At 62.3% G+C, this 115,343-nt stretch carries 92 protein-coding genes, 1 tRNA gene and 2 pseudogenes (1 of these 95 running past the window's edge); 54 read left to right on the top strand and 41 right to left on the bottom strand.

Annotated elements, in window-relative coordinates; genetic code table 11:
- On the top strand, positions 1–259 hold the end of the coding sequence (locus ACF8FB_RS13825) for an RHS repeat-associated core domain-containing protein (protein WP_010954825.1). It extends 515 nt beyond the left edge of the window; 259 of the gene's 774 nt are visible here — the last part of the coding sequence; its start codon lies beyond the left edge, outside the window; it ends in the stop codon at positions 257–259.
- A gap of 3 nt (positions 260–262) precedes the next feature.
- Positions 263–394 (top strand): annotated as a pseudogene (locus ACF8FB_RS13820) (hypothetical protein); the annotation flags it as partial.
- A 27-nt stretch (positions 395–421) separates the two neighbouring features.
- Here ACF8FB_RS13820 and nudC read toward each other — a convergent pair.
- Together nudC and ACF8FB_RS13810 are read right to left on the bottom strand one after the other, a co-directional pair.
- Positions 422–1,252 carry an NAD(+) diphosphatase gene (gene nudC / locus ACF8FB_RS13815; RefSeq protein WP_104886353.1) on the bottom strand — a complete coding sequence of 277 codons (831 nt, stop codon included), beginning with the start codon at positions 1,250–1,252 and terminating at the stop codon, positions 422–424.
- 36 nt (positions 1,253–1,288) lie between these two features.
- Positions 1,289–2,101 (bottom strand): crotonase/enoyl-CoA hydratase family protein, encoded by an 813-nt coding sequence (locus ACF8FB_RS13810; protein ID WP_392509193.1) that lies wholly within the window; start codon positions 2,099–2,101, stop codon positions 1,289–1,291.
- A 150-nt stretch (positions 2,102–2,251) separates the two neighbouring features.
- Between ACF8FB_RS13810 and nhaB the strand changes: the two genes are divergently transcribed.
- The 3 genes from nhaB (at position 2,252) to ACF8FB_RS13795 (ending at position 5,769) form a co-directional block, all read left to right on the top strand.
- The gene (gene nhaB, locus ACF8FB_RS13805; protein ID WP_003251254.1) at positions 2,252–3,754 is read left to right on the top strand and encodes a sodium/proton antiporter NhaB; all 1,503 of its coding nucleotides are present in this window, start codon (positions 2,252–2,254) and stop codon (positions 3,752–3,754) included.
- A gap of 422 nt (positions 3,755–4,176) precedes the next feature.
- The gene (locus tag ACF8FB_RS13800; protein ID WP_020193701.1) at positions 4,177–4,722 is read left to right on the top strand and encodes a lipocalin family protein; all 546 of its coding nucleotides are present in this window, start codon (positions 4,177–4,179) and stop codon (positions 4,720–4,722) included.
- A gap of 87 nt (positions 4,723–4,809) precedes the next feature.
- Entirely contained in the window at positions 4,810–5,769 is a 960-nt protein-coding gene (locus ACF8FB_RS13795; RefSeq protein ID WP_392511472.1) for a ribonuclease Z, read from the top strand.
- Here the strand turns inward: ACF8FB_RS13795 and ACF8FB_RS13790 are convergent.
- Complete coding sequence (locus ACF8FB_RS13790; protein ID WP_392509195.1) at positions 5,766–7,049, bottom strand: Zn-dependent hydrolase; 1,284 nt, start codon at positions 7,047–7,049, stop codon at positions 5,766–5,768. The genes ACF8FB_RS13795 and ACF8FB_RS13790 overlap by 4 nt on opposite strands.
- Positions 7,050–7,098: 49 nt before the next feature.
- Positions 7,099–8,589, bottom strand: coding sequence for an NCS1 family nucleobase:cation symporter-1 (locus tag ACF8FB_RS13785; RefSeq protein WP_010954833.1), 1,491 nt, complete (start codon positions 8,587–8,589; stop codon positions 7,099–7,101).
- A 343-nt stretch (positions 8,590–8,932) separates the two neighbouring features.
- On the opposite strand from ACF8FB_RS13785, the gene hydA reads away from it, so the two are divergent.
- The 3 genes from hydA (at position 8,933) to preA (ending at position 13,150) form a co-directional block, all read left to right on the top strand.
- Positions 8,933–10,372: a dihydropyrimidinase gene (hydA, locus tag ACF8FB_RS13780; RefSeq protein ID WP_049588266.1), complete on the top strand. Its 1,440-nt coding sequence runs from the start codon at positions 8,933–8,935 to the stop codon at positions 10,370–10,372.
- A gap of 135 nt (positions 10,373–10,507) precedes the next feature.
- Entirely contained in the window at positions 10,508–11,875 is a 1,368-nt protein-coding gene (locus ACF8FB_RS13775) for an NAD(P)-dependent oxidoreductase (protein WP_392511471.1), read from the top strand.
- The gene (gene preA, locus ACF8FB_RS13770) at positions 11,876–13,150 is read left to right on the top strand and encodes an NAD-dependent dihydropyrimidine dehydrogenase subunit PreA (RefSeq protein ID WP_100774388.1); all 1,275 of its coding nucleotides are present in this window, start codon (positions 11,876–11,878) and stop codon (positions 13,148–13,150) included.
- 132 nt (positions 13,151–13,282) lie between these two features.
- Here the strand turns inward: preA and ACF8FB_RS13765 are convergent, their stop codons facing one another.
- The 5 genes from ACF8FB_RS13765 to gnd all read right to left on the bottom strand — a co-directional run bounded on the left by ACF8FB_RS13765 (position 13,283) and on the right by gnd (position 18,673).
- On the bottom strand, positions 13,283–13,903 hold the full coding sequence (locus ACF8FB_RS13765) for a TetR/AcrR family transcriptional regulator (RefSeq protein ID WP_028697673.1): 621 nt from the start codon (positions 13,901–13,903) through the stop codon (positions 13,283–13,285).
- Entirely contained in the window at positions 13,903–14,259 is a 357-nt protein-coding gene (locus tag ACF8FB_RS13760) for a VOC family protein (protein ID WP_003251273.1), read from the bottom strand. The genes ACF8FB_RS13765 and ACF8FB_RS13760 overlap by 1 nt, the downstream gene beginning before the upstream one ends.
- 66 nt (positions 14,260–14,325) lie before the next feature.
- Positions 14,326–16,122, bottom strand: a complete 1,797-nt coding sequence (locus ACF8FB_RS13755) for a glycoside hydrolase family 15 protein (RefSeq protein ID WP_350298080.1) — start codon at positions 16,120–16,122, stop codon at positions 14,326–14,328.
- Positions 16,123–16,187: 65 nt separating this feature from the next.
- Complete coding sequence (gene zwf / locus ACF8FB_RS13750) at positions 16,188–17,693, bottom strand: glucose-6-phosphate dehydrogenase (protein WP_350298081.1); 1,506 nt, start codon at positions 17,691–17,693, stop codon at positions 16,188–16,190.
- Positions 17,690–18,673, bottom strand: a complete 984-nt coding sequence (gnd, locus tag ACF8FB_RS13745) for a phosphogluconate dehydrogenase (NAD(+)-dependent, decarboxylating) (protein WP_010954838.1) — start codon at positions 18,671–18,673, stop codon at positions 17,690–17,692. Before gnd ends, zwf begins: the two co-directional genes overlap by 4 nt.
- A 202-nt stretch (positions 18,674–18,875) precedes the next feature.
- On the opposite strand from gnd, the gene ACF8FB_RS13740 reads away from it, so the two are divergent.
- Complete coding sequence (locus ACF8FB_RS13740; protein ID WP_164721823.1) at positions 18,876–19,043, top strand: DUF6026 family protein; 168 nt, start codon at positions 18,876–18,878, stop codon at positions 19,041–19,043.
- Between the two features lie 42 nt (positions 19,044–19,085).
- Here the strand turns inward: ACF8FB_RS13740 and ACF8FB_RS13735 are convergent, their stop codons facing one another.
- From ACF8FB_RS13735 to ACF8FB_RS13715, 5 genes are read right to left on the bottom strand one after another with little or no spacing between them, the layout of a single operon-like run.
- Positions 19,086–19,343, bottom strand: coding sequence for a PAAR domain-containing protein (locus ACF8FB_RS13735; RefSeq protein ID WP_104961296.1), 258 nt, complete (start codon positions 19,341–19,343; stop codon positions 19,086–19,088).
- A gap of 54 nt (positions 19,344–19,397) precedes the next feature.
- On the bottom strand, positions 19,398–20,360 hold the full coding sequence (locus ACF8FB_RS13730) for a PoNi-like cognate immunity protein (protein WP_350298082.1): 963 nt from the start codon (positions 20,358–20,360) through the stop codon (positions 19,398–19,400).
- Between the two features lie 15 nt (positions 20,361–20,375).
- Complete coding sequence (locus tag ACF8FB_RS13725; protein ID WP_392511470.1) at positions 20,376–21,329, bottom strand: PoNe immunity protein domain-containing protein; 954 nt, start codon at positions 21,327–21,329, stop codon at positions 20,376–20,378.
- A gap of 10 nt (positions 21,330–21,339) precedes the next feature.
- Entirely contained in the window at positions 21,340–22,743 is a 1,404-nt protein-coding gene (locus ACF8FB_RS13720; protein ID WP_392511469.1) for a hypothetical protein, read from the bottom strand.
- Positions 22,740–25,055, bottom strand: coding sequence for a type VI secretion system Vgr family protein (locus ACF8FB_RS13715; RefSeq protein ID WP_392511468.1), 2,316 nt, complete (start codon positions 25,053–25,055; stop codon positions 22,740–22,742). Before ACF8FB_RS13715 ends, ACF8FB_RS13720 begins: the two co-directional genes overlap by 4 nt.
- A gap of 897 nt (positions 25,056–25,952) precedes the next feature.
- On the opposite strand from ACF8FB_RS13715, the gene glgA reads away from it, so the two are divergent.
- The 8 genes from glgA (at position 25,953) to ACF8FB_RS13675 (ending at position 38,986) form a co-directional block, all read left to right on the top strand.
- Positions 25,953–27,512, top strand: coding sequence for a glycogen synthase GlgA (glgA, locus tag ACF8FB_RS13710; RefSeq protein WP_010954845.1), 1,560 nt, complete (start codon positions 25,953–25,955; stop codon positions 27,510–27,512).
- Positions 27,513–27,526: 14 nt separating this feature from the next.
- Positions 27,527–29,269 (top strand): malto-oligosyltrehalose trehalohydrolase, encoded by a 1,743-nt coding sequence (gene treZ / locus ACF8FB_RS13705; RefSeq protein WP_392511467.1) that lies wholly within the window; start codon positions 27,527–27,529, stop codon positions 29,267–29,269.
- Positions 29,266–31,335: a 4-alpha-glucanotransferase gene (malQ, locus tag ACF8FB_RS13700; protein WP_392509201.1), complete on the top strand. Its 2,070-nt coding sequence runs from the start codon at positions 29,266–29,268 to the stop codon at positions 31,333–31,335. The genes treZ and malQ overlap by 4 nt, the downstream gene beginning before the upstream one ends.
- Complete coding sequence (locus tag ACF8FB_RS13695; protein ID WP_010954848.1) at positions 31,332–34,106, top strand: malto-oligosyltrehalose synthase; 2,775 nt, start codon at positions 31,332–31,334, stop codon at positions 34,104–34,106. Before malQ ends, ACF8FB_RS13695 begins: the two co-directional genes overlap by 4 nt.
- 14 nt (positions 34,107–34,120) lie before the next feature.
- Entirely contained in the window at positions 34,121–34,387 is a 267-nt protein-coding gene (locus ACF8FB_RS13690) for a DUF2934 domain-containing protein (protein WP_049588259.1), read from the top strand.
- Positions 34,388–34,523: 136 nt separating this feature from the next.
- The gene (gene glgX / locus ACF8FB_RS13685; RefSeq protein ID WP_010954850.1) at positions 34,524–36,677 is read left to right on the top strand and encodes a glycogen debranching protein GlgX; all 2,154 of its coding nucleotides are present in this window, start codon (positions 34,524–34,526) and stop codon (positions 36,675–36,677) included.
- A gap of 121 nt (positions 36,678–36,798) precedes the next feature.
- Positions 36,799–37,593 carry an endonuclease/exonuclease/phosphatase family protein gene (locus ACF8FB_RS13680; RefSeq protein WP_003251297.1) on the top strand — a complete coding sequence of 265 codons (795 nt, stop codon included), beginning with the start codon at positions 36,799–36,801 and terminating at the stop codon, positions 37,591–37,593.
- Positions 37,594–37,909: 316 nt separating this feature from the next.
- Positions 37,910–38,986, top strand: coding sequence for an autotransporter outer membrane beta-barrel domain-containing protein (locus tag ACF8FB_RS13675; RefSeq protein WP_049588257.1), 1,077 nt, complete (start codon positions 37,910–37,912; stop codon positions 38,984–38,986).
- A gap of 108 nt (positions 38,987–39,094) precedes the next feature.
- On the opposite strand, the gene glgB is transcribed toward ACF8FB_RS13675, so the two are convergent.
- The 3 genes from glgB to ACF8FB_RS13660 form a co-directional block, all read right to left on the bottom strand.
- Positions 39,095–41,305 carry a 1,4-alpha-glucan branching protein GlgB gene (gene glgB / locus ACF8FB_RS13670; RefSeq protein ID WP_010954852.1) on the bottom strand — a complete coding sequence of 737 codons (2,211 nt, stop codon included), beginning with the start codon at positions 41,303–41,305 and terminating at the stop codon, positions 39,095–39,097.
- Complete coding sequence (gene treS / locus ACF8FB_RS13665; protein ID WP_392511466.1) at positions 41,302–44,622, bottom strand: maltose alpha-D-glucosyltransferase; 3,321 nt, start codon at positions 44,620–44,622, stop codon at positions 41,302–41,304. The genes glgB and treS overlap by 4 nt, the downstream gene beginning before the upstream one ends.
- Positions 44,623–44,776: 154 nt before the next feature.
- A complete protein-coding gene (locus tag ACF8FB_RS13660) occupies positions 44,777–46,795 on the bottom strand; it encodes an alpha-1,4-glucan--maltose-1-phosphate maltosyltransferase (RefSeq protein ID WP_274146547.1) in 2,019 nt (672 codons plus the stop codon).
- 139 nt (positions 46,796–46,934) lie between these two features.
- On the opposite strand from ACF8FB_RS13660, the gene ACF8FB_RS13655 reads away from it, so the two are divergent.
- The gene (locus ACF8FB_RS13655; protein ID WP_003251307.1) at positions 46,935–47,096 is read left to right on the top strand and encodes a hypothetical protein; all 162 of its coding nucleotides are present in this window, start codon (positions 46,935–46,937) and stop codon (positions 47,094–47,096) included.
- Between the two features lie 216 nt (positions 47,097–47,312).
- Here the strand turns inward: ACF8FB_RS13655 and ACF8FB_RS13650 are convergent, their stop codons facing one another.
- A complete protein-coding gene (locus tag ACF8FB_RS13650; protein WP_392511465.1) occupies positions 47,313–48,995 on the bottom strand; it encodes an AMP-binding protein in 1,683 nt (560 codons plus the stop codon).
- Positions 48,996–49,315: 320 nt separating this feature from the next.
- Between ACF8FB_RS13650 and ACF8FB_RS13645 the strand changes: the two genes are divergently transcribed.
- From ACF8FB_RS13645 to ACF8FB_RS13630, 4 genes are read left to right on the top strand one after another with little or no spacing between them, the layout of a single operon-like run.
- Entirely contained in the window at positions 49,316–50,479 is a 1,164-nt protein-coding gene (locus ACF8FB_RS13645; protein ID WP_003251317.1) for an isovaleryl-CoA dehydrogenase, read from the top strand.
- A gap of 19 nt (positions 50,480–50,498) precedes the next feature.
- Positions 50,499–52,106 carry a carboxyl transferase domain-containing protein gene (locus ACF8FB_RS13640; RefSeq protein ID WP_392511464.1) on the top strand — a complete coding sequence of 536 codons (1,608 nt, stop codon included), beginning with the start codon at positions 50,499–50,501 and terminating at the stop codon, positions 52,104–52,106.
- A gap of 3 nt (positions 52,107–52,109) precedes the next feature.
- The gene (locus tag ACF8FB_RS13635) at positions 52,110–52,925 is read left to right on the top strand and encodes a gamma-carboxygeranoyl-CoA hydratase (RefSeq protein WP_014860829.1); all 816 of its coding nucleotides are present in this window, start codon (positions 52,110–52,112) and stop codon (positions 52,923–52,925) included.
- Positions 52,922–54,874 (top strand): acetyl/propionyl/methylcrotonyl-CoA carboxylase subunit alpha, encoded by a 1,953-nt coding sequence (locus ACF8FB_RS13630; protein WP_392511463.1) that lies wholly within the window; start codon positions 52,922–52,924, stop codon positions 54,872–54,874. Before ACF8FB_RS13635 ends, ACF8FB_RS13630 begins: the two co-directional genes overlap by 4 nt.
- Before the next feature lie 298 nt (positions 54,875–55,172).
- On the opposite strand, the gene ACF8FB_RS13625 is transcribed toward ACF8FB_RS13630, so the two are convergent.
- Entirely contained in the window at positions 55,173–55,877 is a 705-nt protein-coding gene (locus ACF8FB_RS13625) for a LexA family transcriptional regulator (RefSeq protein WP_010954860.1), read from the bottom strand.
- 87 nt (positions 55,878–55,964) lie between these two features.
- On the opposite strand from ACF8FB_RS13625, the gene ACF8FB_RS13620 reads away from it, so the two are divergent.
- Together ACF8FB_RS13620 and ACF8FB_RS13615 are read left to right on the top strand one after the other, a co-directional pair.
- The gene (locus ACF8FB_RS13620; protein ID WP_010954861.1) at positions 55,965–56,264 is read left to right on the top strand and encodes a DUF6124 family protein; all 300 of its coding nucleotides are present in this window, start codon (positions 55,965–55,967) and stop codon (positions 56,262–56,264) included.
- Positions 56,265–56,712: 448 nt separating this feature from the next.
- On the top strand, positions 56,713–57,228 hold the full coding sequence (locus ACF8FB_RS13615) for a DUF4880 domain-containing protein (RefSeq protein WP_129933777.1): 516 nt from the start codon (positions 56,713–56,715) through the stop codon (positions 57,226–57,228).
- A gap of 133 nt (positions 57,229–57,361) precedes the next feature.
- Here ACF8FB_RS13615 and tssM read toward each other — a convergent pair whose 3' ends face one another.
- Genes tssM through vasI form a run of 3 tightly spaced genes read right to left on the bottom strand, consistent with a single transcriptional unit; the run spans position 57,362 to position 63,071 of the window.
- A complete protein-coding gene (gene tssM / locus ACF8FB_RS13610) occupies positions 57,362–60,988 on the bottom strand; it encodes a type VI secretion system membrane subunit TssM (RefSeq protein WP_392511462.1) in 3,627 nt (1,208 codons plus the stop codon).
- On the bottom strand, positions 60,985–62,451 hold the full coding sequence (gene tssA, locus ACF8FB_RS13605) for a type VI secretion system protein TssA (protein WP_392511461.1): 1,467 nt from the start codon (positions 62,449–62,451) through the stop codon (positions 60,985–60,987). The genes tssM and tssA overlap by 4 nt, the downstream gene beginning before the upstream one ends.
- The gene (gene vasI, locus ACF8FB_RS13600) at positions 62,439–63,071 is read right to left on the bottom strand and encodes a type VI secretion system-associated protein VasI (protein WP_392511460.1); all 633 of its coding nucleotides are present in this window, start codon (positions 63,069–63,071) and stop codon (positions 62,439–62,441) included. Before vasI ends, tssA begins: the two co-directional genes overlap by 13 nt.
- Positions 63,072–63,345: 274 nt before the next feature.
- Here vasI and tssB point away from each other — a divergent pair, with 274 nt between their 5' ends.
- From tssB to ACF8FB_RS13585, 3 genes and pseudogenes are all read left to right on the top strand, one after another.
- Positions 63,346–63,849 carry a type VI secretion system contractile sheath small subunit gene (gene tssB / locus ACF8FB_RS13595; protein WP_392511459.1) on the top strand — a complete coding sequence of 168 codons (504 nt, stop codon included), beginning with the start codon at positions 63,346–63,348 and terminating at the stop codon, positions 63,847–63,849.
- A 17-nt stretch (positions 63,850–63,866) separates the two neighbouring features.
- The gene (gene tssC / locus ACF8FB_RS13590) at positions 63,867–65,354 is read left to right on the top strand and encodes a type VI secretion system contractile sheath large subunit (protein ID WP_392509211.1); all 1,488 of its coding nucleotides are present in this window, start codon (positions 63,867–63,869) and stop codon (positions 65,352–65,354) included.
- Positions 65,351–68,449, top strand: a pseudogene (locus tag ACF8FB_RS13585) (DUF6531 domain-containing protein); the annotation flags it as partial. The gene tssC and the pseudogene ACF8FB_RS13585, both read left to right, overlap by 4 nt.
- Here the strand turns inward: ACF8FB_RS13585 and ACF8FB_RS13580 are convergent.
- Positions 68,438–69,355 carry an RHS repeat domain-containing protein gene (locus ACF8FB_RS13580; RefSeq protein ID WP_392511458.1) on the bottom strand — a complete coding sequence of 306 codons (918 nt, stop codon included), beginning with the start codon at positions 69,353–69,355 and terminating at the stop codon, positions 68,438–68,440. The pseudogene ACF8FB_RS13585 and the gene ACF8FB_RS13580 overlap by 12 nt on opposite strands.
- A 54-nt stretch (positions 69,356–69,409) precedes the next feature.
- Between ACF8FB_RS13580 and ACF8FB_RS13575 the strand changes: the two genes are divergently transcribed.
- From ACF8FB_RS13575 to ACF8FB_RS13560, 4 genes are all read left to right on the top strand, one after another.
- Complete coding sequence (locus ACF8FB_RS13575) at positions 69,410–70,171, top strand: RHS domain-containing protein (RefSeq protein ID WP_392511457.1); 762 nt, start codon at positions 69,410–69,412, stop codon at positions 70,169–70,171.
- A 28-nt stretch (positions 70,172–70,199) separates the two neighbouring features.
- On the top strand, positions 70,200–70,766 hold the full coding sequence (locus ACF8FB_RS13570; RefSeq protein ID WP_392509105.1) for a hypothetical protein: 567 nt from the start codon (positions 70,200–70,202) through the stop codon (positions 70,764–70,766).
- 325 nt (positions 70,767–71,091) lie between these two features.
- Positions 71,092–71,367, top strand: coding sequence for a hypothetical protein (locus tag ACF8FB_RS13565; RefSeq protein ID WP_010954880.1), 276 nt, complete (start codon positions 71,092–71,094; stop codon positions 71,365–71,367).
- Positions 71,368–71,727: 360 nt separating this feature from the next.
- On the top strand, positions 71,728–72,405 hold the full coding sequence (locus tag ACF8FB_RS13560; protein WP_392509104.1) for a DsbA family protein: 678 nt from the start codon (positions 71,728–71,730) through the stop codon (positions 72,403–72,405).
- A 158-nt stretch (positions 72,406–72,563) separates the two neighbouring features.
- Here ACF8FB_RS13560 and ACF8FB_RS13555 read toward each other — a convergent pair.
- The 7 genes from ACF8FB_RS13555 to ACF8FB_RS13525 all read right to left on the bottom strand — a co-directional run bounded on the left by ACF8FB_RS13555 (position 72,564) and on the right by ACF8FB_RS13525 (position 77,166).
- Positions 72,564–72,639, bottom strand: a tRNA-Gly gene (locus tag ACF8FB_RS13555).
- A 63-nt stretch (positions 72,640–72,702) separates the two neighbouring features.
- Positions 72,703–73,263: a CDP-diacylglycerol--glycerol-3-phosphate 3-phosphatidyltransferase gene (gene pgsA / locus ACF8FB_RS13550; RefSeq protein ID WP_010954882.1), complete on the bottom strand. Its 561-nt coding sequence runs from the start codon at positions 73,261–73,263 to the stop codon at positions 72,703–72,705.
- 33 nt (positions 73,264–73,296) lie between these two features.
- The gene (gene uvrC / locus ACF8FB_RS13545; RefSeq protein ID WP_010954883.1) at positions 73,297–75,120 is read right to left on the bottom strand and encodes an excinuclease ABC subunit UvrC; all 1,824 of its coding nucleotides are present in this window, start codon (positions 75,118–75,120) and stop codon (positions 73,297–73,299) included.
- Positions 75,121–75,126: 6 nt separating this feature from the next.
- Positions 75,127–75,765, bottom strand: a complete 639-nt coding sequence (uvrY, locus tag ACF8FB_RS13540) for a UvrY/SirA/GacA family response regulator transcription factor (RefSeq protein ID WP_003251380.1) — start codon at positions 75,763–75,765, stop codon at positions 75,127–75,129.
- Positions 75,766–75,828: 63 nt separating this feature from the next.
- Entirely contained in the window at positions 75,829–76,218 is a 390-nt protein-coding gene (locus ACF8FB_RS13535; protein ID WP_010954884.1) for a helix-turn-helix domain-containing protein, read from the bottom strand.
- 107 nt (positions 76,219–76,325) lie between these two features.
- A complete protein-coding gene (locus tag ACF8FB_RS13530; protein WP_392511456.1) occupies positions 76,326–76,769 on the bottom strand; it encodes a GNAT family N-acetyltransferase in 444 nt (147 codons plus the stop codon).
- Positions 76,770–76,779: 10 nt separating this feature from the next.
- Positions 76,780–77,166, bottom strand: coding sequence for a DUF488 domain-containing protein (locus tag ACF8FB_RS13525; protein ID WP_010954886.1), 387 nt, complete (start codon positions 77,164–77,166; stop codon positions 76,780–76,782).
- 128 nt (positions 77,167–77,294) lie between these two features.
- Here ACF8FB_RS13525 and ACF8FB_RS13520 point away from each other — a divergent pair, with 128 nt between their 5' ends.
- Positions 77,295–78,911: an inorganic phosphate transporter gene (locus tag ACF8FB_RS13520; protein WP_392511455.1), complete on the top strand. Its 1,617-nt coding sequence runs from the start codon at positions 77,295–77,297 to the stop codon at positions 78,909–78,911.
- 180 nt (positions 78,912–79,091) lie between these two features.
- On the opposite strand, the gene ACF8FB_RS13515 is transcribed toward ACF8FB_RS13520, so the two are convergent.
- The 3 genes from ACF8FB_RS13515 to ACF8FB_RS13505 all read right to left on the bottom strand — a co-directional run bounded on the left by ACF8FB_RS13515 (position 79,092) and on the right by ACF8FB_RS13505 (position 81,812).
- Complete coding sequence (locus ACF8FB_RS13515; RefSeq protein WP_010954888.1) at positions 79,092–79,787, bottom strand: glutathione S-transferase N-terminal domain-containing protein; 696 nt, start codon at positions 79,785–79,787, stop codon at positions 79,092–79,094.
- An 87-nt stretch (positions 79,788–79,874) separates the two neighbouring features.
- Positions 79,875–80,372: a PaaI family thioesterase gene (locus tag ACF8FB_RS13510; protein WP_003251394.1), complete on the bottom strand. Its 498-nt coding sequence runs from the start codon at positions 80,370–80,372 to the stop codon at positions 79,875–79,877.
- A 57-nt stretch (positions 80,373–80,429) separates the two neighbouring features.
- Positions 80,430–81,812 (bottom strand): amino acid permease, encoded by a 1,383-nt coding sequence (locus ACF8FB_RS13505; protein WP_392509103.1) that lies wholly within the window; start codon positions 81,810–81,812, stop codon positions 80,430–80,432.
- Positions 81,813–82,067: 255 nt separating this feature from the next.
- Here ACF8FB_RS13505 and gcvA point away from each other — a divergent pair, with 255 nt between their 5' ends.
- Positions 82,068–82,964: a transcriptional regulator GcvA gene (gene gcvA, locus ACF8FB_RS13500; RefSeq protein WP_003251398.1), complete on the top strand. Its 897-nt coding sequence runs from the start codon at positions 82,068–82,070 to the stop codon at positions 82,962–82,964.
- A 179-nt stretch (positions 82,965–83,143) separates the two neighbouring features.
- Positions 83,144–84,394: an aspartate aminotransferase family protein gene (locus ACF8FB_RS13495; RefSeq protein ID WP_010954890.1), complete on the top strand. Its 1,251-nt coding sequence runs from the start codon at positions 83,144–83,146 to the stop codon at positions 84,392–84,394.
- A gap of 3 nt (positions 84,395–84,397) precedes the next feature.
- Here the strand turns inward: ACF8FB_RS13495 and ACF8FB_RS13490 are convergent, their stop codons facing one another.
- Entirely contained in the window at positions 84,398–84,700 is a 303-nt protein-coding gene (locus tag ACF8FB_RS13490) for a hypothetical protein (RefSeq protein ID WP_392509101.1), read from the bottom strand.
- Between the two features lie 246 nt (positions 84,701–84,946).
- On the opposite strand from ACF8FB_RS13490, the gene ACF8FB_RS13485 reads away from it, so the two are divergent.
- Both ACF8FB_RS13485 and fusA read left to right on the top strand, forming a co-directional pair.
- Positions 84,947–85,372, top strand: coding sequence for a hypothetical protein (locus ACF8FB_RS13485; protein WP_014755923.1), 426 nt, complete (start codon positions 84,947–84,949; stop codon positions 85,370–85,372).
- 73 nt (positions 85,373–85,445) lie between these two features.
- A complete protein-coding gene (gene fusA, locus ACF8FB_RS13480; protein WP_392511454.1) occupies positions 85,446–87,557 on the top strand; it encodes an elongation factor G in 2,112 nt (703 codons plus the stop codon).
- 130 nt (positions 87,558–87,687) lie between these two features.
- On the opposite strand, the gene ACF8FB_RS13475 is transcribed toward fusA, so the two are convergent.
- From ACF8FB_RS13475 to ACF8FB_RS13465, 3 genes are all read right to left on the bottom strand, one after another.
- Positions 87,688–89,130: a SulP family inorganic anion transporter gene (locus ACF8FB_RS13475; RefSeq protein WP_049588236.1), complete on the bottom strand. Its 1,443-nt coding sequence runs from the start codon at positions 89,128–89,130 to the stop codon at positions 87,688–87,690.
- An 83-nt stretch (positions 89,131–89,213) separates the two neighbouring features.
- Complete coding sequence (locus tag ACF8FB_RS13470) at positions 89,214–90,923, bottom strand: S8/S53 family peptidase (RefSeq protein WP_392509100.1); 1,710 nt, start codon at positions 90,921–90,923, stop codon at positions 89,214–89,216.
- Positions 90,924–90,976: 53 nt separating this feature from the next.
- On the bottom strand, positions 90,977–92,152 hold the full coding sequence (locus ACF8FB_RS13465; RefSeq protein WP_392509099.1) for a hypothetical protein: 1,176 nt from the start codon (positions 92,150–92,152) through the stop codon (positions 90,977–90,979).
- Between the two features lie 125 nt (positions 92,153–92,277).
- Between ACF8FB_RS13465 and ACF8FB_RS13460 the strand changes: the two genes are divergently transcribed.
- From ACF8FB_RS13460 to nuoN, 16 genes are all read left to right on the top strand, one after another.
- Positions 92,278–93,042 carry a secretin N-terminal domain-containing protein gene (locus ACF8FB_RS13460; RefSeq protein ID WP_173879731.1) on the top strand — a complete coding sequence of 255 codons (765 nt, stop codon included), beginning with the start codon at positions 92,278–92,280 and terminating at the stop codon, positions 93,040–93,042.
- 490 nt (positions 93,043–93,532) lie between these two features.
- Positions 93,533–94,858, top strand: coding sequence for an isocitrate lyase (gene aceA / locus ACF8FB_RS13455; protein WP_010954897.1), 1,326 nt, complete (start codon positions 93,533–93,535; stop codon positions 94,856–94,858).
- A gap of 290 nt (positions 94,859–95,148) precedes the next feature.
- Complete coding sequence (locus ACF8FB_RS13450; RefSeq protein WP_392511453.1) at positions 95,149–95,811, top strand: lysoplasmalogenase; 663 nt, start codon at positions 95,149–95,151, stop codon at positions 95,809–95,811.
- Positions 95,812–96,194: 383 nt separating this feature from the next.
- Positions 96,195–96,608, top strand: coding sequence for an NADH-quinone oxidoreductase subunit A (locus tag ACF8FB_RS13445; RefSeq protein WP_003251427.1), 414 nt, complete (start codon positions 96,195–96,197; stop codon positions 96,606–96,608).
- 9 nt (positions 96,609–96,617) lie between these two features.
- Positions 96,618–97,295 carry an NADH-quinone oxidoreductase subunit B family protein gene (locus ACF8FB_RS13440; protein WP_003251429.1) on the top strand — a complete coding sequence of 226 codons (678 nt, stop codon included), beginning with the start codon at positions 96,618–96,620 and terminating at the stop codon, positions 97,293–97,295.
- A gap of 79 nt (positions 97,296–97,374) precedes the next feature.
- A complete protein-coding gene (nuoC, locus tag ACF8FB_RS13435) occupies positions 97,375–99,156 on the top strand; it encodes an NADH-quinone oxidoreductase subunit C/D (protein ID WP_010954900.1) in 1,782 nt (593 codons plus the stop codon).
- A 2-nt stretch (positions 99,157–99,158) separates the two neighbouring features.
- Complete coding sequence (gene nuoE / locus ACF8FB_RS13430) at positions 99,159–99,656, top strand: NADH-quinone oxidoreductase subunit NuoE (protein WP_003251433.1); 498 nt, start codon at positions 99,159–99,161, stop codon at positions 99,654–99,656.
- The gene (nuoF, locus tag ACF8FB_RS13425) at positions 99,653–101,014 is read left to right on the top strand and encodes an NADH-quinone oxidoreductase subunit NuoF (RefSeq protein ID WP_010954901.1); all 1,362 of its coding nucleotides are present in this window, start codon (positions 99,653–99,655) and stop codon (positions 101,012–101,014) included. Before nuoE ends, nuoF begins: the two co-directional genes overlap by 4 nt.
- A gap of 132 nt (positions 101,015–101,146) precedes the next feature.
- Positions 101,147–103,861 (top strand): NADH-quinone oxidoreductase subunit NuoG, encoded by a 2,715-nt coding sequence (nuoG, locus tag ACF8FB_RS13420; protein WP_392511452.1) that lies wholly within the window; start codon positions 101,147–101,149, stop codon positions 103,859–103,861.
- Complete coding sequence (gene nuoH, locus ACF8FB_RS13415) at positions 103,858–104,865, top strand: NADH-quinone oxidoreductase subunit NuoH (RefSeq protein WP_003251440.1); 1,008 nt, start codon at positions 103,858–103,860, stop codon at positions 104,863–104,865. The genes nuoG and nuoH overlap by 4 nt, the downstream gene beginning before the upstream one ends.
- 11 nt (positions 104,866–104,876) lie before the next feature.
- Positions 104,877–105,425 carry an NADH-quinone oxidoreductase subunit NuoI gene (nuoI, locus tag ACF8FB_RS13410; protein WP_003251442.1) on the top strand — a complete coding sequence of 183 codons (549 nt, stop codon included), beginning with the start codon at positions 104,877–104,879 and terminating at the stop codon, positions 105,423–105,425.
- Between the two features lie 10 nt (positions 105,426–105,435).
- Positions 105,436–105,936, top strand: coding sequence for an NADH-quinone oxidoreductase subunit J (gene nuoJ, locus ACF8FB_RS13405; RefSeq protein ID WP_003251444.1), 501 nt, complete (start codon positions 105,436–105,438; stop codon positions 105,934–105,936).
- A 3-nt stretch (positions 105,937–105,939) separates the two neighbouring features.
- Positions 105,940–106,248 carry an NADH-quinone oxidoreductase subunit NuoK gene (gene nuoK / locus ACF8FB_RS13400; RefSeq protein ID WP_003251446.1) on the top strand — a complete coding sequence of 103 codons (309 nt, stop codon included), beginning with the start codon at positions 105,940–105,942 and terminating at the stop codon, positions 106,246–106,248.
- Positions 106,245–108,098 carry an NADH-quinone oxidoreductase subunit L gene (gene nuoL / locus ACF8FB_RS13395; RefSeq protein ID WP_392511451.1) on the top strand — a complete coding sequence of 618 codons (1,854 nt, stop codon included), beginning with the start codon at positions 106,245–106,247 and terminating at the stop codon, positions 108,096–108,098. Before nuoK ends, nuoL begins: the two co-directional genes overlap by 4 nt.
- Positions 108,099–108,138: 40 nt before the next feature.
- Complete coding sequence (gene nuoM / locus ACF8FB_RS13390; RefSeq protein WP_010954904.1) at positions 108,139–109,671, top strand: NADH-quinone oxidoreductase subunit M; 1,533 nt, start codon at positions 108,139–108,141, stop codon at positions 109,669–109,671.
- A 7-nt stretch (positions 109,672–109,678) separates the two neighbouring features.
- Positions 109,679–111,148: an NADH-quinone oxidoreductase subunit NuoN gene (nuoN, locus tag ACF8FB_RS13385; RefSeq protein ID WP_010954905.1), complete on the top strand. Its 1,470-nt coding sequence runs from the start codon at positions 109,679–109,681 to the stop codon at positions 111,146–111,148.
- A 90-nt stretch (positions 111,149–111,238) separates the two neighbouring features.
- Here nuoN and ACF8FB_RS13380 read toward each other — a convergent pair whose 3' ends face one another.
- Positions 111,239–111,502, bottom strand: a complete 264-nt coding sequence (locus ACF8FB_RS13380) for an ogr/Delta-like zinc finger family protein (protein ID WP_010954906.1) — start codon at positions 111,500–111,502, stop codon at positions 111,239–111,241.
- A gap of 179 nt (positions 111,503–111,681) precedes the next feature.
- Between ACF8FB_RS13380 and ACF8FB_RS13375 the strand changes: the two genes are divergently transcribed.
- Complete coding sequence (locus ACF8FB_RS13375; RefSeq protein ID WP_010954907.1) at positions 111,682–112,059, top strand: helix-turn-helix domain-containing protein; 378 nt, start codon at positions 111,682–111,684, stop codon at positions 112,057–112,059.
- Here the strand turns inward: ACF8FB_RS13375 and ACF8FB_RS13370 are convergent.
- Genes ACF8FB_RS13370 through ACF8FB_RS13360 form a run of 3 tightly spaced genes read right to left on the bottom strand, consistent with a single transcriptional unit; the run spans position 112,056 to position 113,018 of the window.
- Positions 112,056–112,418, bottom strand: a complete 363-nt coding sequence (locus ACF8FB_RS13370; protein WP_014590308.1) for a hypothetical protein — start codon at positions 112,416–112,418, stop codon at positions 112,056–112,058. The two genes, ACF8FB_RS13375 and ACF8FB_RS13370, sit on opposite strands and share 4 nt — an antisense overlap.
- Complete coding sequence (locus tag ACF8FB_RS13365; protein WP_064493164.1) at positions 112,411–112,758, bottom strand: head completion/stabilization protein; 348 nt, start codon at positions 112,756–112,758, stop codon at positions 112,411–112,413. Before ACF8FB_RS13365 ends, ACF8FB_RS13370 begins: the two co-directional genes overlap by 8 nt.
- A gap of 11 nt (positions 112,759–112,769) precedes the next feature.
- Positions 112,770–113,018, bottom strand: a complete 249-nt coding sequence (locus tag ACF8FB_RS13360; protein ID WP_003251454.1) for a helix-turn-helix domain-containing protein — start codon at positions 113,016–113,018, stop codon at positions 112,770–112,772.
- Between the two features lie 220 nt (positions 113,019–113,238).
- Between ACF8FB_RS13360 and ACF8FB_RS13355 the strand changes: the two genes are divergently transcribed.
- Positions 113,239–115,311 carry a TonB-dependent receptor family protein gene (locus ACF8FB_RS13355; RefSeq protein ID WP_392511450.1) on the top strand — a complete coding sequence of 691 codons (2,073 nt, stop codon included), beginning with the start codon at positions 113,239–113,241 and terminating at the stop codon, positions 115,309–115,311.
- Positions 115,312–115,343 lie beyond the last annotated feature (32 nt).

Genomic DNA, 115,343 nt, shown 5'->3' with positions numbered 1-115,343 from the left:
ACAGTATCTCACCGCTAAGATCGAAGCCACTGTCAGCAGGCTTACAGAACTACAGTCTGGATTGACACTCCACGAATTAGCCGCTGTTCTGGCACAAAATCCAGGCCTTCCACCACCGCCGTATTCCGAAACTAGCCCAGAGAGCTTAGGTCTCCCCAACCCTTTTTTTCGGGCAATGAATACCATACGCAGGGCAGGGAGCTCCCCCCAAGCGACACCAGATCGAGCATATACCAGTAATCAGAATAACGATTCCTGAATACCCATCGACCCGGTTCGCGCCAGCGACGTGGCGCGCAGCATGAACTTCGTCAGCAACATCGCGGTGCTGACGGTGTTCATCATTTCCGGGCAGGTGGACTACATCGCCGGCCTGTGCATGGGCCTGTCGGTGAGGGGCGATGAACACTTCTCACTGCAGCTAGGACGGGAAAGCCGGGATATCACAGCCCAGCCGCCGCGCAACATACAGATCGATCAGATAACGGGCAATGGACCGCCCGGCCGGCAGCGGCGGCAAGTCGTGGACGCTGAACCACTTGGCGTCCTCGATCTCGTCCGGCTGCATGACAATCTCGCCCCCGGCATACTCGGCATGGAAACCCAACATCATCGAATGCGGAAACGGCCAGCACTGGCTGCCGACGTACTGAATGTTCTTCACCTCCACCGCCACTTCTTCGCGCACTTCGCGCACCAGGCAGTCTTCGGCCGATTCACCCGGTTCGGCAAAACCTGCCAAGGTGCTGTACACCCCGGTGACGAAACGCGGCGAACGCGCCAGCAGGATTTCATCGCCGCGGGTCACCAGCACGATCATGCTGGGTGAAATTCGCGGATAGCTGCGCAGGTCGCAGGGTTGGCAATACATCGCCCGCTCCCAGCGAATTTGCGTCATCGCCTGGCCGCAACTGCCGCAGAAGCGATGCTCGCGGGCCCAGGTGCCGATCTGTGCGGCATAGCCCAGCACCTTGTAGGTGTCGAAGTCGCCTTCGAGCATGAACGCACGCAGGCCGCGCCAGCTGCAGCCAGGCACATCAGTGGCGCTGCGCAGTTCCAGCAGGAACACCGGCTGGCCGTCAAAGTGGCCGATGCCATGCTCGCACAGCACGTCGAGGTCCTGGCGCTTTAGCCAGTCGCGGGGGAACAGCGCGCCGTTGGCGTCCACCAGAAACCCTTCAGGGCTGCGGGCCACGGCTAGCCCCCCGGTCATCTGTGGGTCGAGTACTGCAGTAGTCCAGCGTGCTGACATGTCGGGGGTTCCTTTACTGCGCGTCCCCCGGCCCGATCAGTCGGCGAACGTCGGTTTCTGTTTGCTCATGTGCGCCGCCACAGCCACACGCAGGTCTTCGGACTGCAGCATTGCGGCGTTCCAGGTGGCAATGTAGTCCAGGCCATCGTCGATGCGATGGTCACGCATGTAGCTGAGCATTTCCTTGGTGCCGGCCACAGCGATCGGCGATTTTGCGGCAATCTCGCGGGCGATGGCAAAGACGCCGTCCATCAGTGCGGCCTGATCATCATAGACTCGGTTGACCAGGCCGATGCGCAGCGCCTCGTCGGCCTCGACATTGCGCCCGGTAAACGCCAGCTCCCGCATGATGCCGTCGCCAATGATGCGTGGCAAACGTTGCAATGTGCCGACATCGGCCGCCATGCCCATGTCGATTTCCTTGATCGAGAACTGCGCGTCACTGCTGCAGTAGCGCATGTCGCACGCCGAGATGAGGTCGATGGCGCCGCCGATGCAGTAGCCCTGCACGGCCGCCAGTACGGGTTTGCGGCACGTGTCCACAGCGGTGAACGAGGCCTGCAGCCGCTGGATGGTCTTGCGCAGGAAGCGTGCATTGCGGCCCACGTCCTTGCCCATCTGCCCGGCCAGCGAGGCCAGCATCATCAGGTCGATACCGGCGGAGAAATGCTTGCCGGCACCGCTGATCACCACAGCACGCACGGCATCGGTGTCGTCGATCCACTGGAAGATGTCGATGATCTCTTCCCAGAAAGCCGCGTTCATCGCGTTGACCTTCTCCGGGCGATTGATCTGAACGTGGGCGATGCTGTCGATCAGTTCGACCTTGAATGCACTGTACTCGGTCACGGGCGGCACTCCTGTGGGTGAAAGGCTCATGGCAGCGATGGTAACCCAGCCCAATGGCCGTACTTGTGCCAAAAACGGGACTGTGCGCCTTGCCTAAGACGCGCAGATCCGGCACCGTGCGCCATCGCTGAATCATAAGGATACATATTCATGTCGCGCTCCCTGACCGGCGCCCTCGCTCACGGTTTCCTGGGCCAGTCGCCGCTTTGGTACAAAGCGGTCATCTGCCTGTTCCTGGTGCTCAATCCGCTTCTACTGGCAACCATTGGCCCGGCTGCAGCCGGGTGGGCGCTGGTAATCGAGTTCATCTTCACGCTGGGCATGGCGCTGAAGTGCTACCCGCTGATGCCCGGCGGATTGTTGCTGATCGAAGCCCTGCTGTTGCAGATGACCACGCCGCAGGCACTGTACGAAGAACTGCAGCACAACTTCCCGGTAATCCTGCTGCTGATGTTCATGGTCGCCGGTATCCATTTCATGAAGGAACTGCTGCTGTTCCTGTTCTCGCGCATTCTGCTGGGTGTGCGTTCAAAAGCCATGCTGTCGCTACTGTTCTGCGTCCTGTCGGCATTCCTTTCGGCGTTTCTCGATGCGCTGACGGTGACGGCCGTGATCATCAGCGCCGCGGTCGGCTTTTATGCGGTCTACCATCGCGTGGCGTCCGGCGCCAACCCGCGTGAAGACAGCGCACTGGACAGCGACCAGCAAGTGGCGCAGTTACACCGTGACGACCTGAACCAGTTCCGCGCGTTCCTGCGCAGCTTGCTGATGCACGGCGCAGTGGGTACCGCCCTGGGTGGCGTGTGCACGCTGGTGGGCGAGCCGCAGAACCTGCTGATCGGCCACGAGATGGGCTGGCACTTCGCTGACTTCTTCCTCAAGGTGGCGCCCGTGTCGATACCGGTGCTGGGTGCCGGCCTGCTGACCTGCGTGTTGCTGGAGAAGCTGCGCCTGTTCGGCTACGGCACGCTGATGCCTGAGACAGTGCGCCAGGTACTGGCTGCCTATGCCGCCGAGGACGATGCCGCACGTACCCAGGCCCAGCGCATCGCGCTGTGGGTACAAGGGCTTGCTGCCCTGATCCTGATCATCTGCCTGGGGTTGCATGTGGCCGAGGTCGGCCTGATCGGCCTGATGGTGATCGTACTGATCACGGCCTTCACCGGCATCACCGACGAGCACCGCCTGGGCCGTGCCTTCCAGGACGCCATGCCATTCACTTCGCTGTTGGTGGTGTTCTTTGCCGTGGTCGCGGTAATTCATCAGCAACAATTGTTCAGCCCATTGATCAGCTGGGTGCTGACGCTGCCGGCCGAACAGCAACCGGGCATGCTGTATCTGGCCAACGGTTTGCTGTCGGCGATCAGCGACAATGTGTTCGTTGCCACCATCTACATCACCGAAGTGAAGCAGGCATTTCTCAACGGCAGCATGAGCCGCGAGCATTTCGAAACACTGGCGGTGGCGATCAACACCGGCACCAACCTGCCAAGCGTGGCGACGCCGAACGGGCAGGCGGCGTTCCTGTTCCTGCTGACCTCGGCCATTGCGCCGCTGATCCGGCTGTCGTATGGGCGGATGGTGTGGATGGCGCTGCCCTATACCGTGGTGATGGGCGGGTTGGGATGGTGGGCGGTGACGTACTGGCTGTGAGGTGCTCTGTTTGGCGCGGGTGCATCAGGTCTGAAGGTGCATGGCTTTAGGGTGATGCCGTTTGTGAGATCGAGCGCCGCCCGCGCGGCGCATCGCGAGCAAGCTCGCTCGTACATCTGTTTCGGGCCAGTTATTCCTGAGGCAGAGGCGCGCGCCCCTTGGTGCCCACCTCGATATTGTGTGGAACAAACAAGGCGGTCGCCCGCGCTGGCGCAGGCGATACTGGCCCGAAAAAATGTAGGAGCGAGCTTGCTCGCGATGCGCCGCGCGGGCGGCGCTCGATCGTACGGGCGAAATAACCCTTGAGACATGCGCCCTGCAGCCATAATGCAATTTAAAGACATGCCCCACTCCCATACAACTTTTGCCCCGCGAACGCATCAAACCCCAGGTACGCCCTATCCGCTCCAAGGAGGTCACCCATGGCGCTGCGCACAACACTGTTGCTTTCCTGCATGACCCTGGCCCTGCTCGGCTGCGCCGGCAACGATCACCCGGCACCGCCGCGTACCCAGCAGGTGGACCTGCAACGCTATCAGGGTACCTGGTACGAACTGGCACGCCTGCCGATGTTCTTCCAGCGTAACTGCGTGAAGTCCGAGGCGCGCTACGGCTTGCGCGAGGACGGCCGTATCGATGTAACCAATCGCTGCCAGGAAAAGGACGGCCAGTGGAATGAAGCCAAGGGCATCGCCGAGGCTCAGCAACCGGGCAGCACCGACAAGCTGTGGGTGCGCTTCGACAACTGGTTCAGCCGCCTGGCACCAGGCCTGACCAAGGGTGAGTACTGGGTGCTTTACCACGACAAGGACTACCGCGTGGCACTGGTCGGCCACCCCAACCGCGAGTACCTGTGGCTGCTTTCGCGCACGCCAGCGGTCACCGACCAGCAGCGCGAGCAACTGCTGACAATCGCCCGAGAGCAAGGTTATGACACCAGCGAGCTCATCTGGCGACAGGATAACTAGCAGGCCGTCGACGGCGGGCGGCAATCCGGCTAAGGTGTGCGCCCCGTATCACCTTGGCCGCTTCTGGCCTGAAACAGGAGCCTGAGCATGGACCTGCTGTTCCTTGGCACCTCCGCCGGGGTGCCCACCAAGGCACGCAATGTCAGCGCCACAGCCGTGATCGAAGCCAGCGGCAGCCACTGGTATCTGGTCGATTGCGGCGAAGGCACCCAGCACCGCCTGCTGCACACCCCGCTTTCGATCCGCGACCTGCGCGCGATCTTCATCACCCACGTGCATGGTGACCATTGCTTCGGCCTGCCCGGCCTGCTGGCCAGCGCGGGCATGAGCGGGCGCACCCAGCCGCTGGAAGTGATCCTGCCCGCCGTACTGCACGACTGGGTACGCCAGGGCCTGGTTGCCAGCGACACCTTCCTGCCGTTCGAGCTGCGCCTGTTGCCCGTGGAAGAGCTGATCGCATGGCGCAGCGAGACCCTGCAGGTGACCACCGTGCAACTGTCGCACCGGGTGCCCAGCGTGGGTTTCGTATTCACCGAAATCAACCCTGAGCCACGCCTGGACATCCAGCGCCTGGACGCCGAGGGCATACCGCGTGGTCCGCTGTGGGGCGAGCTGGCCAAGGGGTTGACCGTGCCGTACAACGGGCAACTGCTGAACGGCAACGACTACCTGCGCCCTTCGCGTCCGCCCCGGCGGGTGATCGTGTGCGGGGACAACGACAAGCCAGAACTGCTGGCAGCCGTCGCCAGGGGTGCGGATGTACTGGTGCACGAAGCCACCTTCACCCAGGCGGTGGTCGAACGCACCGGGGGCACGTTCGGCCACAGCACCGCCGCTGAGGTGGCACGCTTTGCCGAGGCCGCTGGCGTGCGCAACCTGGTACTGACGCATTTCAGCGCCCGCTACCAGAACGACCCACGGCGCAGCCCGCACATCGACAACGTGCGCGACGAGGCCCTCGCCCATTACAGCGGGCAGTTGACCCTGGCGCAGGACCTGCAGCGCTATCACCTTGGCCGTAACGGCCTTCTTGAGGCCAGTGCCTAGGCCGCCAGGCGCCCATTGGCAATTGCCTCCGACGCCGCCAGCATCGCCCGCAACAACACCGCGCAGCCCGCCGCCAAGTCATCGGGCGTGGCGTTCTCGATCTCGTTATGGCTGATGCCGTTTTCGCACGGCACGAAAATCATCCCCGCCGGCCCCAGCTCGGCCAGGAAGATCGCGTCATGCCCCGCGCCACTGACGATGTCCATGTGCGGCAGGCCCAGCGCCTTGGCCGACTCGCGCACGGCGTCGACACAGCCTTTGTCGAAGTAAAGCGCCGGGAAGTCGGCCGTGGGCACCAACTCATGGCTCAGGCCATGCTTGGCACAGGTCGCCTCGATCACCCCGCGCACCTCGGCAATCATCGCATTCAACTGCTCGCCCTCCAGGTGGCGGAAGTCGAGGGTCATGCGCACTTCGCCCGGGATCACGTTACGCGAGCCCGGGTACGCCTGAAGGCAACCCACCGTGCCACAGGCGTGGGGCTGGTGGGCAAGCGCCGTGCGGTTGACCGCCTCTACCACAGCGGCTGCCCCCACCAGGGCGTCCTTGCGCAGGTGCATCGGCGTAGGGCCGGCATGGGCTTCAACACCGCGCAGGGTCAGGTCGAACCACTTCTGGCCCAGGGCGCCGAGGACCACGCCGATGGTCTTGGCCTGGTCCTCAAGGATCGGCCCCTGCTCGATATGCGCTTCGAAATACGCCCCCACCGGGTGCCCCGACACAGCACGCGGACCGGCGTAGCCAATGGAGTTCAACGCTTCGCCAACGCTGACACCCTGGGCATCGCGCTTGGCCAGGGTGTCTTCCAGGGTGAACTTGCCGGCGAATACCCCAGACCCCATCATGCATGGCGCAAAACGCGAACCTTCTTCGTTGGTCCACACCACCACTTCGAGCGGCGCTTCGGTTTCCACGCCCAGGTCGTTGAGGGTGCGGATCACCTCCAGCCCGGCCATCACCCCGAAGCAGCCATCGAACTTGCCGCCGGTGGGCTGGGTGTCGATATGGCTACCGGTCATCACCGGCGGCAGCTTGGGGTTACGGCCCGGGCGGCGGGCGAATATGTTGCCGACGGCGTCGATGCTGACCGAGCAACCGGCCGCCTCGCACCACTGCACGAACAGATCGCGGGCCTGGCGGTCGAGGTCGGTCAAGGCCAGGCGGCAGACACCGCCCTTGGCAGTGGCGCCGAGCCGGGCCAGGTCCATCAGCGACTGCCACAGGCGGGTGCTGTCGACGTGACGGGCGTTGGTCTTCAGGATCTCTTTGACGGGGGTCACGGGCTTCTCCTTCAGGCTTCTTATTGTTTGTACGGGCCTCTTCGAGGCCTCAAGGCAAGGGTTTGGCCAACCGCACCGGGTTGCGTGCCGCCAAACCGCCAAGCGCGGCGTACAGTGCACCGCCCAGCAACGAGCCGGTGAACCAGCCATAGTCGTAGAACCAGCTGAAACTGCTGTTGCCAATCGCCATTACCGTCAGCCCTACTGGCAAGGCGAAGGCGGCAAAACCGGCCCAGTTCCAAGCGGGATACACGTCGTCGCGGTATAGCCCGGCCAGGTCCAGCTTCTGCCGCCGGATCAGGAAGTAGTCCACCACCATGATGCCGGCAATAGGCCCCAACAAGCTGGAATAGCCCAGCAGCCAGTTGGAGTACACGCTCTCCAGGCTAAGGTCGGAGACAATCAGGCCCAGCTTCTTCAGCAGTTCATGCCCCATCAGCGCCAGGCCGATAAAGCCGGTCAGCCATACCGCGCGGCTTCGGCCGATCAGGCGTGGGGCAATGTTCTGGAAGTCATTGGTAGGCGACACGATGTTCGCCGCGGTGTTGGTCGACAGCGTGGCGATCACGATCAGCGCCATGGCCAGGGCCACCCAGAACGGGCTTTGAATCTTGCCGATCAGGCTGACCGGGTCGGACACCGTCTCGCCCACCAGCGACGCCGAAGCGGCGGTCAGCACCACACCCAGCGCAGCGAACAGGAACATGGTCAGCGGCAGGCCGAAGATCTGCCCGAGAATCTGATCCTTCTGGCTGCGGGCGTAGCGGCTGAAGTCGGGAATGTTCAGCGACAGTGTGGCCCAGAAGCCCACCATGGCCGTAAGCCCGGCGCAGAAGTAACTGACCACGCTCGCCCCTTCCGGACGCTTGGGCGGCTGCGCCAACAGTTCGGTCATCGACATGTGCGGCAAGGCCCAGAACAGCAGACCGACGCCCACTGCCACCAGCAGCGGTGCCGACAGCGTTTCCAGCCACTTGATCGACTCGGCGCCGCGCAGCACCACCCACAGGTTCAGGCACCAGAAGATCATGAAGCCAATCACCTCGCCTGTCCCGCCCAGCGCCTTCCAGCCGTCGAACACCGAACCCAGGAACAGGTGAATGGCCAGCCCGCCAAACATGGTCTGGATACCGAACCAACCACAGGCCACCACCGCGCGGATCAGGCACGGTACGTTGGAGCCGAGGATGCCGAACGACGAACGCAGCAGCACCGGAAACGGGATGCCGTACTTAGTGCCGGGAAAGGCATTGAGGGTAAGCGGTATCAGCACGATTACGTTGGCCAGCAAAATCGCCAGCAGCGCTTCGCCAACGCTGAGGCCGAAGTAGGCGGTGAGCACGCCGCCGAGGGTGTAGGTGGGTACGCAGATGGACATGCCCACCCACAGGGCGGTGATGTGCCATTTGTTCCAGGTGCGCTGGTGCACCTTGGTCGGTGCTATGTCGGGGTTGTAGCGCGGGCTGTCGAGGACATCGCTGCCCTCGGACAGCTCGAACAGGCCATCTTGCTCGACCACTTCCGATCTGCTCTGTTGCATAGGCCCTTCTCCAGTTTTTCTTCTATTTTTTCGCTCATCAGGCTGATTCGATGACCGGAGTTCGCACGCGGAATTGTGCTTAGAAATCTCGACCAGATTTTCATCTTGTCAAGTTAGTCAAATACCAGGAAAACCCCGGCGCCCATTCGCGCGTTAATTTTTTCCTATTGATATCAACAACTTAAAAACCACAAATTTAATGGGAAAATTTTCTTGCTGAATCCAGAATCAGCATCTAGCCTCGAATCTTGTCAGGACTGACAGGATTGACCGCCCTGCCCGCCCTGCATCCATGACAATGCAAAGAACCGGCCAAGACCGGTCAGCCTGCGAGGAAAACGGCATGTCCCTGTTGATCCGTGGCGCCACCGTGGTTACCCACGAAGAGAGTTACCCCGCCGATGTCCTGTGTGCCGATGGCCTGATCCGTGCCATCGGGCAAAACCTCGAACCGCCCACCGACTGCGAGATCCTCGACGGCAGCGGCCAGTACCTGATGCCTGGGGGCATCGATCCGCACACCCACATGCAGTTGCCGTTCATGGGCACGGTGGCCAGCGAGGACTTCTTCAGCGGCACCGCTGCGGGCCTGGCTGGCGGCACCACCTCGATCATCGACTTCGTCATTCCCAACCCGCAGCAGTCGTTGCTGGAGGCCTTCCACACCTGGCGTGGCTGGGCGCAGAAAAGCGCCAGCGACTATGGCTTCCACGTCGCCATTACCTGGTGGAGCGAGCAGGTGGCCGAAGAGATGGGCGAGCTGGTGGCCAAGCACGGGGTGAACAGCTTCAAGCATTTCATGGCCTACAAGAATGCGATCATGGCCGCGGACGATACCCTGGTGGCCAGCTTCGAGCGTTGCCTGCAACTGGGCGCGGTGCCCACCGTGCATGCCGAAAACGGCGAGCTGGTGTACCACCTGCAGAAAAAGCTGCTCGCCCAGGGCATGACCGGGCCGGAAGCCCACCCGCTGTCGCGCCCCTCGCAGGTTGAAGGCGAAGCGGCCAGCCGCGCCATCCGCATTGCTGAAACCCTCGGCACGCCGTTGTACCTGGTGCACATTTCCAGCCGCGAGGCACTGGATGAAATCGCCTATGCCCGAGGCAAGGGCCAGCCGGTGTATGGCGAGGTGCTGCCCGGACATCTGCTGCTGGACGACAGTGTCTACCGTGACCCGGACTGGACCACCGCCGCCGGTTATGTGATGAGCCCGCCGTTCCGCCCACGCGAACACCAGGAGGCGCTGTGGCGCGGCTTGCAGTCGGGCAACCTGCACACCACCGCCACCGACCACTGCTGCTTCTGCGCCGAGCAGAAAGCCATGGGCCGCGACGACTTCAGCCGCATCCCCAACGGCACCGCCGGCATCGAAGACCGCATGGCAGTACTGTGGGATGCCGGGGTCAACAGCGGGCGTTTGTCGATGCACGAATTCGTCGCGCTGACCTCTACCAACACGGCGAAAATCTTCAACCTGTTCCCGCGCAAGGGCGCTATCCGCGTGGGTGCCGATGCCGACCTGGTACTGTGGGACCCGCAGGGCACCCGCACCATCTCCGCCAAAACCCACCACCAGCAGGTGGACTTCAACATTTTCGAAGGCCGCACCGTGCGCGGCATCCCAAGCCACACCATCAGCCAGGGCAAGGTGCTCTGGGCCGATGGCGACCTGCGCGCCGAGCCGGGCGCGGGGCGCTATGTGGAACGGCCGGCGTACCCGGCGGTGTATGAGGTGCTGGGGCGCCGGGCCGAGCATCAGCGGCCGATGCCTGTTCCGCGCTGAAGTCATTGGGGCTGCTGTGCAGCCCATCGCGACGCAAGGCCGCTCCCACAAGGACCGCGATCGCCTGTGGGAGCGGCCCCAGAATCGACCGCAATACCTGTCGCCTGCACCAAAAAAAATAGAGAGGCTACAACCGTGACGAACGCCCTGAACCATTTGCCGCGCCCCCGGGCCGGCGCCGACCAGTTGGCCGAGCGCTTCAGCGACCTGGCCCCACCCCTCACCGCGCGTCAGGCCGCCCTGGAAAGTGCACGCTGCCTGTACTGCTACGACGCCCCCTGCGTCAACGCTTGCCCCAGCGAAATCGATATCCCCTCGTTCATACACCGCATCAGTGACGAAAACCTGCAAGGCGCCGCCGAGCGCATTCTTTCGGCCAACATTCTGGGCGGTAGTTGCGCCCGCGTGTGCCCCACCGAAATCCTCTGCCAGCAAGCCTGCGTGCGCAACAACGCCCAGGAATGCGCGCCGGTGCTGATCGGCCAGCTGCAGCGTTACGCCCTGGACAACGCCCAGTTCAGCGCACACCCGTTCAAGCGCTCGGCAGCCACCGGCAAGCGTATCGCCGTGGTGGGCGCCGGCCCGGCAGGGCTGTCCTGCGCCCATCGCCTGGCCATGCACGGGCATGACGTGGTGGTGTTCGAGGCCTGCGACAAAGCCGGTGGCCTCAACGAGTACGGCATCGCCCGCTACAAGCTGGTAGACGACTATGCCCAGCGTGAAGTGGATTTCTTGTTGGGCATTGGCGGTATCGAAGTCCGCCATGGCCAGCGCCTGGGTGGCAACCTCAGCCTGGGCGAACTGCGCGATCAGTACGACGCGGTGTTCCTGGGCCTCGGCCTGAATGCCGTGCGCCAGCTAGGGCTGCCCGACGAGGAAGCCCCTGGTGTGGTCGCCGCCACCGAATACATCCGCGAGCTACGCCAGGCCGATGACCTGAGCCAGCTCCCGTTGGCCGAGCGCTGCCTGGTGATCGGTGCTGGCAACACGGCCATCGACATGGCTGTGCAGATGAGCCGTCTGGGTGCCCGCGACGTCAACCTGGTGTACCGCCGTGGCCACGCCGACATGGGCGCTACCGGCCACGAGCAGGACATTGCCAAGGCCAACCAGGTACGCCTGCACACCTGGGCCCGCCCTGATGCCGTGCTGCTGGATGACGCCGGCAAGGTCCGCGGCATGCGCTTTGCCCGCACCGAGCTGGCGGAAGGCCGCCTGCGCGATACCGGCGAAACCTTCGAGCTGGCTGCGGACGCCATTTTCAAGGCCATTGGCCAACGCTTTGACGATGCCAGCCTCGGCGACCCGGTGGCTGCGCAACTGGCCCGCGAGGGTGAGCGCATCCGCGTTGACGAAAACCTGCAGACCAGCCTGCCGGGCGTGTACGCAGGCGGCGACTGCACCGCGCTGGGGCAGGACCTTACCGTGCAGGCCGTGCAACACGGCAAGCTGGCCGCCGAAGCCATCCATGCCCAACTCATGCTCAACGTGGAGGCAGCGTAAATGGCCGACTTGTCTATCGTATTTGCCGGCATCAAGGCACCCAACCCCTTCTGGCTGGCCTCCGCACCGCCAACCGACAAGGCCTACAACGTGGTCCGCGCCTTCGAGGCCGGCTGGGGCGGCGTGGTCTGGAAGACCCTGGGCGAAGACCCTGCGGCGGTCAACGTGTCGTCGCGCTACTCGGCGCACTATGGCCCCAACCGTCAGGTACAGGGGATCAACAATATCGAGTTGATCACCGACCGCTCTCTGGAAATCAACCTGCGTGAAATCACCCAGGTGAAGAAGGACTGGCCCGACCGCGCACTGATCGTGTCGCTGATGGTGCCGTGCATAGAGGAATCGTGGAAGTTCATCCTGCCGCTGGTGGAAGCCACGGGGGCCGATGGCATCGAGCTGAACTTCGGTTGCCCGCACGGTATGCCGGAGCGCGGCATGGGGGCAGCCGTCGGTCAGGTGCCGGAATATGTGGAAATGGTCACCCGCTGGTGCAAGACGTACTGCGCGCTGCCGGTGATCGTGAAGCTTACGCCGAACATCACCGATATCCGCCAGTCGGCCCGCGCCGCGCACCGGGGCGGGGCCGATGCCGTGTCGTTGATCAACACCATCAACTCCATCACCAGCGTCGACCTGGACCGCATGGTGGCCCACCCGATTGTCGGAGACCAGAGCACCCATGGCGGTTACTGCGGTTCGGCAGTGAAGCCGATTGCCTTGAACATGGTGGCGGAAATCGCCCGTGACCCGGAAACGCGGGGCTTGCCGATTTGTGGCATTGGCGGCATCGGCAACTGGCGTGACGCCGCCGAGTTCATGGCCCTGGGCAGTGGCGCCGTGCAGGTGTGCACAGCGGCGATGCTGCATGGCTTCCGTATCGTCGAGGACATGCAGGACGGCCTGGCACGCTGGATGGACCAGCATGGGCATCCCACTATCGAAGCGTTCCGCGGGCAGGCGGTGGGGCATACCACCGACTGGAAATACCTGGACATCAACTACAAGTCGGTCGCGCACATTGACCAGGAGGCGTGCATTGGCTGCGGGCGCTGCCACATTGCGTGCGAGGACACCTCGCACCAGGCGATTGCCAGCACGCTGAAGGCTGACGGCACGCATGCCTACAGTGTGATCGAAGAGGAATGCGTAGGCTGTAACCTGTGCCAGATCACCTGCCCGGTGGAAAACTGCATCGAAATGGAGGCACAGGATACCGGCAAGCCGTACCTGAACTGGACGCAGGATCCGCGTAACCCGTACCGCGAGGCCAGTTGAAGCAATGGGGCTGCCATGCAGCCCTTCGCGGGCTTGCCCGCTCCCACAGGTTCTGCGCTGTCCTCAGAAATGGCGCAGTCCTGCGGGAGCGGGCAAGCCCGCGAATGCCGCGCAGCGGCCTTCATCGCCGGTTCACGGCTCCAGCCCGATCCCCCGCAAGATCACGCTGGTCACCGTCTGCACCGCACTCTCGAACGCCATGTCCGACAGCATCTCGCCGCCGTTTAGCAACTGCACCTGGTAGCCGAAGTCGGCGTAATGCTGGGTCGAGGCCCAGATCATGTACAGCAGCGCCGACGGCTCCACCGGCAGAATGCGCCCCTCTTCCACCCAACAGCGGATCTTGGCCTCTTTCATCTTCGCCCAGGGCACCAGGCTTTCGTCGAGGTTAACCCCCAGCACCGGCGCCCCGTGCAGCATCTCTTCGGCCCAGATCTTCGAGCCCAGCGGCCGCGAGCGCGAATGGCCCATCTTCGCCCGGATGTAGCTGGTCAGCACCACACGCGGGTCGTCGAAGTTCTCGAAGCACAGGGCGTCCTGCTTCCACACATCCAGCAGGTCCTGCAGCACCGCGCGGAACAGCTCGTCCTTGGTGCTGAAGTAATAATGCAGGTTGGAGCGTGGCAGCTCAGCCTGCTCGGCGATATCCCCCATGGAGGTGGCGCCGTAGCCCTTCTCGGCAAACACCTTTTCCGCCGCTTGCAGGATTTTTTCGATATTGCGTCGGCGGATTTCGATCTTGTGATTGGCCATCAGGCTTGGGCCGTCCACACCGCCAGCTCATAACCGTCAGGGTCGATGAAATGAAAGCGCCGCCCGCCGGGGAAGGCAAAGGTCGCCCGGCTGATTTTCGCCCCGGCAGCTTCGATCCGCTGCTGCGTGGCCTCCAGGTCGTCAGCGTACAGGATGACCAGCGGCCCGCCCGGGCGCACCGGCTCACCCGTGGTGAAGCCACCCGTCAACCGGCCATCGCTGAACTCGGTGTAGGTCGGCCCGTAGTCGGTGAACGCCCAGCCGAATACACTGCCATAGAAGGCCTTGCTCCGTGAGATGTCGCTGACATTGAACTCGATGTTGTCGATCTGCCGGTCAGTACCGCGAATGCCCATGTATGCTCCGTGCCGAAAGGGTTTGGCCTAGTCTACTCCGGTGAAGGCAGTCGCCCTACTCATTCGCTACCCACAACGCGCCCGGTCGCGCGCCGGGCACTGTGCGCGGTGCAGATTCAGCGCGGTGTTGATGATGCCTATCTGGCTGAAGGCCTGGGGGAAGTTGCCGAGCATGCGCTGGCCGGCCGGGTCGTACTGTTCGGCCAGCAGGCCGAGGTCGTTGCACAGGCCGGTCAGGTGTTGGTACAGCGCTTCGGCTTTGGCCTGACGCCCCAGTAACACATAAACGTCAGCCAGCCAGAACGAACACACCAGGAAGGTGCCCTCTCCCGGCGTCAGGCCGTCGCTGCAGCTGTCACTGTCATAGCGCAGCAGCAGGCCGTTCTTCATCAGACGCTGTTCGATCTGTTCGAGGGTGCGCATGAAGCGTGGGTCATCCGCCGGCAGGAAGCCGGTCAGGGCGATCTGCAACAGGCTGGCGTCCATTTCGGTAGAACCATAGGCCTGGACGAAGAACCGGCCGCTGGGGTCGAGGCCGTGCTCGCACACGTCGCGGTGAATCTCGTCAGCCACCTGGCGATAATGCTGCCCACGCTCGCGGCCTTCTTCCGTGGTGTCGGCCAGCCCTGCGGCGCGGTCGAAGGCGACCCAGGCCATCACCTTGGAGTGCACGAACTGCTGCCGGCCGCCACGCACTTCCCAGATGCCTTCGTCCGGCTCGCGCCAGATACGTTCGACATAAGGCAATATCAAGCGCGAAATGGCGGCGCTGCGCGGGTGGCGGGGCAACCCGCCCTTGATCGCCTGGGTCATCGCATCGGCCAGTTCGCCATAGATGTCCAGTTGCCTCTGCGCCGAGGCGGCGTTACCCACCCGCACAGGCTGAGAATGCTCATAACCGGCCAGCCACGGCAAGGTGTACTCCTGCAGGTCGCGCTCGCCAGCCAGGCCATACATGATCTGCATCTGCTCAGGGTTACCGGCCACCGAGCGCAGCAGCCACTCGCGCCAGGCCTGGGCCTCGTCGAAGTAGCCAAGGTTCATGAAGGCCAGCAGGGTCATGGTCGCGTCGCGCAGCCAGCAGAAGCGGTAGTCCCAGTTGCGCTCGCCGCCCACACGCTCGGGCAGCGACGTGGTGACGGCAGCGACAATACCGCCGGTGGGAGCGTAGGTCATGGCCTTGAGGGTGAGCAGCGAGCGGCGCACCAGGGCGGTATACGGTCCTACCTGCGGGCAGCGGTCGGCGAAGGCCTGCCATTGCTCGCAACTGTTTGCCAGGGCTTGGTCGATGTTACAGTCAGGCTGCACCGGCAAGTGCGAGGGCTGGTGACGCAGGCTGAAGACCTGGCGCTGGCCCGTGCTGACGCGAAAGCGGCAGCCGGTATGGTGGTCGCGGGCTTGCGGGGGCACGGTGCTGCACAGGATCAGCCGGTCAGGGCCGGCGACGGCACTGAGGGTCAGTGGGTCGAGCCGTTCCACCCAGGGCACGCTGCGGCCGTAGTCGAAGCGCATGACCAGATCCATTTCGAAATGGGTTTCGCCAGACAAGCCTTCGACGATGCGCACCACCGAATTGACTTCGCCCAGGGGCATGAAGTCGAGCACCCGGGCACGACCGCTGGCGGTGACCCAAGTGGTTTCCAGCACCAGGGTGTCGCCCAGGTATTGGCGGCTGCTGTGCGTTACCGGGTCGCAAGGGGCCAGGCGCCAGCGGCCATTTTCTTCGTTGCCCAGCAGGGCCGCGAACACCGCGGGGGCGTCGAAGCGTGGCAGGCACAGCCAGTCCAGCGCGCCATCGCGGCTGACCAGCGCCGCACTGCGGCAGTTGCCCAGCAGGGCGTAGTCTTCGATTTGGGCAGGCATCGAGTCTCCTTTGTGTGGTTGCCTGTGCTTGCCCGCGAAAGGGCCGGTACAGGCTTGCAAACCTCTCACCCCAACCGGTGCCACTCCCGCTTGTCGCGGGTCAGCAATTCATTGCCGGCCTCAGGCCCATCTTCGCCAGCCGAGTACTCATGCACTTCGCCGCCCTGGGCCCAGGCATCGAGAAACGGCTGCACCGCTCGCCAGCCGTTTTCGATGTTGTCAGCCCGCTGGAACAGGGTCTGGTCACCGGTCAGGCAGTCATAGATCAGCGTCTCGTAGCCAGTGGCCGGGGTCATCTTGAAGAAGTCCTTGTAGGCAAAACCCAACTCGACATTCTCCATCACCAGCTCTGGCCCGGGCCGTTTGGCTTGCAGGTCGAACCACATGCCTTCATTGGGCTGGATCTGGATTTTCAGGTAGTTGGGTTTGGGCCGTTCCAGCTCCGACTCGCGAAACTGCGCATACGGTGCGGGCTTGAAGCAGATGGCAATCTCGGTGTCACGCACGCTCATGCGCTTGCCGGTGCGCAGGTAGAACGGCACGCCGGCCCAGCGCCAGTTGTCGATCATCACCTTCAGCGCCACGTAGGTCTCGGTCTGGCTATCCGGCGCGACGTTGGGCTCCTGCCGGTAGCCTGGCAACGGCTTGCGCCCCTGCTTGCCGGCGCTGTACTGGCCTCGTACGGAATTCTTCAGGGCCATTTTTGCCGACCATGGGCGAATAGCGCCGACCACCTTGGCCTTTTCACCGCGCACCGCATCGGCGCCGAACGCGGCCGGCGGCTCCATGGCCACCATCGCCAGCAACTGGAACAGGTGGTTGGGCACCATGTCGCGCAGGGCGCCGGTGCTGTCATAGAACGCACCACGGGTCTCGACACCGACGGTTTCCGCTGCGGTGATCTGCACGTGGTCGATGTAGTGATTGTTCCAGAACGATTCGAACAAGCCGTTGGAAAAACGGCTGACCAGAATATTCTGCACCGTCTCTTTGCCCAGGTAATGGTCGATGCGGTAGATCTGCCGCTCGCCCATCACCTTCAGCAGGCAGGCGTTGAGCGCCTCGGCGCTGGCCAGGTCGGTGCCGAACGGTTTTTCAACCACCACCCGGCGAAAGCCGCCGGCAGACTCGTCCAGCAAGCCGGCCTGCCCCAGGCGCTGCGCCACCTCGGGGAAGAAGCGCGGCGACGTGGCCAGATAGAAAATGGCATTGCCGTGGCGGGTCTTGTCGATGCGCCTGGCCAGGGCCTGGTAGGTGGCCGGATCGAGAAAGTCGCCCGTCTGGTAATCCAGGCGCTTGGCCAGGCGGGCCCATAGCTTCTCGTCCAGGCACTTGGCGCTGCCCTCGCCGCCTTTGTCACGCTCGACCATGAACGCGTGCAGGCGCGCGGCGAAATCCTCGGCGCTGGCCGGGTTATGGTCAACGCCGACGATGCGCAGGTTACGGTCCAGCAAACCGTCACGGCTGAGGTTGTACAGCGCGGGCATCAGCAGGCGCTTGACCAGGTCGCCATTGGCGCCGAACAGGAACAGGGTACAAGGGGGGGCGGCCGCAAGGGTCTGTTTAGTCATTCGCCTTTCTTCTCGACGTGGCCACCGAAGCCCAGGCGCATGGCCGAGAGGATCTTGTCACCGTAGGTGCCCTGTTGCTGGCGCGAACGGAAGCGCGCGAACAGTGCGCTGGACAACACCGGCACCGGCACCGCCTGCTCGACGGCGGCGTCGATGGTCCAGCGGCCTTCGCCACTGTCGGACACCGAGCCACTGAATTGCGACAGCTGAGGGTCGGCCACCAGCGCATCGGCGGTGAGGTCGAGCAGCCACGAGGTCACCACGCTGCCGCGTCGCCACACTTCGGCAATTTCGGCCACATTCAGGTCGAAGCGCTGGTCTTCGGGCAACTCGTTGCCGCCTTTGCTGCGCAGCAGGTCGAAGCCTTCGGCATAGGCCTGCATCAGGCCGTACTCGATGCCGTTATGCACCATTTTCACATAGTGCCCGGCGCCCGGTGGGCCGGCATGGATGTAGCCGTGCTCGGCACGCTGGTGCTCGCCGCTGCGGCCATGGGTACGCGGGATGTCGCCCACGCCCGGCGCCAGCGCCTTGAACAGCGGTTCCAGGCGCTCGAACACGTCCTTTTCGCCGCCGATCATCATGCAGTAGCCGCGGTCCAGGCCCCACACGCCGCCGGAAGTCCCGACGTCCAGATAATGCAGGCCGCGCTTGGCCAGTTCTGCAGCGCGGCGCATGTCGTCCTTGTAGAAGGTGTTGCCGCCGTCGATGATCGCATCGCCCGGCTCCAGCATTTCGGCCAGCTGGGCGATGGTCTGCTCGGTGGCGTCACCAGCCGGCAGCATCACCCATACCGCGCGCGGCGCTTTCAGCTTTTGTACCAGTGCACCGAGGTCATGCGCACCCTGGGCGCCTTCGCCCTCCAGGCCGGTGATGGCATCACGGTTGCGGTCGTGCACCACGGTGCGGTGACCGGCGCGCATCAGGCGCCTTGCGATATTGCCGCCCATACGGCCCAGCCCGATGATTCCCAGTTGCATGAGCCAATGCTCCCTTTTCGAAATGGATGACGACAGTCCAGCTTTTCAGATTAGTCCAGCATGCCGCCCGAGGGTTCAGCGACGAACGGCAAGACCACAATAAACAAAAAAGTTCCCAAGCCCGGTGAAAGAATTCAGAATGCGCCCCGCGTGAAGCGTCTACGCTTTGACTTGTCACCAGCCAAAACCGCGAGGTGTGCTCATGGGTACATTGATGCCAGCAACCCCACCCCAGACCCTCTATGTCTCCGTGCGCCGTGATGAGCTGCGTAAACTTAAAGACGAACGTGACCAGCTGCGTCAGCAGGTCGCCCAGTTGAACCTGCTGTTGGCGCAAGCGCGCACCGATGGCAAGACCGTCAGCCTCTGATCTTGCCCATTCCCTGTGGGGGCTGAACCGCTCCCACTTCGCTTAATCGAGCAACCAACTTTTATCGCCATTTTCCAGGACGCCGCCATGACTGGTAGCATCGCCTACTCTAGCAAGCGGCTGTCCTTCATCCATCATCAGCGCCGAGCCGCTGGTGATCGCCGCCCCACAGCCGAGCCTGTCGCCAACCCTGGCGGCCGCCCTGCCGTTGACGAAGAACAGGCTGGAGCCGCTGCTGACGCTGGTGGGGCCGCACAATGGGCAATGGTGAGGGTGACCAAGCAGAACGATGGCAGGCATTGTCGCCACTCCTGAATCTTGTAAAGCGCCACGCACTCATGCCGGCAGCGCCAATCAGAATGTCCTCGACAGCCGCCAGTGAACCACCTGGCCATCGATCTTGGGGAAGGGTGTCTGGTGCATGAACACCTGTTCACCCACACTGCGCTCGACGCAGGTGTAATGACCGGGCCATGGGCAAGGGGTGCCAGAAGGCCAGCCAGGAGCGTCCTCGCGCCTGGCGGTTTCCGGGTCGCGGAACTGTTTGCCCAGTCGTCGGTAATGCGCCCTTGCGATGAGTGCCTTTGGAAAAAAATGTGGGGCGCTCTCCAGAGCATCCCCTGGCACAGACCATAAAAACGCTACCAGCGCCGCTTCGAGTGCCCAGTAGCCCAAGTGGTCACCCCGTGCCCGGGCATGGCGATCGTGCCAATAGCAGCCATGCGCCTTGGCATACCACTGTTCGAGATAGCGCAAGAGCGCTTCATGCTGCGCTTGGCCACGCAGGTCGAGGCTCTCCAGCAAGGCGGCGTAGGTCTCGGGGTGAAGCAGCGAGGTCCCCGGGTATGCCTTGCCCAGCCGCAGGAACAGGCGATGCAGCAGCAGGTCGGGGCTGCGCTCGTCGTCCTGGTTCAGCCAGCCCAGCACCTGGTCGACACGATCGGGGTAACCGCACAGCACGGCCAACGACAGCAGCCACAAGGCAACCCGGTATTCGTCCGCCACCCAGGGGCGCAGTTGCTCGCAGGTTGTCGGGTACGCTGAAAAATGCCGGGTGAACTGGGCGAACGCGTAATCAACATAGGCCTCCACCAGTTCCAACGGCTCGCCACCCGAGTAGCGCTGGATGGCCAGCTCCAGTGCCATGTGCGCCCAGTCGCGGCTAAGGCCACGGTAATGATGCTTGCGCTCGGCGGGCCCAGCCAGCAAGGCCTGGAGGTCAGGGTTGGCGAACTCCTGCTCTTTTTCACAGGTCGAGGCGTGGTAATGCTGCTCGACCATCCACGGGTCGCGCTTGATGCTGTCGAACGGGTCCATTGGCCCTCCCGCACGCTATAAGCCTTTCACCAAGCGCCAAACCACGGAGCGCCCATTTTCGCTCGGCATCTCTACGCCTTGCATGAATGTCTGAGGCCCTACAGCCCATTCATCACATACCCACACACCCGTGCGCGGGCAAATTTCACCCGACTTGGCAAGTGCATCCGAATATGGCGCGCTTTGCAGGTGTTCAGGGAAGCTTTTGATCACTTGACGCTTGCGAGCATCGTCTACCAAATCCTTCGGGTAAAAAGGAAGGTCTCTGTAGGGTGCATCGTCGACGCCCCACAGCACAGTGACCAATCCTGCCTCAAATGCCCAGTAGCCAAAGAAACCCGCATCGCTTCGTGCTTTGTGCCGATCATGCCAATAACAGTTGCGCATGCCTCGATACCACTGCTTCAGGTAACTACGCACTGCCTGTTGCTGCTCATCCTTCTCAGTATTTAAAGCATTGAGCAATTCTTGATAAGGGCGCTCATGAATCAACGTGCTCCCAGGGATAGTCACCCCAACACGAGAAAACAGTTGTCGCAACAAGATGTCTTCACCGTCATCAGGATCTTTACTTAAATAGCTTACAATTTGCGTGATGCGCCCGGGCACATTCAACAGCACTGCCAAAGACAAAAGCCAAAGAGCAAACTGGTATGCGTCGGGCTCCCATAGTCTCAGCGAGAAGCTCGGATAGGCCTGTTTATGACGCTGAAACTGAGAAAACACGTGCTCAGCATAGGGCCGGAGGGTCTCTAATGGCTCGCCTCCTGAATACAACTCAATCAATAGCTCAAGTGATTGATAGCACCACCCCCAACTTAATCCCTCCACATTAACATAATCTGGCCAAGATTTAGCCAAAAACTCTTCAGCGCTCCGCTCAAAATATTTCTCCTTCAGATAAGACACATCATCCACATAAAACTTCTCTTGCAGGAGCGGCTCTCTTTTAACTCGATCAAAATGCACCTGACACCTCCTATCGAACAGTATCAACAATGGCTCTAGCATTACCGTCGAGCTTAGTCACACTCGATACGACCCCGTTTTCGTTTACAACTATTAGCCACCGCTCGTACCCCGCCTCTCGAATCGCATCTCCCTCCTTACGCCCCAACGCGCTTTGTAATCTGGGGCCAATCCACGCATCACTCATCTGCCTGGCACTCGGATACCCCTCACTCCCCTTCGTAACCGGCAAACTACCCGGCGAAAACGTGCCCCCCGTTCGATACTTGGTCTCGGTAATAATGAACGGTGGTGGCGGATGGGCATTACGATAGACGCCATCCAGCCCACGCCCGGTGGGTTTCATTTCCAGGCTGCGAGGCCCACGCGCGGCGGACAACAGGTTTTCATGACCCTTGCCGAGCATGTACTGATCACTAACCACCTCCCCATAAATACCCTTCTGCGCCCGGGTCGCCGTCGCGTGATCGAACACGTGCACATTGGCACCCTGCGCAGCGACTGTCGGCGACGTGGGCACGGGCGGGCCGAGCACACCTTCGGGGCGCTCAAGGTAACGCGGGCGCATGCCGATGCCAGAGGTCACCCGCCCACCACTCATGGCCATGGGCACCGGCTTTTGCGCATGCACCCCGGCTTGCGCAACCTGCGCGGGCAGGTCGCTGGCCTGCTCCAGCACCTTGGCCAGCCTGGCATCGAGCTGCATCAGCGCATGCGGGATTTCCCGCACGGCATGCACCTGCACGGCGTAGAACTGCGCTTCCATGGCCTGCAACCGCACCAACAGACGCGACGCCGCCTGGTTGAACGGCCAGTTGCCCAGGTAGCTGCGAAGCTTTGCCGTTGCCGCGAGAACCTTGGTCAAAAACAGGTTCAGGTAGGCCAGCAAGTCCTTTTCATAGCTCGCGAACCTGACCTGGCGCAGCCAGAACTCCACGCTGCCGCGGGTGAACTTGCCGAGAAACGCAACCACTGTCTGCAGGATGACCTGGCTTTCACGGATCAGCAGCAAGCACAAACCACGCAAGAACGCTGCTGCTTCCTGCCCAACCAGTGCGCCTGCCATCGAGCCCACGGGAGTGCCCACCGCCCCCACCACAGCGCCGATGATCGGCGCGATCAGGGTCATCAGGCAGGCCACCAGCAACACCCACTCTTGCCATTCCGGCGGCTGCGGCGTTGCCTGGCTGCCGTCCGCCGCGTAGCGCTTGCCCAGGCGCAGGCACACCGCAGCCAGGTCACGGGCACTGAGCACAATCACCACCCCCGGCACCAACGACAGCAGCATGTCGGCGATGACCACGCTCAGTGGCCGCTCCTCGGCAAACTCGCCAAGCACCAGGTCACGCAGCCAGCCAAAGCCGTCGGCCACTTTTTCCACCGCTTGGTCCAGCCAGTCAGCTGTCGAACTCATGGCTGGCCACCTGCCGAGGTGCAGCCGGCAAGCAATGCCTGCAAGGCAGCATCCAGCTCGGTTGCAGTCGTCAGCTGCAGCGGGCCTGGGCCAACTTCGTAGCGCACCTGGGCGCTGCAACCGGGGGTAACGCCAGCCAGGCGGGCATAGCCGTTCTGGTCGACCACGCCCTGGCGCTGGGTGCCATCGGACAACGTTGCCACGTAGGCCGTGCCCGCAATCGGCGTACCGTCGGCATGCACCAGGCGAAACTCGATTTCGTCCTGCTCAGGTGCAGGCGGTACTCCGTAACGTGCAGGCGCCTTGACCTGGGCGATGGCGTGTAACAGCAGTGGTTCGGGGCAACCGATTTCGATGCGGCCATCGCTCAGCTTGATAAAGGCCCCGCCGCAGCTCAGGGTCAGCGACGTTCGGCTGTCGATATGCACATGGCCGTGATGACTGGTGATCGACACATCCTCATCGGCGTCGACCCGCAGTTGCCCGCCGACCTGCACGCGCTTGTCCAGCGCGACCTGCTCGGTGGCCTCAAGGCCGACCATGACACTTAGCGCACCGCCAACGGCCAGCGACTTGCCCAGGCCAATGCTTTCAACTTTGCCAAGGGCGACCGTTTCGCGCTTGCTGGCGCCAACCTTGACGCTGCGGTTGCCGCCGATGTCCACCACTTCGTCATGCTCGACGCGTTCGCTACGGTCATTGCCAATGAGCGTGGTTTCGTTGTGTTTCACAACATTGTTCTGGTCGCGCTCGGCATGTATGAACACTTCCTGCCGCCCCAGCTCGTCTTCGAAGCGCAACTCGTTGAAGCCATCGCCTTTATGGGTCTGGCTCTTGATGGTCATGCGGGTCTTGTGATCCGGAAGGTCGTACGGCGGCAGCTGGTCACCGCAATAGGTGCGCCCGGTGATCATCGGCTGGTCGGGGTCGCCATTGACGTACTGGACAATCACATCCTGGCCAATACGCGGGATGGCCATCGAACCCCAGCTGCCACCAGCCCAGCCTTGCGACACCCGTACCCAGCAGGAACTGAACTCGTTGTTCTTGCTCTCCCGGTCCCACGGGAAGCTGACCTTGACCCGCCCCCATTCGTCGCAATAGATCTCCTCCCCAGGCGGGCCGACCACGGTGGCCATGTGTGGGCCATCAATGCGCGGCTTGGCCATGGGGGCCGGGCGCCACTCGGCCATGCCCTGCACCAGCAACGCATCGTTCACGTAGCGGGTGCCTTGTTCAGCGCCAGCCGCTTCTTCCTGCAGGCTGGTGAGCTGGGTACCTTCGTGACACAGGCTGATCACGCGCCAGTGAACATTGAGGTCTTCCCGCGGGTGGCCGACGAGGGTGAAGCTCAGGCCTGTCTGCAGGCGCACATCGTCGCCCTGCACTTCAGCCAGGCATGCGTCGTGGCGCAGCGCCGTCAGCCGTGTTTCAGTGAAGGGCTTGCCCACCGCATCGCGCTTGTAGCGCCCCGGGTAATCAAAGCGCTCGTAGTCCAGTGACTGGTGCGTGACGCCACTGGTCTGGGCCTTGTGCTCCTGCCGGTAGGCCGGGTTGGTGAAGGTGTAGTCGCGCTGCACTTGCCGCGCAGTACGTACCTGCTCGCAATAGCGCAAGCGCCGCAGGCATGCGCGGGCCTGGTCGCCACCACTGCTGGCGTGGTACAGCACTTTGTCGGGGCCGACATCATCCTCATCCAGCCAAAGCGCCTCGTCGTCCTCTGCCTTAAGCGCGCCCCGGCTGAGCAGCCCAAACGACAGCAAGCGGTCGGTAACGATCAGCGTGTGCTGCCGGGCGCAGTGTTCGAAGCGGTAGACGAACCCCTCTTCAGCGGCAAGGCGATGGATGAAGTCGAGGTCGGTTTCACCCGCCTGAACACAAAACTCCCGCACTTGGTGCTGCGCGCTGCTTTTCAGCTCAAAGCGGGTGATGCCCTGACGCTTGAACATGAGTTCAAGAATCTGCGGCACGGTTTTCTGCTGAAAGATCCGCCAGTTCGAACGCAACCGCGCGCGGGCCAGCTGCGGCTCGACCACGGCGTGGTAGCGCGTGCGACAAAAGCCGGTTTCGCCCTGGCTGAAGGCACTGACTAGGCCATGCACATGACGCAGTGGCCGGTCTGCGCTGTAAAGGGTGAATAGCGCAGGCTTGTCGAGGACGTGGCCGAAATCGATATCACTTTCGTAGCTCACAAGTTCCAGGTTCAGCACAAATGGCTGGTTGAGGGTTTCATCCAGCTTGAATGAAACCACTTCAAATTCCGTGCGCCCGGCGAGCGCCTGAAAACTGAAGCGAAAGTCGGACTGTTTCATGAGTTGCTCTACCCGCCATCATGTTTGCCGGCGAAAAACAACCACACCCTGGCTTTCTTCAAGATGAGAATATCGAACTAAATTGGCCCGCCACCAAGGCTCAAGCCCGCTAGATGCTTGGCATTGCGGGCTTCACCCCATGACGGCGATCAGGATGAGGCAGTGGATTGAAGAGCAACTTAAACCGTATCACCATGACAAGACAGGAACGATGGGTTTAATACAAATAGAGATTCCGCAGGCAATTTCCTACAGCATGAACTTACAACTTTTTATCATGCGATCCGTTTGCCTGACTGCCGACCCTGTAACTCAGATAATTATTCGAGCCAAACTTATTGAACCGCTTGGATACTCGCCCCTGTGCAGGGTGCCGCACCGATATAGGATTGGGCACATCCGGACATGCACCAGCCAGCCCCATTTGGCGGTACGAATACGCACCAAAACAGTGCGCAATTGTCATGCATGGGGCAATGCCGTTCGCCCCTCACCCTCTCGCGCGCCCTACCTTCACCTCCGCTTCAATACGCCAACGTTTGCGTCTATTCCGCGGCATCACAATGGTGACCAGTGGGTCACCTTTTTATCTTTTTCTCTCCTACACTCAGGCTTCGGCCCGCCATTTGCTCAATGGAAGAGTGACGAAAAAAAGTCGAACTTTACGGAAAGCGGGCAGGTCAGGAACTAAGTAGGCCAAACGCAAAGGGACTTCCCAGCCACGGCCACCAACCCAACAGCCCAATCGCTTTCGGCCGGAACGCCGATCGCGCCGTGCGTGCGCGCACGACACAGGGGCATGGAACGCACTACGCAGCATTCAGCAAGCAGAGAGAACCAGCACGAAACATCGCCACGGGTGCCAGCACCCGACCAAGCATAGGGACGGAGAGAAGTATGATCAGTGCCGCTGTCGAGCCTCACGTAGACGCTTTCAAACCGGATAACCGCGAGCCGCTCACCCCGGATTTCGCCACGACAGGCAAGGCACCCGGCGCCCAGCGCCAGCACAACCCGAACAAGCGCAAGATTCTGTTCGTGACCTCGGAAATCGCCGACCTGGTGAAAACCGGTGGCCTGGGTGACGTGTCCGCTGCCCTGCCCCGTGCCCTGGCGCACCTGCACGATGTGCGGGTCCTCATCCCCGGCTACCGCCAGGTGATGGAAAGCGACAACCCTATACATATCGTGGGTGAACTGGGCGGCCATGCGGCCCTGCCGCCATGCAAGATCGGGCGCATGGACATGGCCGACGGCCTGGTCATCTATGTGTTGATCTGCCCAGAACTGTACCAGCGCGACGGCACACCCTATGGTGCCAACAATGGCCGCGACTGGCCCGACAACCACATCCGCTTCGCCCGCCTGGGCCTGGCTGCCGCCGAAATCGCGGCCGGCGAAGGCAAGATCCACTGGACGCCGGAAGTGGTGCACGCGCATGACTGGCCGGCCGGCCTGGCCCCGGCCTACATGCACTGGCGTGGCCTGAATACGCCCACGCTGTTCACCATCCACAACCTGGCGTACCAAGGTGTGTACAGCCGCGGCTGCAGCCCGGAGCTGGCAATACCCGAACATGCCATGCAGCAAGAAGGCATGGAATTCTACGGCAAGCTGTCGTTCCTCAAGGCCGGCCTGGCCTACTCCAGCCACATCACCACAGTCAGCGCCACCTATGCCCGGGAAATCACCACCCCTGAATTCGGCTGCGGCCTGGACGGTTTCCTCGCCAGCAAGGCCCAGCAAGGCCTGCTCGGTGGCATCCCCAACGGCATCGACGAAAGCTGGGACTCGGCTACCGACAAGCACCTGCAACACAACTTCAGCATCAATGACTGGGAGGGCAAAGCGCGTAACACCCAGGAGGTGCGCGAGCTGTTCGGCCTGGACGATTCCGAAGGCCCGCTGTTCGCCGTGGTGTCACGGCTGGTCTATCAAAAGGGCCTGGACCTGACCCTGGGCGTGGCCGACTACATCGTCGAGCAAGGCGGGCAGATCGCGATCATCGGCCGCGGCGAGCCGGAAGAGGAACAGGCTATGCGCGAGCTGGCGCTGCGTCACCCAGGCCGCATCGGTGTACGTATTGGCTTCAATGAAACCGATGCCCGGCGCATGTTCGCCGGCAGCGATTTCCTGCTGATGCCGTCGCGCTACGAGCCGTGCGGCCTCAGCCAGATGTACGCGCAACGCTTCGGCTCGCTGCCGGTAGCACGTAATACCGGTGGCCTGGCCGACACCATCGAGTGCGGCGTAACGGGCTTCCTGTTCAACGAGTCCACCGTCGAGAGCTACCGCGAGGCACTCAGCCGCGCCTTCTATGTATACGGCAAGAAGGACCTGCTGAACGCCATGCGCTGCCTGTCGATGACCCAGCCGTTCAACTGGTGCCAGGCGGTTGAACCCTATGCCCGCCTGTACGAGGACCTGGTCAAGCAGACACAACTGAGCCATTACTGAGCGGGGGTCGGAAGATGCACAGACATGGCGCACACTTGCTGGACGCCACGTCGGCGCGCTTCGCCCTCTGGGCGCCGGATGCGCGCAGCGTGAGCGTGGAACTGGAGCGGCAGCCGGCCATCGAACTGCTGCCGGATGATGAGGGTTGGTACAGCGGCGTTGCGCCATGCCAGGCCGGTGACCGTTACCACTACCGTATCGACGGTGAGCTGCAGGTGGCCGACCCGGCCTCGCGCTACCAGCCCGACGGCGTACACGGGCCAAGCCAGGTAGTGGATGTGGCCGGTTACGCCTGGCAACACCCGTGGCAGGGCCGGCCTTGGCATGAGGCCGTGATCCAGGAGGTGCATGTCGGCCTGCTCGGGGGTTACGCCGGGGTTGCCCGGCAACTGCCGCGCCTGGCCGAACTGGGTATCAGCGCGATCGAGCTGATGCCGCTGGGGCAGTTCCCCGGCGAACGCAATTGGGGCTACGACGGCGTACTCCCTTACGCCCCACAGAACACCTACGGCAGCCCCGAGCAGCTGTGCGCACTGGTGGACCAGGCCCACGGCCACGGGCTGATGGTGCTGGTCGATGTGGTGTACAACCACTTCGGACCTGACGGCAATTACCTGCACCAGTACGCCAGCCCTTTCTTCCGCGAGGACCGGCAGACACCTTGGGGCGCGGCCATCGATTTTCGCCGCCCGCAGGTGCGCGAGTACTTTATCCAGAATGCCCTGATGTGGCTGTGCGACTACCGCTGCGACGGCCTGCGCCTGGATGCGGTGCATGCCATCGACCAGCCCGACTTCCTGATCGAGTTGGCCCAACGGGTACGCGCCGCCGTAGAACCGGGCCGGCACGTGTGGCTGGTGCTGGAGAACGAGCACAACCAGGCGGGCCTGCTGGAACAGGGTTACGACGCCCAGTGGAACGATGACGGCCACAATGCCCTGCACGTGCTGCTGACCGGTGAAACCGAAGGTTACTATGCCGACTACCAGCATCGCCCCATCGACCAACTGGCACGGTGCCTTGGCGAAGGTTTCGTGTTCCAGGGCCAGGCCAACCGGCATGGCAAACCACGCGGCGAACCCAGCGGGCATTTGCCGCCAAGCGCCTTCGTGCTGTTCCTGCAGAACCACGACCAGATCGGCAACCGCGCGCTGGGTGAGCGCCTGACCCGCCTATGCCCCGCGCCAGCCCTGCGTGCAGCCACCGGCCTGTTGCTGCTGGCCCCCATGGTTCCGCTGCTTTTCATGGGCGACGAAGCCGGCAGTTGCCAGCCGTTCCTGTTTTTTACCGACTTCCATGACGCGCTGGCCGACGCGGTACGCGAAGGCCGTCGTGGCGAGTTCGCCCACTTCGCCGCGTTCGCCGACCCCAAGCAGCGTGAGCACATTCCCGACCCCAACGCCGAACAGACATTCGCCTCTTCACGCCCGCAGAACAAGGCGGTGATCGCCGGCTGGCACGGCCTTTACCAGCAACTGCTCGACCTGCGCCGCCGCCACATCATCCCGCACTTGCCCGGCAGCCGTGCGCTGGGCGCCGAGGTGCACGCTGACAAAGCGCTGACCGCGCGCTGGCAGCTGGGCAACGGCAACACTCTGCGCATCGACCTGAACCTGGCCGACACCCCACAGGCGGTCGAACTGCCCGCGCCATCCACACGGCTGTTCGACAGCAGCGACACCCGCCACCCGGATACCCACCTGGCTGCCTACAGCTGTGTGGTCAGCCTGCTTCCCCCTGCCCAGGAGCGCCCATGAGCGAAACCGCCCTGCACCGTCTGGCAACCAGCGTCGGGCTGAACCGCGACTGGATCGACGCCAATGCCAGGCCCCAGCGTGTCAGCGACGACGTGCTGCGCAACATCCTCGAAGGCCTTGGCCACCCGGCCGGCGATGATGCGGCCGTTGCCGCCAGCCTGCGTGCGGTGGAAACCGCCGAAGACAGCGAACACCTGCCGCCCTTGCTGACCGCCGACGTAGGCCAGCCGCTGGCGCTGTCGCGCTACTTCAGTGCCGCCAGCGTGGCCCACTGCACCCTGGAAGATCACACCTCGGTCACCCTCAGCCTCGATGACCAGGCGCGCCTGCCCGGCGAGCTGCCCATCGGCTATCACCAAGTGGAAATCGACAGCCGCCGCTTCACCGTGGCGGTGGCGCCAACACGCTGCCACAGCCTGGAAGACAAGGTGCAACAGCCGCCACCACGCTGCTGGGGCCTGGCAGTGCAGCTGTACAGCCTGCGCCGCCCCGGCGATGGGGGCTTCGGCGACTGCCTGGCGCTGGAGCAGTTGGCCCGCTCGGCCGCCGAGCGCGGCGCCGATGCCTTGGCTATCAGCCCGATTCACGCCCTGTCGGCCATCGACCAGGAACACTACAGCCCCTACTCACCGTCCAGTCGCCTGCTGCTCAACACCCTGTACACCAGCCCCGCGGCCCTGCTGGGTGAACGGGAAGTGCGCATGGCCATCGAAGCCTGCGGGCTGGAGCAACAACTCGAAGAGCTGGAGCAGCGCCCTCTGGTCGACTGGCCACGCGCCGCCAGCGCCCGGCTGCGTTTGCTTGAAGCGCTTTACCAAGGCTTCAGCCACGGCGACCACCCGCTACGCACAGATTTTGACAGCTTCCGCGAAGCCGGCGGCCAGACCCTGGAGCACCACTGCCGCTTCGAGGTTCTGCAGGCCCAGGCAGTGGAGCACGGCCTCGGGGCCGACTGGCGCAACTGGCCCAAAGCCTGGCATGACCCCTACCACCCGGAAGTGGAGGCTTTAGCCAATGCCTACCCGGCCAAGGTCGAGTTCCACGCCTTCTGCCAGTGGCTGACTGAACGTGGCCTGCAACGTGCCCACGAAGCGGCCCGCAGCAACGGCATGGCCGTGGGCCTGATCGCCGACCTGGCGGTGGGCGCCGATGGTGCCGGCAGCCAGGCCTGGAGCCGCCAGGACGAACTGCTGGCCGGCCTGAGCGTGGGTGCGCCGCCCGACATCCTCAACCACGTAGGGCAGGATTGGGGCATTTGCGCCTTCTCGCCCGACGGCCTCAAGCGCAATGGCTATCGCGCCTTCATCGAGATGCTGCGGGCCAACCTCGCCCACGCTGGCGGCCTGCGCATCGACCATGTGATGGGCCTGCGCCGGCTATGGCTGATCCCGCAGGGGGCCAAACCCAGCGAAGGCGCCTACCTCGACTACCCGCTAGACGACCTGTTGCGCCTGCTGGCGCTGGAGTCGGTGCGTCACCAGGCGATCATCCTCGGCGAAGACCTGGGCACCGTGCCCGACAGCCTGCGCGAAAAGCTGGCCGAGAAAGCGGTGCTGGGCATGCGCGTGCTGCCGTTCGAGCAGACCCAGCCGGGCCAGTTCAAGCCGATTCTCGACTGGCCGGACAATGCCCTGGCCACAACCGGCACCCACGACCTGGCGCCACTGGCCGGCTGGCTGGCAAACCGCGACATCGACTGGAGACACCGCTTGCACCTGATCGACGCCGCTACCGAATTGCACTGGCGACACGAGCGTCAGAAAGAACGCGAAGGCCTGCGCCGCATCCTGGAGGCCAACTACGGCGAACTGAAGGACAACGACGCGCTGATCGATGCGGCCATCCGCTTCGTTGGCCATACCCGTGCACCGCTGGTGCTGGTACCGCTGGAAGACCTGCTGGGCTGCGACGAGCAACCCAACCTGCCGGGCACCACCAATGGCCATCCCAACTGGCGGCGGCGCTTTGCCCGTCCGGTACGCGAACTGCTCGACGACGAGGATGCCGCACGGCGCCTGGAGCTGCTGGCCCAGGCCCGCGAACAGGCGTGGGAGCGTGACCGATGAAGCCACTGACCGCGACCCTGCGCCTGCAATTCCACAGCGACTTCACCCTCGACCACGCTGTACCGCTGGTGCCGTATTTCGCCCAGCTGGGCATCAGCCACCTGTATGCCTCGCCCATCCTCAAGGCCCGCGCGGGCTCGCGCCATGGCTACGACGTGGTCGATCCTACCTGCGTCAACCCGGAGCTGGGCGGCGAGGCCGCGCTGGAGCGCCTGGTTGCCGCCCTGCGCCAGCATGGCATGGGGCTGATCCTCGACACGGTGTCCAACCACATGGCCGTAGGCGGTGCCGACAACCCCTGGTGGCAAAGCCTGCTGGCCTGGGGACGGCGCAGTCCGTATGCAGAGTTCTTCGACATCCAGTGGCACTCCAGCGACCCACTGCTGGCCGGGCAACTGCTGTTGCCGTTCCTCGGCAGCGACTACGGCGTGGCGCTCAGGAATGGCGAGATACCACTGCAGTTCGACAAACAGCAGGGGCTGCTGCAAGTGGCCCATTACGCGCATCGTTTCCCGATCTGCCCGGTCGATTACGGCTGGATTCTCGCGCTCAGCCCGGAACCTGCACTCAAGGTGCTGGCCGAGCGCTTCACGGCATTGGGCGACTCGGCCACCCCGCTGGCCGATAGCCTGCCGCTCCAAGCCGAACTGGCCCGCCTGGTGCGAGAAGGTGCCGACCTCGAATCGGCCCTGGTGGCCTTCGACAGCCGCAGCGAGGCCGGTTTCAAGCGCCTGCACCTGCTGCTGGAACGCCAGACCTACCGCCTGGCCAGCTGGCGTACCGCTGCCGACGACATCAACTGGCGGCGCTTCTTCGACATCAACGAGCTGGGCGGCCTGCGCGTGGAGCGCGCCGTGGTGTTCGAAGCCACCCATGCCAAGCTGTTCGAACTGATCGAACGCGGCCTGGTGGACGGCCTGCGCATCGACCATATCGACGGCCTTGCAGACCCGCGTGGCTACTGCCGCAAACTGCGCCGAAGGGTTGATAGCCTGCTGGCGCGGCGGCCGCTGAATGCAGGGCTGGAGCACTTCCCTCTGTACGTGGAAAAGATCCTGGGTGCCGACGAGCACCTGCACCGCGACTGGCTTACCGACGGCACCACCGGCTACGAGTTCATGAACCAGGTGTCGCTGCTGCAGCATGATCCGGCCGGCGAAGCGCCGCTGAGCGAACTGTGGAGCAACGTCAGCGAGCGCCCGGACTTCCCTGAAGAAGTGCGCCAGGCCCGTCACCTGGTGCTCAACGCCAGCCTGGCCGGTGACTGCGAGTCGGTGGCCCAGGCACTGTTGCAGGTGGCGCGCAACGACCTGATGACCCGTGACCTGACCCTGGGCGCGATTCGCCGGGCCTTGCAGGCGTTGGTGGCGCATTACCCGGTTTACCGAACCTACTTCAATGCCTGCGGGCGCCCGGCGCAGGACGAAACGTTCTTCCAGCAGGCCCTGACCAATGCCCGGCAAGACCTTGCCGAAGCTGACTGGCCGCTACTGGACCAACTTGAACGGTGGCTGGGCGGGCAAGCCTGGCGGCATCTGCCACCGGGGCGCGCCCGCAAGCAACTGCGCCACGCCTGCGTGCGCTTCCAGCAACTGACTGCGCCCAGCGCCGCCAAAGCCGTGGAAGACACCGCCTTCTACCGCAGCGCGCGGCTGCTGTCGCGTAACGACGTGGGTTTCGAGGCCGAGCGCTTCAGCGCCCCCCCCATGCATTTCCACAACGAGGCCCAGCGGCGCCTGCGCGATTTCCCCGACAACCTGCTGACCACCGCCACCCACGACCACAAGCGCGGCGAAGACACGCGTGCACGCCTGGCCGTACTCAGCGAGCGCGGCACGTGGCTGGCCAGCCGGGTAGAGCATTGGCGTGAGCTGGCCGCCCCCCTGCGCGCGCAGTTGGACGACGGGCTGGCACCCAGCCCCGGCGACGAGTTGATGCTGCTGCAGACCCTGCTCGGCAGTTGGCCCTTGGACCTCGACCTGAACGACGACAATGCCCTGCGTCAATACGCCGAGCGTGTTCGCCAGTGGCAGCAGAAGGCCCTGCGCGAGGCCAAGCTGCGCAGTAGCTGGAGCGCGCCGAACGAGGCCTACGAAGGCGCCTGCGCTCATTACCTCGACGGCCTGCTGCTGGACAGCGAGAACCAGCAACTGCGCAAGTCGCTGGCCGACGCGGCGCAGCTGCTGGCCTGCCCCGGCGCTCTCAATGGCCTGGTCCAGGCCCTGTTGCGCATGACCACACCCGGTGTGCCCGACCTGTACCAGGGTAACGAATACTGGGACTTCAGCCTGGTCGACCCGGACAACCGCCGCGCCGTGGACTACGCTTCGAGGCGTCGCACGCTGGACGATGCCACGCCGGCCGCCGAGCTGCTGGCGCACTGGCGCGACGGCCGTGTCAAACAGGCCTTGATCGCCCGCGTGCTGGACTGCCGCCAGGCCCATGCCGAGCTGTTCCGCCGCGGTGCCTACCTGCCACTGACCGTACAGGGCCGGCACGCTGACAAGGTCATTGCCTTTGCTCGCCTGGGGGAAGGCGAGCACGCCATCGTCGTCGCCCCGCGCCTGGCCAGCAGCCTGCTCGGAGGTGCCGCTACACCGTTGATCCCGGCGCAGAACTGGGACGACACCCGGCTGGTATTGCCGTTTGCCTTGTCACCTGCCAACTCGACGGGACTTTTCGCCTGTGCGGCGGTCAGCTCTTCAAAGGAGTTGCCGTTGAGCGCCGTGCTGGCGGAATTTCCGGTCAACGTGTTGATACAACAATCTTGAGCATCAGGAGCGTCATGATGAGTGTCGATGAAAAGCGTATTCGCGAATTTGCCTACCAGATCTGGGAATCCGAAGGTAAGCCCGTAGGGGAAGAAGAACGCCACTGGGAAATGGCCCGCAAGCTGGCCGAGGCCGAAGCGCTGGCGCCCAAGGCAGCCCCGCGCAAGAAGGCAGCGGCCAAGCCGAAGGCGCCTGCCGAACCCAAGGCGGCTGCCCTGCCGGGGGTTAAACCCACTGCGGTGAAAAAGCCCCGGGCGGTGAAAAAGCCTACTGCCGGTTAAGCCTGTCCGGGCCTCTTCGCGGGTAAACCCGCTCCTACAGGTTCATCACAGGCGCATGTAGGAGCGGGTTTACCCGCGAAGTGGCCAATGCAGGACAGCACAATTCCCCTTCCATCACGGCCACTCGAGGATCGTCATGAGCCCCCGCACCCCAAAGAAAACCCGCTCGGTCGCACCATCGCGCATTCGCGAAGGCATGCCCTTCCCCCTCGGCGCCACCTGGGATGGCCTTGGGGTCAACTTCGCTCTCTTCTCGGCCAACGCCACCAAGGTCGAGCTGTGCCTGTTCGACTCCACCGGCGAGCAGGAACTCGAGCGCATAGAGCTGCCCGAATACACCGATGAGATCTACCATGGCTACCTCCCGGACGCTCACCCCGGCCTGGTCTATGGCTACCGGGTGTATGGCCCCTACGAGCCGGAAAACGGCCACCGCTTCAACCCCAACAAACTGCTGATCGACCCGTATGCCAAGCAACTGGTCGGCAGCCTGAAATGGTCCGAGGCACTGTTCGGCTACACCATCGGCCACCCCGATGGTGACCTGTCGTTCGACGAGCGCGACAGCGCGCCTTTCGTGCCCAAATGCAAGGTTATCGACCCGGCGTTCACCTGGGGCCGCGACCAGCGCGTGCAGATCCCATGGGAGCGCACGATCATCTATGAAGCGCATGCCCGCGGCATCAGCATGCGCCACCCGGCTGTGCCTGAAGAACTGCGCGGCACCTTCGCCGGCCTGGCCAACGACGAGTTGCTCAAACACATCAAGGACCTTGGTGTGTCGAGCATCGAGCTGTTGCCGATTCACGCCTTCGTCAACGACCAGCACCTGCTGGACAAGGGCCTGAACAACTACTGGGGCTACAACAGCATCGCCTTTTTCGCCCCGCACCCGCGCTACCTGGCCAGCGGCAAGATCGCCGAGTTCAAGGAGATGGTCGCGCACCTGCACGACGCGGGGCTTGAGGTGATCCTGGACGTGGTCTACAACCACACCGCCGAAGGCAACGAGCGCGGCCCGACCCTGTCGATGCGCGGCATCGACAACGCCTCGTACTACCGCCTGATGCCGGACGACAAGCGCTACTACATCAACGACTCCGGCACTGGCAACACCCTGGACCTGAGCCACCCCTGCGTGCTGCAGTTGGTCACCGACTCGCTTCGCTACTGGGCCGGCGAAATGCACGTGGACGGCTTTCGCTTCGACCTGGCGACCATCCTTGGCCGTTACCACGATGGCTACAGCGAGCGTCATGGCTTCCTGGTCGCCTGCCGCCAGGACCCGATGCTGAGCCAGGTCAAGCTGATTGCCGAACCGTGGGATTGCGGCCCCGGCGGCTACCAGGTGGGCAACTTCGCCCCGGGCTGGGCGGAATGGAACGACCGCTTCCGCGATACCGCACGCGCCTTCTGGAAAGGCGACGAAGGCCAGCTGGCCGATTTTGCCGCGCGCTTGACCGCCTCGGGCGACATGTTCAACAACCGCGGGCGCAGGCCCTATTCCTCGGTCAACTTCATCACCGCCCACGACGGTTTCACCCTGCGCGACCTGGTGTCCTACAACCACAAGCACAACGAAGACAACGACGAAAACAACCAGGACGGCACCGACAACAACCTGTCGTGGAACTGCGGCGTCGAAGGGCCGACCGACGACCCGGCGATCAATGCCCTGCGCATGCGCCAGATGCGCAACTACTTCGCCACCTTGCTGCTGGCCCAGGGCACGCCAATGATCGTTGCCGGCGACGAGTTCAGCCGCACCCAGCACGGCAACAACAACGCTTACTGCCAGGACAGCGAGATCGGCTGGGTGAACTGGGACCTGGACGAGGAAGGCCAAGAGCTGCTGGCCTTCGTCAAGCGCCTGACGCGCCTGCGCCTGGCCTACCCGGTGCTGCGCCGCTCGCGCTTTCTGGTGGGTGACTACAATGAGGCAATTGGGGTCAAGGACGTGACCTGGCTGGCACCCGATGGCAGCGAGATGAGCGTTGAGCAATGGGAAGACCCACACGGGCGTTGCCTGGGCATGCTGATAGATGGCCGGGCGCAGGTCAGCGGTATCGCCCGGCCAGGTGCCGAGGCCACCGTGTTGCTGATCGTCAATGCCCACCATGACATCGTGCCATTCAAGCTACCGGCCGTGCCCGAAGGCGATTACTGGAGCTGCCTGGTCGATACCGACCGGCCGGAGTTGCGCAAGGGGCAGCACCTGCAATTTGATAGTACGTTCGAGGTGAAGGGTCGGTCGATGCTGCTGATGGTGTTGCAGTACGACGAGGAGTGAACGGTGATAGCCCAGGCAGGTCCTACGTTGTGATCGCCACGCCAAACCCGGTGGGAACGGTGTACCGGCCCCCACAGGGTTTGGCGGCGACAGTGAGGCAGGGTTAACTTCAGGAGGAATCGTGAGCCTCGAAGCCGGCAGTAATGGTTTCGCCAGCGTCAGCCAGGCCCCGGCCGTGAAACGCCTGCGGGTACTGACGGTGAATACCCACAAGGGCTTCACCGCCTTCAACCGGCGCTTTATCTTGCCGGAGCTGCGCGAGGCGGTGCGCAGTACACAGGCCGACATTGTCTTCCTTCAGGAAGTGCTCGGCAGCCACGATCGCCACGCCGCGCGCTACCCCGGCTGGCCGCAGACCTCGCAGTACGAATTCCTCGCCGACAGCATGTGGAGCGACTTTGCCTATGGCCGCAACGCGGTCTACCCTGACGGCCACCACGGCAATGCGTTGCTGTCCAAATACCCGATCATCGAGCACCGCAACCTGGACGTGTCGATCACCGGCCCCGAACGCCGCGGCCTGTTGCACTGTGTGCTGGAGGTGCCGGGGCAAGGCCAGGTGCATGCGGTCTGCGTGCACCTGTCGTTGCTGGAAAGCCACCGGCAAAAGCAGCTGCAGTTGCTGCGTAAACTGCTGGACGCCCTGCCGGCCAACGCCCCGGTGATCATCGCCGGCGACTTCAACGACTGGAAAAGCCATGGCAACCGCACCCTTGGCCTGCAACGCGACTTGCACGAAGCCTTCGAGCGCCACCACGGCCACCTCGCGCGCACCTACCCGGCCCGCCTGCCGCTGCTACGCCTGGACCGCATATACCTGCGTAACGCCGAAAGCCATGGGCCGCGGATTCTGGGGCACAAACCTTGGTCGCACCTGTCAGATCACCTGCCGCTGGCCGTTGAAGTGCGACTTTAGCAATCATTCTTCATAGCCACGGCACGGCAAATAGCGATCCCCGCTATACCCTGCTGTTTTTACCTATAAAACAACAGGTTGAGCGTTACGACGCACCCTCAACACTTCCTTCACGCTTTCTTGACGCAAGCCGCGACCTCTCCTTAGCTGAACAGTACCAAGCTGTAAAAAACTTGCGCCGGGCCTCTAGCTCGCGCCTTCGTGCGCGTTTGCGATAACTGGCGTGCTGGTTTGGGTCGCCCACTGTTTTTGCCGTACAGCTCGTGACAACAGGCCAGGTTCTCGGGCTGCACCACAAAAACAAAGGAGATCCGCCATGAAAAGCACCTCGAACCCCTTGCGCTTCGACAGCATTTTCTACGCGGTTTCCACGTCGCTGCTTCTGGCAACCCCGGTGGAAACGATCGCGTACGAACTGCAGGGTGACCCCACCTCCCCCGGCTTTCTGCAGCAACCCGTGGCGGCGCAACTGTCGCTCGACCCGCTCAGTGCCAGTGGGTTGAGTCTCGGCACCCTCAATGCGTTTTCGCAGCAGATGAGCGAACGCCACCAGCAGCCGGCACCGGACCTGATTGCCAGTCAGTGGGCGCAGTTCTTCCCCACCAGTGCGCGCGGCCGCGCGCTGCCCCCGGCACAGCTGGAGGCGCCCAGCCAGCAACTGATGATCGGCCCGGACCTGTTCGTGCGTGAAACTGCAGCGGGCGATGTGCACCGCGCAGGGATTTTCGTGGGGCACAACAACCTGCAAAGCAGCTTCAGAGGCGCGCGCCCTCTGCTGGGCGACAAGCAGCGCAAAGCGGTGAACTTGAGCGGGGAAAGCCTGGGGGTGTACTGGAGCATGACCCATGAACAGGGTTGGCACCTGGATGCCGTAGCCATGGGCTCGCGGATCGACGTGATGGGCCGTGGCGAAAACGGCCAGCGCCTGGACGACAGTGGCCACGCAATGACCTTCTCGGTAGAGGGCGGTTACCCGATCCGCCTGGGGGGCAACTGGGTCATCGAGCCCCAGGCACAGTTGATCAACCAGCAATTCTTCCCTGGCAACCAGGTGCAGGAAGAGACCTTGCAAGCCTTCGACAGCCAGCCGAGCTGGAGCGGCCGGGTCGGTGCCAAGTTGTCCGGGCGCTACGAAGTGCGCGGCATGCCCATCGAACCCTATGTGCGTACCAACGTGTGGTATGACTTCAGCAATGCCGATGAGGTGAAGCTGGACCAGGTCGACAAGATCTCCAGCTCGCGCTATTCGACCACAGTGGAGTTGGGATTGGGGCTGGTGGCGCGGGTGACGCCTTCGGTGGCGTTGTTCGTCAGCGCCGATTACAGCAGTGATGTGGATGACAATGACCTGAACGGGTTGATTGGCAGCCTTGGGGTGCGGATGCGGTGGTAGGCAGGGCCGGCCCCTTCGCGGGTAAACCCGCTCCTACACGGGTCACCGCCGGGTGCGGTGCCTGCGTAGGAACGGGTCTCCCGCGAAAGGGCCAGTACAGCCAACCGATCAGGCGGGCTTCATGATCAACACCCCCAACGGCGGCAAGTTCAGGGCCAGCGATAATGGCTGCCCGTGGCTGGCCACTTCGTCACTGGCCACCGCCCCGAGATTGCCGACATTCGACCCGGCATACAGCTCGGCATCACTGTTCAGAAGCTCCTGCCAACGCTCGCCGAACGGCACGCCAATGCGGTAACCCTCACGGGGTACCGGGGTGAAGTTGGCCACCACCAGCACCGGCTCGCCGCTGCTGCTCCAGCGCAGCCAGGCGTACACGCTGTTCTGCGCGTCGTCACCGATCAACCACTGGAAACCCTGCGGCTGGCAATCCTGCTCGTGCAACGCCGGCTCTTCGCGGTACAGGCGGTTGAGGTCGCCCACCAGGCGCTGCACGCCCTGGTGCTCGGGATACTGCAGCAGGTACCAGTCCAGTTCGGCGTCGTGGTTCCACTCACGCCACTGGCCGAACTCGCAGCCCATGAACAGCAGCTTCTTGCCCGGGTGTGCCCACATGAAGGTGAGGTAGGCACGCAGGTTGGCGAACTTCTGCCAGCGGTCGCCGGGCATCTTGTCGATCAGCGAATGCTTGCCGTGCACCACCTCATCATGGGAAATGGGCAGGATGAAGTGCTCGGAATAGGCATAGATCAGCCCGAAGCTCATCTCGTTGTGGTGGTAGGTGCGGTGCACCGGGTCGTTCTGGATGTAGTGCAGGGTGTCGTGCATCCAGCCCATGTTCCACTTGTAGGCAAAACCCAGGCCGCCCTGTTGGGTAGGTTGGCTGACCCCAGGCCAGGCGGTGGACTCCTCGGCGATGATCAGCGCACCCGGGGCCTCGTGGGCAGCCACGCCGTTGAGGTGGCGGATGAAGTCGATGGCCTCCAGGTTCTCACGCCCGCCGTGGCGGTTGGGTACCCATTCGCCGGCCTTGCGCGAGTAGTCGCGGTACAGCATCGAGGCCACCGCATCGACGCGCAGGCCGTCGATGTGGAAATGCTTCAACCAGTGCAGCGCCGAGGCCATCATGAAGCCGCGCACTTCATTGCGGCCGAGGTTGTAGATCAGCGTGTTCCAGTCCTGGTGGTAGCCTTCCAGTGGGTTGTCGTATTCGTACAGGGCCGTGCCGTCGAAGCGCGCCAGGCCGTGTTCGTCAGTGGGGAAATGCGCCGGCACCCAGTCCAGCAGCACACCGATACCCCCTTGGTGGCAGGCGTCGATGAACGCGGCGAAATCTTCGGCACTGCCGTAGCGCGAGGTGGGTGCGAACATCGACAGTGGTTGATAGCCCCAGGAGCCGCCGAACGGGTGCTCCATGATCGGCAGCAGTTCGATGTGGGTAAAGCCCAGCTCCTGCACATAGGGCACCAGCCGCTCGGCCAGTTCCCGCCAATTGTAGAAACGCCCGATTTCCCCCGCTTCGTCCAGCTCGCAACGCCATGATCCTGGGTGCAGCTCGTAGATCGACAACGGCGCGTTGTAGGCATGGCGCTGGGCGCGTTGCGCCATCCAGTCATGGTCCTGCCAGGCGTGGCTGAGTTCACCGGCTACCTTGGATGCCGTGCTCGGCGGCAGCTCGGTGGCACGGGCCAGCGGGTCGGCCTTCAGCGGCAGTATGCCGTCCTTGCCGAGTACTTCGAACTTGTAGGTTTCGCCCACGCCCAGACGCGGAATGAACAGCTCCCACACCCCCGCACCGTGGCGCAGGCGCATGGGGTGACGGCGACCATCCCAGTTGTTGAAATCACCCACCACCGACACTCGCCGGGCATTCGGCGCCCAGACCGAGAAACACACGCCGTCGATGCCATCGACCTGAGTCGGCTGGGCACCGAAGCGCCCGGACAAATCGCGGTGATTGCCTTCCGCGAACAAGTGAAGGTCCATGTCTCCCAATTGCGGGCCGAAGCTGTAGGGGTCTTCGGTAACTTGCTCGCCACCGGCCCAGACGATGTGAAGCTGATAGGGCTGTGCCTTATCGAGGTGCGCGCTGAACAACCCGGGCAGGCTGCCCTGCTCCATTTCGGCAAGCACCCGCCCGTCATCCCGGGCCTGAATGCGCACTTTCAGGGCATTGGGCAGAAAGGCGCGGACCACCTGCCCGCCTGCGCCGTCGCCGTGGGGGCCGAGTACCGCAAAAGGATCGGCGTGTTCGGCGCGGGCCAGGGCGTCGAGGTCCCGTTGCCGAAGGCCACCGTTTTCACGCGTTGTAACGTTCATTCTGACTCTCCCCAGGTACTGATCAGTCCATGCAGACCATGCAAAGGCACGGCCAGCCAGCTCGGACGGTTTTCGGCTTCGTATGTAATCTCGTAGGCGGCTTTTTCCAGGCAGAACAGCTCCAGCGCCGCGCGCTCGCCCTCGGCGTGCTGCCAGGCATGGGGCATGGCGGCAGTGGCCAGGCCATAGGCTTCGACAAAGGCATGCCGGGACTGGTGCAGGTACTGCCGGGCAACCCGCTGCCGGGCTTGCCGCGCCGGCTCGGAAAGGTCCACCGCAGACGCGCTGCGCAAGATCATCGCAGCAGCATAGTCGAAGGATCGCAGCACGCCGCTGACATCCTTGTAAGGGCTGTGTTTTGCCCGGCGCTCTTCAAGGGGCCGGGAGGGTTCGCCTTCAAAATCGATGAGGTAGGCATCCCCCTGCACCACCAGCACCTGGCCCAGATGCAGGTCGCCGTGCACACGCATCAGCAGGCCACCCTGAGCCTGCTCGGCGAGGTTGTCGATGTGCTGTGCCAGGCCGTCACGCTGTTGCTGCAGGTCGTCGACCAAGGCCTGGCTGTCGCCGTCCAGCGTGTCGCGATGCTGGGCCAGCAGGTCGAGGGCGTGGGTCAGTTCGGTGCTGATCTGTGCACGCCAGCGCTCGCTGTCCTGCGCATCGCTGGGGCGCGGCTGGAAGGCCGGGTCTTCGGTGGGTGCGGCCAGCAGCAGGTGCATCTCGCCCAGGCGCTGGCCAAGCAAGGCGGCAAAGCCGCTGAGTTCGGCCAATGCGTCAGTGTGCGCTTCGGCGTCGTTGCGGGTGGGCTCCATCTGGTCGCGGATGGCCCTTTCCAGCGTGTTCTGGGTCCAACCCCAGGCATCGCCCTGGTTGCTCAGGTAACCCTGGGCAATCATCAGCAGGTGCGGCGCGTGTTGTTCGTCCACCCGGCTGACCCAGGCCAGCAGCGGCGAGATGTTGGCAAAGCCGGCGGCGGTCAGGTAGGCACTCATTTCCAGCTCTGGATGGATGCCCGGGTTGACCCGGCGGATCAGCTTGAGCACCACGCGGTCGCCGATGACCACCGAACTGTTGGACTGCTCGGCGCTGAGGTAGCGCACTTCGCTCTCCTCGTCGAGCGCCAGGCCGGCCAGCTGTTCTGTGCATTCGAAGCGCAATTCACCCTCAGCGTCGCCACACGGCAGACGCAGGCCATCCTGGCAGGCTTGCATCACGGCGTGAATGAACGGCTCGAGGACGAAGGCGTCTGTGATCAAGCCAACCTGGTGGGCACGGCGCACCCGCGACAACGCCAGCTGCTGCGGCAGCGCGGTATGGATCTGTTCCTCACGCAGCAGGCCGAACGGCAGCTGGTAGCGGGTGGCCGTGCCGTCGCTGAGCACCTCGATTTCGCTGAGCAACACCGGCGTGGTGGCGGTGCCGAAACGCACGCCGTAGCACAGGCGCACGGCATCGATCGGCCCTTCCTTGCCGGCGAACCAGCGGCGCTTGGGCAGGTACTGCGGCAGGATGGTGCTTTGCAGCGTATCGCTTGCGGGGGCTTGCAGCAGTTCTTCCATGCGCTTGCGCAGTACCAATGTGGTCAATTCGGGTAACCCCTCGGTGGGCTGGATGTGCCAGCTGGGCATGCGATCGCGGCTGGCCAGCAGGAACCAGTAGAACGCATAAGGTGGCAAGGTCAGCAGAAACGGCAGTTGGCCGATTGGCGGGAACGCGCTGCCACCCAGCATCTCCACCGGTACTTTGTCGGCGTATTGTGACAATTCGAGTTCGGCAGCCTGGGCGGCACGGGACACGTTGGCCACGCAGAGGATGACCTCGGTATTGCCGTCGGCGTCGGTATACTCGCGGATATAGGCAAGGATGCGGCGGTTGCTGGGCGTGAGGGTACGCAGGCTGCCGCGGCCAAAGGCCTTTTGCTGCTTGCGCACCGCCAGCATGCGCCGGGTCCAGTTCAGCAGTGAATGCGGGTCGTGGCTTTGCGCCTCGACGTTGACAGTCTGGTAACCGTAGAGCGGGTCCATGATCGGCGGCAGCACCAGGCGCTGCGGGTCGGCGCGGGAAAAACCGCCGTTGCGGTCTGGCGACCACTGCATGGGTGTGCGAACGCCATCGCGGTCACCCAGATAGATATTGTCGCCCATGCCTAGTTCGTCGCCGTAATACAGGGTTGGCGTGCCGGGCATCGACAACAGCAGGCTGGTCAGCAGCTCTATGCGCCGACGGTCACGCTGCAGCAGGGGCGCCAGGCGCCGGCGAATGCCCAGGTTGATGCGCGCGCGGCGGTCTTCGGCGTAGTAGTTCCACAGGTAGTCGCGCTCGCGGTCGGTGACCATTTCCAGGGTCAGTTCATCATGGTTGCGCAAAAAGATCGCCCACTGGCAGTTGGCCGGGATTTCCGGGGTCTGGCGCAGGATGTCGGTGATAGGGAAGCGGTCTTCCATGGCCAAGGCCATGTACATGCGCGGCATCAACGGAAAGTGGAAAGCCATATGGCATTCGTCGCCGTCGCCTTCGCCGAAGTACGGGCGCGTGTCTTCAGGCCACTGGTTGGCTTCGGCCAGCAGCATGCGATCGGGGTAGTTGGCGTCGATCTCGGCGCGGATCGCCTTGAGCACATCGTGGGTTTCGGCGAGGTTTTCGTTGTTGGTGCCGTCGCGCTCGATCAGGTAAGGGATCGCGTCCAGCCGCAAGCCATCTACACCCAGGTCCAGCCAGAAGCGCATGACGCCGATCACCGCCTTGAGCACCTGCGGGTTGTCGAAGTTGAGGTCCGGCTGGTGGGAGTAGAACCGGTGCCAGAAGTACTGGCCGGCGACCGGGTCCCAGGTCCAGTTGGACTTCTCGGTGTCGAGGAAGATGATGCGCGTGCCGTCGTACTTCTGGTCGTCGTCCGACCACACGTAGAACTCGCGCGCCTTGCTGCCGCGCTTGGCGTGGCGGGCGCGCTGGAACCACGGGTGCTGGTCGCTGGTGTGGTTGATGACCAGCTCGGTGATCACCCGCAGGCCGCGCTTGTGGGCCTCGGCGATGAAACGGCGGGCGTCGGCCATGCTGCCGTAGTCAGGGTGCACGGCCTTGTATTCGGCGATGTCGTAGCCGTCGTCACGGCGTGGCGAGGGATAGAACGGCAGCAGCCACAAGGTGTTGACACCCAGCTCGGCGATATAGTCGAGCTTGCTGATCAGCCCGGCGAAATCGCCGATGCCGTCATTGTTCGAGTCGAAGAACGACTTGATGTGCAGCTGGTAGATGACGGCGTCCTTGTACCACAGCGGGTCGTCGATGAAGGCTGCCGGGCGGGAACGCTTGGCCATGTGCGACTCCTTTCAATTGCATGTTTGCCCCTTCTTGCACCATCGCTGTGGGAGCGGGCGTGCCCGCGAATCAGCCACCGCGGTGCTTGGCACCGGCTCTGCCGGTGTTCGCGGGCGTGCCCGCTCCCACAGGGGAAAAGGCTACAGACCGGTTTTACCCGGCTTTCTCGATGCGCCAGATGCCGAACGGCAGGTGCCAGGGCTCTATGCGCATCCATTGGGTCTTGCCGTACCACGACCAGCGGTGGCCGTTCATCAGGTCTTCACCCTGGGTTTCGGCGTTGTCGTCCAGCCCCAATTCCCACAGCGGCAACTCGAAGTGCGCCTCCTGGGCGTTGTGCGGGTCGAGGCTGACGGCCACCAGGATGTAGTTGTCCCGCTCGGGCGTACGCTTGGCGAAGTACAGGATGTTGTCGTTCCAGCAATTGAAGAAGGCCACGCCCAGGTGGGTTTGCAAGGCGCGGTTCTGCCGGCGAATACGGTTGAGCTGGGCGATCTCGGCGATGATGTTGCCGGGCTGGGTGAAATCGCGTGGGCGGATTTCGTACTTCTCCGAATCCAGGTACTCCTCCTTGCCCGGCAACGGCGTGCCCTCGCACAGCTCGAAGCCCGAATACATGCCCCACAAGCCTGAGCCCATGGTCGCCAGCGCGGCACGGATCAGGAAACCTGCGCGGCCTGAGGTGTGCAGGAAAAACGGGTTGATATCCGGGGTATTGACGAAGAAGTTGGGCCGGTAGCACTGGCTCCACGGCGGCTGATTGAGCTGCTCGAAATATTCGCGCAGCTCCTGCTTGTGGTTGCGCCAGGTGAAATAGGTATAGCTCTGTGCGTAGCCGACCTTGCCCAGGCGCGCCATCATCGCCGGCTTGGTAAAGGCTTCGGCGAGGAAGATGACGTCGGGGTGCTGGCTGCGCACATTGGCGATCAGCCATTGCCAGAACGGCAACGGCTTGGTGTGCGGGTTGTCGACACGGAAGGTCTTGACGCCCTCCTCGACCCAGCCGACCACCACATCGCGCAGGGCGAGCCACAGCGAAGGCACGGCCTCTGGCGCATAGAAATCGACGTTGACGATGTCCTGGTACTTTTTCGGCGGGTTTTCGGCGTAGCGGATGGTGCCGTCCGGACGCCAGCTGAACCAGCCCGGGTGCTCCTTGAGCCAAGGGTGGTCCTGGGAGCACTGGATGGCGAAATCGAGGGCGATTTCCAGGCCGTGTTCCGCCGCCGCAGCCACCAGTCGACGGAAGTCATCGCGGCTGCCCAGTTGCGGGTGAATCGCCTCGTGGCCGCCCTCCGGGCTGCCAATGGCATAAGGGCTGCCCGGGTCGCCCGGCTCGGCCTTGAGGGCGTTGTTGCGGCCCTTGCGATGCTGCATGCCGATGGGGTGGATGGGCGGGAAGTACAGGACGTCGAAGCCCATGTCGCGGATCATCGGCAGCCGTTCGTGCACGTCGTTGAAGGTGCCGTGACGCTGCGGGTCGTCGGTAATCGAGCGCGGGAACAGCTCGTACCAGCTGGCGAACAATGCGGCCGGGCGGTCGACATCAAGGGGGAAATCAGGACTGCGGGTCAGGTAGCTACGGTGTTCGGCTTCACCCATGAGGCGGGCGGTGGTCGGGTCGAGAAACACGGCCACCTGATCATCGGTACTGAGCGTGGCCAGGCGGCTCTGCACAGCCTCGAGCGCCTCGCGCAGGGCGCCGCTGCACAGCTCGATGCCTTTGCCCAGCATCAAGCGGCCTTCTTCCAGTTCCAGTTTTACCTCGACGCCGGCGTGGTACTTCTTCTCCAGATCGTGGCAATAGGTGGCAAACGGGTCGATCCAGGCCTCGATACTGAACCGGTGCGGGCCCAGCTCGGTGGGGGTGAATTCGGCCTGCCACAGGTCGTTGCCCGCCGACTGCATCGGCACGCAATGCCAGCGCCGGCTGTGGGCCTGGCGCCAGTTGAGCATCACCGCCAGGCGGTCGTGGCCGTCGCTGTAGGCCTTGGTGCTGACGGCCACAGGCTGGCCGCTGACGGCCTTGGCGGCGAAGCTGCCGGCGTCGAGCACGGGTTGGGTGTCTTCGATCACGATGCGTGGCGCCAACAGCGCCTGGGCCAGGCTAATGGCCTGGTCCGGGTGATCGTTCGCCATGGGCACGCTTTCAAAGGGCTCGTTTCGTGACATCGACCTTGCTCCCTCAGGCTGGTGGCGGTAAGGGTTCAGAGCCGGGCACAGGCGGGGGGTTCAAAATAATTGAGCGAACGGCAGCTGCCAGCGGTCAGAGCCTACAGCACCTCTTCACCCACCCACGCGAGGTCAGGCCATGAACATTCCCATTCCACCGGAGACACCCGATCCCAATATCGACGACCCGAGCTTGCCGCCACCCGTACCGGAAGAAGACCCGGACGAGCTGCCGATCAAGCCGACCGTGCCGCCGACAGTGGGCGACCCGCCGAGCCAGGAGCCACCGGTGAAGGCTTAAGGGTAGACCACGGCACCGGCGTGAACAGCTGATCTGCGCTGCTCCATTGAAAGGTTGAGGATGACCGGGTGCTTGGCAAGGTGAAGATCTTGCATTGATCGGGCCGGCCTCTTCGCGGGTAAACCCGCTCCTACCAGGGACCGTGCCGGCCTTGAATGCGGCGCTGCCCCTGGTAGGAGCGGGTTTACCCGCGAAGAGGCCGGCCGCGCCAGCACATCAACCCGCAGATGCAGCCGCAATCTCCGCCACACTGATCTCACGCATGCGGAACTTCTGCACCTTGCCGGTCACGGTCATCGGGTACTCGTCGACAAAACGTATATACCGCGGCACCTTGAAGTGTGCGATGCGTGCCTTGCACCAGCCCTGCAGCTCCTCGACCGTGGCGCTGTGCCCCGGGTGCAGCTTGATCCAGGCGACGATCTCTTCGCCATAGCGGCTGCACGGAATGCCGATCACCTGCGCATCGGCCACCGCCGAGTGGGTGTAGAAAAACTCCTCCAGCTCACGCGGGTAAATGTTCTCGCCGCCGCGAATGATCATGTCCTTGTTGCGCCCGACGATGCGCACATAGCCCTGCTCGTCCATCACCGCCAGGTCACCCGAATGCATCCAGCCGGCCGGGTCGATGGCATCCGCCGTGGCCTGGGGGTTGTCCCAGTAGCCAAGCATCACGCTGTAGCCGCGGGTGCACAGTTCGCCAATCTCTCCGCGAGGGACGATGCAGCCATCGGCGTCCACCAGCTTGTTCTCCAGCTGCGGCTGGGTGCGGCCGACGGTGGTCACGCGCAGCTCCAGATCGTCGTCCGGGCCGGTCTGCAGCGACACGGGGCTGGTTTCGGTCATGCCGTAGGCGATCTGCACTTCTGCCATGTGCATCTGGTCGATGACCCGGCGCATCACCTCGATCGGGCAGGTAGCGCCGGCCATGATGCCGCTGCGCAGGGTCGACAGGTCCATGTGGGCACGGGACGGGTGGTCGAGCATGGCGATGAACATGGTCGGTACGCCGTAGAGGATGGTGGCGCGCTCCTCGGCCACGGCGCGCAAGGTAAGTTCGGCGTCGAAAGCATCGTTGGGGTAGATCATGGTGCTGCCGTGGGTGATGCAGCCGAGGTTTGCCATGACCATGCCGAAGCAATGGTACAGCGGCACCGGGATCACCATACGGTCGCGGGCCGTCAGGCCAAGGCTTTCACCCACCATGAAACCGTTGTTGAGGATGTTGTAGTGACTGAGCGTGGCACCTTTGGGTGCACCGGTGGTGCCGGAGGTGTACTGGATGTTTACCGGCTGGTCGAATTGCAGGCTTTGCTGACGGGCTGTGCAGGCCTCGACAGACGTCTGCCCTGCCCGCTCGGCAAATGCGTGCCAGGGCAGGAAGCCGGCAGGCGGGTTGGCGGCCAGGCTGATGACGCCACGCAACTCGGGCAGGCATTCACTGGCCAGCTCACCAGGCGCGGCACTGGCCAGTTCAGGCACCAGCTCCTGCACCATGGTGTGGTAATCAGACGTCTTGAAGGCTTCAGCGCAGACCAGCCAGCGGCAGCCGGACTGGCGCAACACGTATTCCAGTTCGCCCACACGGTAGGCCGGGTTGATGTTGACCAGAATGGCACCGACCTTGGCACTGGCCAGCTGCAAGATGCACCACTGGGCGCAGTTGGGCGACCAGATGCCAACACGGTCGCCGGTGTTCACGCCCAGTGCGATCAGGGCGCGGGCGTATATTTCGACCTGTTCGGCCAACTGCCGCCAGCTGTAACGCAGGCCCTGGTGGCGGGACACCAGGGCCTCGCTGTCGCAACAGCGGGCCACGGTGGCATCGAAGGCCTGGCCGATGGTCTGGGTCAGCAAGGGTCGGTCCTGGCGACCGCGGGTATAGCTCGGTTGACTCATGGGTGTCCCTTCTTGTGGTTGTTTTGGGCACGGCTGAAGCAAGCGGGAATACTCTGGCGCAGATTTACGTTTACGTAAAGGTGACGAGTGGATTGACAGTGACCTCATGCAGGTTTACGTTAACGTAAAGGTGATGAACGACACCCACTTGAGGCGCCACGCCGCCCTCTGTGGGAGCGGGCTTGCCCGCGAATGCGACCAATCAGGTAATGACGGTGACCCTGCTGACGTATTCGCGGGCATGCCCGCTCCCACAGGGGGCGGGGCCGGATCCCAAGCTATGGTGTAACCCAATTTCAAGAACAAGAAGGTGCCCCAGCATGCATTACCCCTCCCTGAACTTCGCCCTGGGCGAGACCATCGACATGCTCCGCGACCAGGTGCGCACCTTCGTCGCCGCTGAACTGGCCCCAAGGGCCGCGCAGATCGACCACGACAACCTGTTCCCCGCCGACATGTGGCGCAAGTTCGGTGACATGGGCCTGCTGGGCATCACCGTACCGGAAGAGTACGGCGGTGCTGGCCTGGGCTACCTGGCCCATGTGGTGTCGATGGAAGAAATCAGCCGTGGCTCCGCCTCGGTGGCACTGTCCTACGGCGCCCATTCCAACCTGTGCGTCAACCAGATCAACCGCAACGGCACCCATGAACAGAAGCTCAAGTACCTGCCTAAGCTGATCAGCGGCGAGCACATCGGCGCCTTGGCCATGAGCGAGCCCAATGCCGGTTCCGACGTGGTGTCGATGAAGCTGCGCGCAGAAAAACGCGGCGATCACTACGTGCTCAACGGCAGCAAGACCTGGATCACCAACGGTCCCGACGCCAACACCTACGTGATTTACGCCAAGACCGACCTGGACAAGGGTGCGCACGGCATCACCGCGTTCATCGTCGAGCGCGACTGGAAAGGCTTCAGCCGCAGCAACAAGTTCGACAAGCTGGGCATGCGCGGGTCCAACACCTGCGAGTTGTTCTTCGATGGCGTGGAAGTGCCGGCAGAGAACATTCTGGGCCAGCTCAACGGCGGCGTGCGCGTCCTCATGAGCGGCCTGGACTACGAACGCGTGGTGCTGTCCGGCGGCCCGACCGGCATCATGCAAAGCTGCATGGACCTGGTGGTGCCGTATATCCACGACCGCAAGCAATTCGGCCAGAGCATCGGCGAGTTCCAGCTGATCCAGGGCAAGATTGCCGACATGTACACCCAGCTCAATGCCAGCCGCGCCTACCTGTATGCCGTGGCTCAGGCGTGCGACCGTGGCGAAACCACCCGCAAGGACGCTGCCGGCGTGATCCTGTACACCGCCGAGCGTGCCACGCAAATGGCCCTGGAGGCGATCCAGATTCTTGGCGGCAACGGCTATATCAACGAATTCCCGGCTGGCCGCCTTTTGCGCGACGCCAAGCTGTACGAAATCGGTGCCGGCACCAGTGAAATCCGCCGGATGCTGATCGGCCGCGAACTGTTCAACGAAACCCGCTGAACATAAGGGACGGGCGCACATGGCTACCTTGCACACCCAGATCAACCCGCGTTCGGCAGAATTTGCCGTCAACAGCGCGGCCATGCTCGAACAGGTCCAGGCCCTGCGCGGCCTGCTCGCCCAGGTTGCCCAGGGCGGCGGGCCCAAGGCCCAGGAACGGCATACCTCGCGTGGCAAACTGCTGCCGCGCGAACGTATCGACCGCCTGCTGGACCCGGGCTCGCCGTTCCTCGAGATCGGCCAGCTGGCCGCCCATGAGGTGTACGGCGAAGACGTGCCAGCGGCGGGCGTGATTGCCGGCATCGGCCGCGTGGAAGGCGTGGAATGCATGATCGTGGCCAACGACGCCACGGTAAAAGGCGGTTCGTACTACCCGCTGACGGTGAAGAAGCACCTGCGTGCACAAACCATCGCCCTGCAGAACCGCCTGCCGTGCATCTATCTGGTGGACTCCGGCGGCGCCAACTTGCCCCGCCAGGACGAAGTGTTCCCCGACCGCGAGCATTTCGGGCGCATTTTCTTCAACCAGGCCAACATGAGCGCGCAAGGCATCCCGCAGATCGCCGTGGTGATGGGCTCGTGCACCGCTGGCGGCGCGTACGTGCCGGCCATGGCCGACGAAGCGATCATGGTGCGCCAGCAGGCGACCATCTTCCTCGCCGGCCCGCCGCTGGTGAAAGCCGCCACCGGCGAAGTGGTGAGCGCCGAAGACCTCGGCGGCGCCGATGTGCATTGCCGCACCAGCGGCGTGGCCGACCACTATGCCGACAACGACGAACATGCCCTGGCCCTGGCCCGGCGCAGCGTGGCCAACCTCAACTGGCACAAGCAGGGCAAGCTGCAACGCCTGGCACCGGTGGCACCGCTGTTCGCGGCCGATGAGCTGTACGGCGTGGTTCCGGCCGATGCCAAGCAACCGTTCGACGTGCGCGAGGTGATCGCCCGCCTGGTCGATGGCTCGGTGTTCGATGAATTCAAGGCGCTGTTCGGCACCACCCTGGTGTGCGGCTTCGCCCACCTGCACGGCTACCCGGTGGCGATCCTGGCCAACAACGGCATCCTGTTCGCCGAAGCCGCGCAAAAAGGCGCGCACTTCATCGAACTGGCCTGCCAGCGCGGCATCCCTTTGCTGTTCCTGCAGAACATCACCGGTTTCATGGTCGGCAAGAAATACGAAGAAGGCGGCATCGCCAAGCACGGCGCCAAACTGGTCACCGCCGTGGCCTGCGCCCAGGTGCCGAAGTTCACGGTGATCATCGGCGGCAGCTTTGGCGCCGGCAACTACGGCATGTGCGGCCGCGCCTACGACCCGCGCTTCCTGTGGATGTGGCCCAACGCGCGGATTGGCGTGATGGGCGCCGAACAGGCCGCCGGCGTGCTGGCCCAGGTCAAGCGCGAGCAGAGCGAACGCAGCGGCCAGCCATTCAGTGCCGAAGACGAAGCCAGGCTCAAGCAACCGATCCTCGACCAGTACGAGCGTCAGGGCCACCCCTATTATTCCAGCGCCCGCCTGTGGGACGACGGCGTCATCGACCCGGCACAGACCCGCGACGTCCTCGGCCTGGCGTTGTCTGCCGCGCTGAACGCGCCGATCGAACAGAGCCGCTTCGGCATTTTCCGGATGTGACCCATGAGCGATTTCAGCACCCTTGAAGTGATCCGCGACCCGCGCGGCTTTGCCACCCTGTGGTTAAGCCGCGAGGACAAGAACAACGCCTTCAACGCGCAGATGATCCGCGAGCTGATCGTGGCCATCGACCAGTTGGCCGAAGACACCAGCCTGCGCTTTGTGCTGCTGCGCGGCCGTGGCCGGCACTTCAGCGCCGGTGCCGACCTGGCCTGGATGCAGCAGTCGGCGCAACTGGACTTCAACACCAACCTGGATGATGCCCACGAACTGGGCGAGCTGATGTACGCCCTGCATCGCCTCAAGGCCCCGACCCTGGCCGTGGTGCAAGGTGCAGCCTTTGGCGGCGCGCTGGGCCTGATCAGCTGCTGCGACATGGCCATCGGCGCCGAAGACGCCCAACTGTGCCTGTCGGAAGTACGCATCGGCCTGGCCCCGGCGGTCATCAGCCCGTTCGTGGTCAAGGCCATTGGCGAACGCGCCGCGCGCCGCTACGCCCTCACCGCCGAGCGTTTCACTGGCGTGCGCGCCCGCGAGCTGGGCCTGCTGGCCGAGGTGTACCCGGCCAGCGAACTGGACGACCACGTCGAAGCCTGGGTAAGCAACCTGCTGCAGAACAGCCCGCAAGCATTGCGCGCCACCAAGGACTTGCTGCGCGAAGTGGACGACGGCGAACTCAGCCCGGCCCTGCGCCGTTACTGCGAAAACACCATCGCCCGTATCCGCGTCAGCGCCGAAGGCCAGGAGGGCCTGCGCGCTTTCCTGGAAAAACGCCGCCCTGCCTGGCAAACCGTTGACAAGAAGGAGCCGCGCCCATGAGCCGCCCCGCTTTGACCACCCTGCTGGTCGCCAACCGCGGCGAAATCGCCTGCCGGGTGATGCGCACCGCCAAGGCCATGGGCCTGACCACTGTCGCCGTGCACAGCGCCACCGACCGTGACGCCCGTCACAGCCGCGAAGCCGACATCCGCGTCGACCTGGGCGGCACCAAGGCTGCCGAAAGCTACCTGCTGGTCGACAAGCTGCTGGCCGCAGCCAAGGCCAGCGGCGCCCAGGCCATTCACCCAGGTTATGGCTTTCTGTCTGAGAACGCAGGTTTCGCCCGCGCCATCGAGCAGGCCGGGCTGATCTTCCTCGGCCCACCGGCCAGCGCCATCGACGCCATGGGCAGCAAATCGGCAGCCAAGGCGCTGATGGAAGCGGCCGGCGTGCCGTTGGTGCCGGGCTACCACGGCGAGGCCCAGGACCTGGACACCTTCCGCGCTGCGGCCGAACGCATCGGCTACCCGGTGCTGCTCAAGGCCAGCGCTGGCGGCGGTGGCAAGGGCATGAAAGTGGTCGAGGAAGAAAGCCAGTTGGCCGACGCCCTGGCCTCGGCCCAGCGTGAGGCACAGTCATCGTTCGGCGATGCGCGCATGCTGGTGGAAAAGTACGTGCTCAAGCCGCGCCATGTCGAAATCCAGGTGTTTGCCGACCAGCACGGCAACTGCCTGTACCTTAACGAACGCGACTGTTCCATTCAGCGTCGCCATCAGAAGGTGGTGGAAGAGGCCCCTGCCCCCGGCCTGTCGCCCGAACTGCGCCGGGCCATGGGCGAAGCGGCGGTGCGTGCCGCCCAGGCTATCGGTTACGTGGGTGCTGGCACCGTGGAGTTTCTGCTTGATGCACGTGGCGAATTCTTCTTCATGGAGATGAACACCCGCCTGCAGGTGGAACACCCGGTCACCGAGGCCATCACCGGCCTGGACCTTGTTGCCTGGCAAATTCGCGTGGCCTGCGGCGAAGCCCTGCCGATCACACAGGAACAGGTGCCGCTGATCGGCCATGCCATCGAAGTGCGCCTGTATGCCGAAGACCCGGCCAACGATTTTTTACCCGCGACCGGCAAATTGGCGCTGTACCGTGAATCGGCACCTGGCGAAGGCCGGCGGGTGGACAGTGGGGTCAGCGAAGGCGATGTGGTGTCGCCGTTCTACGACCCGATGCTGGGCAAGCTGATCGCCTGGGGCGAAGACCGCGAGCAGGCGCGTTTGCGCTTGCTGGCCATGCTCGACGAGTTTGCCATTGGCGGATTGAAGACCAACATCGCCTTCCTGCGCCGCATTCTCGCGCACCCTGCGTTCGCGGCGGCAGAGCTGGACACCGGCTTCATTCCCCGCCACCAGGATGTGCTGCTGCCGGCGCCACGTGCGCTGCCGGCTGCCTTTTGGGAGGCGGCAGCCGAAGCCTGGCTGCAGGGCCAGGCGGGGCATCAGCGCGAAGACGATCGCCATTCGCCGTGGAGCGGGCGTAATGGCCTGCGCTTGGGCCTGCCGGCACGCAGCAGCTTGCATCTGGTGAGCGCTGGGCAAGATCAGGCAGTGGCCCTGGAACGCAGCGCTGCTTCTACCTGGCAGCTGCAAGGTGAGCAGTTGGTGCATGACCAGAACGGCGTGCGTCGCCAGCATCTGGCAATCCGTCGCGGTGGCACGCTGTACCTGCACTGGGAGGGCGAAATGCATGCCATCGAAGCTTTCGACCCGATTGCCGAGGCCGAAGCCAGCCACAGCCATCAGGGTGGGCTGGGTGCGCCCATGAACGGCAGTATCGTGCGGGTGCTGGTCGAGCCTGGGCAGGTGGTGGAAGCCGGTACTGCGCTGGTGGTACTGGAGGCCATGAAGATGGAGCACAGCATCCGTGCGCCGCATGCCGGCACGGTGAAGGCGCTGTTTTGCCTGGAGGGGGATATGGTCAGCGAAGGGACTGTGCTGGTCGAACTGGTGGAATAACGGTGCCGGAGGGCCGCTTTGCGGCCCTAACGCAACACAAGGCCGCCCCTGCAACAGCCCGTAGGAGCGGGTTTACCCGCGAAAGGGCCGGGCCTGCTGGCCAATCTCTACCCGTCGCTCACCGTTGCCGCCGCTACCGTATTCGCGGGTAAACCCGCTCCTACATCCGATCGGGGGTGGACACACATTGGTGATTGGGCGCAGGCCGCGTGTAGGAGCGGGTTTACCCGCGAAGAGGCCGGCCCTGCTGGCCAACTTCCACCCGCCGTTCACCGTTGCCGCCACTACTCAAACCCTTTCAAAAAGCCCCATGCACCCGCACGACCACCCCAAGAAATTCGCAACCCTCTTCGCACAACAGCGCCGGGTAGTTACTGTTCAATGCCTTCAGATAACGCTGCCCACCTTCCTCGGCCAGCTCGCGGAAAATCGCCGGCTTGCCCGGCTGACGAGCGATAACCAAACGCCCCGCCTCAGCCTCTACACCTGGGTCCACCAGCATCCGCATGCCCTGCGGCACACTGCGGCCACTGACAGCGCTCATGGCATCGTTTTCCACGGTTAGCCAGAACGCCTTGCCCTGTGCCAGGTAGTCAGTCTGCTCGAAAACAGCAGGCTCTACAGCCGTCGCAGCCTCTAACTCACTCCAACCCAGCACCGGGTAACGGAAGCAAACGATGTACCGCATGAGGTCGAGTTCATCATCGTCTGCTATCTCGTAAACACTACGCTCCTCGCCAACCTGCCCCTGGATACGCAGCTGCAGGCTGACGTTGTAATGAGGCATTCCAAGCTCGACGAACGTGCGGTTCATCGATTCGATTTTCGGCTGACGCCGCTTGTTCACCCAATGACCGACACTGCCTTGAGACACACCAACGCGCTCGGCAAGCTGCTCTTGAGTGAGCCCTAGCTCCTCCATCCGGTCACGGACGAGGGCAATCCATTTATCCATATTCATCGCTGGCACGATACGGACTGCCTTCAAGCGCTCAATAAACATTCAGTATTATTTATCGGGAAGAATAAAAATACTGTAGGTATTACCATCGACCTGACCCCTTCCCTACTGGCTCCGGCAGGTATCAGGATGAAACTACCGAAAAACGACGAAACAGATCTCGACAGCGAAGCCGCCCGCCGCGCGCTCGACTATTACCTCAACCCCAACCCACCGCGGCCCACCCTGGACAACAGGATCTGGACCCTGCACGAAGGCGTAACCGGCGAACAGGCCAAGGAACACGCCATCGCCCTGCTGCGCTGCGCTGCGGCCACCGCCCAGGAAACCGCCACCCACCAGCACGGCAGCCAGCGCGAACTGACGTTCGCGTTGATGCACATGATGGACATGGCTCGCGCACTGCTGGAGCACAAACACACCGAGTGACCGGGTTTATAGACAAGAAAGGAGGGAGAGTACGTGATGGCCGCGTAACGGCAGAAGCCCCGATTGCCGGGACAAGGAAGCGCGCCGGTAAAACTTTTTTACCGGATTAGCGAAAATTCATTTGACTGCCAAATGATAACGATTATTATTGCACTCAGCTGATCGCGAGATCCGCTGGATAACCTGAAAGCTTAGGTCGCTCTCAGATTATCTCCTCATCAGGCTAATCACGGTTTTTGACCCGGCTTTTTTGCCGGGTCTTTTTTTTGGCTCTTCAGGCTAATGAAGATCGTGATGGCGCGCATGATAGCAAAGGTGTTTCAGGGCGTGAACGCTCGTTACAAAACTTTGCGGAATCAGCACTTGAGAATCAATATCGTTTCGACTACGCTGTTTCCGCATCAAGGAAGATGCCCCCTCCTCCCCTTTATAGAGCAAGGAGCTGTCCATGACCCGTCTGCTGCTGCCCCTTGAGCACCCCACTCCTGCTACCGAGCATGATGCCGACGATGCCCTGCTGCATGCACTGAGGCGGCTACCACGGCGCGTACAGCAAGTATTCCTGCTTAACCGCCTCGATCAGCTGGACTTCGCCAGCATTGCTGTGCGCCTTGACCTGCCACTGGCGAGTATCGAGCGCAACATGGGCCAGGCGCTGCAAGCCGGCCGCTCGCGCCGGGATGTGCTGGCGAGCGTGGCCGGGCAATGGTATGTGCGCTTGCAGAGCCCGCAGGTGACGGCGTGCGAGCGTATCGACTTCCGCCGCTGGCTGGATGCCGATACGGCGAACTTGCAGGCGTTTCACGATACGGAACTGCGGTGGCGCAGCCTGCTGGCGCCGGCACGGCAATTGGGCCATGACGGCTGGTATCGGCAAGGCCGGGCGGCGCTGTCGCTGGGTGGCTGCTCGGTTGCGGTCGGGCTGGGTGTGGCGGCGTTGGTGCTGGTTGGGTTCTGGGCTTGATCAGCGCTTCAGCATGCCTGTACGTCCCTGCCGCTGAGCATGCACCGTGCGCATGCCCCACTTCAGTTGCTCGATAGCCTGGGTACAGTAATGCCGCGCCTGGACTCGCGCTTCGTTTTGCACCACCTCCTGCTTACATGACAGGCACATCCGCCTGCTCGACCAACGCCACCCTGGCTGGCTGTTGCAACAACCCTCGGGGCAACCGAAAACCTTTGAACGGTTGTTGAGTAATTGGGTTGAAGGCTTTTTCCGCGTTCAGCCGGTAGCGCATCACACCATCACCCGTCCTGAAGCTCAGGTCCACGCTGGTTGCCGTACGTCCATTGAGCGAACCGCGGCTCAGCAGGCGGAACATCGACCAAGGCCCTCGATACTCCAGGCTGCTGCTATTGCCGTTCTGCCTGAGCAGGGTCAGGTTGCTGCGCACGTGTTGCCCCAAGGTATTGGGCCAGACAATACCGGTGATCTGGCTTGGGCCGTGGGTGTAGGAAATCAGCTGGCCATCCAGATCCAGCAGGCTGGTGCGTTGATTTGCACTAAGCCCCAACGGCTCGATACTGAACTGCACGCTGAGGTTACCGCGCTGATCAAAGAACGTTTCGCGGATGCGATCGGCCCGTTCCAGCTGCTCGATCACATCGGTACGGATCAGGGATCGCCCCTGCAAACCATTCTGCAAGGCTTCCAGATTGTCCTTGAGGAAAAGCTTCAGATATTGATCCTGGAACTGCTGCAGTCGCCCATTCGGCCCGAAGAACGCTTCAAAGTCTTCCAGCGAAGCGTCGGGTGCCCTGACTACGAAAGGGTAGCGCTCTGCCAGGCGCTGCTGGAAGAAGCTGTAGACTTCAGCATCCCATCGCCGCTCCAACTCGCGCAGCGCTTCAACGTTCAGCACCTGTGCCGTTTGATCTGCCACCTTTCTAACGTGGTGATTGATTGGCTCCGGCAAGCCAGTGGCAACGCGTTGCAAGGTGCCGATGGGGTCGTGCCCGGTCATTGAAAAGCGTTGATGCACTGCGTGCAGCGCAGCCTTGCCTCGGTCTGGGCTACCCTGTACCGCCTTGGCATAGTCGTGGACGGCGACTATGGCTGCGTGGGTTTCATCGTAGTAGCTCGGTTTTTCGCCTGCAGCGTGCAACATGGCGCTCAAGCCTGCAAACGCCCGCTGAATGACCAGCGCCTGTTGTTGCTCAGGCTTGCTGTTGATCGAAACGGGCGAAGGGGCCTCATCCGCCACGCCAACATTAACCGGTGATAACAGCGAACTGTTGTCGCGAACCGTCTCCAGCAATCGGTGCAACGGCGCCGCTGGCCCGGCCAACTGTTCAAGGATCGTGACGCCATGATCCAGGTCTCGAAAATCCGCCACGGAGAATGCGTTCAAGGCGCGGCGCCAGCTGTCGATGTAGTCGGCGCTGTACAGGTTGCGCAGGCGCTCGTTCAGCGCAGCCTGGTCGGCATCGGAGTAATCCAGTTGAGCACGTTCCCCCAGTGCCCACTGGTCGATCATGGCCATTTCCGTAAAGCGCTGACTACGCGGTTCAAAGTACTCCTTGAAGCCTTTGGCGGTGAGCATTGGCGCCAGCAAAACACCATTGTCGCCCTGGCTCGAGCCGGAAGACAGCTGGTAAACGACATCGAACGCAGGCCCCACCTGATGACGCAGGTCCAGACCGGTATGCAACTGCTCCTGGGCCTGCTGCTTCAGGCCCGCATACACGCGTTGTGGCAACGGCACCTTACGCAATGTCTGCTGCACGTGGCTGACACGCTGGCGATACTGCGGCAGGTCGGTATCCGCGTAGGTCAGCGCATACTTCAGGTGCCGCATGAGGTCTCGTTGCAGCTGCCCCTGGCCGGGGAACGCCTGTTGCCACTGTCGCGCCATCCAGTCCTCGACCCATTCCGCTCGACGGTTCCGGCGATCCTCAAGCATCCGGTAAACCCGGAGCGCGGCCATTTGCTGCTCGCTGCCGGGGGGCGCCGCATCCATGGCCTCGATCACGCCGCTGGCCAACGCAGGCAAGAAGCGCCTGGACAACAAGCTGAGGTACGCCTCATCCACGGTCGGCCCGATGGTACGGCCCTGGTACAGCCCCAGATCAGCAACACCCGGCCACGCAGCGCGGTAGTCGCCAAACACTGCTACCGCATCGCGGATCTGGTCCAGCGGCTCCAGCAAGTTGCGCCCGGTCGGGTCCAGACGCTGATCCACTTCGTGATGGCTGTACTCCCGGCTCTTGGCCAGCACGCTGGCGGCCTTGACGCCATTGATGTCGAAGTAACGATGCCAGCTGGCGATGGCGACGCAGAAGGCCAGAACGCCTACAGAAGAACCCACCCACAGCAGTTGGCGCTTGCGCCGAGCCACCCTGACGTTATCGCCGGCAAGGCCGGCCTCTTTGTAGATGACCCGCCCAAAGGCCTGTTGAATGAAGTAGGCCAACGCCTTGGCCTGCGGCTTGCCCTCAAGCAACGGGAGGCTGGTCTTGTAAGGCTGCGCCGCCTCACGGACAAAGGCGTTGCGCACGTCACCGTGCTGTACGACTGACGACCAATACACACCGCGCACCAGCGCCGGGGTGGTGAAACGGTCACTTGCCAAGGTCTCGCGCAGAAAACTCAACAGCATTGGACGCAACCCGAGCAACTGCCTATGCAGTGAGTAGAGACGTGAACGCAACGCAGGGCTACCCTGCACGTCCAGACGATCGATCACCTGCTCGAACAGCTGCTCCAGCAACCGATCGTAGTGTTCGCCATACTCGCCCAGCCAAGCGTCGAAGGTGTCGACAGCATCCAGCTTGAACGTGAATCCAAACAGGCTATTGCGCTTGGCGGCCGAAAGCTTGCTGTAGAATTGGTCGAAGCCGTCCAGCAGATCGAACTTGCTCAACACGACATACAGCGGCAAGCGCGAGCCCAACTGGCTGCTCACCTCGTAAAGACGTGTGCGCAGCAGGTGGGCAAGGGCCGTGCGTTGCTCGACGGTACCGTGCAGTAGCGCAGGCAGGTCGACAACCAGCACCAGGCCGTTGAGGGCTCTCTGGCTTCGATTGCGCTGCAGCCAATCCAACAGATGCTGCCACAGTTTGGCTTGGGTTCCAGACGGTACCGAAGACTCAACGTCAGTGGAGTCACTGCCCAGCGAATCTACGAGGCCGGTCTGGCTGATAAAGGCACCGGGCGGGTCGATGATCACCGCATCATTGCTGATCCACCACCCCACGGGGTAGGCGAGCGCCTGCGCTGGCCGGCCCCGTGCCTGCGCCTTGTCGATGCGGGTCAACGAGAAACTTTGATCGGTGCAGTCAATAAAGCTGCTCTTGCCGGCCTGCCTGGCGCCCAGCACGAGGTACCACGGCAATCGGTACAGCGCGCGACGCCCACCGGCATTGTCCAGGTAGCGTGCGAGCCCTTGGCTCAACGCCTTCTCTTGTGCATGAACGAACGGTTGCGTCGGATCCACCTCGGCAGCCATCGCCTGCTGACGTTCTGCTTGCAAGCGACGAAAGCGCGTTCTCAAGACAACCAGCCAGCTCAACAGCGCCACCAACACGAACACCAGGCTGGCCATACTACGATGCGCCACACTGGCCAACGGCTGCTGATCGCGCCACGTCCATTGCGGGCCGAGCCACCAGATGGCGACCAGCATCAGCACAGCGCCAAGCCCAAGTAGCAGCGGCATTGCCAGACCGATACGGGTCATCAGCGGCCAGCCCCAACGTTTGAGGTACTTCCAGAGTTGATTCATCGAGGCTCCTGCTCCTTGTTCCGATCGGCCAGCACGTGGGAGGACGCGTATTGTTGAAGCCGCTGGAATACCTCGGGCTCCCAGTCGCTGGCGGTGGTTTGCTGCATCGTGCGCGCTACCCCGGCGCACAGGTCCTGGGCTAACCAGGACACGCCTCGTGCGGCCAACAGGTCCGCTGCGATGAGGGTGGTATGGCAGCGCTCGCGAGGGGCTCGAAAATCTGCCTGCATCCCCTGCAGCCTTAGCAACACCGGTTCTACGCCGCCGCTTTCCAGCTGGCTGACCAGTTCTTCGCGAAGGCTGGTGAACTCTTGGGAAGCTTCGGCTTGCTCGGATTGCCCGTCTGCCCCTTTGAGCCAGGCCAGGCATTGGTCGTCGACAAACACCCGACCGTCGCTGAAGCACAGCTGCTGCAGCGCTGGCATGCGCAGCACGAAACGAGCGGTCGCCGCACGGATGGTCTCAGCCACTTCGCCCATCGCCAGCCGCGACGCGGCGGTCGCGGCAAGAAAGCTGCCGCGAATCCAGAAGGGCGAAGCCGACACACTTTTTTCAACCCGCTGGAGCAACGCCGCGTCGATTACGTTACCGGCTATGGCCTCCTCGTAGTCGCTGGCAATATCCCGCGGCACTGCCATCAACTCTGTACGGTTGCCCTGCCGGGTTTGCGGTGCGGCCTGAATGTGGGCCCACAGGCCGAAGCGACGCAGTTGATAGCCGGTAGGGTCGTACGGATCCTGCTGGTTGATCAGCTCGGCCATGCTCAACATGGCTCGGCGCGTCTCGCGCTCGTTACCGATCGACATGCGGGGTTTTGGCGTGGCGATGACATCAGCCTGCTGCGCAGGTTGCGGGCTCTCCACCGGCGCCTTGGGCGCATCGCGCTCGCCAATACCATTGGCAAGCGCCGTGTGTTTGTGCAACAGGCGCTCCAGCTCACCCAGAACAGCCGGGTCAAGCTGGGCAGCTTGCTGCTGACACATCAAACGGGCCAATGCACGCTTCGCCGCTGCGGCGTGAGCCGGGGTGTACGTGAAACGATCAAGGCGCGGCAGCGCATCGATCAAGCGATTGAGCACCAGGCCAACGACCTTGCGCTTGGTCAGGAAGCCCTTCGGACCAGGCGTTGGATGAGCGGTTTCCCAATAGCCCTCGATCATTCCGCCCAGCAACGCCAAGGTGAACCCCCAGCGCTCCCAACAGCCACTGCGCAGCCACGCAACGCTCAAGTGCGCGACGATCCGCAGATGCTTGCACTGTCGCTCCAGGTACTGAGCAGAGGCCTCCTCGATGTAGTTCCAGTCGATAGACGCTTCCTGCAGCCCACCCAGCTTGACCATCTCCTGGTCAATGGCCTGGTAGGTTTCGTCTTCCACATCGAACAGTCCCGCCGGCACCTGGGTATCGATGGGTGCGAGCAACCGTGTGACTTCTTGCGCCTCGACCTCAGCTACCAGCGACATGTCTTGCGAGCCTCGTCGATAAGCGGGTCCAGCCCCTGAGCGTCAAAAACGAGTCCATCAACGGCAGGGTTGTCGCTCTCTACGTGAATGCGATGGGCCCCGATCAATTGCCTGATCTGCTCGATACCCGGCAAGCCTCTGCCGGCGTCGAGCACTTGGCCGTTTTCCATCACTTGCCACGGTGTGGGTACAGTAGCGCCCCGCTCCCCTCTCAACCGCACCTGCACTCGGCTGGCATCGACGGGTTGGGCGGTGACCAGTTGCAACCTCGAGATGTTCTGCACGCAGCTGATGATCAGGTAGGGGTGCGGTGCAACTGAAGCAATCGCAGGGGCAGAGATCATGAGCCCGCCTTCTTCAGACCTGAGGCGAAACATCAAGTCCTCGGGCGCCCGCCCCGTCTCATGGATCAATACGCGACGCAACGTGGGCGCTTCCAGTTCCTGCGCTGACCACTGTCGGTGCGGCGTGAATCCCGGCGTACCCGCCGCCTGATCGAAACACGCCAGGCGTTCGATATTGGACACGATCCGTGGGCAGTCCTGCGATGCACGGGTCAAGGCAGGCATTAACAAGAACAGGAATGAAAGTCCGACGCCACCTGCATAACGAATAATCATCTCACCTTAACTCTCCCACTCAATCGTACACATGCCCGTGAATTAACCCAGCCATCCCAACAGCGGAAAAGAGGCTAGTACATAAACTCAATTCTATTCAAGAATTTATTTTGTTACATATTTGAACTCGACGCTCAACGATTATCCAGCGCATGGTTTTTACGCAACGAATAACTCAAATCCCAAGAATCATGCTTATTAAACGTTTAACGCGCAAGCTTACTTGTAGGAAGCGTCCTACATATAAAACCCACACTAAAAAAGATATATAACCATGACTAAACGCTCCGATTCCGTTGCACCCAAAGAACGCATCAACATCAAATATGTGCCCGCCACCGGTGACGAGCAGGCCGAGGTAGAGCTGCCGCACAAGATGATGGTGCTGGGCGACTTCGGCCTCGATGACAGCCGCTCCCTCGAAGACCGCCAGGTCATGCGCATCGATAAACACACCTTCAACAACGTGTTGAATGACGCCGATGTGAGCCTGGCCATGTCGGTGCCCTCCGCGCTTGACGCTACTCCGGATGCAGAGCTGGCAGTCAACCTGCAATTCAAGTCCATCCAGGACTTCGGGCCAGACCGCATAGCACGGCAGGTGCCCGAGCTGAACAAGCTGCTGCAGTTGCGTGAAGCGCTGGTTGCCCTGAAAGGCCCACTGGGCAACGTGCCCACCTTCCGCAAACAGCTGCAGCAGCTTCTGAACGACGCGCATGCCCGCAAGCAACTCGCGCAAGAACTCGACCTGGTGCTTGAAGCGCCAAAAGCAGACTGAGACAACGGAGCGTCCCCATGCCAAAGCCAAGCACAACTGTCACTGTTGAAACACAGGCCGAAACACTGAGCAATGCCACCTTGCTCGACCAGATCATGGCAGAGACCAAGTTGGTTCCCACACAAGAGGGTTACCAAGTGGCCAGGCAGGGTGTATCCGCCTTCATTGCCGAAATTCTAAAAAACAATGACCCAGATCAATTGATCAACAAACACCGCGTCGACCAGATGATTGCCGAGCTGGATCGGGTCCTCAGCAAGCAGATGGATGCCATTCTGCATGAACCCGCGTTCCAGCAACTTGAATCCGCGTGGCGAAGCCTCAAACTTCTGGTCGACCGTACGGACTTTCGCGAGAACATCAAGCTCGAAGTCTTGCACGTCAGCAAGGAAGACCTGCTCGATGACTTCGAGAACGCCGCCGACATTACCTGCAGTGGTATTTATAAACACGTCTATACCGCCGGCTACGGCCAGTTCGGTGGCGAGCCGGTCGCGGCAATGGTTGGCAACTACAACTTCGGCCCCTCTTCGCCTGATATCAAACTGTTGAGCTACATGGCGTCAGTCGGTGCCATGTCGCATGCGCCCTTCATTGCGGCACCCTCCCCAGAGTTCTTCAACCTGAGCAGCTTCGAAGCGCTACCCAACCTGAAAGAAATCAAAGACATCTTCGCCGGCCCACGGCATGCCAAGTGGCGCGCGTTCCGCGAGAGCGAAGATGCCCGCCACATCGCGCTGACCGGGCCGCGCTTCATGCTGCGCTCCGCCTACCATCACCAGGACCAGCCGATCAGCAGCTTCAATTACGATGAGAACATCAACGGCCGGCACGACAATTACCTGTGGGGCAGCTCAGCCTTCCTGTTGGCCAGCTGCATTAACGACAGCTTTGCCCGCTACCGCTGGTGCCCCAACATCATCGGCCCGCAATCGGGAGGTGCCGTCGAAGGCCTGCCGGTGCATCTGTACGAATCGCTGGGCCAGCTGCAGGCCAAGATCCCTACCGAGGTACTGATTTCCGACCGCAAGGAGTTCGAGCTGGCCGAAGAGGGCTTTATCGCCCTGACCATGCGCAAGGACAGCGACAACGCCGCGTTCTTCTCAGCCAACTCGGTGCAGAAGCCGAAAAACTTCCCCAAGACACCCGAAGGCCTGCAGGCACAGACCAACTACAAGCTCGGCACCCAACTGCCCTACCTGTTCATCGTCAATCGCCTGGCCCACTACATCAAGGTGCTGCAGCGCGAGCAGATCGGCAGCTGGAAGGAGCGACGGGACCTTGAGTCCGAACTCAACAAATGGATCAAGCAATACGTCGCCGACCAGGAAAACCCTTCGGCCGATGTGCGCAGCCGTCGGCCGTTGCGTGCTGCCAGGGTCGAGGTCTCGGACGTGGCGGGTGATCCGGGCTGGTACCAGGTCTCGCTCGCCGTGCGCCCGCACTTCAAGTACATGGGCGCGAACTTCGAAATTTCCCTGGTAGGCCGGCTCGACACGCAATGAGTGGTTTCTTCGATCGCTTGATGGCGGACCCGTCCGCCATCCGGGAGCCCGCTGCGCGCGCGGCCGGCATCACTGGCCCACCGGGGGGCGGCGCAGCCGATACTGAACAACAGGAACCGTCCATCCTGGAGAACGTCGGTTCCATGGCCATGGCTGCGGTGCCTTATCTCGTCCCGTTCGTGGGGCTGGGGATGGCCATACGTGACATCTTCAACCCGCCCGTGACCACACCGGCCGACCCAGGCTCGGAGCCCGCTGAAGGAGACAAGATCAGCTGTTCGCGCCACCCGCCCCTGCCCGACACCTTCATTGCGCAAGGCTCGGACAAGGTATTCATCAATGGCCAACCCGCAGCGCGTTCAGGTGACAAGACCACCTGCGATGCCACGATTGATGTGAATGAAAACGTATCGCCCAATGTGCGCATGGGTGGCGGTACGGCGACGGTCCGGGACATTCGCAACGGCAAGAGCAAGATTGCGATGTTTACCGGGATCATTGCGGGGATGCTTATCTCCCGAAGGTTTGGCCGCATCAAAGGGTGCACATTAGGTAACCCGGTTGCCGTTGCCACAGGGAGCAAGCTGCAGGAGGGGCCGGAGGACATCGATTTCAATCTCCCAGGCTTGCTGGGCATCCAATGGGCACGGCGCTACGACAGCAGGGACATGCGCAGCGACGGTCTACTGGGGATGGGTTGGAGTGTCCCCTATGAAGTGGAGCTGGCCCGCGTCCCACATCCTCAAGGCGGTACGCTTTGGATCTACATCGACAACGACGGTAACCGACTGGAACTGGGCCGCCTCAGTGCCGGTGATGCCTTCATCAGTGCCGTGGACGGCTTGGCCTTCTTCCAGCTGGAGGACGGCCAGACCGTTGTCGAAGATATCAATGAAGGGCTTTATCGGGTCTTCGATACCGACCCGCTGAATCCGAAACGCTCACGGCTGATCAGGCTCGGCGACCGCAATCTCAATTGCCTCGACCTGCTGTACGACGAACAAGGGCGCCTGAAAGCCCTCTATGACAAGTACGGCCAAACGGTCGTGCAGCTTCACTATGCCGCCAGGCATCCCCAGCGTGTCAGTGAGGTATCACGGGTGTTCCTGAATAACGGTGGAACACCGACGGTAGAACACAGCGAACTGCTGGTCAGCTATCGCTACACCGACAACGGGCAACTGCATGAGGTATTGGATGCGACGGATCAACGAGTCCGCCGCTTCACTTACACCCCCGAGGGCTATCTCAATAGCCATCAACTGGCTAGCGGTGCTGTCCGCGAATACGAATGGGCGCGCTTCGCCATTCCTGAAACGCGCCCTGCCCCCAAGCGCCTGGACGGTACACCCTACCGCTTGCCTCCACTGCTGGAGCCCCAACCCGATCACGAGTGGCGGGTGATTCGCCACTGGGGCAGCGATGGTGAAGAGTACCGGTTCGAGTACAACCTGGAAGCCGGTGAAACCCTCGTCACGGACAACCTCGGCCGCCGTGATCACTACTACTGGGGGCCACTGTACGAGGTCTATAAGCACATCGACCCTCAGGGCAACTGCTGGCTGGCGGAAGTGATCGCCGGACAGTTGATCAAGCGCATCGACCCACAAGGAGGCGAATGGCGCTACAGCTACGACGATATCGGCCGCCTGATCGAAACCCGCGATCCCCTCGGCCGCCGCGAACACATCAAATACCTGCGACATTGGGCACTGCCCGTCCAGGTCACCGATACAGCCGGGCGAACTCGGCAATACGGCTACGACAGCCACGGCAATCTGCTCTGGCAGCAGGACCCGCTGGGGCGCGAGACACAGTATCAATACAACCCGGAAGGCCGTGTTACCCAGGTCACCGATGCCCTCGAAAAGAGCAAGTACCTGAGCTGGAACACGTGCGGTCAGTTGCTCAGCTACCGCGACTGCAGCAATGCCCAGACGCTGTATCACTACGACGCCCATGGCCGCTTGCGTGAAAGCATCAATGCCCGGGGTGAACACACCCACTTTCGCTACGACGCACGTGGCTATCTGGTCGAAAGCGAACGCCCGGACGGCCGCCTCGATCGCTACGAAATTGATGTGGCCGGCCAGCTGACGCGCTATATCGACCCAGCACAGAAAACCCTGCAATTTCGCTACGACTCCAGCGGCCGATTGGTCGAACGCACCGACGCCATGGGCTACAGCGTGAAGTTCCGCTACGACGCCTATGGTCGGCTACTGCAACTCACCAACGAGAATGACGAGTCATACCGCTTCGGCTGGGACGAACTGGACCGGCTGGTGGCACAAAAAGACCTGGATGGCAGTGGCCGCCTCTATGCCTACAACGTGCTGGATGAGGTCATTCGTCTTACCCATGTGCCCTCGCCTGACGAGCAGCCGCCCCTGTCCGATAATGCCCCGCCGACACGAACGACCGCCATCCGCCATGACTTCGAGCGGGATGCCATCGGCCGGCTTGTCAGCAAGCGCACCGAAGATGGCACCACCGACTACCGCTACGACGCGGCCGACAATCTGCTGTCCATCACCTTCACAGACAACCAGGGCAAGAAGCAGCAACTCGATTACACCTACGACCCCAACGGGCAACTGCTCAGCGAAACCAACAGCGCTGGCTTGCTGCAGTACCGCTACGACGAACTGGGCAACCTGCAGACGCTAGGCCGTGTTACCTAGGTCACCGATGCCCTCGAAAAGAGCAAGTACCTGAGCTGGAACACGTGCGGTCAGTTGCTCAGCTACCGCGACTGCAGCAATGCCCAGACGCTGTATCACTACGACGCCCATGGCCGCCTACGCGAAAGCATCAATGCCCGGGGTGAACACACCCACTTCCGCTACGACGCACGTGGCTATCTGGTCGAAAGCGAACGCCCGGACGGTCGCATTGACCGTTATGAGGTCGATGTTGCCGGCCAGCTGACGCGCTACGCCGACCCTGCCCAGAAAACCCTGCAATTTCGCTACGATCCCAGCGGCCGGCTGGTCGAACGCACGGACGCCATGGGCTACAGCGTGAAATTCCGCTACGACGCCTATGGTCGGCTACTGCAACTTACCAACGAGAATGACGAGTCATACCGCTTCGGCTGGGACGAACTGGACCGGCTGGTGGCACAAAAAGACCTGGATGGCAGTGGCCGCCTCTATGCCTACAACGTACTGGATGAGGTCATTCGTCTTACCGGCCTTGTCGTACTTGAAATCCTCGACCTGCGTGGCCTGCCAGTTGGGGCGTGACTGCTGAACGGTTTGCAGCTGCTCGTTGAGGTCGTAGCCGTAGCGGTTGTGTCCCGCATAAGTCTTGCCCGTGTGGGGTAGGTCATGAAAGCGGCCGATGATCTGTTCGAGATGCGCGTTTTCGTCATTGGCGGCGTTTGTCATCCCACGGCGCTGTGTCTGGGTCAGTACCTCGGCAATCAGGTTGTCGCTGGCATCGTAGCGATAGGCCTTGTCCAGCAGCGGCAGCACTTCAACCGGGGCGTCGCGGTAGTGAATAGCCTTGCCGGCCAGGCGACCGCTGGTGTCGTAGCGTGTGCGGGTGACCAGTTTGCCCTGGGTCCGCAGGACCTCGTCGTGCACCGCATCGCGCTCGAAATCGCTGATCACCCGGCCGTTCAGGTTGATCTGGTGCAGGTGCCCGCTGCCGTAGTACAGGTGGTTGAGTTCGCGTTGGTCGGGCAGGACTAGCGTCTGCAGGTTGCCCAGTTCGTCGTAGCGGTACTGCAGCAAGCCAGCGCTGTTGGTTTCGCTGAGCAGTTGCCCGTTGGCGTCGTAGGTGTAGTCGAGTTGCTGTTTTTCTCCTTTGTTGTCAGTGAAGGTGATGGACAGCAGATTGTCGGCCGCGTCGTAGCGGTAGTCGGTGGTGCCCTCTTCAGTGCGCTTGCTGACAAGCCGGCCGATGGCGTCCCGCTCGAAGTCATGGCGGATGGCAGCCGTCCGTGTCGGCGGGGCGTTGTCGGACAGCGGCGGCTGCTCGTCAGGCGAGGGCACATAGGTAACCTGTTCGACGGCCCCAAGCTAAACGGCCTGATCAAGCACAACCGGGTGTTGGTTTATCAGGACAAGCGCTATCGCTACGACCGCTTTGGACGGTTGTGCGAGAAGCGGATCGGCAGCAACTGGGTGCAGTATTTCGAATATGACGCCGAACAGCGGCTGGTTTGCGTGGAGCAGTACCGCAGCGGCGAGCGTGAGCGGGTGGTGTTTGCCTATGACCCGCTGGGGAGGCGGATCAGCAAGGAGGTTTATCAGAGGGACTATCCAGAGCCGCGTAGGCGGGTGTTGTTTCACTGGCAAGGGTTGCGCTTGCTTCAAGAGGTGCAGAGCGGGCTGGCTAGCTTGTATGTGTATGCCACTCCGGACAGCTATGAGCCGCTAGCACGCATTGACGGAAAATTGGGTAGTGAAACGACACATTACTTTCACACCAACTTGGCAGGTCTACCAGAGCAGCTAACTGACTCTAGTGGCCTGACTATCTGGACCGCTCATGAGTTACTACAAAATGCCTGGTTAAAAAATCACCAATTTATAACAAACAGAAAGTCAGGTATTGCAAATACAAATCCAGCAATAGCATTACAAGAAAACACAATGCACAAAAACATATCGAAGCCACAAGCAAAGTACAGCCTACACAACCCGGAGACTTTGAAAAAACAGAGCGCAATACAAAACATAAATAGAAACACTGCAATAACACGCAGAGGCATATACGAGGATCTAGTAAAAACAGAGGCTGGGACCCTCAAAACGCTAAAATATTTGCCACCGAAAAAGCAATGGAACTCAGACAAAAATCAATAAAATTCACTAACAAACATGGATTAACAAAATGCCCATAAACAACCTAATCGCCAAAATTGATAAAAATTCATTCGACAAGAAAACTGGCAGGATCGGAGGAAACATTCCGACCATCCTCACAGGCATGGAGCAAAGTTTTGAAAACTATAATTTCTACGCATCATTCCAAAACCCTGACGACAAAAATAAGTATATATCAGTTTTAATCCCGAAAGATTACTCAAACATGATTGACAAAAATATATACCCCAACTGCTCAATAAAAGTATTCTCCCACGACTTCTCAGAAGAAAGCGAAAACGAAAACCATACGATAAAGCACCTTAACAAATCATACATTACAGACTATTGCGAAGTAGCCTCGGATGAGTTTAACTTTATAACTCGAGCGGAGACCCCCTTGTTAATACAAGACGAACCATTCTACTATAACGACCTGAGAAGAGATAATTACAGCTTTTTCATACAAATTGATGAAGATTATTATCCAGACAACTTAATTAGCGGAAACTATATATTCGGATATGGCTCACTTTACTTGTATAGAAATAACGATACCGGAATCATAATCGCAGGGTTTTGGCAGTTCTCATAGCCACATGAACTACGTACGTTCGCGAGTCCCTAGAAATATTCCCAAAGAAACGTATGCGACTCATGAACCCCACCTACTACAAAATGGAGCAGTACCAGGTTAAAACTTCCGAACCTATTTCGTCGCTACCCCGCTAAAAAAAATCGTAAGGCACCACGACTCGCCAGCCCATCTCGGGGCATGTATAAAATGCCCGAAACGAACGACCGCCATCCGCCATGACTTCGAGCGGGACGCAATCGGCCGGCTTGTCAGCAAGTGCACTGAAGATGGCACTACCTAACAAAAATTCGAATACCAGCCCCCCGACAATACACGAGAGAGATTGAAAAAATATTCTCTGAAACCAAGCCCTCGTGAGCAAAATGGTCATTCGGCGATGGAGGAAGCGCTGTACGAACCCACCATCCTGCGCCAGTTTGCCCCGTCATCGCCTGGAAAATCCGTTGATTCGTGCGTCAATCCAGATACGCAAGACAAGGCAACAGGACCAGAGAGTAACGCTTCAGCCGCTTGCCCGATTCGCCTTGGCCTACCTGAGGAATCAAACCGTGAATCCCCTCGCCAGCAAAACCGAAGCTCAGAAAAGCAGGCTGATTGAGCAGGGCTTCCAGGTTCAGCCTTGCACCTGCGCTGACGCATGCTGCCTGCAGGCCATGCGTTTCAAGGGGTAGAGGGACATTGTGTGAATTTTCTTCCAAACCGCCGCGGCGCCACTTCTATCGAAAGCGTTCAACCCCACAGCGTCCATCGTTGAAACAAAGGAGTAGCCGTTGTTCCGCACCGTGCCACCCGTTCATATCTGGCACTGGCGATGACGGAACCTGAAGAGCAAGCCAGCGTCATAGCCTCATGCAGCAACTCGGCATCAGTGGACTCGATGCCGCCCTCCGCATGACTCAGGATGGAAACGGCGCACCGGTTTCGAGCCGTTCGATCTGGAATTGCCAGGAGCAACAACATGCGCAAACGGATGAGTGCAACCAACCTAAAGTGGGCCTGCGGCTGGCTCGCAGCCGCGGTTTTGGCACTGTGCTGGTGGCTGCCGCTACCTTTTCGTTCCACCGCCGATGATGGCCCGCAGCAGATCTACGGCAACCCCGAAGCGCGCTTCACCATCACCCTCTACGCCGACCTCGAATGCCCGCGCTGCCAGGCCTACCTACCGCAACTGCAACGCTGGATCGTCACCAACGATCACGTCAACCTGGCCTGGCGTCACCTGCCCCTCCCCCAGCATGAACCGGCCGCAAGTCGGGAAGCGCGACTGATCGAATGCATGGGCCAGCGTGGGGGGCGCGAAGGCGTTTGGGGGGCGGTGCTCTGGGTCTACCTGCATGCTCAAGGCAACGGCCGTGGGTTGGCTGCTGGACACGACTATCCGGACATCGGCCCGTCCCTGCAACGCTGCCTGGCCGGCGAACGGGCTGCCCAAGTCGTGGACACGCAAAAAGCGCAAGCCTTGGAGAACGGATTCAACGCCACCCCCACGTTGCGCCTGACCGACAATCACACCCAGCACACCCTGATCCTGGAAGACCCAATCGATCCCGATGCCTTGCTGTCCGCAGTGGACCTGTTGAGCGCACCCGAGATCTTTGAAATGCCCGCTGACGTGATCAGCGATATGTCCAGGTAGCACACGACGTCACGGCCAGGGCGCCGCGTTGTGGTGTTTGTACTTGAATTTCGTGGAGGGCGGGGTATTGAGGCAGAATGCATTCGAACGAAAAAAGGCCCCGAAGGGCCTTTTTTCAACGACTTACAGACTTCGACTGAAACCTGTAGATCTTTATTTGGAGCGGGAAACGAGACTCGAACTCGCGACCCCGACCTTGGCAAGGTCGTGCTCTACCAACTGAGCTATTCCCGCGTCGTGATGGGTGCCATTCTAGCGATTTCTAAAACAGCGTCAACCCCTTGATTCAAAAAACTTTTATTTTTTTTCCGAGCCTTCGCGCAGGTGCGGCCAGGCGGCCAGCAGGTAGTGCACCATCGACCACAGCGTCAGCCCCGCTGCCACCAGCAGCAGCCCGTAGCCCAGGATCACCCAGAAGGTCACCACCGGCGGGTTGCCCAGCAGGATCACCAGCGCCAGCATCTGCGCCGCAGTCTTCCACTTACCGAGGTTGGACACCGCCACATGCGCCCGCGCGCCTAGCTCAGCCATCCACTCGCGCAGCGCAGACACCACGATCTCGCGGCCGATGATGACCGCCGCCGGCAGGGTCAGCCAGAAGTTGGCGTGGGTCTGCACCAGCAGCACCAGGGCCACTGCCACCATCAGCTTGTCGGCCACCGGGTCGAGGAAGGCGCCGAACGGCGTGCTCTGCTGCAGTCGACGGGCCAGGTAGCCGTCCAGCCAATCGGTGGCGGCGGCTACGGCGAATACGCTGCTGGCGGCCATGTAACTCCACTGATAGGGCATGTAGAACAGCAGAATGAAGCACGGAATGAGCAGGACGCGTAGAACGGTGAGCAGGTTTGGAATATTCATCGGTACGACTGGCTGCAAGTTGAGCCCGGCATTCTACTCGCTATGCAGGCTGGCATAAATCGACTCGGCAAGCTTTTTACTGATGCCGGGGGCTTTGGCGATTTCATCGATACTGGCGCGGTTGAGCTCCTGCAGGCCGCCGAAATGTTTAAGCAGGTCGCGGCGGCGCTTGGGCCCTACCCCGGCCACATCTTCAAGGCTGGAGACTCGACGAGCCTTGCCACGACGGGCCCGGTGGCCGGTGATAGCGAAGCGGTGGGCTTCGTCGCGGATCTGCTGGATCAGGTGCAACGCCGATGAATCGCCCTTGAGGGTGAATTCGTGATGCACATCGTTCAGGTACAGGGTTTCGAAACCCGCCTTGCGTGTGACGCCCTTGGCCACACCCAACAGGGTGAGGTCGGTGAAGCCCAGCTCCTGCATCACATCGCGGGCCATGTTCAGCTGGCCCTTGCCGCCGTCCACCAGCAGCACATCGGGCAGCTTGCCCTCGCCGTCCTTGATGCGCCCATAGCGGCGGGTCAGGGCCTGATGCATGGCCGCATAATCGTCACCTGCGGTGACGTCTTCGATGTTGAAGCGGCGGTAGTCGGACTTGATCGGCCCTTCGGGGCCGAACACCACGCAACTGGCCACGGTAGCTTCACCACTGGAGTGGCTGATGTCGTAGCATTCCAGGCGTTGCGGCACTTCATCCAGGCCCAGCACTTCGGCCAGGGCTTCGAAGCGCGCAGCCATGTGCTGGCGGTTGGCCAGGCGGGCATTCAACGCCTGCTCGGCATTGGTCACGGCCAGTTGCTGCCAGCGGGCGCGAGTGCCACGCACCCGGTGGCTGATGGTCAGTTCGCGGCCACGCAGCGTGTGCAGCGCTTCGGTGATGGCGTTGAAATCTTCGTGAACAACATTGACGATCAACTCGCCGGGTAGCTCGCGCTCTGCGTTGCCCAGATAGTACTGGGACAGGAATGCGGCCATGACCTCGGCCACCTCCTCCTCGATGCCCACCTGCGGGAAGAAGTTCTTGCTGCCCAGTACTCGCCCGCCGCGCACGCTGATCAGGTGCACACAGGCACCACCCGGGTTGACGAAGGCGGCGATGACGTCGACATCGCCGCTGCCGCCCTCGATGTACTGTTGGTCCTGCACGCGGCGCAACAAGGCGATCTGGTCGCGCAGCTCGGCGGCTTTTTCGAAATCGAGGGCCATGGCGGCCTTTTCCATCTCGGCGTTCAACTCATTGCCCAGTTGCTGGCTACGCCCTTCCAGAAACATCACCGAATGACGAACGTCCTCTGCGTATTCCTCGGCAGTCACCAGGTCGGTGCAGGGCCCTTTGCAGCGTTTTATCTGGTACTGCAGGCATGGCCGGGTGCGGTTGGCGTAGTAGCTGTCTTCGCACTGACGCACAGAAAAAGCCTTTTGCAGCAGGCTGAGGCTTTCGCGAATGGCCCCGGCGCTGGGGTACGGGCCAAAGTAACGGCCCTTGGCCTTTTTCGCCCCACGGTGAATGCCCAGGCGCGGGAACTCGCCATCGGACAGAAACACGTAGGGGTAGGACTTATCGTCGCGCAGCAGGATGTTGTAAGGCGGCCGCCACTCCTTGATCAGGTTCTGCTCCAGCAGCAACGCCTCAGTTTCGTTGGCGGTGATGGTGGTTTCAACCTGGGCGATGCGCGCAACCAGCGCGGCGGTCTTGGGCGCAAGGCCGGTCTTGCGGAAATAGCTGGCCAGGCGCTTCTTCAGGTTCTTGGCCTTGCCCACGTAAAGCAGCCGGGCTTCGCCGTCGAACATCCGGTAAACGCCCGGGCGACCGCTGCAGGTCGCCAGGAATGCGCTGGCATCAAAGACTTGGGACATGAGGTTTTACAGGCTTGCGTCAACCATACCGTGGCGAACGGCCAGCAAGGTCAGTTCGACGTCGCTGGTGACCGAGAGTTTTTCAAAGATCCGATAACGGTAAGTATTGACGGTCTTGGGCGAGAGGCACAACTTGTCGGAGATGATCTGCACTTTCTGGCAGCCGACGATCATCAGGGCAATCTGGATTTCCCGTTCGGACAACGCGTCGAACGGAGACCCCTGCGGCTGGAACGGTTTCAGCGCCAACTGCTGGGCGATCTGCGGGCTGATATAGCGCTGGCCGGCAAAGGCCAGACGAATGGCCTGGACCATTTCGTCAAGGCCTGCACCCTTGGTCAGGTAGCCGGCAGCGCCGGCCTGCAACAAGCGTGTGGGGAACGGGTCTTCCTCGCACACCGTCACCGCCACTACCTTGATGTCAGGGTGGCTGCGCAGCAGTTTGCGGGTGGCCTCCAGGCCGCCGATGCCGGGCATTTTCACATCCATCAGCACAACGTCCGGTTTCAGCTCCCGGGCCAGTTTCAGTGCCGACTCGCCGGAATCTCCCTCACCCACCACCTGCAGGCCGTCGATGTCGGCCAACATCCGTGTAATACCGGTTCGTACCAGATCGTGATCATCGACCACTAAGACCCTAATCAAGCACACACCTCGTCAGCAGGGCGATTGGATCCCGCCACCTTAACAAAATTTTTCACGGTGGGCCTAACGCATTGCTTCCTTCAGAAACGACTGACGTTCGACAGTAAGCGGCCGCACTATTTGCCGGGGCTTGGCGTCGTTGGCCAACCGCCCCAAAAGGTGCAAGAGCGCCGCCTGATCATCCGACCGCAATTTCCGAAAAGCCCCCAGCAAACCGGACTCATCCGTGTTCAAACCTTCGTGCGCTGCCGGGGTGCGCAGGCCGCTGAGGACATACAACGCATCCACGCCCCGGGTCGCCAATGCCGCCAGGTAATCTAGCCGCGGCGTGCGTTCACCGCTTTCGTACTTGCCTTGAGCGTTGGGCTCGACCCCACCGATATCGCCAAATACACGCTGGGTCATACCCAGCCGCTCACGTTCTTCCCGCAGCCGCATACCGATTCCATTCATAGGGGCTTCTCCTTTTCCCTTATCTGCTCAAGTACGGCCTGCCCGCCTGCAGGCAGCCGTAAAGCTGTGGATCCACTATGCCCATGCTCTGCGGTCGCGACAAGCCATCATTTAGCTACTACGTTGATATCCCGCTGCATCCGTACAAAGCATTCGTCTTCACCCATTTCGACGAAGCCGTGACGCTGGTACAGCAGGCGGGCCGGGTTGCTGCGGAACACCATCAGCCGCAACAGAGGAAGGTGCCGCTGCCTGGCCCACAGCGCCAGTTCTTCCAGCACCCAGCTACCGACCCCTCGCCCACGGTGCTCAGGCAACAGGTGCAACTCGCGGATGAACAGCGCCTGGCGGTCCTGGCTGAGGCTGCAAAAACCCAACAGCGTGTCGCCTTCTATCACCAGCCACTGCTCGCGCCAGCCCCAGGCCGCGTCGAAGGCGTCCTCGATCCACAGCAGGTCGAATTCACGGTAGTAGGGCAACATGGCGCGGCGCGTAAGGTCGCGGGCGAAGGTGCAGTGGATGTCTTGGGCGGGAATCAACTGTAAGAACATCGCATCGCACTCATTGGGCATAACAAACTGGCGAACTGCCAGGGCCACTCCTGTCCAGTTCGTTTTCCAACCAGTCGGCCAGCACCCGGGCATTGTTGTGCTCGCTGTCCTTGCCGGCATAAAGCAATGTCAGCGTCCCCTTCCTGGCCAGGTCCAGCAGCGGATACCAGTGCTCGGGGTGGGCCGCCAGCGCTTGCTGGTAACGCTGGGTAAAACCGGCAAAATCCACGTCTCCCTGGTGGAACGCCTTACGCAATTCGTTCGAAGGTGCCACTTCGCGCAACCACTGCCCATGAAGGTCTTCCTTGCGTTTGTTGCGCGGCCACAGGCGGTCGACCAGTACACGCTGGCCATCTTCATCCTCAACCGCATCATAGACACGCTTGCAGCGAATCATGGGTGTCTCCTGCCATTACCGTCCGTCTTGAGCCTAGATAATTCATTGATCGAGGTCACGGCCGGGTTACGAATTGTTTCTATGCTCAAGGCCTTCGGCACTTTCGCCCAACGCCAACCGGAGCCCCCATGGCAACCCCGTCAGTGGCCAGCAGCCCACTACTGGCCAAACACGACGCTCGCCCGCAGCTCTCCCACAAACCTGGGCGTGCCACCTTAACGTTGTTCTTCAGCCTGCTGCTGGCTGGTATCGCCTACACCGCCTGGAGCCTCAAGCAGGATGTGACCGCAAGCGGTACGGTCATCACCACGGCCACACCGTTCCTTCTGCTGGGCCTGGCGCTGCTGATTGCCCTGGGCTTCGAGTTCGTCAACGGCTTCCACGACACCGCCAACGCGGTAGCCACCGTGATATACACCCATTCGTTGCCGGCGCCGGTCGCAGTGGTGTGGTCTGGGCTGTGCAACTTCCTGGGCGTGCTTTTTTCCAGTGGCGCGGTGGCCTTCGGCATCATCGCCTTGCTACCGGTAGAACTGATTCTACAGGTGGGTTCTTCGGCCGGCTTCGCCATGGTCTTCGCCCTGCTGCTGGCGGCGATCATCTGGAACCTTGGCACTTGGTGGCTGGGCCTGCCGGCATCATCCTCGCACACCCTGATTGGCTCGATCATCGGCGTGGGCGTGGCCAATGCGCTGATGCATGGGCGTGACGGCACCAGCGGCGTGGACTGGGCCCAGGCCAGCAAGGTGGGTTATGCCCTGCTGTTCTCACCGCTGATTGGTTTTGCTTGCGCAGCCCTGTTGCTGCTGGCCCTGCGCGCGCTGGTCAAACGCAAGGCGCTGTACCAGGCACCGGAAGGCCAGACACCGCCACCGTGGTGGATCCGCAGCCTACTGATTCTGACCTGCACCGGGGTCTCTTTTGCCCACGGTTCCAACGATGGCCAGAAAGGCATGGGCCTGATCATGCTGATTCTGGTCGGCACCCTGCCGATGGCTTATGCGCTGAACAAGACCATGCCCAACGGGCAGGCCCTGCAGTTTTCCGCTGTCGCCGAGGTGACCCGCCAGGCACTGGTACGCAGCGACCCGCAAGCGGCCCCGGCTGACCAGCGCCAGGTACTGACCCTGTTCATTGCCGAGCCCAAGGCCAGCCCGCACCTGGTACCGGCGTTGGCGGCGCTGACCGGGATGATCGGCGAAGAGGTCAAAGGCTATGGCTCGCTCAAGCGCGTACCGGCTGAAGCCATGGCCAACGTGCGCAACGACATGTATCTGACCAGTGAAGCCATCCGCCTCATGGAGAAAAACCACCTGGTGACATTCGATGCCGACACCCGCAGCCAAGTGCAGTTGTTCAAGGCCCAGCTGGACGACGCCACCCGCTATATTCCGTTGTGGGTGAAGGTGGCTGTAGCCATCGCGCTGGGGCTGGGGACCATGGTTGGCTGGCGACGTATTGTAGTCACCGTTGGCGAGAAGATCGGCAAGACCCACCTCAGCTATGCCCAAGGCGCATCGGCCGAAGTGGTGGCGATGTGCACCATTGGCGCGGCGGATATGTTCGGGCTGCCGGTGTCGACCACGCATGTGCTGAGTTCGGGGGTGGCCGGCGCCATGGTGGCCAATGGGTCGGGGATTCAGAAACGCACTTTGTTCAATCTGCTGATGGCCTGGGTGCTGACCCTGCCAGCGGCAATGCTGTTGGCTGGCAGCCTGTACTGGCTGCTGAACCACATCTTCTGAACCCGTACGCCGCCTTCTGTAGGAGCGGGTTTACCCGCGAATACGGTAGCGGCGGCAACGGTGAACGGCGGGTGGAGATTGGCCAGCAGGCCCGGCCCTTTCGCGGGTGAACCCGCTCCTACGGGCGACCGCGCAGGCCTTTCAACGTTTGCACAAGGCAGTTGTCCCTACACAGGTTGATCAGCCCGGGATTTTCAGGCCACGCTGCACGGCTGGCCGTTCGAGGAAATTCGCCAGCACGCGCTGCACTTCCTTGAACTGGTCGAAGCCCACCAGGTCACGGGCGTTGTAGCGCTCCACCAGGTTACGCACCCAAGGGAAGATGGCGATGTCGGCGATGCTGTATTCCTCAGCCATCCACTGCCGACCTTTCAAATGCCGATCCAGCACGCCCAGCAGCCGCTTGGACTCGTTGACATAGCGGTCGCGCGGGCGCTTGTCTTCATATTCCTTGCCAGCAAAGAAATGGAAGAACCCGACCTGGCCGAACATCGGCCCGATGCCGCCCATCTGGAACATCAGCCACTGCAGGGTCTGGTAGCGCTGGGCGGGGTCCTGGCTGAGCAGCTGGCCGCTCTTCTCCGCCAGGTACTGCAAGATCGCCCCCGATTCGAACAGCGCCAGCGGCTGACCGCCCGGCCCGTTCGGGTCGAGGATGGCGGGGATCTTGTTGTTCGCGCTGAGCGAGATGAACTCGGGGCTCAATTGGTCGTCATTGTCGAAGCTCACCTTGTGCGCCTCGTAAGCCAAGCCAATCTCTTCGAGCATGATCGACACCTTCACCCCGTTGGGCGTCGGCAACGAGTACAACTGCAGGCGTTCGGGGTGTTTGGCGGGCCATTTGCGGGTAATGGGGAAAGCACTGAGTTCGGTCATGATCAACCTTGCCAAGGGAATGAACCTGTCACTCTAGAGACATCCCCAGCCGCTGACCATCACCGACCACTCATCAGCGTTGGCAGCTCAGGCCTGGCCGTGGGCCTTGAGCTTGAGCTTTTCGGTATCGACGCGGACAAACACGGAGTCGGCAGTCACAGTCAGTACATCCTCTGCCCAGACTTCGCAGATGACCCGGCTCTTGCGCCCCACTTCGCCTTCGACACGCGCCTTGAGCAACAGCTCGACGCCCATCGGCGTAGGTTTCAGGTAGGTCAGGTTGAGCGTGCCGGTAACGCAGTCGATACGCGGCAGGCTGCCCGGTTCTCGGCCTTCGTTACGGTAGTGGTAGGCCATCGCCGTCCAGTTGGAGTGGCAGTCAACCAGCATCGCCAGCAGGCCACCGTAAACCAGGCCAGGCCAGCCAATGAAGGTGCTGTCGGGCGAGTGACGGCACACCAGGTGAACACCGTCGGCGTCCCAGTGGCTTTGCAGGTGCAGGCCGCTGGGGTGGGAACAGCCGCAGCCATAGCAAGTACCCTCAGGGGCCGCGAGGGCTTGAAGGGAAAGTGTGTGATCAGTCATACGCTTCCTGTGCTTGTTGGAATGGGGGCGCGCAACGCCCCCATTAAAGCAGAAACATCAGGCCGTCTGGGCAACCATCTTCGCACGCCGCTGGGTCAGCGAAACCAGCAAAATGAACGCGGTCACCCCGGCAGTCATCAGCGTTTCGTAGCGATAGGCATCGCTGAACAGCATGTAGCCCAGCACCATGACGATGGTGCCTATCACCAGCCAGGTCAGCCATGGGAACAGCCACATCTTCAGTTCCAGCGGACGCCCTTCACGCTCGGCACGGGCACGCATGCGCAGTTGCGACACGGCGATGACCAGGTACACCAGCAAGGCGATGGCGCCGGTGGTCGACAGCAGGAAGCCAAACACTTTGCCCGGGAACACATAGTTGACGAAGCAGCCAGCGAAGCCCGCCAGGGTGGAGAAGATCACTGCCACGGTCGGCACGCCGGAACCGGAGATGCGCTTGGTCACGCTCAGCGCCTGACCACGCGCGCCCAGCGAATAGAGCATGCGCGACGCCGTGTAGAGCCCCGAGTTCATGCAACTTGTCACCGCCACCAGCACCACCAGGTCAACCAGCAACTTGGCGCCCGGCACGTTCAGCACTTCCAGTACACGCTGGAACGACCCTACCGCTTTGAGCCCGGGGTCGTTCCAGGCCACCAGCGACACCACCAGGAAGATCGACGCCAGGTAGAAGATGGCGATGCGGTACACCACCAGGTTGGTGGCGCGGCGAATCTTGTCTTTCGGGTTGGCGGTTTCGTCAGCCGCGATGGTGACAATTTCGGCACCGAAGAACGAGAAGATGGTGATCAGCACGCCCCCAAGCACCGTCCCGAACCCATTGGGCATGAAACCAGCGCTGTCCCACAGCCGGCTCACCCCGGATACCTCTGCCAGCGGCCAGAAGCCGAACACCGCCAAGGTGCAGACCCCGATGAAGCCAATGATCGCGACCACCTTGACCAGCGCGAACCAGTACTCGAAGGCACCGAAGTTCTTCACGCTGACCAGGTTGGTGCCCGACAGCACCAGCATGATCAGGAAAGCGAACAGCCAGGACGGCACGCCAGGGAAGTAGGCATGCAGGATGTCAGCACCGGCAATGGCCTCCACCGGAATGATCAACACCCAGAACCACCAGTACAACCAGCCAATGGTAAAGCCCGCCCAAGGCCCGATGGCCTCCGAGGCGTAGGTGGAAAAAGAGCCGCTATTGGGGTTTGCGATGGCCATTTCACCCAGCATGCGCATCACCAGCAAGACCAGCAGGCCAGTCATGGCGTAGGAGATGAGGATGGCCGGGCCGGCGGTGGCAATGGCGTTGGAGGACCCGATGAACAGCCCGGCGCCGATGATGCCGGCAATGGAGATCATGGAAACCTGACGGGAAGTCAGGCCGTGCTGCAGTGAGCGCTGTTTCTTGTTGTCTTGCGAAGCCATGAAGAACCCTCGAATGGGTCGGCCGCAGCAAAGCGGCTGAAGGTCTGAGCAGAATTCTTATAAATTTCTGATGTGTGTTGTTGTTGTTTTGCAGAGGACCGAAGCGGGTATTGACCTCCTCTTCGCATGACCGGTTGTAATCGTTGATCCAGGTCAGTATTAATCTATAGGCCGGGGTCAACAAACGACCTTTTCGAACCACATAATTCCTTTATGGAATGAACTCCTTCCTTTTTTGCTCGGTATTCGCCCGTCATGTCCAAACGCCTGATGCCTTCGACCACCGCCCTTCAGTGCTTCGAAGCGGCCGCTCGCCACCTCAGCTTCACCCGCGCGGCCCAGGAACTGCACCTGACCCAGAGCGCCGTCAGCAAGCAGGTCGCGCAGCTTGAGGACATGCTCTCGCACTCGCTGTTCCAGCGCATTCGCCGGCGCCTGCACCTGACCCCGGCCGGCGCGCTGTACCTCACCGAAGTGAACAAGATCCTCACCCAGATCGACATATCCAGCCGCTACATCCTCAGCTACGGCGACGAAACCGAAGTGCTGCGCATCGCCACCCAGCCGACCTTCGGCGCCCGCTGGCTGGTGCCCCGGCTCAAGGGTTTTGGTGACCGCTACCCACGCATTCACCTGGATGTGCGCAACGAGCTGGAGCCATTCGACCTGGTACAGGCCAAGGCGGACGTCGCCTTTTTCTTCGGCCAGGGCACCTGGCCCGGGGCGACCTGCATCGAGTTGTTCAGCGAAGAAGTGGTGCCGGTGTGCAGCCCGCAGCTGCTGGCCAGCCACCGTTTCGACAGCGCCCAGGCGCTGACTGAGCACCGCCTGTTGCAATGCGTGTCGCGGCCGGAGGCCTGGCATGAATGGTTCCTGGGGCTTGGGTTGCATAGCCAGAACAGCTACCACGGGCCGCGCTTCGACACGTTCTACCTGTGTATCCGCGCGGCCATCTCCGGCTGCGGCATAGCCCTGATTCCCCGCTATCTGGTGGCCGAAGAGCTGAGCGAAGGCAAGCTGGTGGTGGCCTGGGACCACCCTGTGGCAAGCAACGGGAGGCACTTCATCGCGCATGCCGAGCATGCGGCCGAAGTGCCCAAGATCAGGGCCTTCGTGCAGTGGATCCGGGAGCGGGTGGCTGAAGGCGATTGATTTGACCTGCCCCGGCCTCTGGCAGGAGCGGGCTTGCCCGCGAAGAGGCCGGCACAGCCAACCCAAAAAACCGGCTAGATCACGAATCCATGGAATGATCGCAATCGAATAATTCGTTTGCGGAATAACCCGCCGACACGCTTGGATAATAAGAAACTCGAACAAGGTCCGCGTGCCCCATGAACCAGGAAAGTATCAGCCAATCCATTGCCATCGTTCACCCGATCACACTTTCCCATGGCCGTAATGCCGAAGTCTGGGACACTGACGGCAAACGTTACATCGACTTCGTCGGCGGTATCGGCGTGCTCAACCTGGGCCACTGCAACCCCGCTGTGGTCGAGGCCATCCAGGCTCAGGCCACCCGCCTGACCCACTACGCCTTCAACGCGGCCCCCCACGGCCCGTACCTGGCCCTGATGGAGCAACTGAGCCAGTTTGTGCCAGTCAGCTACCCACTGGCCGGCATGCTCACCAACAGCGGCGCGGAAGCGGCGGAAAACGCCCTGAAAGTGGCCCGTGGCGCCACCGGCAAACGCGCCATCATCGCGTTCGACGGCGGCTTCCATGGCCGCACCCTGGCCACCCTGAACCTCAATGGCAAGGTCGCCCCCTACAAGCAGCGGGTCGGCGAACTGCCCGGGCCGGTGTATCACCTGCCCTACCCCAGCGCGGATACCGGAGTTACCTGCGAGCAAGCGCTCAAGGCCATGGACCGCCTGTTCAGCGTCGAGCTGGCGGTGGAGGACGTCGCGGCGTTCATCTTCGAGCCCGTGCAGGGTGAAGGCGGCTTCCTTGCCCTGGACCCGGCCTTCGCCCAGGCCCTGCGCCGCTTCTGCGACGAGCGTGGCATCCTGATCATCATCGACGAGATCCAGTCGGGCTTCGGCCGCACCGGCCAGCGCTTCGCGTTTCCGCGCCTGGGCATCGAGCCCGACCTGCTGTTGCTGGCCAAGAGCATCGCTGGCGGTATGCCGCTGGGTGCAGTGGTCGGGCGCAAGGAATTGATGGCGGCGCTGCCCAAGGGCGGCCTGGGTGGCACCTATTCGGGCAACCCGATATCCTGTGCGGCGGCCTTGGCCAGCCTGGCGCAGATGACCGACGAAAACCTTGCAACCTGGGGTGAACGGCAGGAACAGGCCATCGTCAGCCGCTATGAGCGCTGGAAGGCTTCGGGCCTGAGCCCGTACATCGGCCGCCTGACCGGCGTGGGCGCCATGCGAGGGATCGAGTTCGCCAATGCCGATGGCAGCCCGGCACCGGCACAACTGGCCAAGGTGATGGAGGCCGCCCGAGCCAGGGGCCTGCTGCTGATGCCCAGCGGCAAGGCGCGGCACATCATTCGCCTGCTGGCACCGCTGACTATCGAGGCCGAGGTGCTCGAGGAGGGGTTGGATATCCTCGAGCAGTGCCTGGCAGAACTGAACTGAGGCTTACAGGCCGAGTTCTTCCGGGGTAAGCATGTCGGACTCGAAGGCGATCCAGCCGCCTTCCAGTTCGGCATGGCCGTTGACGATCGGGCCGTAATAGGTCAGGCCGTTCTGCAGGGTCACGCAAATGTGCGTGGCCGGTTTCTCAGGGGCCGCGAGCGTACCGACGAAATGCACCTTCTTCAGGGTTTCGGTCACCGCTTCCAGGCCCACGCACATCTTGGGGTTTTCCGAAGCCTCGGTATCTCCGCCACGGTCTTCGGCGCTGATGGTCACAGTGGCGATGTACGGGTACTTGGTGCTCAAACGGGGTTACCTCGGTGGGTGTATAGGCGTACGGGCGCGTAGAGTACGGCAGGCCGTCTCTGTTGTCTCTACTGGCCTCTTCGCGGGCACGCCCGCTCCCACAGCGATCGCATGTTGCTTGGGGTATGCAGGGCACCTGTGAGGGGCGGGTCTGCCTGGGAAGAGCCGGGCCTGCAACAGGTGATCTGAATGCCCCGATCTGTTAGGGTGCCCGCCGATGCACGCCACACCACACGAGGATCCCGAGTGAGCGCCGAAGAACCCCTGATCGCCGACCTGTTCGAAGTCGACAAACGCCTGTCCCTCAAGCCCGTCGTGGACTTCAACAGCTACCTGCGCAATGCCTTCGGCGAGGGCCCATGCCGCTGCCACCGCTGCGTAGAAGGCGCCGACCAAAGCACCTACAGCCACGCACATAACTTCACCTTCGAAGGCCGCCAGTGGCACCGCCGGTTCGCCACCACCGCCGGCAGCGACGTCGCCCAGGTGTTGAAAAAAGCCTGGCTGTCGTACACCAAGGCTGATCTCAACCTGGTCGGCGCGCTGGACCTGACCACCCTCAAGACCTTCACCGAGGCCGCCCTGCACACGCGCCTGCTGGCCTTGCTGCCGGCCAGCGGCCTGGCCCGTGAAGTGGATGGCCAGTGGATGCTGCAAGCCCAGGCCGACTGACGGCCCGGTGGCAGGGCAGGATTCCACCGGTCTGCTAACTTGGTGGAATCCGTCCACCCACAGGTAGTCCGCCATGGCCCGCACAACGCCCATCGAGCTGTACCGCAATATCGGCATCGTCGCCCACGTGGATGCCGGCAAGACCACGACCACCGAGCGGATCCTGTTCTACACCGGGGTCAACCACAAGATGGGCGAAGTGCACGATGGCGCGGCGACCATGGACTGGATGGCCCAGGAGCAGGAACGCGGCATCACCATCACCTCGGCGGCGACCACAGCATTCTGGCAAGGCTCGACCAAGCAGTTCGCCCACAAGTACCGTTTCAACATCATCGACACCCCAGGCCACGTCGATTTCACCATCGAGGTGGAGCGCTCATTGCGCGTGCTCGATGGCGCGGTCGTGGTTTTCAGCGGCGCGGACGGCGTCGAGCCGCAGTCCGAGACAGTCTGGCGCCAGGCCAACAAGTACCACGTGCCACGCTTGGCCTACATCAACAAGATGGACCGCCAGGGGGCCGACTTCCTGCGCGTGGTCAAGCAGATCGATCAACGTCTGGGGCACCACCCGGTGCCCATCCAGCTGGCCATCGGCAGCGAAGAAAACTTCATGGGCCAGATCGACCTGGTGAAGATGAAGGCCATCTACTGGAACGATGCCGACCAGGGCACCAGCTACCGCGAAGAAGAAATCCCCGCCGAACTGAAGGCTCTGGCCGACGAATGGCGCGCGCACATGATCGAAGCTGCGGCCGAGGCCAATGACGAGCTGACCATGAAGTTTCTCGATGGCGAGGAGCTGAGCATCGAAGAGATCAAGGCCGGGTTGCGCCAGCGCACCATTGCCAACGAAATCGTGCCCACCATCCTCGGCTCATCGTTCAAGAACAAGGGCGTGCCGCTGATGCTCGACGCGGTGATCGACTACCTGCCCGCCCCGTCGGAAATTCCTGCCATCCGCGGCACCGACCCGGATGATGAAGAAAAGCACCTGGAACGGCACGCCGACGACAAAGAGCCGTTCTCGGCACTGGCTTTCAAGATCGCCACCGACCCGTTCGTCGGCACCCTCACCTTCGCCCGCGTTTATTCCGGCGTGCTCAGTTCAGGCAATGCGGTACTCAACTCGGTCAAAGGCAAGAAGGAACGCATCGGCCGCATGGTACAGATGCATGCCAACCAGCGTGCCGAAATCAAGGACGTGTGTGCCGGCGATATCGCCGCACTGATCGGCATGAAGGACGTGACCACCGGCGACACCCTGTGCGACATGGACAAACCGATCATTCTCGAACGCATGGACTTCCCCGACCCGGTGATTTCCGTCGCAGTAGAGCCGAAAACCAAGGCCGACCAGGAAAAAATGGGCATCGCGCTGGGCAAGCTGGCCCAGGAAGACCCCTCATTCCGCGTGCGTACCGATGAAGAGACTGGCCAGACCATCATCTCGGGCATGGGCGAGCTGCACCTGGACATCATCGTCGACCGCATGCGCCGCGAGTTCAACGTCGAGGCCAACATCGGCAAGCCGCAGGTGGCCTACCGGGAAAAAATCCGCAATACCTGCGAGATCGAGGGGCGTTTCGTGCGCCAGTCCGGTGGCCGTGGCCAATACGGCCATTGCTGGATCCGTTTCGCCCCCGGTGATGAAGGCAAAGAAGGCCTGGAGTTCATCAATGAGATCGTCGGCGGCGTGGTACCCCGCGAGTACATCCCGGCCATCCAGAAGGGTATCGAGGAGCAAATGAAGAACGGCGTGCTTGCCGGCTACCAACTGATCAACCTCAAGGCCGCCGTGTTCGACGGCTCGTACCACGATGTCGACTCAAACGAGATGGCCTACAAGATCGCCGCGTCAATGGCCACCAAGCAGTTGTCGCAGAAAGGCGGCGCAGTGTTGCTGGAGCCGGTGATGAAGGTAGAGGTGGTGACGCCGGAGGAATATCAGGGCGACATCCTCGGCGACTTGAGCCGACGTCGCGGCATGATCCAGGACGGTGATGAAACACCGGCTGGCAAGGTGATACGTGCCGAAGTGCCGTTGGGTGAAATGTTCGGCTACGCCACCTCGATGCGCTCGATGACCCAGGGCCGGGCCAGCTTCTCGATGGAGTTCACCCGCTATGCCGAGGCCCCGGCGAGCATTGCCGATGGCATCGTCAAGAAGAGCCGCGGGGAGTAAGCGGTTCTCCTGTGCCGGCCTCTTCGCGGGTAAACCCGCTCCTACAGGATGGCCGCAGGCCCAAACATTGTGCGCCCCCCTGTAGGAGCGGGTTTACCCGCGAAGAGGCCGGCACAGACCGCAACAGTTTTCAATGCTGCTCGCCCGCCCGCTTCAACAGCTTCTTGCACCGCTCCGACAAATGCACCACGCGCAAATGCTTGCCCGCCTTGGCATAGCGCTCGCGCAGGGTTTTCAGCGCCGCAACGGCCGAATAATCGACAAAGCTCAAATGCTGGCAATCCAGCGTGACCTGGGCCGGGTCCCCGGCCGTGTCGAACTGGTTGAGGAACGAGGTGGTCGAGGCAAAGAACAGCGTGCCATGCAGTTGATAACACTTGCCGCCCTCCGCGTCCTCATGGGTGTCGGCATACAGCTCCCGCGCATGCTGCCAGGCAAAGTTGAGCGCCGCGATGATGATACCGAACAGCACCGCCATGGCCAGGTCGGTCAGCACCGTGACCACAGTCACCGCAACGATCGCCAGCACATCATTCACCGGCACCTTGTGCAACACCCGCAACGACGCCCAGGCAAAGGTCTGCTGGGCCACCACGAACATCACTCCGACCAGCGCCGCCAGTGGAATACGCTCGATCAGCGGCGACAGGAACAGCACGAACAGCAGAATCATCACCCCGGCCACCACCCCCGACAACCGCCCCCGGCCATTGGAGCTGAGGTTGATCACCGTCTGCCCGATCATCGCGCAGCCGCCCATGCCGCCGCACAGGCCCGACACCATGTTCGCAGCGCCCAATGCCACACACTCGCGGTCCGGGAAGCCACGGCTCTCGGTGATTTCGTCGGTCAGGTTGAGGGTGAGCAGGGTTTCCAGCAGGCCGACCATGGCCATCAGCACCGCGTAGGGGGCGATGATCTTCAGGGTTTCCAGATTCCAAGGCACATCCGGCAGCGCCAGCCCCGGCAGGCCACCGGCGATGTGCGCCATGTCGCCCAGGGTGCGGGTAGGCAGCCCGAGCACGTACACCACCAGGCCAACACCGAGGATCGCCACCAAGGCCGGCGGCACCGCGCGGGTCAGTTTCGGCAGCACATAAACCACCGCCATGGTCAGCGCCACCAGGCCGATCATCAGGTACAGCGGCGTGCCACTGAGCCAGTGTTCGCCGTCCTTGAAATGCTCCAGCTGAGCCATGGCGATGACGATGGCCAGGCCGTTTACGAAGCCAAGCATGACCGGGTATGGCACCAGGCGCACCAGTTTGCCCAGACGCAGCAGGCCGAACAGGATCATCACCACACCGCCCAGCAGCACCGTGGCCAGCAGGTACTGCACGCCGTGCTGCACCACCAAGGCGACGATCACCACCGCCATCGAACCGGCAGCGCCGGAGATCATCCCCGGCCGCCCGCCGAACAGCGCCGTCAGGGTACAAATGATGAACGCGCCATACAGGCCCATCAGCGGGTTGAGGTGGGCCACCAGGGCAAAGGCGATGCACTCGGGGACCAAGGCGAACGAGGTGGTGAGGCCGGCGAGCAGGTCGGCGCGTAGTCGGGCGGGCTTCATGGGCTTCCTGTGGTGCAGTCCTGACGGACGTTAGAAAAACGAGGGGCGCGATGTTACGGAATTTGTCTGACAGCGGCCACCGCTCAACGCACCCGTTCCAGGCTCTGCACGGCCAGGTCCAGCGCACGCTGCATGTCCAGGCGCGCCGAACGGCCCAGGTCCGGGTCGTTCAGGCGGCCACCACGCTCTGAGGGCAGGATCGGCGCCGTCAGGTCTTCGGCATCCATCGCTTCGAAATCCTGTTCGGCGCCCAGGGTCAAGGCACTGCGCCGCAACAACATGCGCACCTGTTCCGGGGTAAGTGCCGGGTTGATCGACAGCATCGTCGCCACAGTGGCAGTCACCAAGGGTGTTGCGTACGACGTGCCGCAATGCGCAGCCTCGGCAGACACGGGGCGTATGCAGGCAGCAGCACTGACATCCACGCGCATGTCGATATTGGAACTGTGACGCTTGCGCACATGATCGTGGGCCTCAACTGCCGTAGCCTTGCCACTGCGCTGATGCCCGCCCACCACCAGCAATTGTTCGGTGATGAATGACGAAGGCAGGCGATATTCATCGGTCCCCGACCAGGACGCACCATTGCCCGCCGAATTCACCACCACCACATCAGGGTGCTCCTTGCGCAGCCAGAGGAAGAACTCCTCAAGCAACTCCTCGTAGCCACTCATTGCCAGCCCGGAGCGCACCAGCGAATCGACCTCATCACCCTTCACATTGCGTGCCCCGACCCGGTGAATGCCCCAGCTCCAGTTCAGCACCCGCACGCCATCTTCGACCAGGTTCACCGAGGCAGCGATGTTGGCGGTGATACCGGCATCCGAGTTGCGCTCTACCATCACCTCGAAGCCAGGGCTGTGCTTGCCCAGCCCCGGCAAAAAGCCCTCACCCTGCGCAGCGAGAATGCCTGCGACGTGGCTGCCGTGGCTTGCCGGGCGGTTACCGTCGCGAGCGTAGAGGCATGTCTGGCCTTGTTCGCAGCCCCCTCGATAATGGCTGAACCCCGGGGCGTCAAAGTCCACTTCGCGCTCGATTACCCCGACCCGCACGGGCTTCACCGGCAAGCCAGAGGCGGCAATCCGGCGCCGGTAGAAATACAGCGCGTCCATGAAGCGGTTGGCGGCCCATTCGTCCGCCTGGTCGATGGCCCGGGTGCCGCGCCCATTGCCCTCCTCCCCGCGCTCGGGGGCGGATTCTTCGACAATCACGGCATCCACGCTGACTTCACTACCCATGCGCAGGACCATCGCATCGCGCTGCACCAGGTCCTCTACCGGCAAGCGCAGCTGGTAGACATTCAGCGGCGGTATGGCACCGACAACCTGGGCGCCGTATTTACCGGCGATGCGCCGGGCCTCGCCGAGGCCGTCGTATTTTTCTTCGATCAACAAGCTGACCAGATCGACATAGGTGGTCAGGCCGTCCATGTTCTTCGCCACTTCATCGGGCCCTGCGGCGATCACATGACTGCGTTGGCGGCTCAGCCATACCGGGTTGCTGGTGCGGCCGCCATCGGCCAGCCAGAGCGGGGCGCTGCGCTGGGCTTCTCTCGCCAGTTTCAACGTTAGCCGGTCACCTTGGCGCTCGATGTCGGCTTCTGACAGCCGCGTACCGCCGAGCCATACCGTTGGCAGATTTGCCCGGAGCCCTTCGACACGCAGGCACCATCGCTGCTGGCTATCGCTGAACAAGTCGCCGCAACGCTGCAGCTGCTTGATGCGCAGCGTGTCCGCTGCAGCCTGTGCACCAAGACTGCAAAGCCACAACAGCAAGATCAGGACACCCTTCATGCAATCACCCCACGCGCTCCCTGTGAGTGCGACTTACGGGGCACCTCAAAGGTTCACCTGTGGCTGACAACTGCCTGGTCGCGGGCGAGCCATTCGGCCATGGAAGTATCCTCCAACGCGTACTCGCCACGATTGGCCTTCCATACCAGCTCCTTGTCGCGCAGGGCATCAAGGGCCTTCTGTACGTTTGCCGTGTTGACGTTGGCTACCGCCTGGGCCTGCTCCAGCTTGCGGCTGACCTCAACCAGGGTTTGCTCGGTAAACGGGGAAAACGGCTGCCGGCCCAGCGTGCGCTCGGCCATGACCTCTAGCACGGCCTGCTGCAACGGCGTAAGTTCGTTCCAAGCGCTTTCGTAGTCACTCCACACCCCAGCTTGATGGTTCAGCGCCCCATTGCGCAGCAGTTCACCCAGGTTGCCCGCCTCACCCAGGCCGACGCTAACTTCGGCCAACAGTTTGTTGAGCATTTCCGGGCGCCGGCCGACCAATTCGAACGCGTATGCCAGGTCCTCTACCTTGAACTGGTTACTGTCGGCCAGGCGACGGTTCCACAAGGCGGTGATGAATTCGACATATTCACGCCCCAGCAACGGAAATGGCGTGATGCTGGCACCAAAGAATGGCTGCTTGCTCTTGAGTACCAGGTTGGCCAGCTTGTCGCGACTAGAGCCCGTGAACACCAGGCGCAAGCCGTCCGGACGGTCGCCACGGTTAAGGTGGTCACGCGCGGCTTTCAGCGCGAACATCGCATTAAGGCCATCTTCGCTGTTAAGGGCGTGCTGAGCCTCGTCGATGATCAGTACTACCAACTGCCCTGATACTTGATGCAACACGGCAAGCGCCTGGGCCAGGGTAGTCCCCGCAGGCAGTTGCGGGCGGGTGAAATCCCAGCTCAGGGTGCGCAGCAGGTTGATCTTGTCGATACCGGCCTTTTTCGCGGTCCTGGCCAGCGCACCTTCGAATCTGGCCAGCGCAGTACCGATGGCGCCGCTGATGAGCTGCGCAGGGGCGGCGTCGCGATCCGACCACAGGTCGACGTAAACCGGTAGCCAGCCGCGCTGTACGCATTCCGGTATGAAGTCGTTGTTGAGGAAGGTGCTCTTGCCCGTACGCCGGGGCGCGGCCAGGAACATGCCCGAGCTGTAATCGACCAACGACTCGCCGGCCAGGTCTTGGGCCAGTGCGGTGGCCAACTGATTACGGCGTAGGAGCGGGCGAACGGGAGACATGCAATTAACCTCAATTATCTTGCCTACTATAATTTATAGCCTACAAGATAAACCAGGATAATACGACCGTCCGCAACAGTGCCGGCGTGATCCAGATCCGGCAAAAAGTCAGCAAATTTGCCATCATGTTGATTCCACCTGCGGAGATCATGGACATGCCGCTACGCCCCCTTTTCACCTCCCTGTTGCTGGTCGCCAGCCTCACCGCCCATGCCGCCACCGAGGTGGTGCCACTTCAGCATCGCAGCAGCGCCGAACTGCTGCCCGCCCTGCAGGCCTTCATCGGCAAGGACGGCACGGTCAGCGCCTTCGAGAACAAACTGATCGTCAACGCCAGCCCCGAGCGCATCGACGACCTGCGCGCCCTGCTGCAACAGCTGGACACCGCGCCCAAGCGCCTGCTGATCAGCGTCGACAACAACGACAGCAACTTCCAGGACAACCGCGGCAACGCACGCGTCATTCACTACGGCACCAGCAACCGCGACGGCGGCATGCAACAGGTACAAGCCAGCGAAGGGCAACCGGCACTGATCCAGGTGGGCCAGAGCATCCCCATTACCAGCACCAGCACAGACGGCTATGGGCGCATTCAAAGCAACACCGAATACCGCAACGTGACCCAAGGCTTCTACGTAACCCCGAGCCTGAGCGGCGAAACGGTTCGTCTGCAAATAAGCAGCAATAATGACCGTATCAGCCATGAACGTGCAGATGTAGTGAAAGTACAAAGTACCGACACGACAGTCACGGGTAAGCTCGGCGAGTGGATCACCCTGGCGGGGTTCAACCAGCAGAGCCAAGCCGACCGCAGCGCGTCAAGCCACACGTACAGCACCCAACGGGGTGAAAACATGACATTGCGTGTCAAAGTCGACCTTGTCGACTGATCCCAGGCAATTCAAGGCTTCGACCAAAGGCCTTGAAACTGACTGCCAAGTCGCATTAGACCAAAGATGTAGTAAGTACAAAAAAGCACTACAAAACATTTGACAGGGTCTTTTTCCCAAGGGCATGATGGCCTCGCTCCCGCTAATCAGGGGCCCTGGCAAGGGCCTTCGGGGCGCGCTCCTTCCACCCCAGGAGGCGCCTCGTGTCTATACGGCCCACAAGGCGGTTCGACGGGATTGCGACTGCAACGAAGAAGTTGTCCCGAGGGACGGAAGCGCATCACCGCAGTACTGGCAATCGCGTAGCACCGCAGCAAGGCAACCACGAGCCGACCTGCCGGAGCGCACCTTCGCCTGGCCTGCCCAACCTTCCCCTTCGAGCCTTCGCGTTCGCCGCCGCATTCCTGCGAACAGGACAGCCGCCAGGCACCTGATCTGCTCCGAGCATCAGCACAATTAACCCAAGATCGATGCGACGAGGTTTATTTCCATGGCACTGACACGCGAACAGCAAATTGCAGCCCTCGAGAAAGACTGGGCCGAAAACCCGCGCTGGAAAGGCGTGACCCGTACCTACACCGCCGCTGATGTCGTTCGCCTGCGTGGCTCCGTGCAACCTGAGCACACCTTTGCGCGTCAGGGCGCAGAAAAACTGTGGAAGCTGGTCACCGAAGGTGCCCACCCGTCCTTCCGCCCCGACAAAGATTTCGTCAACTGCATGGGCGCCCTGACCGGCGGCCAGGCTGTACAACAGGTCAAGGCCGGCATCCAGGCCATCTACCTGTCCGGCTGGCAGGTTGCCGCCGACAACAACTCGGCCGAGTCGATGTACCCTGACCAGTCGCTGTACCCGGTCGACTCGGTACCGACCGTGGTCAAACGCATCAACAACGCGTTCCGCCGCGCCGACCAGATCCAGTGGAAAGCCGGCAAGAACCCGGGCGACGACGGCTACATCGACTACTTCGCGCCCATCGTGGCCGACGCCGAAGCCGGTTTCGGTGGCGTACTGAACGCCTACGAGCTGATGAAGAACATGATCGAAGCAGGCGCCGCCGGCGTGCACTTCGAAGACCAGCTGGCCTCGGTGAAAAAATGCGGCCACATGGGCGGCAAGGTGCTGGTGCCGACTCAGGAAGCCGTGCAGAAGCTGGTGGCCGCTCGCCTGGCCGCTGACGTGTCGGGTGTACCGACCATCATCCTGGCGCGTACCGATGCCAACGCCGCCGACCTGCTGACCAGCGACTGCGACCCGTACGACCAGCCGTTCGTGGTTGGCGAGCGCACCCGCGAAGGCTTCTACAAGGTCCGCGCCGGCCTCGACCAGGCCATTGCCCGCGGCCTGGCCTACGCCCCGTACGCCGACCTGATCTGGTGTGAAACCGCCAAGCCGGACCTGGACGAAGCCCGCCGCTTCGCCGAGGCGATCAAGAAGGAGTACCCGGACCAGATCCTGTCGTACAACTGCTCGCCTTCCTTCAACTGGAAGAAAAACCTGGACGACGCCACCATCGCCAAGTTCCAGCGCGAACTGTCGGCCATGGGTTACAAGCATCAGTTCATCACCCTGGCCGGCATCCACAACATGTGGCACGGCATGTTCAACCTGGCGCACGACTACGCCCGCAACGACATGACCGCCTACGTGAAGCTGCAGGAGCAGGAATTCGCTGATGCCAGCAAGGGCTACACCTTCGTGGCGCACCAGCAGGAAGTGGGCACTGGCTACTTCGACGACATGACCACCGTGATCCAGGGTGGCGCTTCGTCGGTGACTGCACTGACCGGTTCGACCGAGGAAGAGCAGTTCCACTGATAGTGGGTTGCCGTTGAACAAAGGCCCGGGGCTTGTGAAAGCTCCGGGCCTTTGTTTTTACCCGAGAAAGGGCCGGGCCTGCTGGCCAATTTTTACCAGCCGTTCACCGTTTCCGCCGCTACCGTATTCGCGGGTAAACCCGCACCTACACTGATCGGGAGGAGACACACATCGGCGATTGGGCGCAGGCCGCTGCAGGAACGGGTTCACCCGCGAAAGGGCCGGCACAGGCCACAGCAAAACCCCGGATCAGGGCTATGCTTGTGGCAGCCCAGCAGCAAGGACCGCCCATGCCTCGTCCAAGCCACCTGATGATTCTCGCCCTGACCGCCGCTGCCCTCTATATATATGCACTGGCCAGCGACAACACCATGCTCGCCCTGATGGCCAAACCCATCCCGGTGCTGGCCTTGATTGCCTGGCTGCGCAGCACCCCGGTTTCGCCTTATCGCACGTGGATCTCGATCGGCCTGGGCTTCTCGGTACTCGGTGACATCCTGCTGGCCATCCCCGCCGACCTGTTCGTGTTCGGCCTGGCCGCCTTCCTTTGCGCCCATCTTGCTTACCTGCGCGGCTATTGCGGCATTACCCTGCGCCCCGCCCTGCCCGCACTGATCTTCAGCGCAATCACTGGCATCGCGCTGCTCGGCGTACTGGCCAACAACGGCCTCGGCCCGTTGCTGATCCCGGTAGCACTCTACGCCCTGGCCATCAGCGCCATGCTCTGGCGCGCACTGGCCTGCGGGGGAGTGGCAGCACTGGGTGCCGGCCTGTTCGTGTTCTCCGACAGCCTGATCGGCATCGACCGCTTCATCAGCCCGTTCGCCGCCGCACCGTACCTGATCATCCTCGCCTACTGGCTCGGCCAATGGGCCATCGCTTCATCAGTCGGTCATCGCTCAACCGATAAAGTATTGACCCAGAGCGGTGCGCGCAGGACCGAGAGCTGCTAGAACAAGGGTTTTTTGCAATTGCAAGTAGGGGGAATCGCCAGATGAACTTTACAAGGCGCAGAACAGCGAAATTCGAGCGCAGCAGTTCAAATGATATTAATTATCATTACAGGGTTTGCAATTCGTTACCCGCTGCAAGAAACATAATTAACAAAACCGCGCGTAATGCCCGAATTTCAAGGCTCTCAGCCAGTTACGAACGGTTTTTGTACTTAATCCTACGAATAAATTTGCGACAGAAATTTTACTTGCACCAGGTTTACCCATAAAATCAGCGCGATTGATCCGGCTGCGACATTTGGTCACTGCATGTGCGACGCCAAGTCGCCGCTCTACACTTATTTCAGACTGCAGAGCTGGGTCTCTGTATAAGGATTTCTAGCATGTCCGATTCGGCAGGACTCATCGCCCACAACTGGGGCTTTGCCATCTTCCTCCTGGGTGTCGTCGGCCTGTGCGCCTTCATGCTCGGCCTGTCCAGCCTGCTCGGTAGCAAGGCCTGGGGCCGCGCCAAGAACGAACCCTTCGAATCCGGCATGCTGCCCGTCGGCAGCGCTCGCCTGCGCCTGTCCGCCAAATTCTATCTGGTCGCGATGCTGTTCGTGATCTTCGATATCGAAGCCCTCTTTCTCTTTGCATGGTCTGTGTCCGTCCGCGAAAGCGGCTGGACCGGATTCGTCGAAGCACTCGTTTTCATAGCAATTCTGTTGGCAGGTCTTGTCTACCTATGGCGCGTCGGGGCACTTGATTGGGCTCCCGAAGGTCGCCGCAAGCGGCAAGCGAAGCTGAAACAATGAGGCTTTGGCATGCAATACAATCTCACCAGAATCGATCCGGATGCGCCCAACGAGCAGTACCCGGTCGGTGAACGGGAAACCGTCACCGATCAACTGCTGGAGGACCAGGTCCACAAGAACATCTTCATGGGCAAACTTGAAGATGTGCTGCGTGGCGCGGTCAACTGGGGCCGCAAGAACTCCCTCTGGCCGTACAACTTCGGCCTGTCCTGCTGCTACGTGGAAATGACCACGGCCTTCACGGCACCCCACGACATCGCCCGCTTCGGCGCCGAAGTCATCCGGGCCTCGCCGCGTCAGGCCGACTTCATGGTCATTGCCGGTACCTGCTTCGTGAAGATGGCGCCGATCATCCAGCGCCTCTACGAGCAGATGCTCGAGCCGAAATGGGTCATTTCCATGGGTTCGTGCGCCAACTCCGGTGGCATGTACGACATCTACTCGGTCGTTCAGGGGGTCGACAAGTTCCTCCCCGTGGACGTCTATGTGCCTGGCTGCCCGCCACGCCCTGAGGCTTTCCTGCAAGGCTTGATGCTGCTGCAGGAGTCGATCGGCCAAGAACGACGCCCGCTTTCCTGGGTTGTTGGTGATCAAGGTATTTACCGTGCCGAGATGCCAGCCCAGAAAGACCTGCGTCGTGAGCAGCGCATTGCAGTAACCAACCTGCGCAGCCCCGACGAAGTCTGATCCAGCGACCTGCCGCCCGCTCCCGAAGGAGCCGGCGGCCTGGCTTCATTCTTAACGTTGACCCAAAGCGACCGAGACCATGACAGCGGACAACGCTATTTTCATTCCGCCCTACAAGGCTGACGACCAGGATGTGGTCGTCGAACTGAACAACCGTTTTGGCGCCGACGCATTCGTCGCCCAGGAAACCCGCACCGGCATGCCCGTGCTGTGGGTAAAACGCGCCCAGCTCAAAGAGGTGCTCAGCTTCCTGCGCGGCGTCGCCAAGCCTTACAGCATGCTGTACGACCTGCATGGCGTCGACGAGCGCCTGCGCACCCAGCGCCGTGGCCTGCCAGCCGCCGATTTCAGCGTGTTCTACCACCTGTTGTCGATCGAGCGTAACAGCGATGTGATGATCAAGGTGTCGCTCAGCGAAGGCGACCTGAACCTGCCGACCGTGACGGGCATCTGGCCAAACGCCAACTGGTACGAGCGCGAAGTCTGGGACATGTTCGGCATCGACTTTGCCGGCCACCCGCACCTCAGCCGCATCATGATGCCGCCGACCTGGGAAGGTCACCCGCTGCGCAAGGACTACCCTGCTCGTGCGACCGAGTTCGACCCCTACAGCCTGACCCTGGCCAAGCAGCAGCTTGAAGAGGAATCGGCACGCTTCAACCCGGAAGCCTGGGGCATGAAGCGCCAGGGCGCCAACGAGGACTACATGTTCCTCAACCTCGGCCCCAACCACCCTTCGGCGCACGGTGCGTTCCGTATCGTCCTGCAGCTGGACGGTGAAGAAATCGTCGACTGCGTACCGGACATCGGCTACCACCACCGTGGCGCCGAAAAAATGGCCGAGCGCCAGTCCTGGCACAGCTTCATCCCCTACACCGACCGTATCGATTACCTCGGCGGGGTGATGAACAACCTGCCGTACGTGCTTGCGGTAGAGAAGCTGGCCGGCATCAAGGTGCCGCAGAAGGTCGACGTGATTCGCATCATGCTGGCCGAGTTCTTCCGCATCACCAGCCACCTGCTGTTCCTGGGTACCTACATCCAGGACGTCGGCGCCATGACCCCGGTGTTCTTCACCTTCACCGACCGCCAGCGCGCCTACACCGTGATCGAAGCGATCACCGGTTTCCGCCTGCACCCGGCCTGGTACCGCATCGGTGGCGTCGCCCACGACCTGCCACGTGGCTGGGACAAGCTGGTCAAGGACTTCGTCGAATGGCTGCCCAAGCGCCTCGACGAATACACCAAGGCCGCCCTGCAAAACAGCATCCTCAAGGGCCGTACCATCGGCGTTGCCGCGTACAACACCAAGGAAGCGCTGGAATGGGGCACCACCGGTGCCGGCTTGCGTGCCACCGGTTGCAACTTCGACCTGCGTAAAGCCCGTCCTTACTCCGGCTACGAAAACTTCGAGTTCGAAGTACCGCTGGCCCACAACGGCGATGCCTACGATCGCTGCATGGTCCGTGTCGAGGAGATGCGTCAGAGTATCCGCATCATCGACCAGTGCCTGCGCAACATGCCGGAAGGCCCGTACAAGGCGGATCACCCGCTGACCACGCCGCCGCCGAAAGAGCGCACCCTGCAGCACATCGAAACCCTGATCACGCACTTCCTGCAAGTCTCGTGGGGCCCGGTCATGCCGGCCAACGAGTCGTTCCAGATGATCGAAGCGACCAAGGGCATCAACAGTTACTACCTGACGAGCGATGGCGGCACCATGAGCTACCGCACCCGGATCCGCACCCCGAGCTACCCGCACCTGCAGCAGATCCCTTCGGTGATCAAAGGCAGCATGGTTGCCGACCTCATTGCGTACCTGGGCAGTATCGACTTCGTTATGGCTGACGTGGACCGCTAAGCATGAACAGCACGCTTATCCAGACAGACCGTTTCGCCCTGAGCGAAACCGAGCGCTCGGCCATCGAGCACGAAATGCATCACTACGAGGACCCGCGCGCGGCGTCCATCGAAGCCCTGAAGATCGTCCAGAAGGAGCGTGGCTGGGTGCCGGACGGCGCCATTCACGCCATCGGCGAAGTGCTGGGCATTCCGGCCAGCGACGTCGAGGGTGTCGCCACCTTCTACAGCCAGATCTTCCGCCAACCGGTCGGCCGCCACATCATCCGCGTGTGCGACAGCATGGTCTGCTACATCGGCGGCCATGAGTCGGTGGTCAGCCAGATCCAGAGCGAGCTGGGCATCGGCCTCGGCCAGACCACTGCCGACGGCCGTTTCACCCTGCTGCCCGTGTGCTGCCTGGGCAACTGCGACAAGGCTCCGGCACTGATGATCGACGACGACACCTTCGGTGACGTGCAGCCGGCTGGCGTTTCCAAACTGCTGGAGGGTTACGTATGACCATTACTTCCTTCGGCCCGGCCAACCGCATCGCGCGCTCGGCCGAAACCCACCCGCTGACCTGGCGCCTGCGTGACGACGGCGAGCCGGTCTGGCTGGCCGAGTACGAATCGAAGAACGGCTACGCCGCAGCCCGCAAGGCGCTGGCGCAAATGTCCGCCGACGACATCGTGCAGAGCGTCAAGGACTCCGGCCTCAAAGGCCGTGGCGGTGCAGGTTTCCCCACTGGCGTGAAGTGGGGCCTGATGCCCAAAGACGAATCCATGAACATCCGCTACCTGCTGTGCAACGCGGACGAAATGGAGCCGAACACCTGGAAGGACCGCATGCTGATGGAGCAACAGCCCCATCTGCTGGTCGAGGGCATGCTGATCAGCGCCCGCGCCCTGAAGGCCTACCGCGGCTACATCTTCCTGCGTGGCGAGTACACCACCGCAGCGAAAAACCTCAACCGTGCCATCGATGAAGCCAAGGCCGCCGGCCTGCTGGGCAAGAACATCCTGGGCAGCGGTTTCGATTTCGAGCTGTTCGTGCACACCGGTGCAGGCCGCTACATCTGCGGTGAAGAAACCGCGCTGATCAACTCGCTGGAAGGCCGCCGCGCCAACCCGCGCTCCAAGCCGCCCTTCCCTGCCGCCGTTGGCGTGTGGGGCAAGCCGACGTGCGTGAACAACGTCGAGACCCTGTGCAACGTCCCGGCCATCGTCGCCAACGGCAACGACTGGTACAAGTCGCTGGCCCGCGAAGGCAGCGAGGACCACGGCACCAAGCTGATGGGCTTCTCCGGCAAGGTGAAGAACCCAGGCCTGTGGGAACTGCCATTTGGCGTTACCGCCCGCGAATTGTTCGAAGACTACGCCGGTGGCATGCGCGATGGCTTCAAGCTCAAGTGCTGGCAGCCAGGCGGCGCCGGTACCGGCTTCCTGCTGCCTGAGCACCTCGATGCGCAAATGTACGCCGGTGGCATCGCCAAGGTCGGCACCCGTATGGGTACTGGCCTGGCCATGGCGGTCGACGACAGCATCAACATGGTGTCGCTGCTGCGCAACATGGAAGAGTTCTTTGCCCGCGAATCGTGCGGCTGGTGCACCCCATGCCGTGACGGCCTGCCGTGGAGCGTGAAGATGCTGCGCGCGCTGGAAAACGGCCAAGGCCGCGCCGAGGACATCGAGACGCTGCTGGGGCTGGTCAACTTCCTCGGCCCGGGCCGTACCTTCTGTGCTCACGCACCGGGTGCCGTCGAGCCGCTGGGCAGTGCCATCAAATACTTCCGCTCGGAGTTCGAGGCCGGCGTGGCGCCAGAAAGCGCTGCCACCCTGCGCCCCGACCTGGCGAAGCCGATCGTGGTCGGCGCATAACAAGATGATTAGGCGGGTGGTCCGTGCCACTCGCCAGCTTACCGGCAGGCCCGAGCAATCGAGGCGTGTCGCAAGCTCACCGATTTCCATTAGCCACGCCCGCTCACGCGGGCCAACGAAGAACTTTGAACAATGGCCACTATCCACGTAGACGGCAAAGCGCTCGAAGTCAACGGTGCAGACAACCTGTTACAGGCATGTCTGTCGCTCGGCCTCGACATCCCTTATTTCTGCTGGCACCCGGCGCTTGGTAGCGTTGGCGCCTGCCGGCAATGCGCAGTCAAGCAGTACACCGACGAGAACGACACCCGTGGTCGTATCGTCATGTCCTGCATGACCCCTGCTTCCGACGGCACCTGGATTTCCATCGACGATGAAGAGTCGAAGGCGTTCCGCGCCAGCGTCGTCGAATGGCTGATGACCAACCACCCGCACGACTGCCCGGTGTGCGAGGAAGGCGGTCACTGCCACCTGCAGGACATGACGGTAATGACCGGCCACAACGAGCGCCGCTACCGTTTCACCAAGCGTACCCACCAGAACCAGGACCTCGGCCCGTTCATCGCCCATGAGATGAACCGCTGCATCGCCTGCTACCGCTGCGTGCGCTATTACAAGGACTACGCCGGTGGTACCGACCTGGGCGTCTACGGCGCCCACGACAACGTGTACTTCGGCCGCGTCGAAGACGGTGTGCTGGAAAGCGAGTTCTCCGGCAACCTGACCGAGGTCTGCCCGACCGGCGTATTCACCGACAAGACCCACTCCGAACGCTACAACCGCAAGTGGGACATGCAGTTCGCCCCAAGCATCTGCCATGGCTGCTCCAGCGGCTGCAACATCAGCCCGGGTGAGCGCTACGGCGAACTACGCCGTATCGAAAACCGCTTCAACGGTTCGGTCAACCAGTACTTCCTGTGCGACCGCGGCCGCTTCGGCTACGGCTACGTCAACCGCAAGGACCGCCCACGCCAGCCACAACTGGCCGACGGCACCAAGCTGGGCCTGGACGCCGCCCTGGACAAGGCCGCCGACCTGCTACGCGGCCGTACCATCGTCGGTATCGGCTCGCCACGCGCCAGCCTCGAAAGCAACTACGGCCTGCGTGAGCTGGTCGGCGCCGAGTACTTCTACTCGGGCATGGAAGCTGGCGAACTGGCCCGCGTACGCCTGGCCCTGAACGTGCTGAACAACAGCCCGCTGCCCGTGCCGACCCTGCGCGACATCGAAGACCACGACGCCGTGTTCGTGCTCGGTGAAGACCTGACCCAGACCGCTGCCCGCGTCGCCCTGGCCGTGCGCCAGGCCACCAAAGGCAAGGCCGAGGCCATGGCCGAAGCCATGAAAGTGCAGCCTTGGCTCGACGCTGCCGTGAAGAACATTGGCCAGCACGCGCTGTACCCGCTGTTCATCGCATCCCTGGCTGAAACCAAGCTGGACGACGTCGCCGAAGAGTGCGTACACGCCGCGCCGGCCGACCTGGCCCGCATCGGTTTCGCCGTGGCCCACGCCATCGACCCGAGCGCCCCTGCCGTCGCCGGCCTGGACGACGAAGCCCAGGCCCTGGCCCAGCGCATCGCCGACGCCCTGGTCGCCGCCAAGCGCCCACTGGTCGTAGCCGGTACTTCGCTGGCCGACCCGGCGCTGATCGAAGCGGCTGCCAACATCGCCAAGGCCCTGAAGCTGCGCGAGAAAAACGGCTCGCTGAGCCTGGTGGTGCCTGAGGCCAACAGCCTCGGCCTGGCCATGCTCGGTGGCGAGTCGGTCGATGCCGCCCTAGACGCGGTCATCAGCGGCAAAGCCGATGCCATCGTGGTGCTGGAAAACGACCTGTACGCCCGCGTACCGGCCGCCAAGGTCGATGCTGCCCTGGCTGCGGCCAAGGTGGTGATCGTTGCCGACCACTCCAAAACCGCCACCGTCGACCGCGCCCACCTGGTGCTGCCGGCCGCCTCGTTCGCCGAAGGCGACGGTACCCTGGTCAGCCAGGAAGGCCGTGCCCAGCGCTTCTTCCAGGTGTTCGACCCGCAGTACCTGGACAGCAGCATCCAGATCCACGAAGGCTGGCGCTGGATGCACGCCCTGCGTGCCACCCTGCTGAACAAGCCGGTCGACTGGACCCAGCTGGACCACGTCACCAGCGCCTGCGCCGAAGCCGCTCCGCAACTGGCTGGCATCGTCAACGCCGCGCCGAGCGCTGCGTTCCGCATCAAGGGCATGAAGCTGGCCCGTGAGCCGCTGCGCTACTCCGGCCGTACCGCCATGCGTGCCAACATCAGTGTGCACGAGCCGCGCACCCCGCAAGACAAGGACACCGCGTTCGCCTTCTCCATGGAAGGCTACTCGGGTTCGGCCGAACCGCGCCAGCAGGTGCCATTCGCCTGGTCGCCGGGCTGGAACTCCCCACAAGCCTGGAACAAGTTTCAGGACGAGGTCGGTGGCCACCTGCGTGCCGGTGACCCAGGCGTACGCCTGATCGAATCGCAAGGCGACCGCCTGAACTGGTTCAACACCATTCCGGGGGCCTTCAACCCGGCCCGTGGTACCTGGACTGCCGTACCGTTCTTCCACCTGTTCGGCAGCGAAGAAAGCTCCTCGCGCGCCGCCCCGGTTCAAGAACGCATCCCGGCTGCCTACGTGGCCCTGGCCAAGTCCGAAGCCGACCGCCTGGGCGTCAACGAGGGTGCCCTGCTGAGCCTGAACGTCGCCGGTGTGGCCCTGCGCCTGCCGCTGCGTATCAATGAAGAGCTGGGCGCTGGCCTGGTCGCGCTGCCGAAAGGCCTGGCTGGCATTCCGCCTGCCATCTTCGGTGCATCCGTCGAAGGTCTGCAGGAGGCAGCACAATGAGCTGGTTCACCCCCGAAGTGATCGATGTGATCCTCACCGTGCTGCGGGCCATCGTGGTCCTGCTGGCGGTGGTGGTCTGCGGTGCGCTGCTCAGCTTCGTCGAGCGCCGCCTGCTGGGCTGGTGGCAGGACCGTTACGGTCCGAACCGCGTCGGCCCGTTCGGCATGTTCCAGATCGCTGCCGACATGCTGAAGATGTTCTTCAAGGAAGACTGGAACCCACCCTTCGTCGATCGCGTGATCTTCACCCTGGCACCGGTAGTGGCCATGAGCGCCCTGCTGATCGCCTTCGTGGTCATCCCGATCACCCCGACCTGGGGCGTTGCCGACCTGAACATCGGCCTGCTGTTCTTCTTCGCCATGGCCGGCCTGTCGGTCTACGCGGTGCTGTTCGCCGGCTGGTCGTCGAACAACAAGTACGCCCTGCTGGGCAGCTTGCGTGCTTCGGCACAGACCGTGTCGTACGAAGTGTTCCTGGGCCTGGCGCTGATGGGCGTGGTGGTGCAGGTGGGTTCGTTCAACATGCGCGACATCGTTGAGTACCAGGCGCAGAACCTGTGGTTCATCATTCCGCAGTTCTTCGGCTTCTGCACCTTCTTCATCGCTGGCGTCGCCGTGACTCACCGTCACCCGTTCGACCAGCCGGAAGCAGAACAGGAACTGGCCGACGGCTACCACATCGAGTATGCCGGCATGAAGTGGGGCATGTTCTTCGTCGGTGAGTACATCGGCATCATCCTCATCTCGGCGCTGCTGGTAACCCTGTTCTTCGGCGGCTGGCACGGCCCGTTCGGCATCCTGCCGCAACTGTCGTTCCTGTGGTTCGCCCTGAAGACCGCGTTCTTCATCATGCTGTTCATCCTGCTGCGCGCCTCGATCCCGCGCCCACGCTATGACCAGGTGATGGACTTCAGCTGGAAGTTCTGCCTGCCGCTGACCCTGATCAATTTGCTGGTGACCGCTGCGATCGTGCTCTACAACACGCCAGCCGTCGCGGCCCAGTGAGGATTTGACCCATGTTCAAGTATATCGGCGACATCGTTAAGGGCACCGGCACCCAGCTGCGCAGCCTGGCAATGGTGTTCTCCCACGGGTTCCGCAAGCGCGACACCCTGCAATACCCCGAAGAACCCGTGTACCTGCCGCCGCGCTACCGCGGCCGCATCGTCCTCACCCGCGACCCCGATGGCGAGGAGCGCTGCGTAGCGTGCAACCTCTGCGCGGTGGCCTGCCCGGTGGGCTGCATTTCGCTGCAGAAGGCCGAGACAGAGGACGGCCGCTGGTACCCGGAGTTCTTCCGCATCAACTTCTCGCGTTGCATTTTCTGCGGCCTGTGTGAAGAAGCGTGCCCGACCACCGCGATCCAGCTGACTCCGGATTTCGAAATGGCCGAGTTCAAGCGTCAGGACCTGGTGTACGAGAAAGAAGATCTGCTGATCTCCGGCCCCGGCAAGAACCCTGACTACAACTTCTACCGTGTTGCGGGTATGGCAATCGCTGGCAAGCCGAAGGGCTCTGCACAGAACGAAGCCGAGCCGATCAACGTGAAGAGCTTGCTCCCATAAGGACAGAAAGATGGAATTCGCTTTCTACTTCGCATCCGGGATCGCCGTGGTCTCCACCCTTCGGGTGGTAACTGGCACCAACCCCGTGCACGCCTTGCTTTACCTGATCATTTCGCTGATTTCCGTGGCCATGATCTTCTTCGCCCTGGGTGCGCCGTTTGCCGGCGCCCTGGAAGTGATCGCCTACGCCGGCGCCATCATGGTGCTGTTCGTGTTCGTGGTGATGATGCTCAACCTCGGGCCGGCTTCGGTCGCCCAGGAACGGGGCTGGCTCAAGCCCGGTATCTGGGCAGGGCCAGTGATCCTCGGCACCCTGCTGCTGGCGGAACTGCTGTACGTCCTGTTCGTCGCCCCGAGCGGCGCCGGCATCAGCGGTACCACCGTGGGCCCGAAAGCCGTGGGCATCAGCCTGTTCGGCCCGTACCTGCTGGTGGTCGAACTGGCGTCGATGCTGCTGCTGGCTGCAGCCGTCACCGCCTTCCACCTGGGCCGCAACGAGGCGAAGGAGTAAATCATGGGTGCTATCCCTCTCGAGCATGGGCTGGCGGTCGCCGGCATCCTGTTCTGCTTAGGTCTGGTTGGCCTGATGGTCCGCCGCAACATCCTCTTCGTGCTCATGAGCCTGGAAGTCATGATGAACGCCTCTGCCCTGGCGTTCGTCGTCGCCGGTGCCCGTTGGGTCCAGCCCGACGGTCAGGTGATGTTCATTCTGGTGATCAGCCTGGCAGCCGCCGAGGCCAGCATTGGCCTGGCCATCCTGCTGCAGCTGTATCGCCGCTTCCACACTCTCGACATCGATGCTGCCAGTGAGATGCGCGGATGAACCTTCTCTTCCTGACTTTCGTCTTTCCCCTCATCGGCTTCCTGCTGCTGTCGTTCTCGCGCGGACGGTTCTCGGAGAACCTGTCCGCCCTGATCGGCGTCGGCTCGGTAGGCCTGTCGGCCGCCACGGCCGCCTACGTCATCTGGCAGTTCAACGTCGCCCCGCCTGAGGGCGGCGCGTACAGCCAGCTGCTGTGGCAGTGGATGTCGGTGGACGGCTTCGCGCCGAACTTCACCCTGTACCTGGACGGCCTGTCGGTCACCATGCTCGGCGTGGTGACCGGTGTCGGCTTCCTGATCCACCTGTTCGCATCCTGGTACATGCGTGGCGAAGCCGGCTACTCGCGCTTCTTCTCGTACACCAACCTGTTCATCGCCAGCATGCTGTTCCTGATCCTTGGCGATAACCTGCTGTTCATCTACTTCGGCTGGGAAGGCGTGGGCCTGTGCTCGTACCTGTTGATCGGTTTCTACTACAGCAACCGCAACAACGGTAACGCGGCACTCAAGGCATTCATCGTCACCCGTATCGGCGACGTGTTCATGGCCATCGGCCTGTTCATCCTGTTCGCCCAGCTGGGCACCCTGAACGTGCAGGAACTGCTGGTGTTGGCACCGCAGAAGTTCCAGGCTGGCGACACCTGGATGGTGCTGGCCACGCTGATGCTGCTGGGTGGTGCGGTCGGTAAATCGGCGCAGCTGCCATTGCAGACCTGGCTGGCCGACGCCATGGCGGGCCCGACTCCGGTTTCGGCACTGATCCACGCCGCAACCATGGTGACCGCGGGCGTGTACCTGATCGCCCGTACCAACGGCCTGTTCCTGCTGGCGCCGGAAATCCTGCACCTTGTAGGTGTGGTCGGTGGCGTGACCCTGGTACTGGCAGGCTTCGCTGCGCTGGTACAGACCGATATCAAGCGTATCCTCGCCTACTCGACCATGAGCCAGATCGGCTACATGTTCCTGGCCCTGGGCGTGGGTGCCTGGGACGCGGCGATCTTCCACCTGATGACCCACGCCTTCTTCAAGGCCCTGCTGTTCCTTGCCTCCGGTGCGGTGATCGTTGCCTGCCACCACGAGCAGAACATCTTCAAGATGGGCGGCCTGTGGAAGAAACTGCCGCTGGCCTACGCCAGCTTCGTGGTCGGTGGTGCGGCACTGGCGGCCCTGCCGATCGTGACCGTAGGCTTCTACTCCAAGGACGAGATCCTCTGGGAAGCCTTCGCCAGCGGCAACACCGGCCTGCTGTATGCCGGCCTGGTAGGCGCGTTCATGACCTCGCTGTACACCTTCCGCCTGATCTTCATCGCCTTCCACGGCGAAGCCAAGACCGAAGCCCACGCTGGCCACGGCATCAGCCACTGGCTGCCGCTGGGCGTGCTGATCGTGCTGTCGACTTTCGTCGGCGCCTGGATCACCCCGCCGCTGGCCGGTGTGCTGCCGGAAAGCGCCGGCCATGCCGGTGGCGAAGCCAAGCACGCGCTGGAGATCACCTCGGGTGCCATCGCCATCGCCGGTATCCTGCTGGCCGCCCTGCTGTTCCTGGGCAAGCGCCGCTTCGTCAGCGCCGTCGCCAACAGTGGCATCGGTCGCGTCCTGTCGGCCTGGTGGTTCGCTGCCTGGGGCTTCGACTGGATCTACGACAAGCTTTTCGTCAAACCGTACCTGCTGATCAGCCACATCCTGCGCAAGGACCCGGTTGACCGCACCATCGGCCTGATTCCTCGGATGGCGCGTGGTGGCCACGTGGCCATGAGCAAGACCGAGACTGGCCAACTGCGCTGGTACACCGCCTCTATCGCCGTGGGTGCCGTGCTGGTGCTCGGTGCCGTGGTAGTGGCTGCGGTATGACTATGAATCTTGCGACTTTGCCAAAGGAAACCAACCCGTCATGATTTTGCCTTGGCTGATCCTGATCCCCTTCATCGGCGGCTTCCTCTGCTGGCTGGGTGAGCGCTTCGGCGCCACCCTGCCGCGCTGGATCGCGCTGCTTACCATGTCCCTGCTGCTTGGCATCGGCCTGTGGCTGTGGGGTACCGGCGACTACACCCTTGCTCCCGCACCGGGCGCCGAACCGGCCTGGGCACTCGAATACAAAGTCGAGTGGATCAAGCGTTTCGGCATCAGCATCCACCTGGCCCTGGACGGCCTGTCGCTGCTGATGATCCTGCTCACCGGCCTGCTCGGTGTGCTGTCGGTACTGTGTTCCTGGAAAGAGATCCAGCGCCACGTCGGCTTCTTCCACCTCAACCTGATGTGGATCCTCGGCGGCGTGGTCGGTGTGTTCCTGGCCCTGGACCTGTTCCTGTTCTTCTTCTTCTGGGAAATGATGCTGGTGCCGATGTACTTCCTCATCGCGCTCTGGGGTCACAGCTCGGCAGACGGCAAGAAGACCCGGATCTACGCGGCGACCAAGTTCTTCATCTTCACCCAGGCCAGCGGCCTGATCATGCTGGTGGCGATCCTGGGCCTGGTGCTGGTCAACTACAACACCACTGGCGTGCTCACCTTCAACTACAGCGACCTGCTCAAGGCCGAGTTGCCAGCCGGTATCGAGTACGTGCTGATGCTGGGCTTCTTCATCGCCTTCGCGGTGAAGCTGCCGGTGGTGCCGTTCCACTCCTGGCTGCCTGACGCTCACGCCCAGGCACCGACCGCAGGCTCGGTGGACCTGGCGGGTATCTTGCTGAAGACCGCGGCCTACGGCCTGCTGCGCTTCGCTCTGCCGCTGTTCCCGAACGCCTCGGCCGAGTTCGCGCCGATCGCCATGACCCTGGGCCTGATCGGTATCTTCTACGGTGCCTTCCTGGCCTTCGCACAAACCGACATCAAGCGCCTGATCGCCTTCTCCAGCGTCTCGCACATGGGCTTCGTGCTGATCGGTATCTACTCCGGCAGCCAGCAGGCCCTGCAAGGTGCGGTGATCCAGATGCTGGCCCACGGCCTGTCGGCTGCGGCGCTGTTCATCCTGTCCGGCCAGCTGTACGAGCGCCTGCACACCCGTGACATGCGTCAGATGGGTGGCCTGTGGCACCGCATCGCCTACCTGCCGGCCATCAGCCTGTTCTTCGCAGCGGCATCGCTGGGCCTGCCAGGCACCGGCAACTTCGTCGGCGAGTTCCTGATCCTGATCGGCAGCTTCGTGCATGTACCGTGGATCACCGTGATTGCCACCACCGGCCTGGTGTTCGGTTCGGTGTACTCGCTGATCATGATCCACCGCGCCTACTTCGGCCCGGCCAAGACCGACACCGTGCTGGCCGGCATGGACGGTCGCGAACTGATCATGGTTCTGGGTCTGGCGGTATTGCTGATCCTGCTGGGCGTGTATCCGCAGCCGTTCCTCGACACCTCTGCCGCCACCATGAGTGGTGTGCAGCAGTGGCTCGGATCCGCTTTCACTCAACTCGCTTCGGCCCGGTAAGAGCGCTATGGAATTCACCACTCAACACTTCATCGCATTGGCGCCGATGCTGATCACCACCATCACCACGGTGGTGGTGATGCTGGCGATCGCCTGGAAGCGCAACCACTCGCAGACCTTCCTGCTGTCCACCGTGGGCCTGAACCTGGCCCTGCTGTCGCTCCTGCCGGCGCTGAAGGTCGCGCCGCTGGCGGTCACATCGCTGATCACCATCGACAAGTTCGCCTGCCTGTACATGGCGATCATCCTCGTGGCGACGCTGGCCTGCGTCACCCTCGCCCACGCCTACCTCGGCGAGGGCGCCAAGGGTTTCCCGGGCAACCGTGAAGAACTGTACCTGTTGCTGCTGATGTCGGCCCTCGGTGGCCTGGTGCTGGTCAGCGCCAACCACCTAGCCGGCCTGTTCATCGGCCTGGAGCTGTTGTCGGTACCGGTCTACGGCCTGGTGGCGTATGCCTTCTTCAACAAGCGATCGCTGGAAGCTGGCATCAAGTACATGGTGCTGTCGGCCGCAGGCTCGGCTTTCCTGCTGTTCGGCATGGCCCTGCTGTACGCCGACGCCGGCAGCCTGAGCTTCGACCAGATCGGCAAGGCCCTGGCTACCACCAGCATGCCAAGCCTGGTGGCCCAGCTGGGCCTGGGCATGATGCTGGTTGGCCTGGCCTTCAAGCTGTCGCTGGTACCGTTCCATCTGTGGACCCCGGACGTGTACGAAGGCGCTCCGGCGCCGGTCGCCGCGTTCCTGGCAACCGCCAGCAAGGTGGCAGTATTCGCCGTTGTCGTACGCCTGTTCATGCTCTCCCCTGCTGCCAGCAGCGGCGTGCTCAGCACCGTATTGGCGGTGATTGCCGTAGCCTCGATCCTGATTGGTAACCTGCTGGCGCTGACCCAGAGCAACCTCAAGCGTCTGCTGGGTTACTCGTCCATCGCCCACTTCGGTTACCTGGTCATCGCGTTGGTCGCCAGCAAGGGCCTGGCCCTGGAAGCCATGGGCGTTTACCTGGTCACCTACGTGATCACCAGCCTGGGCGCCTTCGGCGTCATCACCCTCATGTCCTCGCCATACGGCGGCCGTGACGCCGATGCCCTGTACGAGTACCGCGGCCTGTTCTGGCGCCGCCCGTACCTGACAGCGGTACTGACCGTGATGATGCTGTCGCTGGCGGGTATCCCGCTGACCGCCGGCTTCATCGGCAAGTTCTACATCATCGCTACCGGCGTCGAATCGCACCTGTGGTGGTTGGTCGGTGCGCTGGTGATCGGTAGCGCCATCGGCGTGTACTACTACCTGCGCGTCATGGTTACCCTGTACCTGGTCGAGCCGAACCTGCGTCGTCACGACGCCCCGCTCAAGTGGGAACAGCGCACCGGCGGTGTCATGCTGCTGGCTATCGCCATTCTCGCTTTCGTACTGGGTGTGTACCCGCAGCCCCTGCTGGAGATGGTTCAGCAAGCGGGCCTGCAACTGATCGGTTGATCACCCCGGCAGCCCCGGTAACAGAAAACACCCCGCCTAGGCGGGGTGTTTTTTTATCTGCACGTTTTGCTACCTGCGCCCACGGGTGCCTCACTCACTCGGACTGCCCTGGCCTGCGCCCGGCAAGGCGGCCTTGCGCAAATCACCATTGGCCGAAGGCAGGTACACTTCCGGGTTGGGCATGCCGCTGGGGGAGAGTTCATGGGTCATTTCGAATTCGGCGCGCACTGACCAGCCACACGCCTCGGTGGTGCATTGCAAATAAGCGATTCGCAGGAAAATATGGCGCCCTTCGCTAGTACGTATGCGCATCCGGCTGTGGCAATGCGGGCAAACCAGCTTGTAAGTACTCACGGCAAGTACCTGCTAGCATTGTCCAGGCTAGCCTGTGTGTCAGTATTGGCTGCAACTGTGGGTGTATTCTTCAATTTGATGGTTCTCATTGCAGAAGTGCTCCTTAAAACGCAGGGCTGTATTCATAACGAGTAGTTTAAGCCCATGGAATATCATTAAACCAGTCATGGATATTTGTTATGAGTACTCACATACTTGCTGAGGTGCTCACGCGCCTTAAGCTTCTTACTGGCGCAAACACTGATGCCGAGCTGTCACGTGCACTGTCGGTCAGCCCGCAAACGCTGAGCAGCTGGAAGGTTCGCGAAAGCATTCCTTACTCACTTTGCATAGATATCGCTAAAAAGCATGCATGCTCACTGGACTGGCTATTGCTGGGCCAAGCCGAGCACAACGCCGCCCCAAGTGATGTGGGTTGGGAGTGCGACATGCTCGAACGGCTGCGCACGCTCTCGCACAGCGATCGCCAGGCCATCCTGCTGTTCATCAAGGACAAACAGCGCATCCAGCAGTTGGAACAGCAACTGAGCGAGCTCGGCGGCGCAACCAGTGGCTAACCCCGACGGCGCCAGCGCTGGATGAGTTCGCGTGGGTCGAGTGTATCCAGCCAGACCATGACCTTGAGGCTGATGGGGATCACCACCACAGCGGCCACGAATGCCGCCATGCCCCGGGTCAGCAAAGGCACCAATGACGAAACCAGTGGCTCGAACAAATGGCCCACGCCCACGGTCACGAATAGCAGCAGGAGTTTCTTGGCCAGTGTCAGGCGCCTGGCCTCACTGGTGATCAATCGATCGCGTGCCGCGCTCACCAACAATGCTCCCAGCAGCGCGGCGAACAGCACATCGCCATCAACCCCCAGGAACGTCACCAATGCCGGGGCCAGGTGGTCGAAAACAGATCGCTCAGGCATGGACTTGCCCTCCGCGCGGAACAGGCAGGCAGGCGGTTGACCCCAGGCTATACATGACCGCCGCTTCGACAAAACGGATGTAGCACACCCGCAAGGCACGCCCATGATCATGCCCGGCCACATCCTCGAGCCGCTTGTAGCCCCGCTCTCGCAGCACTGACCGCCAGCGGGCGAATTCCCTTGCTGCCTCGATGGCTGCGCAGCGCGCGGCCACTTCCAAAGCCGCGTCACTGACAGACCGCGGCAGTTGCAGGTGCTCACGCAACCTGCCCAGATCCACCCGCGGCCAGAACGGGTCATGGCAATCGGCAAAGCGCGGTAGCCGAGGATCGTTGCTCATGCGCTACCCCCTTACTGCTCGGCCAGCATGCCGTAGCGAATGGCCTTGATCACAGCGGCCACCCGGGTAGGCACTTCAAATTTGCGCAGGATGTTGGATACGTGAAAATTCACCGTCGACTCCTTGCATTCAAGGATCTGGCCGATCTCCCACGAGCTCTTGCCATAAGCACACCACAACAGCACTTGCTGTTCACGTGGCGTCAGGCGAACCGGGGCGTCCGCCAGGGGTTGCTGCGAGTGTCGAGCGTTGTCAGTCATGTTTGAACTCCACGGGTGATTGAGCGGGGCATTGCTGCCTACCTGCAGTCACCTTACGAAGCACAGGCCACCTGCCTCCACCGCCGTGGTTTGTAAAGAACTTTCGTACAAGACCGTATGACGAAGGATGCGCACGATTTGCTGACTTTCTGCGTGCTCCAAGCCGCATTTCGCTCGTCTCAACGCCGTTGTCCATTCGCCTTTCGCCTGGAGTCGTACAATGCGTTCCGATTTACCCCTCTCATCCTGCCTCGGCCTGCTGGCGGCACTGGCTGCCACCCAGCCCGCCCTGGGGGCATCCGCGGTCGAACTGGGCCGGGTGCTGATCACCGATGAGGAGCAGAACGAGCTGACGGCAGCCGGCGAGCGCCTGCGTGAAATACCGGGAGCCAGCAACCTGGTGGACATGCAGCGCGTGGGGCAAGGCCGAGTGGCCAGCAACCAGGACGTGCTGGCCTACCAGCCAGGGGTGTTCGCCCAATCGGCAGGTAACGATGGCATCAAGCTGTCGATACGCGGCTCGGGCCTCAACCGTGCGCCGGGGGCGCACGGTTCCGGTGTCTACACCATGTTCGACGGCCTGCCGTTGACCGGCCCGGGCGGCACGCCTTACGAACTGTTCGAACCGCTGTGGCTGAGCCGTGCCGAAGTGCTGCGTGGCGCCAATGGCTTTGACCAAGGCTCCCTGGCCTTGGGCGGTGCGATCAACTACGTCACCCACACCGGCTACGACGCGCCTGCACTGCAAGTACGCTACGAAGTCGGTAGCCGCGGCTATCAGCATCGGCACATCAGTTCGGGCCAGGTGCTGGGCAACCTTGACTATTACGTGGCCCTGACCGATTCGGAATATGACGGCTACCAGGCGCACAGCAGCGGCAGCGCCAAGGGCATTGCCGCCAATGCCGGTTACCGCTTCAACCCCAACCTGGAAACCCGCTTCTACCTGCGCTATCGGGAAACTGAAAACGAACTGCCCGGCCGCCTGACCAAGGACCAGATCAAGCACCACCCGCGCGCGGCCAACCCCAACTATCTGGCACGCGACGACAGCCGCCCGCAACCAGGCAGCACCTGGGTGGGCAACAAGACGACCTTCTACCTCGAAGACGAGGCACGCCTGGAAGCCGGCCTGGTCTATCACGACTACCCGATGGACCTGCGCGAAGGCCCCATGCGCCTGAAGGTCGCCAATACCGATGTCAGCGGCACGCTGAACTATTTCCGCCGCGACACACTGTTCGGCCGCGAGAGCAAGACCACCGTCGGTTGGCGTACCACCAAGCACCTGCCCAACAGCGGCGCTTCGCAATTTACCCGCAATGGCGATGTGTTCGGCGAGCGCACCCGAGACTTCACCTACCAGGGCTCGGACACCGTGCTGCATGTTGGCAACGACCTGGAACTGGTCCCCAACCTGTGGCTGAGCACCGGCCTGGCCATGATCTACACGCGCCGCGAAAGTGACGTGACCTACCCCTCTGAAGGCGGCAAGGTGAGCATGCATGACTGGGACTATGCCCCCCGCCTGGGGCTGCGCTACGACATCCGCCCGGACTTGCAGGTGTACGGCAACCTGAGCCGCTCGGTAGAGCCGCCACACCCGTGGTCGCTGATCTGGAGCGCGCCCAGCACAGGCGGCAAGCAGATCCAGCCGATCGAGATGCAGAACCAGACAGCCACCACCCTGGAACTGGGCGCCCGTGGCGACTCGGCGCTCGGCCGCTGGGACCTGGCCTGGTACTACTCGCAAGTACGCCACGAACTGCTGGCCGTTGAGGTAGTGCCGAACTTCACCTCGGAATTCAACGCCAGCGCTACCGTGCACCAAGGCGTGGAAGCCGGCCTCGACAGCACCCTGTGGGAGCGCGCGGGCACTGGCAAGCTGAGCTTGCGCCAGGCCTACACCTTCAGCGACTTCCACTACCGTGATGACGACACGTTTGGCGACAACCGTCTGCCCGGCATCCCCATGCACTACTACCAGGCCGAGCTGCGCTATGACTGGCCGAACGGCTTCTATGCCGGGGTCAATACACAAATGGCCTCGAAGGTGCAGGTGGACTATGCCAATAGCTTCCACGCCGATGAATATGCCTTGCTCGGTGCGCGCGTTGGCTGGGACTCACCGAAACAGGACTGGCAGACCTGGCTGGACCTGCGCAACCTGACCAACCAGCGCTATGCAGCGACCGTGACGCCGGCCTACAACGACGCCGGCAAGGACAATGCCCGTTCGACACCGGGCGAAGGGTTTGGCGTATACGCGGGGGTTTCCTACAGCTTCCGCTGACGGGTGGGCGCGGGTTTACCCGCGAATGCGTC

This window comes from Pseudomonas sp. yb_2 (assembly GCF_043103905.1).
Taxonomy (GTDB): Bacteria; Pseudomonadota; Gammaproteobacteria; order Pseudomonadales; family Pseudomonadaceae; genus Aquipseudomonas; species Aquipseudomonas alloputida.
This window is presented reverse-complemented; position numbering and strand designations above follow the sequence as displayed.

What these genes read in the sequence shown, in the direction of transcription:
- nudC (WP_104886353.1), bottom strand. Translation starts at nt 1,252, where the DNA reads ATGTCAGCACGCTGGACTACTGCAGTACTCGACCCACAGATGACCGGG.
- nhaB (WP_003251254.1), top strand. Translation starts at nt 2,252, where the DNA reads ATGTCGCGCTCCCTGACCGGCGCCCTCGCTCACGGTTTCCTGGGCCAG.
- ACF8FB_RS13800 (WP_020193701.1), top strand. Translation starts at nt 4,177, where the DNA reads ATGGCGCTGCGCACAACACTGTTGCTTTCCTGCATGACCCTGGCCCTG.
- ACF8FB_RS13795 (WP_392511472.1), top strand. Translation starts at nt 4,810, where the DNA reads ATGGACCTGCTGTTCCTTGGCACCTCCGCCGGGGTGCCCACCAAGGCA.
- ACF8FB_RS13785 (WP_010954833.1), bottom strand. Translation starts at nt 8,589, where the DNA reads ATGCAACAGAGCAGATCGGAAGTGGTCGAGCAAGATGGCCTGTTCGAG.
- hydA (WP_049588266.1), top strand. Translation starts at nt 8,933, where the DNA reads ATGTCCCTGTTGATCCGTGGCGCCACCGTGGTTACCCACGAAGAGAGT.
- preA (WP_100774388.1), top strand. Translation starts at nt 11,876, where the DNA reads ATGGCCGACTTGTCTATCGTATTTGCCGGCATCAAGGCACCCAACCCC.
- ACF8FB_RS13765 (WP_028697673.1), bottom strand. Translation starts at nt 13,903, where the DNA reads ATGGCCAATCACAAGATCGAAATCCGCCGACGCAATATCGAAAAAATC.
- ACF8FB_RS13760 (WP_003251273.1), bottom strand. Translation starts at nt 14,259, where the DNA reads ATGGGCATTCGCGGTACTGACCGGCAGATCGACAACATCGAGTTCAAT.
- ACF8FB_RS13755 (WP_350298080.1), bottom strand. Translation starts at nt 16,122, where the DNA reads ATGCCTGCCCAAATCGAAGACTACGCCCTGCTGGGCAACTGCCGCAGT.
- zwf (WP_350298081.1), bottom strand. Translation starts at nt 17,693, where the DNA reads ATGACTAAACAGACCCTTGCGGCCGCCCCCCCTTGTACCCTGTTCCTG.
- gnd (WP_010954838.1), bottom strand. Translation starts at nt 18,673, where the DNA reads ATGCAACTGGGAATCATCGGGCTGGGCCGTATGGGCGGCAATATCGCA.
- ACF8FB_RS13740 (WP_164721823.1), top strand. Translation starts at nt 18,876, where the DNA reads ATGGGTACATTGATGCCAGCAACCCCACCCCAGACCCTCTATGTCTCC.
- ACF8FB_RS13735 (WP_104961296.1), bottom strand. Translation starts at nt 19,343, where the DNA reads ATGCCTGCCATCGTTCTGCTTGGTCACCCTCACCATTGCCCATTGTGC.
- ACF8FB_RS13730 (WP_350298082.1), bottom strand. Translation starts at nt 20,360, where the DNA reads ATGGACCCGTTCGACAGCATCAAGCGCGACCCGTGGATGGTCGAGCAG.
- ACF8FB_RS13720 (WP_392511469.1), bottom strand. Translation starts at nt 22,743, where the DNA reads ATGAGTTCGACAGCTGACTGGCTGGACCAAGCGGTGGAAAAAGTGGCC.
- ACF8FB_RS13715 (WP_392511468.1), bottom strand. Translation starts at nt 25,055, where the DNA reads ATGAAACAGTCCGACTTTCGCTTCAGTTTTCAGGCGCTCGCCGGGCGC.
- glgA (WP_010954845.1), top strand. Translation starts at nt 25,953, where the DNA reads ATGATCAGTGCCGCTGTCGAGCCTCACGTAGACGCTTTCAAACCGGAT.
- treZ (WP_392511467.1), top strand. Translation starts at nt 27,527, where the DNA reads ATGCACAGACATGGCGCACACTTGCTGGACGCCACGTCGGCGCGCTTC.
- malQ (WP_392509201.1), top strand. Translation starts at nt 29,266, where the DNA reads ATGAGCGAAACCGCCCTGCACCGTCTGGCAACCAGCGTCGGGCTGAAC.
- ACF8FB_RS13695 (WP_010954848.1), top strand. Translation starts at nt 31,332, where the DNA reads ATGAAGCCACTGACCGCGACCCTGCGCCTGCAATTCCACAGCGACTTC.
- ACF8FB_RS13690 (WP_049588259.1), top strand. Translation starts at nt 34,121, where the DNA reads ATGATGAGTGTCGATGAAAAGCGTATTCGCGAATTTGCCTACCAGATC.
- glgX (WP_010954850.1), top strand. Translation starts at nt 34,524, where the DNA reads ATGAGCCCCCGCACCCCAAAGAAAACCCGCTCGGTCGCACCATCGCGC.
- ACF8FB_RS13675 (WP_049588257.1), top strand. Translation starts at nt 37,910, where the DNA reads ATGAAAAGCACCTCGAACCCCTTGCGCTTCGACAGCATTTTCTACGCG.
- glgB (WP_010954852.1), bottom strand. Translation starts at nt 41,305, where the DNA reads ATGAACGTTACAACGCGTGAAAACGGTGGCCTTCGGCAACGGGACCTC.
- treS (WP_392511466.1), bottom strand. Translation starts at nt 44,622, where the DNA reads ATGGCCAAGCGTTCCCGCCCGGCAGCCTTCATCGACGACCCGCTGTGG.
- ACF8FB_RS13660 (WP_274146547.1), bottom strand. Translation starts at nt 46,795, where the DNA reads ATGTCACGAAACGAGCCCTTTGAAAGCGTGCCCATGGCGAACGATCAC.
- ACF8FB_RS13655 (WP_003251307.1), top strand. Translation starts at nt 46,935, where the DNA reads ATGAACATTCCCATTCCACCGGAGACACCCGATCCCAATATCGACGAC.
- ACF8FB_RS13650 (WP_392511465.1), bottom strand. Translation starts at nt 48,995, where the DNA reads ATGAGTCAACCGAGCTATACCCGCGGTCGCCAGGACCGACCCTTGCTG.
- ACF8FB_RS13645 (WP_003251317.1), top strand. Translation starts at nt 49,316, where the DNA reads ATGCATTACCCCTCCCTGAACTTCGCCCTGGGCGAGACCATCGACATG.
- ACF8FB_RS13640 (WP_392511464.1), top strand. Translation starts at nt 50,499, where the DNA reads ATGGCTACCTTGCACACCCAGATCAACCCGCGTTCGGCAGAATTTGCC.
- ACF8FB_RS13635 (WP_014860829.1), top strand. Translation starts at nt 52,110, where the DNA reads ATGAGCGATTTCAGCACCCTTGAAGTGATCCGCGACCCGCGCGGCTTT.
- ACF8FB_RS13630 (WP_392511463.1), top strand. Translation starts at nt 52,922, where the DNA reads ATGAGCCGCCCCGCTTTGACCACCCTGCTGGTCGCCAACCGCGGCGAA.
- ACF8FB_RS13625 (WP_010954860.1), bottom strand. Translation starts at nt 55,877, where the DNA reads ATGTTTATTGAGCGCTTGAAGGCAGTCCGTATCGTGCCAGCGATGAAT.
- ACF8FB_RS13620 (WP_010954861.1), top strand. Translation starts at nt 55,965, where the DNA reads ATGAAACTACCGAAAAACGACGAAACAGATCTCGACAGCGAAGCCGCC.
- ACF8FB_RS13615 (WP_129933777.1), top strand. Translation starts at nt 56,713, where the DNA reads ATGACCCGTCTGCTGCTGCCCCTTGAGCACCCCACTCCTGCTACCGAG.
- tssM (WP_392511462.1), bottom strand. Translation starts at nt 60,988, where the DNA reads ATGAATCAACTCTGGAAGTACCTCAAACGTTGGGGCTGGCCGCTGATG.
- tssA (WP_392511461.1), bottom strand. Translation starts at nt 62,451, where the DNA reads ATGTCGCTGGTAGCTGAGGTCGAGGCGCAAGAAGTCACACGGTTGCTC.
- vasI (WP_392511460.1), bottom strand. Translation starts at nt 63,071, where the DNA reads ATGATTATTCGTTATGCAGGTGGCGTCGGACTTTCATTCCTGTTCTTG.
- tssB (WP_392511459.1), top strand. Translation starts at nt 63,346, where the DNA reads ATGACTAAACGCTCCGATTCCGTTGCACCCAAAGAACGCATCAACATC.
- tssC (WP_392509211.1), top strand. Translation starts at nt 63,867, where the DNA reads ATGCCAAAGCCAAGCACAACTGTCACTGTTGAAACACAGGCCGAAACA.
- ACF8FB_RS13570 (WP_392509105.1), top strand. Translation starts at nt 70,200, where the DNA reads ATGCCCATAAACAACCTAATCGCCAAAATTGATAAAAATTCATTCGAC.
- ACF8FB_RS13560 (WP_392509104.1), top strand. Translation starts at nt 71,728, where the DNA reads ATGCGCAAACGGATGAGTGCAACCAACCTAAAGTGGGCCTGCGGCTGG.
- pgsA (WP_010954882.1), bottom strand. Translation starts at nt 73,263, where the DNA reads ATGAATATTCCAAACCTGCTCACCGTTCTACGCGTCCTGCTCATTCCG.
- uvrC (WP_010954883.1), bottom strand. Translation starts at nt 75,120, where the DNA reads ATGTCCCAAGTCTTTGATGCCAGCGCATTCCTGGCGACCTGCAGCGGT.
- ACF8FB_RS13535 (WP_010954884.1), bottom strand. Translation starts at nt 76,218, where the DNA reads ATGAATGGAATCGGTATGCGGCTGCGGGAAGAACGTGAGCGGCTGGGT.
- ACF8FB_RS13530 (WP_392511456.1), bottom strand. Translation starts at nt 76,769, where the DNA reads ATGTTCTTACAGTTGATTCCCGCCCAAGACATCCACTGCACCTTCGCC.
- ACF8FB_RS13525 (WP_010954886.1), bottom strand. Translation starts at nt 77,166, where the DNA reads ATGATTCGCTGCAAGCGTGTCTATGATGCGGTTGAGGATGAAGATGGC.
- ACF8FB_RS13520 (WP_392511455.1), top strand. Translation starts at nt 77,295, where the DNA reads ATGGCAACCCCGTCAGTGGCCAGCAGCCCACTACTGGCCAAACACGAC.
- ACF8FB_RS13515 (WP_010954888.1), bottom strand. Translation starts at nt 79,787, where the DNA reads ATGACCGAACTCAGTGCTTTCCCCATTACCCGCAAATGGCCCGCCAAA.
- ACF8FB_RS13510 (WP_003251394.1), bottom strand. Translation starts at nt 80,372, where the DNA reads ATGACTGATCACACACTTTCCCTTCAAGCCCTCGCGGCCCCTGAGGGT.
- ACF8FB_RS13505 (WP_392509103.1), bottom strand. Translation starts at nt 81,812, where the DNA reads ATGGCTTCGCAAGACAACAAGAAACAGCGCTCACTGCAGCACGGCCTG.
- gcvA (WP_003251398.1), top strand. Translation starts at nt 82,068, where the DNA reads ATGTCCAAACGCCTGATGCCTTCGACCACCGCCCTTCAGTGCTTCGAA.
- ACF8FB_RS13495 (WP_010954890.1), top strand. Translation starts at nt 83,144, where the DNA reads ATGAACCAGGAAAGTATCAGCCAATCCATTGCCATCGTTCACCCGATC.
- fusA (WP_392511454.1), top strand. Translation starts at nt 85,446, where the DNA reads ATGGCCCGCACAACGCCCATCGAGCTGTACCGCAATATCGGCATCGTC.
- ACF8FB_RS13475 (WP_049588236.1), bottom strand. Translation starts at nt 89,130, where the DNA reads ATGAAGCCCGCCCGACTACGCGCCGACCTGCTCGCCGGCCTCACCACC.
- ACF8FB_RS13470 (WP_392509100.1), bottom strand. Translation starts at nt 90,923, where the DNA reads ATGAAGGGTGTCCTGATCTTGCTGTTGTGGCTTTGCAGTCTTGGTGCA.
- ACF8FB_RS13465 (WP_392509099.1), bottom strand. Translation starts at nt 92,152, where the DNA reads ATGTCTCCCGTTCGCCCGCTCCTACGCCGTAATCAGTTGGCCACCGCA.
- ACF8FB_RS13460 (WP_173879731.1), top strand. Translation starts at nt 92,278, where the DNA reads ATGTTGATTCCACCTGCGGAGATCATGGACATGCCGCTACGCCCCCTT.
- aceA (WP_010954897.1), top strand. Translation starts at nt 93,533, where the DNA reads ATGGCACTGACACGCGAACAGCAAATTGCAGCCCTCGAGAAAGACTGG.
- ACF8FB_RS13450 (WP_392511453.1), top strand. Translation starts at nt 95,149, where the DNA reads ATGCCTCGTCCAAGCCACCTGATGATTCTCGCCCTGACCGCCGCTGCC.
- ACF8FB_RS13445 (WP_003251427.1), top strand. Translation starts at nt 96,195, where the DNA reads ATGTCCGATTCGGCAGGACTCATCGCCCACAACTGGGGCTTTGCCATC.
- ACF8FB_RS13440 (WP_003251429.1), top strand. Translation starts at nt 96,618, where the DNA reads ATGCAATACAATCTCACCAGAATCGATCCGGATGCGCCCAACGAGCAG.
- nuoC (WP_010954900.1), top strand. Translation starts at nt 97,375, where the DNA reads ATGACAGCGGACAACGCTATTTTCATTCCGCCCTACAAGGCTGACGAC.
- nuoE (WP_003251433.1), top strand. Translation starts at nt 99,159, where the DNA reads ATGAACAGCACGCTTATCCAGACAGACCGTTTCGCCCTGAGCGAAACC.
- nuoF (WP_010954901.1), top strand. Translation starts at nt 99,653, where the DNA reads ATGACCATTACTTCCTTCGGCCCGGCCAACCGCATCGCGCGCTCGGCC.
- nuoG (WP_392511452.1), top strand. Translation starts at nt 101,147, where the DNA reads ATGGCCACTATCCACGTAGACGGCAAAGCGCTCGAAGTCAACGGTGCA.
- nuoH (WP_003251440.1), top strand. Translation starts at nt 103,858, where the DNA reads ATGAGCTGGTTCACCCCCGAAGTGATCGATGTGATCCTCACCGTGCTG.
- nuoI (WP_003251442.1), top strand. Translation starts at nt 104,877, where the DNA reads ATGTTCAAGTATATCGGCGACATCGTTAAGGGCACCGGCACCCAGCTG.
- nuoJ (WP_003251444.1), top strand. Translation starts at nt 105,436, where the DNA reads ATGGAATTCGCTTTCTACTTCGCATCCGGGATCGCCGTGGTCTCCACC.
- nuoK (WP_003251446.1), top strand. Translation starts at nt 105,940, where the DNA reads ATGGGTGCTATCCCTCTCGAGCATGGGCTGGCGGTCGCCGGCATCCTG.
- nuoL (WP_392511451.1), top strand. Translation starts at nt 106,245, where the DNA reads ATGAACCTTCTCTTCCTGACTTTCGTCTTTCCCCTCATCGGCTTCCTG.
- nuoM (WP_010954904.1), top strand. Translation starts at nt 108,139, where the DNA reads ATGATTTTGCCTTGGCTGATCCTGATCCCCTTCATCGGCGGCTTCCTC.
- nuoN (WP_010954905.1), top strand. Translation starts at nt 109,679, where the DNA reads ATGGAATTCACCACTCAACACTTCATCGCATTGGCGCCGATGCTGATC.
- ACF8FB_RS13375 (WP_010954907.1), top strand. Translation starts at nt 111,682, where the DNA reads ATGAGTACTCACATACTTGCTGAGGTGCTCACGCGCCTTAAGCTTCTT.
- ACF8FB_RS13370 (WP_014590308.1), bottom strand. Translation starts at nt 112,418, where the DNA reads ATGCCTGAGCGATCTGTTTTCGACCACCTGGCCCCGGCATTGGTGACG.
- ACF8FB_RS13365 (WP_064493164.1), bottom strand. Translation starts at nt 112,758, where the DNA reads ATGAGCAACGATCCTCGGCTACCGCGCTTTGCCGATTGCCATGACCCG.
- ACF8FB_RS13360 (WP_003251454.1), bottom strand. Translation starts at nt 113,018, where the DNA reads ATGACTGACAACGCTCGACACTCGCAGCAACCCCTGGCGGACGCCCCG.
- ACF8FB_RS13355 (WP_392511450.1), top strand. Translation starts at nt 113,239, where the DNA reads ATGCGTTCCGATTTACCCCTCTCATCCTGCCTCGGCCTGCTGGCGGCA.